At 42.3% G+C, this 115,343-nt stretch carries 108 protein-coding genes and 1 riboswitch (2 of these 109 cut by a window edge); of the genes, 33 read left to right on the top strand and 75 right to left on the bottom strand.

Translation table 11 applies throughout. The annotated features are described in order from the left end of the window. The 8 genes from essC to I6N95_RS18625 all read right to left on the bottom strand — a co-directional run. A protein-coding gene (gene essC, locus I6N95_RS18660) for a type VII secretion protein EssC (RefSeq protein ID WP_209530854.1) crosses the window boundary here: on the bottom strand, nucleotides 1-3,951 show its 5' portion. It extends 558 nt beyond the left edge of the window; the window shows 3,951 of its 4,509 coding nt (coding positions 1-3,951); the start codon lies at nucleotides 3,949-3,951; the stop codon falls past the left edge of the window. A gap of 2 nt (nucleotides 3,952-3,953) precedes the next feature. Then, nucleotides 3,954-5,183 carry a type VII secretion protein EssB gene (essB, locus tag I6N95_RS18655; protein ID WP_209530853.1) on the bottom strand — a complete coding sequence of 410 codons (1,230 nt, stop codon included), beginning with the start codon at nucleotides 5,181-5,183 and terminating at the stop codon, nucleotides 3,954-3,956. Further along, the gene (locus I6N95_RS18650) at nucleotides 5,170-5,445 is read right to left on the bottom strand and encodes an EsaB/YukD family protein (protein WP_209530852.1); all 276 of its coding nucleotides are present in this window, start codon (nucleotides 5,443-5,445) and stop codon (nucleotides 5,170-5,172) included. Before I6N95_RS18650 ends, essB begins: the two co-directional genes overlap by 14 nt. 4 nt (nucleotides 5,446-5,449) lie before the next feature. Then, nucleotides 5,450-5,911 carry a type VII secretion protein EssA gene (gene essA, locus I6N95_RS18645; RefSeq protein ID WP_209530851.1) on the bottom strand — a complete coding sequence of 154 codons (462 nt, stop codon included), beginning with the start codon at nucleotides 5,909-5,911 and terminating at the stop codon, nucleotides 5,450-5,452. After that, the gene (esaA, locus tag I6N95_RS18640) at nucleotides 5,908-9,168 is read right to left on the bottom strand and encodes a type VII secretion protein EsaA (RefSeq protein WP_209530850.1); all 3,261 of its coding nucleotides are present in this window, start codon (nucleotides 9,166-9,168) and stop codon (nucleotides 5,908-5,910) included. The genes essA and esaA overlap by 4 nt, the downstream gene beginning before the upstream one ends. A gap of 69 nt (nucleotides 9,169-9,237) precedes the next feature. Beyond that, nucleotides 9,238-9,528: a WXG100 family type VII secretion target gene (locus I6N95_RS18635; RefSeq protein ID WP_209530849.1), complete on the bottom strand. Its 291-nt coding sequence runs from the start codon at nucleotides 9,526-9,528 to the stop codon at nucleotides 9,238-9,240. A 125-nt stretch (nucleotides 9,529-9,653) separates the two neighbouring features. Further along, complete coding sequence (locus tag I6N95_RS18630) at nucleotides 9,654-12,251, bottom strand: MucBP domain-containing protein (RefSeq protein ID WP_209530848.1); 2,598 nt, start codon at nucleotides 12,249-12,251, stop codon at nucleotides 9,654-9,656. Between the two features lie 342 nt (nucleotides 12,252-12,593). Then, a complete protein-coding gene (locus I6N95_RS18625) occupies nucleotides 12,594-13,220 on the bottom strand; it encodes a pentapeptide repeat-containing protein (RefSeq protein ID WP_209530847.1) in 627 nt (208 codons plus the stop codon). Nucleotides 13,221-13,472: 252 nt separating this feature from the next. On the opposite strand from I6N95_RS18625, the gene I6N95_RS18620 reads away from it, so the two are divergent. From I6N95_RS18620 to I6N95_RS18610, 3 genes are all read left to right on the top strand, one after another. Further along, the gene (locus tag I6N95_RS18620) at nucleotides 13,473-13,661 is read left to right on the top strand and encodes a hypothetical protein (RefSeq protein WP_209530846.1); all 189 of its coding nucleotides are present in this window, start codon (nucleotides 13,473-13,475) and stop codon (nucleotides 13,659-13,661) included. Between the two features lie 187 nt (nucleotides 13,662-13,848). After that, nucleotides 13,849-14,391: a DUF1836 domain-containing protein gene (locus I6N95_RS18615; RefSeq protein ID WP_209530845.1), complete on the top strand. Its 543-nt coding sequence runs from the start codon at nucleotides 13,849-13,851 to the stop codon at nucleotides 14,389-14,391. Nucleotides 14,392-14,406: 15 nt separating this feature from the next. Next, nucleotides 14,407-15,264, top strand: coding sequence for a DegV family protein (locus I6N95_RS18610; protein WP_209530844.1), 858 nt, complete (start codon nucleotides 14,407-14,409; stop codon nucleotides 15,262-15,264). 91 nt (nucleotides 15,265-15,355) lie between these two features. Here I6N95_RS18610 and I6N95_RS18605 read toward each other — a convergent pair whose 3' ends face one another. From I6N95_RS18605 to I6N95_RS18595, 3 genes are all read right to left on the bottom strand, one after another. Then, nucleotides 15,356-17,527: a sensor histidine kinase gene (locus tag I6N95_RS18605; RefSeq protein ID WP_209530843.1), complete on the bottom strand. Its 2,172-nt coding sequence runs from the start codon at nucleotides 17,525-17,527 to the stop codon at nucleotides 15,356-15,358. Continuing rightward, nucleotides 17,505-18,197 carry a response regulator transcription factor gene (locus tag I6N95_RS18600; RefSeq protein ID WP_209530842.1) on the bottom strand — a complete coding sequence of 231 codons (693 nt, stop codon included), beginning with the start codon at nucleotides 18,195-18,197 and terminating at the stop codon, nucleotides 17,505-17,507. The genes I6N95_RS18605 and I6N95_RS18600 overlap by 23 nt, the downstream gene beginning before the upstream one ends. A 244-nt stretch (nucleotides 18,198-18,441) precedes the next feature. Beyond that, nucleotides 18,442-19,278: a Cof-type HAD-IIB family hydrolase gene (locus tag I6N95_RS18595; RefSeq protein ID WP_209530841.1), complete on the bottom strand. Its 837-nt coding sequence runs from the start codon at nucleotides 19,276-19,278 to the stop codon at nucleotides 18,442-18,444. Nucleotides 19,279-19,682: 404 nt separating this feature from the next. Between I6N95_RS18595 and I6N95_RS18590 the strand changes: the two genes are divergently transcribed. The 3 genes from I6N95_RS18590 (at nucleotide 19,683) to I6N95_RS18580 (ending at nucleotide 22,191) form a co-directional block, all read left to right on the top strand. Continuing rightward, on the top strand, nucleotides 19,683-20,525 hold the full coding sequence (locus tag I6N95_RS18590) for a VOC family protein (protein WP_209530840.1): 843 nt from the start codon (nucleotides 19,683-19,685) through the stop codon (nucleotides 20,523-20,525). Nucleotides 20,526-20,685: 160 nt separating this feature from the next. Next, on the top strand, nucleotides 20,686-21,495 hold the full coding sequence (locus I6N95_RS18585; RefSeq protein ID WP_209530839.1) for a MerR family transcriptional regulator: 810 nt from the start codon (nucleotides 20,686-20,688) through the stop codon (nucleotides 21,493-21,495). A gap of 78 nt (nucleotides 21,496-21,573) precedes the next feature. Further along, entirely contained in the window at nucleotides 21,574-22,191 is a 618-nt protein-coding gene (locus tag I6N95_RS18580; protein WP_209530838.1) for a GyrI-like domain-containing protein, read from the top strand. A 42-nt stretch (nucleotides 22,192-22,233) separates the two neighbouring features. Here the strand turns inward: I6N95_RS18580 and I6N95_RS18575 are convergent, their stop codons facing one another. Next, on the bottom strand, nucleotides 22,234-23,193 hold the full coding sequence (locus I6N95_RS18575) for an L-lactate dehydrogenase (RefSeq protein WP_209530837.1): 960 nt from the start codon (nucleotides 23,191-23,193) through the stop codon (nucleotides 22,234-22,236). Nucleotides 23,194-23,459: 266 nt separating this feature from the next. Between I6N95_RS18575 and I6N95_RS18570 the strand changes: the two genes are divergently transcribed. The 3 genes from I6N95_RS18570 (at nucleotide 23,460) to I6N95_RS18560 (ending at nucleotide 26,247) form a co-directional block, all read left to right on the top strand. Then, nucleotides 23,460-23,675 carry a hypothetical protein gene (locus tag I6N95_RS18570; RefSeq protein WP_209530836.1) on the top strand — a complete coding sequence of 72 codons (216 nt, stop codon included), beginning with the start codon at nucleotides 23,460-23,462 and terminating at the stop codon, nucleotides 23,673-23,675. Nucleotides 23,676-23,903: 228 nt separating this feature from the next. Then, nucleotides 23,904-25,175, top strand: coding sequence for a PTS sugar transporter subunit IIC (locus I6N95_RS18565; protein ID WP_209530835.1), 1,272 nt, complete (start codon nucleotides 23,904-23,906; stop codon nucleotides 25,173-25,175). Nucleotides 25,176-25,191: 16 nt separating this feature from the next. After that, nucleotides 25,192-26,247 (top strand): tyrosine-protein phosphatase, encoded by a 1,056-nt coding sequence (locus I6N95_RS18560; protein ID WP_209530834.1) that lies wholly within the window; start codon nucleotides 25,192-25,194, stop codon nucleotides 26,245-26,247. A gap of 24 nt (nucleotides 26,248-26,271) precedes the next feature. On the opposite strand, the gene I6N95_RS18555 is transcribed toward I6N95_RS18560, so the two are convergent. Next, nucleotides 26,272-27,057, bottom strand: coding sequence for a MurR/RpiR family transcriptional regulator (locus I6N95_RS18555; protein WP_209530833.1), 786 nt, complete (start codon nucleotides 27,055-27,057; stop codon nucleotides 26,272-26,274). A gap of 68 nt (nucleotides 27,058-27,125) precedes the next feature. On the opposite strand from I6N95_RS18555, the gene I6N95_RS18550 reads away from it, so the two are divergent. Then, the gene (locus tag I6N95_RS18550) at nucleotides 27,126-27,935 is read left to right on the top strand and encodes an endonuclease/exonuclease/phosphatase family protein (RefSeq protein ID WP_209530832.1); all 810 of its coding nucleotides are present in this window, start codon (nucleotides 27,126-27,128) and stop codon (nucleotides 27,933-27,935) included. Here the strand turns inward: I6N95_RS18550 and I6N95_RS18545 are convergent. The 4 genes from I6N95_RS18545 to I6N95_RS18530 all read right to left on the bottom strand — a co-directional run bounded on the left by I6N95_RS18545 (nucleotide 27,932) and on the right by I6N95_RS18530 (nucleotide 31,400). Then, nucleotides 27,932-28,414 carry an SRPBCC domain-containing protein gene (locus I6N95_RS18545; protein ID WP_209530831.1) on the bottom strand — a complete coding sequence of 161 codons (483 nt, stop codon included), beginning with the start codon at nucleotides 28,412-28,414 and terminating at the stop codon, nucleotides 27,932-27,934. The genes I6N95_RS18550 and I6N95_RS18545 overlap by 4 nt on opposite strands. An 18-nt stretch (nucleotides 28,415-28,432) precedes the next feature. Beyond that, the gene (locus I6N95_RS18540; RefSeq protein WP_245249673.1) at nucleotides 28,433-29,080 is read right to left on the bottom strand and encodes a pentapeptide repeat-containing protein; all 648 of its coding nucleotides are present in this window, start codon (nucleotides 29,078-29,080) and stop codon (nucleotides 28,433-28,435) included. 27 nt (nucleotides 29,081-29,107) lie between these two features. After that, the gene (locus I6N95_RS18535; RefSeq protein ID WP_209530830.1) at nucleotides 29,108-29,755 is read right to left on the bottom strand and encodes an HD domain-containing protein; all 648 of its coding nucleotides are present in this window, start codon (nucleotides 29,753-29,755) and stop codon (nucleotides 29,108-29,110) included. Nucleotides 29,756-30,674: 919 nt separating this feature from the next. Then, nucleotides 30,675-31,400, bottom strand: a complete 726-nt coding sequence (locus I6N95_RS18530; RefSeq protein WP_209530829.1) for an SDR family oxidoreductase — start codon at nucleotides 31,398-31,400, stop codon at nucleotides 30,675-30,677. A gap of 128 nt (nucleotides 31,401-31,528) precedes the next feature. Here I6N95_RS18530 and I6N95_RS18525 point away from each other — a divergent pair, with 128 nt between their 5' ends. Both I6N95_RS18525 and rsgA read left to right on the top strand, forming a co-directional pair. Beyond that, nucleotides 31,529-31,867, top strand: a complete 339-nt coding sequence (locus I6N95_RS18525; protein WP_209530828.1) for a winged helix-turn-helix transcriptional regulator — start codon at nucleotides 31,529-31,531, stop codon at nucleotides 31,865-31,867. A 228-nt stretch (nucleotides 31,868-32,095) separates the two neighbouring features. Next, nucleotides 32,096-33,091 carry a ribosome small subunit-dependent GTPase A gene (gene rsgA / locus I6N95_RS18520; RefSeq protein ID WP_209530827.1) on the top strand — a complete coding sequence of 332 codons (996 nt, stop codon included), beginning with the start codon at nucleotides 32,096-32,098 and terminating at the stop codon, nucleotides 33,089-33,091. A gap of 37 nt (nucleotides 33,092-33,128) precedes the next feature. Here the strand turns inward: rsgA and I6N95_RS18515 are convergent, their stop codons facing one another. From I6N95_RS18515 to I6N95_RS18470, 10 genes are all read right to left on the bottom strand, one after another. Continuing rightward, nucleotides 33,129-34,106: an L-threonine 3-dehydrogenase gene (locus I6N95_RS18515; RefSeq protein WP_209530826.1), complete on the bottom strand. Its 978-nt coding sequence runs from the start codon at nucleotides 34,104-34,106 to the stop codon at nucleotides 33,129-33,131. 46 nt (nucleotides 34,107-34,152) lie between these two features. Next, entirely contained in the window at nucleotides 34,153-35,340 is a 1,188-nt protein-coding gene (locus I6N95_RS18510) for a glycine C-acetyltransferase (protein WP_209530825.1), read from the bottom strand. A 108-nt stretch (nucleotides 35,341-35,448) separates the two neighbouring features. Then, nucleotides 35,449-36,312, bottom strand: a complete 864-nt coding sequence (locus I6N95_RS18505) for a sugar phosphate isomerase/epimerase family protein (RefSeq protein WP_209530824.1) — start codon at nucleotides 36,310-36,312, stop codon at nucleotides 35,449-35,451. Between the two features lie 2 nt (nucleotides 36,313-36,314). After that, on the bottom strand, nucleotides 36,315-37,283 hold the full coding sequence (locus I6N95_RS18500) for a Gfo/Idh/MocA family protein (RefSeq protein WP_209530823.1): 969 nt from the start codon (nucleotides 37,281-37,283) through the stop codon (nucleotides 36,315-36,317). Then, nucleotides 37,280-37,753, bottom strand: a complete 474-nt coding sequence (locus tag I6N95_RS18495) for a hypothetical protein (RefSeq protein WP_209530822.1) — start codon at nucleotides 37,751-37,753, stop codon at nucleotides 37,280-37,282. The genes I6N95_RS18500 and I6N95_RS18495 overlap by 4 nt, the downstream gene beginning before the upstream one ends. Before the next feature lie 51 nt (nucleotides 37,754-37,804). Next, nucleotides 37,805-38,974 (bottom strand): Gfo/Idh/MocA family protein, encoded by a 1,170-nt coding sequence (locus I6N95_RS18490; protein ID WP_209530821.1) that lies wholly within the window; start codon nucleotides 38,972-38,974, stop codon nucleotides 37,805-37,807. Between the two features lie 246 nt (nucleotides 38,975-39,220). Further along, nucleotides 39,221-40,048 carry a carbohydrate ABC transporter permease gene (locus I6N95_RS18485; protein ID WP_209530820.1) on the bottom strand — a complete coding sequence of 276 codons (828 nt, stop codon included), beginning with the start codon at nucleotides 40,046-40,048 and terminating at the stop codon, nucleotides 39,221-39,223. A gap of 16 nt (nucleotides 40,049-40,064) precedes the next feature. Next, nucleotides 40,065-40,973 (bottom strand): carbohydrate ABC transporter permease, encoded by a 909-nt coding sequence (locus I6N95_RS18480; protein WP_209530819.1) that lies wholly within the window; start codon nucleotides 40,971-40,973, stop codon nucleotides 40,065-40,067. A gap of 15 nt (nucleotides 40,974-40,988) precedes the next feature. After that, entirely contained in the window at nucleotides 40,989-42,266 is a 1,278-nt protein-coding gene (locus I6N95_RS18475; protein ID WP_245249671.1) for an ABC transporter substrate-binding protein, read from the bottom strand. 292 nt (nucleotides 42,267-42,558) lie between these two features. Further along, nucleotides 42,559-43,473, bottom strand: a complete 915-nt coding sequence (locus I6N95_RS18470; RefSeq protein WP_209530818.1) for an AraC family transcriptional regulator — start codon at nucleotides 43,471-43,473, stop codon at nucleotides 42,559-42,561. 334 nt (nucleotides 43,474-43,807) lie between these two features. Between I6N95_RS18470 and I6N95_RS18465 the strand changes: the two genes are divergently transcribed. Then, nucleotides 43,808-44,836, top strand: a complete 1,029-nt coding sequence (locus I6N95_RS18465; protein WP_209530817.1) for a Gfo/Idh/MocA family protein — start codon at nucleotides 43,808-43,810, stop codon at nucleotides 44,834-44,836. 15 nt (nucleotides 44,837-44,851) lie between these two features. Here the strand turns inward: I6N95_RS18465 and I6N95_RS18460 are convergent, their stop codons facing one another. The 13 genes from I6N95_RS18460 to I6N95_RS18400 all read right to left on the bottom strand — a co-directional run bounded on the left by I6N95_RS18460 (nucleotide 44,852) and on the right by I6N95_RS18400 (nucleotide 57,948). Continuing rightward, the gene (locus tag I6N95_RS18460) at nucleotides 44,852-45,346 is read right to left on the bottom strand and encodes a GNAT family N-acetyltransferase (RefSeq protein ID WP_209530816.1); all 495 of its coding nucleotides are present in this window, start codon (nucleotides 45,344-45,346) and stop codon (nucleotides 44,852-44,854) included. A 111-nt stretch (nucleotides 45,347-45,457) separates the two neighbouring features. Continuing rightward, nucleotides 45,458-47,674 (bottom strand): glycoside hydrolase family 3 protein, encoded by a 2,217-nt coding sequence (locus I6N95_RS18455; protein ID WP_209530815.1) that lies wholly within the window; start codon nucleotides 47,672-47,674, stop codon nucleotides 45,458-45,460. A gap of 376 nt (nucleotides 47,675-48,050) precedes the next feature. Then, nucleotides 48,051-48,782 carry a uroporphyrinogen-III synthase gene (locus tag I6N95_RS18450; protein ID WP_209530814.1) on the bottom strand — a complete coding sequence of 244 codons (732 nt, stop codon included), beginning with the start codon at nucleotides 48,780-48,782 and terminating at the stop codon, nucleotides 48,051-48,053. After that, nucleotides 48,775-49,677 carry a hydroxymethylbilane synthase gene (gene hemC, locus I6N95_RS18445; RefSeq protein ID WP_209530813.1) on the bottom strand — a complete coding sequence of 301 codons (903 nt, stop codon included), beginning with the start codon at nucleotides 49,675-49,677 and terminating at the stop codon, nucleotides 48,775-48,777. Before hemC ends, I6N95_RS18450 begins: the two co-directional genes overlap by 8 nt. A 62-nt stretch (nucleotides 49,678-49,739) precedes the next feature. Beyond that, entirely contained in the window at nucleotides 49,740-50,537 is a 798-nt protein-coding gene (locus tag I6N95_RS18440) for a formate/nitrite transporter family protein (RefSeq protein WP_209530812.1), read from the bottom strand. Then, entirely contained in the window at nucleotides 50,524-51,573 is a 1,050-nt protein-coding gene (gene cobA, locus I6N95_RS18435) for a uroporphyrinogen-III C-methyltransferase (RefSeq protein ID WP_209530811.1), read from the bottom strand. The genes I6N95_RS18440 and cobA overlap by 14 nt, the downstream gene beginning before the upstream one ends. Beyond that, nucleotides 51,560-51,871, bottom strand: a complete 312-nt coding sequence (nirD, locus tag I6N95_RS18430) for a nitrite reductase small subunit NirD (RefSeq protein WP_209530810.1) — start codon at nucleotides 51,869-51,871, stop codon at nucleotides 51,560-51,562. The genes cobA and nirD overlap by 14 nt, the downstream gene beginning before the upstream one ends. A gap of 3 nt (nucleotides 51,872-51,874) precedes the next feature. Continuing rightward, complete coding sequence (gene nirB / locus I6N95_RS18425; protein ID WP_209530809.1) at nucleotides 51,875-54,283, bottom strand: nitrite reductase large subunit NirB; 2,409 nt, start codon at nucleotides 54,281-54,283, stop codon at nucleotides 51,875-51,877. Nucleotides 54,284-54,502: 219 nt separating this feature from the next. Continuing rightward, nucleotides 54,503-54,946, bottom strand: coding sequence for a precorrin-2 dehydrogenase/sirohydrochlorin ferrochelatase family protein (locus I6N95_RS18420; RefSeq protein ID WP_209530808.1), 444 nt, complete (start codon nucleotides 54,944-54,946; stop codon nucleotides 54,503-54,505). Beyond that, complete coding sequence (locus tag I6N95_RS18415; RefSeq protein ID WP_209530805.1) at nucleotides 54,939-55,673, bottom strand: sirohydrochlorin chelatase; 735 nt, start codon at nucleotides 55,671-55,673, stop codon at nucleotides 54,939-54,941. The genes I6N95_RS18420 and I6N95_RS18415 overlap by 8 nt, the downstream gene beginning before the upstream one ends. Nucleotides 55,674-55,851: 178 nt before the next feature. Then, nucleotides 55,852-56,499: a response regulator transcription factor gene (locus I6N95_RS18410; RefSeq protein ID WP_209530802.1), complete on the bottom strand. Its 648-nt coding sequence runs from the start codon at nucleotides 56,497-56,499 to the stop codon at nucleotides 55,852-55,854. Beyond that, nucleotides 56,496-57,500: a sensor histidine kinase gene (locus I6N95_RS18405; protein ID WP_209530800.1), complete on the bottom strand. Its 1,005-nt coding sequence runs from the start codon at nucleotides 57,498-57,500 to the stop codon at nucleotides 56,496-56,498. The genes I6N95_RS18410 and I6N95_RS18405 overlap by 4 nt, the downstream gene beginning before the upstream one ends. Next, nucleotides 57,493-57,948: a GAF domain-containing protein gene (locus I6N95_RS18400; RefSeq protein ID WP_209530798.1), complete on the bottom strand. Its 456-nt coding sequence runs from the start codon at nucleotides 57,946-57,948 to the stop codon at nucleotides 57,493-57,495. Before I6N95_RS18400 ends, I6N95_RS18405 begins: the two co-directional genes overlap by 8 nt. Nucleotides 57,949-58,059: 111 nt before the next feature. Here I6N95_RS18400 and yjeM point away from each other — a divergent pair, with 111 nt between their 5' ends. Together yjeM and I6N95_RS18390 are read left to right on the top strand one after the other, a co-directional pair. Beyond that, the gene (gene yjeM, locus I6N95_RS18395) at nucleotides 58,060-59,496 is read left to right on the top strand and encodes a glutamate/gamma-aminobutyrate family transporter YjeM (protein ID WP_209530796.1); all 1,437 of its coding nucleotides are present in this window, start codon (nucleotides 58,060-58,062) and stop codon (nucleotides 59,494-59,496) included. A 405-nt stretch (nucleotides 59,497-59,901) separates the two neighbouring features. Continuing rightward, the gene (locus I6N95_RS18390; protein ID WP_209530794.1) at nucleotides 59,902-60,090 is read left to right on the top strand and encodes a hypothetical protein; all 189 of its coding nucleotides are present in this window, start codon (nucleotides 59,902-59,904) and stop codon (nucleotides 60,088-60,090) included. A 114-nt stretch (nucleotides 60,091-60,204) separates the two neighbouring features. Here the strand turns inward: I6N95_RS18390 and I6N95_RS18385 are convergent, their stop codons facing one another. From I6N95_RS18385 to mgsA, 3 genes are all read right to left on the bottom strand, one after another. Next, nucleotides 60,205-61,023 (bottom strand): ZIP family metal transporter, encoded by an 819-nt coding sequence (locus I6N95_RS18385; RefSeq protein WP_209530792.1) that lies wholly within the window; start codon nucleotides 61,021-61,023, stop codon nucleotides 60,205-60,207. A 236-nt stretch (nucleotides 61,024-61,259) separates the two neighbouring features. Next, on the bottom strand, nucleotides 61,260-61,787 hold the full coding sequence (locus I6N95_RS18380; protein WP_245249669.1) for a folate family ECF transporter S component: 528 nt from the start codon (nucleotides 61,785-61,787) through the stop codon (nucleotides 61,260-61,262). Between the two features lie 36 nt (nucleotides 61,788-61,823). Continuing rightward, nucleotides 61,824-61,922: riboswitch (THF riboswitch) on the bottom strand. A 70-nt stretch (nucleotides 61,923-61,992) separates the two neighbouring features. Next, nucleotides 61,993-62,418, bottom strand: a complete 426-nt coding sequence (mgsA, locus tag I6N95_RS18375) for a methylglyoxal synthase (RefSeq protein ID WP_209530780.1) — start codon at nucleotides 62,416-62,418, stop codon at nucleotides 61,993-61,995. A 205-nt stretch (nucleotides 62,419-62,623) separates the two neighbouring features. Between mgsA and I6N95_RS18370 the strand changes: the two genes are divergently transcribed. From I6N95_RS18370 to I6N95_RS18350, 5 genes are all read left to right on the top strand, one after another. Beyond that, a complete protein-coding gene (locus I6N95_RS18370) occupies nucleotides 62,624-63,349 on the top strand; it encodes a FadR/GntR family transcriptional regulator (RefSeq protein WP_209530778.1) in 726 nt (241 codons plus the stop codon). Further along, a complete protein-coding gene (locus tag I6N95_RS18365) occupies nucleotides 63,324-64,013 on the top strand; it encodes a FadR/GntR family transcriptional regulator (RefSeq protein WP_209530776.1) in 690 nt (229 codons plus the stop codon). Before I6N95_RS18370 ends, I6N95_RS18365 begins: the two co-directional genes overlap by 26 nt. Before the next feature lie 280 nt (nucleotides 64,014-64,293). After that, complete coding sequence (locus I6N95_RS18360; RefSeq protein ID WP_209530774.1) at nucleotides 64,294-65,601, top strand: PTS sugar transporter subunit IIC; 1,308 nt, start codon at nucleotides 64,294-64,296, stop codon at nucleotides 65,599-65,601. Nucleotides 65,602-65,615: 14 nt separating this feature from the next. Further along, on the top strand, nucleotides 65,616-67,010 hold the full coding sequence (locus I6N95_RS18355; protein ID WP_209530772.1) for a glycoside hydrolase family 1 protein: 1,395 nt from the start codon (nucleotides 65,616-65,618) through the stop codon (nucleotides 67,008-67,010). A gap of 244 nt (nucleotides 67,011-67,254) precedes the next feature. Then, nucleotides 67,255-68,358 carry an ABC transporter ATP-binding protein gene (locus I6N95_RS18350; protein WP_209530771.1) on the top strand — a complete coding sequence of 368 codons (1,104 nt, stop codon included), beginning with the start codon at nucleotides 67,255-67,257 and terminating at the stop codon, nucleotides 68,356-68,358. A 105-nt stretch (nucleotides 68,359-68,463) separates the two neighbouring features. Here the strand turns inward: I6N95_RS18350 and I6N95_RS18345 are convergent, their stop codons facing one another. The 5 genes from I6N95_RS18345 to metG form a co-directional block, all read right to left on the bottom strand. Further along, nucleotides 68,464-69,042, bottom strand: a complete 579-nt coding sequence (locus I6N95_RS18345; RefSeq protein WP_209530769.1) for a hypothetical protein — start codon at nucleotides 69,040-69,042, stop codon at nucleotides 68,464-68,466. A gap of 171 nt (nucleotides 69,043-69,213) precedes the next feature. Next, nucleotides 69,214-70,107: a 16S rRNA (adenine(1518)-N(6)/adenine(1519)-N(6))-dimethyltransferase RsmA gene (gene rsmA / locus I6N95_RS18340; protein ID WP_209530767.1), complete on the bottom strand. Its 894-nt coding sequence runs from the start codon at nucleotides 70,105-70,107 to the stop codon at nucleotides 69,214-69,216. Beyond that, nucleotides 70,097-70,678: a ribonuclease M5 gene (gene rnmV, locus I6N95_RS18335; protein WP_209530765.1), complete on the bottom strand. Its 582-nt coding sequence runs from the start codon at nucleotides 70,676-70,678 to the stop codon at nucleotides 70,097-70,099. Before rnmV ends, rsmA begins: the two co-directional genes overlap by 11 nt. Nucleotides 70,679-70,680: 2 nt before the next feature. Next, on the bottom strand, nucleotides 70,681-71,448 hold the full coding sequence (locus tag I6N95_RS18330; protein ID WP_209530756.1) for a TatD family hydrolase: 768 nt from the start codon (nucleotides 71,446-71,448) through the stop codon (nucleotides 70,681-70,683). A gap of 74 nt (nucleotides 71,449-71,522) precedes the next feature. Further along, the gene (gene metG, locus I6N95_RS18325) at nucleotides 71,523-73,529 is read right to left on the bottom strand and encodes a methionine--tRNA ligase (protein WP_209530754.1); all 2,007 of its coding nucleotides are present in this window, start codon (nucleotides 73,527-73,529) and stop codon (nucleotides 71,523-71,525) included. 242 nt (nucleotides 73,530-73,771) lie between these two features. Between metG and I6N95_RS18320 the strand changes: the two genes are divergently transcribed. Then, on the top strand, nucleotides 73,772-74,494 hold the full coding sequence (locus I6N95_RS18320; RefSeq protein WP_209530752.1) for a gamma-glutamyl-gamma-aminobutyrate hydrolase family protein: 723 nt from the start codon (nucleotides 73,772-73,774) through the stop codon (nucleotides 74,492-74,494). A 546-nt stretch (nucleotides 74,495-75,040) separates the two neighbouring features. Further along, on the top strand, nucleotides 75,041-75,721 hold the full coding sequence (locus I6N95_RS18315; protein ID WP_209530750.1) for a metal-dependent hydrolase: 681 nt from the start codon (nucleotides 75,041-75,043) through the stop codon (nucleotides 75,719-75,721). A 37-nt stretch (nucleotides 75,722-75,758) separates the two neighbouring features. Here I6N95_RS18315 and I6N95_RS18310 read toward each other — a convergent pair whose 3' ends face one another. Further along, entirely contained in the window at nucleotides 75,759-76,595 is an 837-nt protein-coding gene (locus tag I6N95_RS18310; protein WP_430727549.1) for an aldo/keto reductase, read from the bottom strand. 207 nt (nucleotides 76,596-76,802) lie between these two features. On the opposite strand from I6N95_RS18310, the gene add reads away from it, so the two are divergent. Beyond that, complete coding sequence (gene add / locus I6N95_RS18305; RefSeq protein ID WP_209530746.1) at nucleotides 76,803-77,822, top strand: adenosine deaminase; 1,020 nt, start codon at nucleotides 76,803-76,805, stop codon at nucleotides 77,820-77,822. 118 nt (nucleotides 77,823-77,940) lie between these two features. Here the strand turns inward: add and I6N95_RS18300 are convergent, their stop codons facing one another. The 5 genes from I6N95_RS18300 to I6N95_RS18280 all read right to left on the bottom strand — a co-directional run bounded on the left by I6N95_RS18300 (nucleotide 77,941) and on the right by I6N95_RS18280 (nucleotide 84,234). Beyond that, nucleotides 77,941-79,197: an ABC transporter permease gene (locus tag I6N95_RS18300; RefSeq protein WP_209530745.1), complete on the bottom strand. Its 1,257-nt coding sequence runs from the start codon at nucleotides 79,195-79,197 to the stop codon at nucleotides 77,941-77,943. Then, on the bottom strand, nucleotides 79,190-80,089 hold the full coding sequence (locus I6N95_RS18295; RefSeq protein WP_209530743.1) for an ABC transporter ATP-binding protein: 900 nt from the start codon (nucleotides 80,087-80,089) through the stop codon (nucleotides 79,190-79,192). The genes I6N95_RS18300 and I6N95_RS18295 overlap by 8 nt, the downstream gene beginning before the upstream one ends. Nucleotides 80,090-80,206: 117 nt before the next feature. Further along, nucleotides 80,207-82,000, bottom strand: a complete 1,794-nt coding sequence (gene uvrC / locus I6N95_RS18290) for an excinuclease ABC subunit UvrC (RefSeq protein WP_209530741.1) — start codon at nucleotides 81,998-82,000, stop codon at nucleotides 80,207-80,209. Between the two features lie 188 nt (nucleotides 82,001-82,188). After that, nucleotides 82,189-83,064 (bottom strand): coiled-coil domain-containing protein, encoded by an 876-nt coding sequence (locus I6N95_RS18285; protein WP_209530739.1) that lies wholly within the window; start codon nucleotides 83,062-83,064, stop codon nucleotides 82,189-82,191. A gap of 267 nt (nucleotides 83,065-83,331) precedes the next feature. Further along, the gene (locus I6N95_RS18280) at nucleotides 83,332-84,234 is read right to left on the bottom strand and encodes a hypothetical protein (protein WP_209530737.1); all 903 of its coding nucleotides are present in this window, start codon (nucleotides 84,232-84,234) and stop codon (nucleotides 83,332-83,334) included. Between the two features lie 138 nt (nucleotides 84,235-84,372). Between I6N95_RS18280 and I6N95_RS18275 the strand changes: the two genes are divergently transcribed. Continuing rightward, entirely contained in the window at nucleotides 84,373-85,092 is a 720-nt protein-coding gene (locus tag I6N95_RS18275; protein ID WP_209530735.1) for a prepilin peptidase, read from the top strand. A gap of 49 nt (nucleotides 85,093-85,141) precedes the next feature. Here I6N95_RS18275 and I6N95_RS27515 read toward each other — a convergent pair whose 3' ends face one another. The 10 genes from I6N95_RS27515 to I6N95_RS18225 all read right to left on the bottom strand — a co-directional run bounded on the left by I6N95_RS27515 (nucleotide 85,142) and on the right by I6N95_RS18225 (nucleotide 96,973). Beyond that, a complete protein-coding gene (locus I6N95_RS27515; RefSeq protein ID WP_347340578.1) occupies nucleotides 85,142-86,425 on the bottom strand; it encodes a C40 family peptidase in 1,284 nt (427 codons plus the stop codon). Between the two features lie 148 nt (nucleotides 86,426-86,573). Then, nucleotides 86,574-87,080 carry a rod shape-determining protein MreD gene (gene mreD, locus I6N95_RS18265; protein WP_209530733.1) on the bottom strand — a complete coding sequence of 169 codons (507 nt, stop codon included), beginning with the start codon at nucleotides 87,078-87,080 and terminating at the stop codon, nucleotides 86,574-86,576. Nucleotide 87,081: 1 nt separating this feature from the next. Beyond that, a complete protein-coding gene (gene mreC / locus I6N95_RS18260) occupies nucleotides 87,082-87,945 on the bottom strand; it encodes a rod shape-determining protein MreC (protein WP_209530731.1) in 864 nt (287 codons plus the stop codon). A gap of 169 nt (nucleotides 87,946-88,114) precedes the next feature. After that, nucleotides 88,115-89,005, bottom strand: a complete 891-nt coding sequence (locus tag I6N95_RS18255) for an ROK family protein (protein ID WP_209530729.1) — start codon at nucleotides 89,003-89,005, stop codon at nucleotides 88,115-88,117. A 280-nt stretch (nucleotides 89,006-89,285) separates the two neighbouring features. After that, the gene (gene adhE, locus I6N95_RS18250) at nucleotides 89,286-91,874 is read right to left on the bottom strand and encodes a bifunctional acetaldehyde-CoA/alcohol dehydrogenase (protein WP_209530727.1); all 2,589 of its coding nucleotides are present in this window, start codon (nucleotides 91,872-91,874) and stop codon (nucleotides 89,286-89,288) included. Between the two features lie 221 nt (nucleotides 91,875-92,095). Further along, nucleotides 92,096-92,380: a post-transcriptional regulator gene (locus I6N95_RS18245; RefSeq protein ID WP_209530726.1), complete on the bottom strand. Its 285-nt coding sequence runs from the start codon at nucleotides 92,378-92,380 to the stop codon at nucleotides 92,096-92,098. Nucleotides 92,381-92,733: 353 nt separating this feature from the next. Then, complete coding sequence (yajC, locus tag I6N95_RS18240) at nucleotides 92,734-93,147, bottom strand: preprotein translocase subunit YajC (RefSeq protein ID WP_209530724.1); 414 nt, start codon at nucleotides 93,145-93,147, stop codon at nucleotides 92,734-92,736. Between the two features lie 81 nt (nucleotides 93,148-93,228). Continuing rightward, nucleotides 93,229-94,374, bottom strand: coding sequence for a tRNA guanosine(34) transglycosylase Tgt (tgt, locus tag I6N95_RS18235; RefSeq protein WP_209530722.1), 1,146 nt, complete (start codon nucleotides 94,372-94,374; stop codon nucleotides 93,229-93,231). Nucleotides 94,375-95,020: 646 nt separating this feature from the next. After that, complete coding sequence (queA, locus tag I6N95_RS18230) at nucleotides 95,021-96,055, bottom strand: tRNA preQ1(34) S-adenosylmethionine ribosyltransferase-isomerase QueA (protein WP_209530714.1); 1,035 nt, start codon at nucleotides 96,053-96,055, stop codon at nucleotides 95,021-95,023. 63 nt (nucleotides 96,056-96,118) lie between these two features. Further along, entirely contained in the window at nucleotides 96,119-96,973 is an 855-nt protein-coding gene (locus tag I6N95_RS18225) for a formylglycine-generating enzyme family protein (protein WP_209530712.1), read from the bottom strand. Between the two features lie 192 nt (nucleotides 96,974-97,165). On the opposite strand from I6N95_RS18225, the gene I6N95_RS18220 reads away from it, so the two are divergent. Next, nucleotides 97,166-98,656 carry an AcpB/EbpR/MafR family transcriptional regulator gene (locus I6N95_RS18220; protein ID WP_209530710.1) on the top strand — a complete coding sequence of 497 codons (1,491 nt, stop codon included), beginning with the start codon at nucleotides 97,166-97,168 and terminating at the stop codon, nucleotides 98,654-98,656. 375 nt (nucleotides 98,657-99,031) lie between these two features. Here the strand turns inward: I6N95_RS18220 and I6N95_RS18215 are convergent, their stop codons facing one another. The 6 genes from I6N95_RS18215 to I6N95_RS18190 form a co-directional block, all read right to left on the bottom strand. After that, nucleotides 99,032-100,705: a peptide ABC transporter substrate-binding protein gene (locus I6N95_RS18215; RefSeq protein ID WP_209530708.1), complete on the bottom strand. Its 1,674-nt coding sequence runs from the start codon at nucleotides 100,703-100,705 to the stop codon at nucleotides 99,032-99,034. A 224-nt stretch (nucleotides 100,706-100,929) separates the two neighbouring features. Further along, nucleotides 100,930-101,187 carry a hypothetical protein gene (locus I6N95_RS18210; RefSeq protein WP_209530706.1) on the bottom strand — a complete coding sequence of 86 codons (258 nt, stop codon included), beginning with the start codon at nucleotides 101,185-101,187 and terminating at the stop codon, nucleotides 100,930-100,932. A 90-nt stretch (nucleotides 101,188-101,277) separates the two neighbouring features. After that, entirely contained in the window at nucleotides 101,278-102,285 is a 1,008-nt protein-coding gene (gene ruvB, locus I6N95_RS18205; protein WP_209530704.1) for a Holliday junction branch migration DNA helicase RuvB, read from the bottom strand. Nucleotides 102,286-102,300: 15 nt separating this feature from the next. Next, the gene (gene ruvA / locus I6N95_RS18200; protein ID WP_209530702.1) at nucleotides 102,301-102,906 is read right to left on the bottom strand and encodes a Holliday junction branch migration protein RuvA; all 606 of its coding nucleotides are present in this window, start codon (nucleotides 102,904-102,906) and stop codon (nucleotides 102,301-102,303) included. 98 nt (nucleotides 102,907-103,004) lie between these two features. Further along, nucleotides 103,005-103,106, bottom strand: a complete 102-nt coding sequence (locus tag I6N95_RS27510) for a PTS sugar transporter subunit IIB (RefSeq protein ID WP_283808995.1) — start codon at nucleotides 103,104-103,106, stop codon at nucleotides 103,005-103,007. Between the two features lie 18 nt (nucleotides 103,107-103,124). Then, the gene (locus I6N95_RS18190; RefSeq protein ID WP_209530694.1) at nucleotides 103,125-104,078 is read right to left on the bottom strand and encodes a glycosylasparaginase; all 954 of its coding nucleotides are present in this window, start codon (nucleotides 104,076-104,078) and stop codon (nucleotides 103,125-103,127) included. A gap of 337 nt (nucleotides 104,079-104,415) precedes the next feature. Between I6N95_RS18190 and I6N95_RS18185 the strand changes: the two genes are divergently transcribed. Both I6N95_RS18185 and I6N95_RS18180 read left to right on the top strand, forming a co-directional pair. Beyond that, nucleotides 104,416-105,141: a GntR family transcriptional regulator, LSA1692 subfamily gene (locus I6N95_RS18185; protein ID WP_209530691.1), complete on the top strand. Its 726-nt coding sequence runs from the start codon at nucleotides 104,416-104,418 to the stop codon at nucleotides 105,139-105,141. 9 nt (nucleotides 105,142-105,150) lie between these two features. Beyond that, nucleotides 105,151-106,464, top strand: a complete 1,314-nt coding sequence (locus I6N95_RS18180; RefSeq protein WP_209530684.1) for a Sapep family Mn(2+)-dependent dipeptidase — start codon at nucleotides 105,151-105,153, stop codon at nucleotides 106,462-106,464. Between the two features lie 59 nt (nucleotides 106,465-106,523). Here I6N95_RS18180 and I6N95_RS18175 read toward each other — a convergent pair whose 3' ends face one another. Beyond that, entirely contained in the window at nucleotides 106,524-107,030 is a 507-nt protein-coding gene (locus I6N95_RS18175; protein WP_209530682.1) for a MarR family winged helix-turn-helix transcriptional regulator, read from the bottom strand. Nucleotides 107,031-107,265: 235 nt separating this feature from the next. Between I6N95_RS18175 and I6N95_RS18170 the strand changes: the two genes are divergently transcribed. After that, a complete protein-coding gene (locus I6N95_RS18170; RefSeq protein ID WP_209530680.1) occupies nucleotides 107,266-108,450 on the top strand; it encodes a MalY/PatB family protein in 1,185 nt (394 codons plus the stop codon). Between the two features lie 14 nt (nucleotides 108,451-108,464). Further along, the gene (locus I6N95_RS18165) at nucleotides 108,465-109,733 is read left to right on the top strand and encodes a dicarboxylate/amino acid:cation symporter (RefSeq protein ID WP_209530679.1); all 1,269 of its coding nucleotides are present in this window, start codon (nucleotides 108,465-108,467) and stop codon (nucleotides 109,731-109,733) included. A 206-nt stretch (nucleotides 109,734-109,939) separates the two neighbouring features. On the opposite strand, the gene msrB is transcribed toward I6N95_RS18165, so the two are convergent. From msrB to I6N95_RS18145, 4 genes are all read right to left on the bottom strand, one after another. Further along, entirely contained in the window at nucleotides 109,940-110,368 is a 429-nt protein-coding gene (gene msrB / locus I6N95_RS18160; RefSeq protein WP_209530677.1) for a peptide-methionine (R)-S-oxide reductase MsrB, read from the bottom strand. Between the two features lie 16 nt (nucleotides 110,369-110,384). Then, complete coding sequence (locus tag I6N95_RS18155) at nucleotides 110,385-110,942, bottom strand: Maf family protein (protein WP_209530675.1); 558 nt, start codon at nucleotides 110,940-110,942, stop codon at nucleotides 110,385-110,387. A 163-nt stretch (nucleotides 110,943-111,105) separates the two neighbouring features. Next, complete coding sequence (locus I6N95_RS18150) at nucleotides 111,106-111,555, bottom strand: GNAT family N-acetyltransferase (RefSeq protein ID WP_209530673.1); 450 nt, start codon at nucleotides 111,553-111,555, stop codon at nucleotides 111,106-111,108. Nucleotides 111,556-111,731: 176 nt separating this feature from the next. Continuing rightward, the gene (locus tag I6N95_RS18145; protein WP_209530671.1) at nucleotides 111,732-111,992 is read right to left on the bottom strand and encodes a hypothetical protein; all 261 of its coding nucleotides are present in this window, start codon (nucleotides 111,990-111,992) and stop codon (nucleotides 111,732-111,734) included. A 340-nt stretch (nucleotides 111,993-112,332) separates the two neighbouring features. Between I6N95_RS18145 and I6N95_RS18140 the strand changes: the two genes are divergently transcribed. The 4 genes in view from I6N95_RS18140 to I6N95_RS18125 are tightly spaced (at most 56 nt apart) and all read left to right on the top strand, a layout consistent with a single transcriptional unit that may run on beyond the window. Continuing rightward, the gene (locus I6N95_RS18140) at nucleotides 112,333-113,028 is read left to right on the top strand and encodes a hypothetical protein (protein ID WP_209530669.1); all 696 of its coding nucleotides are present in this window, start codon (nucleotides 112,333-112,335) and stop codon (nucleotides 113,026-113,028) included. 56 nt (nucleotides 113,029-113,084) lie between these two features. Continuing rightward, entirely contained in the window at nucleotides 113,085-113,756 is a 672-nt protein-coding gene (locus I6N95_RS18135) for a response regulator transcription factor (RefSeq protein WP_209530667.1), read from the top strand. Next, a complete protein-coding gene (locus I6N95_RS18130; protein WP_209530665.1) occupies nucleotides 113,756-114,835 on the top strand; it encodes a HAMP domain-containing sensor histidine kinase in 1,080 nt (359 codons plus the stop codon). Before I6N95_RS18135 ends, I6N95_RS18130 begins: the two co-directional genes overlap by 1 nt. 33 nt (nucleotides 114,836-114,868) lie before the next feature. Then, a protein-coding gene (locus I6N95_RS18125; protein ID WP_209530663.1) for a DUF2207 domain-containing protein crosses the window boundary here: on the top strand, nucleotides 114,869-115,343 show its 5' portion. It continues 62 nt past the right edge of the window; only the first 475 of its 537 coding nucleotides appear in the window; the start codon lies at nucleotides 114,869-114,871; the stop codon falls past the right edge of the window.

Raw genomic sequence — 115,343 nt, 5'->3', positions numbered from 1 at the left:
TCGTTGCATACTCAATATACTTCTTGTGACACGTTCATAACTTGGTGCCAATACAACAAATTGAGGATAATCAATTAGTGATTTCGAAACGACATCAACTTGTTCAAAATCTAATCCAATCGGAATCATTCCATTTTCAACAGCTTTCTCCACTCGTGTATTCTTCCTAAACTCATCAAAGTACAACACTTCCGGCACCATCGGAATCTCCTCTGGTAACTCACCATTCCAATACTCCGCCATCTCTTTCGCTTCTTGTCTAATGCCCTCAATGATCTCCAATGGGTCTTCCCCTCGATTAGGTAATGCCACTTGGATTGATTGCGCGCCATCCTCTGTTTTAAAGAGACCACGACCGGCCATGTCTTCAATGATCAGATCGGTTCGACCAACGACGGAACGTGGTTCGCTGTCATCGTTGAGTTTTAACGGGATTTGAACTTTGATATTGCCTTGTAACTGCACCCGCATCGCCGATTGACGACCAGCTGAAATCAGTAAGTGAATCCCCACTGCCGCACCTTCACGGGCGATGGAAGTAATCATTTTTTCCAAGACTTCTTCAAACTTATTGCCTTTAATGCCTTCGTAACCATCGACTGGTAAGAAGATGATCGGTTCTTCGTTGCCACTGGCTTTTTCATACATGCTTAAGCTGGCCACGGCGTACTCACTTAAGAGTTTTTTACGGCGTTTGACTTCGGCTTCCATCCGGCGGACAAACTTGCCGATTTTTTCTTCGTCGTCAACGGTCATACTGTCTGCCGTGTGAGGCAGGGCTCGTAATGGCAGGAGGCCATTGGTTCCAAAGTCTAATAGATAGACGTGGAGGCGCTCAGGATTGTGAATCCGGGCCAGTCCCATGACGATCGTTTGGATAAAGCTGGATTTCCCGTAACCTGGGCTTGAATACACGGCTAGATGGCCGTCTTTACTTAAGTCGATGGCCAGGGTTTCCTGAGCTTGACGACTTGGTAAGTCAATCGTGCCTAAAACTGGCACTAGTGCTTGTTTCTCCCCTTGCCAGTTCGCTTGATAGTCAATCTCCTGTAAGTCAGGTAGATACACTCGCTCAGGCAATGGTGGCAACCAAGGACTTGGTAAGGTCTCAATGGCTTGTTCTTCTACAATTTCTTTGATCCCAGCTACGACAGCATCCAGCTCGGTGGGAATTTGTTTCACATCTTCCACATCTTCCAAGCCACTTAAATCTTCACTGAGAATCTCGTACTGACCTAAGTCATTGATACGGTAAATCGTATGATCTTCAATTTGTTGATCGTCTTTATCTGGTTGATAATCGGCACCACTCCAAGCGCTTTGGAACAATTCGTAAATCTCATTGTTCCCGACTTGCAAGTAAGCGCGACCTGGTTGGGTAATTTCCGCCGCATCAGCGGTTTTTAACATTTCCATAGAGTCAGAACGATCGGCTACTTTGAGGGCTAATTTAAATTTCGAGTTACTCCAAATTTGGTCATCAACGACCCCAGATGGTTTTTGCGTCGCTAGGATCAAGTGAATCCCTAGGGAACGACCAATCCGGGCGGTGGAAACCAGTTCTGCCATAAATTCTGGCTGTTCCGACTTCAACTCCGCAAACTCATCACTGATTAAGAAAAGATGGGGCATCGGTTCGCTAACGTCGCCACTCTTGTATAATTTTTGATACTGATTGATGTGGTTGACATCGTTCTCTGAGAACAGGCGTTGACGTCGTTTTAGTTCGGCATTGATCGAAATCAAAGCACGCATACTTTGAGCCCCGTCCAAGTTGGTGATGGTTCCTAGTAAATGAGGCAGATCACGGAATAAATTGGCCATCCCTCCGCCTTTGTAGTCAATCAGCAAGAATGCCACGTCATAAGGATGGAAATTGACGGCTAAACTGATGATATAACTTTGAACGATTTCCGATTTACCTGAACCGGTCGTCCCAGCCACCAAACCATGAGGTCCGTGGGCTTTTTCATGAAGGTTTAAATTGACGATATCGTCTTTCCCACGTAAGCCTAAAGGCACGGCTAAACTCTTATGCGGGGAGTGCTCCGCCCAGCGTGCTAAGACATTTAATTCTTCAAAGCGCTCCACGCCGTATAATTCCATAAAGGTGACGGTCTCAGGAATGCTGCTCTTAAGATTTTGCAAGTGATTCAAGGGTGCCAACAAACGTGGCAATTCTTCTTTGTCACAGTTCGCTGGGAAGTGATCCAGCTCAAAGGTGTCACTTTTCAGATTGCCTTCTTCTAAGACTAAAACTCCAGTATTACGGTCGCGAATGTCGATAACTGTCTTAACATTTTCTGACAAACTACTCATGACGTCTTGGACAAAAATCACACTACAGCCCAGTTCTGACGGATCTTCTGTAAAGAATTCCATGATCACATGATCAAGAATCAGTTTTTCGTCAGTCACCATCACCACATAGTGAGGTGAAAAAATCGTGCTGTCCCGTTTACTTTTCTCTTCATTTAAAGTATTTTGACGGTTTTTTAAGATTTGGTTCAAACTGTTTAAAACTTGATCACGACTTCGTTGATTGTAAACAAAGCCACGAACGTTCATCTCTTGTAAGGAAGCGTGTGGCAACCAGCGCATCCACTCCCACTCTGGCAATTCTTCTTCTGGGAAAATCGTCACCAGCTGTAAATCGTGGTAGCTGTGGAACATAGCCAATTGATTGACTAGTAGTTGCAGCTGCTCGATCACTAATTTACGCGGACCGATATAGCCAACCGGGCCATTCATTAAATTAGCCGTCGAAGGCATCCCGGTGACCGTCAAACTTTTTTGATAGAGTTCAAAGCCACGTTCTTCCAGATCATCGCCTTTTTTCTCCCGCTCGGCATTTGAATACTTGATCTGACTAGAGCTCGGCACATCCCCTAAACCTAAGCGGTAATACAAGAAATCAAAATGCAAGGGTGTTTTCTCGTAGATCCGGTGATTATAGGTTTTAGCCAATTCAGTTAACTCTTCAATCGATGGGTAGTGATACAATTGGCCCGCTTTTTGTTCTTCATTTAATTCATGAAGTTCCATTGATTTGAGGGTTAAGTACAATTCATAGCTTTCCCGGCGGTCGATCACATTCTGTTTGTAGTCTTTACGGGTTTTAATAAAATTAGTAATCGAAAAGACAATCGTCACTAAGGTCGTAGCCGCCGTAGCAATTACCATGATCCCTCGCTTCATAACAAAGGCCATTACCAAGGTCATAATAAACATAATCAACGGTGGAATTAAGGTTTTTAACAATTGATCGGTTGGTTTCTTGATCTCTTCAGGTGGTGGGTTAACCGCTTTTTCATCTTCCGGTTCACGGTAAATAATCCGTGGCGAACGGTGAAAATCAGGATAATCCGCATAAGTGATATAGCGTGATGTAAAAACTTGGCTCAAGCTACTGTGAGAGACTAAGTTGCTTGAAATCAGCAGTTCTTTTTCAAAGACTTTGATCAGGTAACTGCCGATAGCCAATTCATCGCCCATTTCCAGGCTAAACTGAGAGCTGTTGACCAAGCTGTTATTCAAGTATAACTGTTCCTTAAGATTGGTGACTTGCCAGCCCGTCGCTTGTTGGGTCAACAAGAGATGGAAGCTGTCATCAGCCAGACTGACGTCTGCCCCTTGATCGCTGCCAATTCGTAATTCGGTTTGACCTAAGGTATCGTAAATTTCTAAAGGTGTGGCCGCTGTCAACCAAAACGCCAACTCGCCTAAGCTGGTCTCAGGAAAGACCTGTTTTAGGTTTTCGCTTAAGCTCAAAGACTGCTCCTTGGACTTTAGCAACCAACCGTCTTCATAGGTCACTTCCCATTCAGCTAAGGCTGTGTGGTTCTTTTCTTGTGTCACTAAAATGTCTTTGGCTAACTGATAACTATGGTCAGTCTCCAGATGTTTTTGATAGCGAAAGCCATCTAAATAAAGGGTTAAAATCATCGTCATCGTTAGTTGCCTCCAGACGTTTCGGTGGTATCGTCTGTTTGACCTTCTGTTGCTTTTTCTTCAGGGTTCAAACTTTTTTCACGTTTTTCATCGTATTTTTTATAGTCACTTTCAAACTTATCGATTTGTTCTTCCCGCTCACTGCCACTTAAATTCGAATCGTTTCTAACTTGTTCAATTTTTTGCATCAAACCGTATAAAATTAAATCGGAATCTTCTAACTTCTTAGCGATGTCCAAGGCCTCATCCAAGTTCCCACGGCCATTTTCAATCCAATAGCCTAAATACTCTTCGTCAGATTTCAAACTGATGTTGTTCAAAATAATCGTCTTTTGTTTATCAGAAAAGTCTTTCCCTTGAACAAAAGAATAAGCTAAGGTGTATTTTTGCGAATAAGGCACTGATTGGGTGTCGATTGGCTCTAAGGTGCTAATGACCGCTTCGTAGTCGTTTTTCAAAAAAGCAGTATCTGCTGATAAAACCTTCGCTTGAAAGGGTTCTCTGAAAAATAGGAAATAACCAACTGGTATTGCCAACACGACTGCCAAAATACCAAACCAAATCGACAATTGCTGGTAAATCCGGTACTGGCGTTTTGAGACTTTGCGCATGCGGTTTTTATCATCTGTCACTTCTTGTTGGTAGACCACGTTTAAATAGTCAATCAACTGCTCGAAATTGGTTGCTTCTAGCACTGCCTTGGCAAATTTGCTGCCACGATAGGTGTCAAGGTTGCCATCATAAAGCTCGGTAAAGGTCTTTTTCTCTTCCATTAAGGCTAGAATAAAACACTTGTATTGTCTCAACAAACCTTCTTCAGTGGTCGCTTTCGGTGGCATCTTGTCACTTAAGCCCCGATAGGCCAATTTTGGCATCAGGTTGCTGTCAAACAAGACATTTTCCGGATGGATAAAAAAGCTAACGGGTAGCGCCAGTAATTCGTTGACTTCGCCTAAATTAATCAGAGCCCGCAATTTTTGCCCTCTCTCTTGTCCTTTGACGCCTTCAATGTCCAGATAATCCTGAGCGACTTGGTAGGTAAAGGTAACACTGTCTTCTTCCCAGTGAAAACTGGCAGGTAAAAATTGGCGGTTGGTCAAGGTTAAAATCGCCAAGTCCTTTTCATCATGGACCAGCACTTCGCTTTGCTTTAAGGTCAATTCCCAGCTGGTTGCTTCTTTTTTTATAGTAAAAGGATATTTATCAAATTCAAACTCACTAATCTTTGTCATGGGTGGCTTCCTCCAAAATTTCAATAATATCGCCATTGGTTACGGGGTAGTTCTTTAGGATTTGGTTTTCATCCAATAAAATCCCTTTATTTTTCACTTTAATTTGATATTTGTGCGTCATGTTCTCCACACCAAATATTTTATTGACTTCTTTAATCAGCTGGTGAATGCTTATTTTGATCGGTATTCTTAAATCCACTGCTGGTAATTGGCCGTTTTGATAGTTTAACGTTACATTGATATGCTCATCTTTCCCTGACATATGCTTACCTCTTCTTCATATAAAAATAGACACCTGTCGTTCCAACGACGACAATTCCTAAGCCAACTAACCAAGAGGAAACACTTACTTCGGTGTCTTTCGCACTCTCTCTTAATCTGTTCTGAGATTCCCCTACATAATACTGCTTTGTCTCAGTTTGAAACAAGTCCTTTTGATCATGGGCTTTAAGCAACACCGCCTCTTGTGTAAAAAGAGATTGTTTGGTTGCGGCGACTTCCTGTTCTTCTTGCTTTTTAGCTTCTGCTAATTTCTTGATGTTTTGCTCGTTAAACAGTTCTTCATTGTTTTTTTGATTGGTAACTCTTTTCTCGTTACCATCTGATTCAATTCGTTCGACTTTTAATTCCAAATTATTTTCTTCTACCTCATCCAGCGCATTGACTTGCGCTGGATGAACAACTAGTAATATGGTGATTAACAGTAAGGCCATCATGAGTTTTTTCATTCTGGGGCCTCCTGCTTTCCTTTTCGTGAATGCCAAATCACCAAGTTTAAGATAATGCCCACAAGGATCACCAAGGCTAAAAGAACCATTGTAAAGCCACTGATGGACTGCTTAGAGAAAAAGTTCATCAAAATGGTTTCACTTTGAGACAGAGGGTTGATCGTTTTGACAAATGCCCCAAACTCATTTAAAGCAGAGGTTTTTCCTACTGCACTTGTTAAAAAGACATAACTGGTCAACAGGAATAAGCTGATCGCTAAACCAAAGATTTTCAACTGTTTGATCAAGAAATGGTTAAGCAAGGTAAAGATTAACATGATCGCGGTGATCACAACGCCCCACAATAAGGTTTCTTCTTGTGAGATGCCCAGTGCTTTTTCACTTAAGACACTGAAGATTAAGCCTAAGGTAACTCCTGAAACAATCACAAAGACCGTATTCAAAATATTATCAGAAATCCACAAACGATCCCGCTCAAAGAGCTGTTTGACTCTTTCGCCTAAGTTTTGTGTGGCAAAGGCATACGCCGTAAATAAACTAACGGCAAACAACATTAAGATCCAAGTAAAAGGCTTATAGACTTCTGCCGATTTAACTGTCGACTCTTGAGTCGCTGTGATTGGATTAGCTAAAAATTTCAAGAAGGTTTCGTTTGGCACACCATCTTTTTGAGCTTGGCTCATGACGGTGGCAAAGGTGCCATAAAAGTTATTGTTATTGGCTAATTCTTCTTCAAACTTGTCCAACACGCTGTTGGCGTTGTCCGCCAAGTCCTTGCTGGTTTGTTCAGCTGTCTCAACTTCTGTGTTAAATTGCGTGAAGACGTCTTTCACTGACTCTGATTCTTTAATATTGCTTTCAGAATATTCTTTAATCCCTTGGCTGGTCTCCAACAAGCTCGCCATGGTTTCTCGATTGGCACTGATACTCATATCCGTCGATTCATTGACAGAACTGACTTTTGATTCACTGGACTGAACTGTCGATAATAAGGTTCTGATTTGCTCAAGGTTATCCAATTGAGACGAGACATTTTTCTGAAGGGCTAAGGTATTTTGGTTGATCTCGCCTAAGCGGACATCCAAAGAACCGAATTGTTGCGAAATGCTGCCCGCTTTGGCCTCTAAATATTGAAATACTTTTAATTGCTCGGCAAATTCTTCTTTAAAGCAATAATAAATCAAGTCTTCCATCATACTGTACACACTTTGATTAAATAGTTCTTCGGTAAATAATTCTTCACTGATCGTGTCGTCAATTTTATCCACGACCACCGTGTCAAAGACCAACTGAACTTTGCGGTACAATTCCAACAGTTTGGCTTTCTCTGCCGAAGCCGTTGCCAGTGCTGATAAATACTCGGTTGAATGAACCACTGAATAGTCAACTGGCATCTTAGCGGAAACCACCGTGTCATAACCAAATGCCGGATCAATAGCCGAACTAGACAAACGAAACAAAATGCTTATTTCATCAGCCGTGTTGGCACTGGCGTCGATAATCGCTGGTAAATCGGTGAGCTTGTATTTCACTCGCACATCGACCTCGGTCGGTTTAATTGGATCTACTAACACAAACTTAAAATTAACTGGATCGGTCACTGGGGTATAAGCCGGACCAACCTCCATGCTTGTGATTGTCACGTAGGGAGGAAAGGACAGGTAGCCTGTCACCCCTTCGTAGCCCGGAATGGTAAACATCAATTCATATTCGCCGTCCAAGAGACTGCTGCTAGGGCCAGATATCTCGTCATAATCAGCCAAGCTTGTTTCTAATACTCCTAAGTAATCAGCATCATAATCTCGCGGAAATGGCTCACCTGTTTTCTCTTCAATCTCAGCAATTTTCAAATTGATTTGATTGATGGCATTGTCAAGTTCCGTCCGTTCCTCCACCGTCAGCTGACTGCCAGTGATTGGTGGCACTTGGTCAAAGGGGAGGGTCTTATAAATCTCCTCTAAATCGAGTAAGGACTGTGCCTGACTGTTCGTTTCTTTATCGTGTTGTTCTCGCTTAAAGTTTTTGTAAGCATTGATTATGTCTTTAATTTCTTCATTAGCCGCTGCACTCTTAATCCCCGTTTCATCTGCTTCAAACAGCGTTTTAAGGGTGAGTTTTTTCGCTTCTTCGCCTTCATTGCCACTGCTATTGCCACCAAAAAAATACGTTAACATTTGCTCGGTAAAACGTGCTTTAATGGTTGCTTCGTCCACATCTAGGCGTTGTTTGCCTTTTTCAATCTGCTTGACTAATGACAAGTCCTCTGTAGCAGGTGTCTCCCCTTCATTGGGAACGGCCATGAAGTTTTGCTTGATATCACCAACTTGGGTTATCAAGGCATCTTGCGTTAAATTATTGCCTAGATTCGTCTGATAAAAAATATCCAATGTCCGCAGTTCTTGATACATGGCGTCTGTTTCATTGCTTAAAATCGTCGTGTCCATCTCACTTAGGGCCACTAAAAACTCCTCATAAGTCAACTTATCCTCGGCCCGTTTTGCCAACAGTTCTTCTAACTGAGTGTCATAACTTTTTTGTGACTCCATAAACGAACCATAGCTATCGGTGTAAGATTCTAAGGTCTTGGTTAATAAATCGTTGGAATCACTGGCGCTGGAAGATTGGCTGACCAAGGCTGGCAAATAGTTTTGAAAATCAACAGCCGGCTGAAAAACATTATTTTTATAGTTGGCCACGTACTCTTCTTGATTTTTGGCAACCTTGCCAATATTTACTTGCGCGCTATAAAGATTATCCAGCACACTAGCGGTGTACATATCCACTAGTTGCTTATCTAAATCGCTGACAATCTTGGTTCCCACTTTATTGGATTCATTTTCAATTTCCGCATTACCATTTGAATTAATTTTATAATTAATGTTTAATTTCTCAGGATTGCTTTCTTGAATTGACAATAATTTATTAGAAAAATTACTTGGAATGATGATCATCAACTGATACTTATCATTTTTCAGACCATTTTCAGCAATCCCACGGCTGACCACATAATAGTTGTGAGCCTCATCTTTTTCAATTTTCTTTATATAGTTAGCAGCTAGTTGGATTTCTTGTTCCCCTAGCATTGTTCCTTCATCTTCATTGACAAGCGCCACATTAAGTTTTATTTCTTCTTTGGCTTGCTTCTCTTGTAATTGTTCACTCTGTTGAACTTCTCGGTTCAATTGAATGAATAAAAAAAGTAGTATCGAAATTGACAGAATTATTTTCACACCAGAAAAAAATTTCTTTTTATTCACTTTTCATCCCTCTTTAAGACTAAAAATTAAAAAGGGAAGGGAACACTCTCCCTCCCCTTTTCGGTTTAACTAGCCATTAATTTGTGCTGCGATGTCTCTATCTGTTTGTTCAACGATTTCCGCAACTTTCTTAAGTTGTGCATCGATGTCTTCAAGTAATTGAGAAAACTCAACAATTTTTGGTGTTAAAGCTTGAAATTGCTCATCAAAGCTTCTGAATGCTGCACCATCCCAATTGTCTCTGATAACATCTTGTTCTTGTGTTAACATTTGCAAAGTGTCAGTGATATTCTGAGACCCTTGCTTATATTTTGCTGCGGATGTTACTAGTTCTGCTGGTGTTAATTTAATTTGACTCATTTCCGTACCTCCAAATTTTAGTTTGTTACTTTTTTATTGTATGTTATATAAACAACTTTTACAATACGATTTTATTATTAATTGTTCTATTTCCATTTGATTGGACGATTTAAAAAACCATATTTTTATAATCGTTCACTAATGCTCTTTTTACGCATAATCAGCACCATCAAGCCTAAAATACTGGTTCCTACCCACATGACACTTTCAGCAACTAATTCACCGGTCTTAGGTAAAGATGAACTCCCTGAACCTAATTTACTGGAACCACTGTTTGTCCCTTTAGTAGAAAGGCCACTTCCTGAGCTGCCACCAGACCCACCAGTGCTACCGTCATCTTCCTCTTCCTCCTCTTCACCAGGAGTTGGCGCATTATTAGCTTGATAAGTTAAGTTAATTGTTCCTACCCCTTGCTTATAAGAAATCGTCGGATTAGATACGGCCGTATAAGGCAAGCTCCGCAATGAAAGAACAGCTGGTTCAATGTACTCATATTTTACATAAGTGTAGCCATCTATTTTTTTAGGGGTCAGTTTAAGTTCAGTGCCCACTTTACCAATATGTTCATCTGATTCGATACTAGTGATTTTGTTACCCTTTTGATCAAAGTAATTAACGGTCACTTTGCCAAATTGCTCTTTCGGCGTTAACTTGGCATTGACACTAACCAAGGCTTCTGTTGGATGACTCGTTTGATACGTATAAACCAAAGCGGTTGGTGCTCCGTCTCCAAACCCATTAAAACGAGCAATGCCGTTTTCAGAATCCCAGACCAATCGATTGGAAAGGTTGTCCGTGTTTAAAATGATATTTTTATAATCTTCTTTTGGCACTTTTCCGGCAAAGGAGATTTCCCAAGCATTGTTTTTCCATTCAACCACCATGGCTGGTACTTGTTTTTCGGCTTGGAAGTTAACTAAGTTAACATTCTTTTCCGTGTTTAAATAAGAGAGTTTGTTATCATTCAAGTTGACATCTGTTAATTTCTCATTAGTACTTAGATCTAGCGTTTCTAAAAGTCCCGCTCTTAAATTAAGTACTTTTAAGTTGGGCGCTGATGTCAAGTCAATCTTCTTCAACTGGTGATTGGTAATTCTTAAGTTTTCCAGTGTAGGCACCTCATCCAAGGTGACACTGTTAAGTTCATTGGCTGTTTCCAGCAGAATCTCTTTTAACAACGGTGCGCCATCAATCATGACACTGGTTAACTCTTTGCTGCCATTCATGGAGATCAACGCTAATTGCGCCAAGCCAGTGATCGACACACTGTGAACACCGCCGTCTTTATAGATCAATTCCTTCAAATTAGGGGTGATCTCTTGTTTCAAACTAATTTTCTCAACCATCGCTTTAGATAAATCCACAACTTCCAAAGCGGTATTCCCTTTAAGGGTTACTGTTGCAAGCTTGGGATTGCCGGCTAACTTCAAGGTTTTTAGGCTTCCTAAATCGGCAACATTGACAGAGGTCAGAGCGCTATTTTCCCCTTGAACTTCGATTAAATTGCCATTTTTAACTAAATCTAATCCACTAATTTTCGTGTTATTGACCACCAATTTGGTTAAATTGGTATTTTGGCTTAAGTCCAGCACCGCCACAGGGGTCTCTGATGCATTCAACTCAATTAACGACACCGTACTCGTTACATCCAACTCTTTAAGGGGCGTTTTAGAAACATTTAGGTAGGTCAATTTAGTTGTTGCTTGAACGTCCAAATCGGTTATTTTTGTGTTAGAGACATCCAAATGGGTTAAGTTCGTTGCATTGGCAACGTTCAATTCCTCTAATGAGGTCCCCGATAAAATAAGTCGCTCAATCTTCGTATTATCTTCCAAACTTAAGGTTGCTAAACTAGCCACACCTTCTAATTCCAACTGCTTCAAATTAGGGCTGGCGCTAGCATCTAAACCTTTGATGATCGTGCCTGTTAAACTTAACTCGGTTAAATAGTCTTTTTGCCCTAAGGTAACTTCTGATAAAATACTTGAGCCCATCAGATTCAATGTTTCCAAGTGTGACAGACTGCTAACATCAATCTTTGACAGGTTAGAGTTCATTATAGAGACATTTTTCAAAACATGTTGTTCACCAAATGTGACAGATGATACATTAGTCTCTTTGTCTACCGTTAATTTCTCCAAGTTAAGGAGTTGACTGACGTCTAAGTCTTTATAGCCGGAAATCTTAATGGAGAGTTCCTTCAGATTAACAAAATGCTCAATACCTGTTAAGTCTTTGATACCGCTTGACTCTATTCGCGCTACCGGTGAAATATTAGCATCAAAATCGATGACATCTCCGTAAGAGTACTCGTTATCCAGCCAATTAATCACCCAATTTCGGAATTCTGGATCGGGAAAATTAGTACTGTCTAAAGCAATTCCCGTCTGATTAGTTGTCGCTGAAATACCTGATTGCTGCTTTTTCTTGGTTTTCTTTTTCGGCGCGGCGCTCTCTTCGGTTTGACTTTCGAGAGGCGCTGGCGTTTCAACCAAGGCACTACTTGATTCTATCCCACTATCAGCAGGAGGCTCCACTACTTGAGAACTCTCCTCTGTTGGCACCTGTTCTGAACTACTAATCGTCGTGGCACTTGTTTCCACCGCTTCAATTTTCTCAGAATCGTCGGCAGCCACTTCGCTGGCGATTGTTAAAACAGGGTGGGATATCAAGCTGAGAATAAAATACCCTGTAAACAATTTCGCTAAACCATGATTTTTCAAAAGTCTTGCTCCTTTATTAATAATAATTATTATAATCTTAATAATAATATATAAAGGGCCGTTTTACAATCATTTTTGCCATTTTTTTTTGAGCAAAGATGTTTTTTTTACCACTCTTATCAACCATTTTAACAAGTAACACCCGATTAACAAAGGAACCCTCGCTGATCCTTCATCCCAAGTGACTCTTTTCATAAAACGATCTTTTTGCAAAATATCTTACTTAATAGACGGATCTCTTAAGATAAAATCAAACAAATGATAAAAAAATGTTATTTAAACATCTCTTTTCGCACAAAAATAAGTAAAAAAACGGCCATGATTCTCGCCGTCAAGTTATCTCTATTTAACTTTGATTCCTAACTTATTGATAAAGAGGCGGGTTTGCTCTTCACTAATAGTCGCGCCTTTCATTTTATCCAAGTCAACAGTCAATTGCGCGAAATCATTACTGCTGAAGTCAATTCCTTTTAGCAGTGTGCCTTCAAAGTTAGCTGACTCCAATGAACAGCCGTGAAAAGCCACGCCTTTAAACCCTTGTTGATAAAAGTCCGCCCCTTCCAGATTAGACGTTTCATACGTAACTGTCTGTTGCATGCTCCCTTCAAACATACTCAAAGAAAGATTGCACTCATTAAAAACCGTATGATTGAAATAGGATTCAGGAAATTTAGTCCCTAAAAACTTACACCCCTCAAATCTAACGCGATTGGTATAACATTTAGAAAGATCAGAATTTGAAAAATCACAATTGGTAAAAACGACATCGATCAGCTCAATTTTTTCTAAATTACTATTAAGCACTGCTAAATTATTAAAACGACTCTGAGCGATTTGGAGGCGTTGCAAGGTAATCTCTTCAAAGACTTCTTGAGAAAGGTCAGATTGATAAATTTCAGGGTCTTCTATCTCTAAGAGCGTGCTGAAGCTCACCTTGCTTAAACTGTTGGGAATTCTCGGTTGATCCATTGCCTGCCACCTTTCATATTTTACTTCTCATTGCCACTCATTATATCATCATCTCGCTAAAAAAACTTGCATAATCTTGAGTTTACTACTATTAACAGTGCCACTCCCTTGCAGCAACAAACCTGACCCGAAACCCAACGGTCTCACACCAAAGGAACCTTAAATAAAATAACATTTTTCAGGGCAGTTAATTTGTCAAATAAAACGGTCTCATGATATGATTTAGGTACATTTAAGAAGGAGTTGAGCATTATGAATGTTGATGAATTAGTTGCTAAGGTAAAAGACTTAATCAGTTCCGAAAAATTCGAAGAAGCTAAAAAATTTATTGAAGAGCATAAAGACGAACTTGGTGATAAGGCCCACGAATTATCCGGACTGTTTGGCGATAATGCCGACGGACTGATCGACAAAGTAAAAGGCTTTTTTGGCGGCAAATAAGTAGTGACAAAAGCAACTGGCAACAGTTGCTTTTTTTCATGCTTTTAAATAACAACCTTCCCCTGATACGCTCGTTCAAAGCTTAACTTTCAATTAAGACGCATCAGAATGAAAGCGCCTTTCTTTATTTATCGATAATTATGTGATATAGTTTTAAAGACTAGATGAAATAGTTTAGGAGATGTTTATGGACAATACTCAAAACAATTGGCAAGACAGTTTAAGAAAAATTCATTTACCTCGCTGGCAGGAACTTCCTGACATTGACATTTATATGGACCAGCTCGTTACCTTAGTCGTGCGTTACACCAGCCCTTTTAAAGTCGATCAACAAGCTGATCCTTTACTGACACCGGCAATGGTGAATAACTACGTCAAGCAAAAACTAATTCCACCACCTGAAAAGAAAAAATACAACCAACGTCATCTAGCTCGCCTGGTGATTATCACGATTTTAAAACAAGCCTTTGATTTGCCGATCGTCCAGCTAGGAATCAACTGGCAGACAGAAAGCGGCGATTACCAAAAAGCTTACGACCAATTTTGCACTCAGATGGAAGACACCATTCAACTTTTTTTAGTGGACGATCAGACAGAAAAGTTCGAATTGAACGTCGTTGACATTAACTTTTTGCCCATCCAAATGGCGACGATCGCGTTAACTTCAAAATTAGTGGCGGAAAATACCTTACAGACTTTAGAAAAAAACAAAGCAAACAACACGATATAAAAGGAGTATATACTTATGACAGAGAAAATTGCACTTTTGGTAGACTCGGGGATGGATGTCCCTCCTTCTATTTTAGAAAAAGACGGTGTCTACGTCATTCCCTTAAATGTGATTTACAAAGATAACACTTATATTGATAAAGTGACCATTACTTCAAAAGAAATCTACGACCGTTTGAGTGTGGAGATCCCCTCTACGTCGTTGCCAGATGGCCAGTCCATTCATAATGTCTTCAATCAAATTATGGCCGACGGGTATAAAAAGTTAGTCATCTCCACGATTTCAAGTGGCTTAAGCGGCACTCACAATATTTTACAATTAATGAGCAAGGACTATCCTCAATTAGAGGTCTTGATGATCGACACTAAAAATATTGGGATTGGTGGCGGCCTGCAAGGCGTTTACGCTAAACGGCTGATCGATGAGGGCTTGGATTTACCTGCGCTTAAAGAAAAATTGGAAAAAAATGTGATCGACACCCGCGTGTTTTTTAGTATTCCTACATTAGAATACCTAAAAAAAGGGGGCCGCATCGGATTGGTTTCTTCCATTTTAGGCACAGCCCTCAATTTGAATCCGGTTATTTCTTGTAATCCTGATGGGATATACCATACTGTCAGCAAGGCTCGGGGACGAAAACGCAGTCTTGATAAGATGCTCCTTGTGGCAGAAGAATTTATCGGCAACCACACTTCTTACGATATTGGTGTTGCTTATGGCAACTCGCTTGAAGAAGCGAAGGAATTTGCAGAAGCCGTTAAAGCTCGTCTGCCCCATATTAAGGACTTTTTCTTTGACGAAGTTAGCCCGGCTCTAGGGATTCACACCGGACCTGGCGTCATCGGCATGGGCGTCCAATTACGAACGGATTAATCGCAAAAAAAAAGGCTGAACAGTGGTCCTGTTCAGCCTTTTTGGCGATCTCAGAAAGAGGTTAACCCCCTCTTTCAAGATTCTGGTTTGTTTAGGGGTTCTCTTGCTGTTCCTTTGGCAAATAAATGATAATTTTAAACATATCCCCGTCAACAACAATCTCAAAGCGCCCGTCGTGTAAACTGACAATCGAATTGGCAATCGCCAACCCCAAGCCCGAGCCTTCGGTATTTCGCGCTTCATCGCCGCGGGTAAAGCGCTCGACCAGTGTGCTAGCATCCTCGTTTAATTCATGGAGGGAGATATTTTTTAATTCGACCTTAACCCCATTCCCCAGATCTTCCAATTTTAAGTAGACCCGCGTGCTAGGCATGGCGTATTTGATCACATTGCCGATTAAATTGTCAAAAACCCGCCACATCCGATCGCCGTCAATGGCCATCATCACAGGCTCTTCTGGTTTACTATACATCATCTTTAAGTCTTTTTCCGCCAATTCTTCACTGTATTCAGCGATTGATTGCTGCAACAGTTGACCCAAGTTAATAACTTTTTTTGTCAATTTGATCTCACCATTATTCATTTTGGTGACAGCAAATAAATCGTCAATCAAATTTTTCATGCGCATGGCTTTACGATTGATGATCGCGGTATATTCCTGACGATCCTTTTCTTTAAGCCCTTCTTTGGTCAATAAATCACCATAGGAAATAATCGACGTCAGTGGCGTTCGCAGATCGTGACTAACATTGGTCAATAACTCCGCCTTCAAGTTTTCACTTCGTTGACGATTATCATGGGTGGTACTAATGATTTGATCAATATGATTTAAATTGTCACTAATGTCTTCACTGATTTCCGTCGGTCGAGCCGTCTCTTGATTGCGCTCTAAAATTTCCTGAGGTCGTTTTAATAACTTGGCCAAGCGGTATTCTCTTATAATCAAGGGTAAGATGACCACAGATAACATGATCGTCAACATAAACATGGCAGTTAGCGGACTAGCATCTCTCATCACCAGCAGCATCCAAAAAAAACTAACAGCGAAGCCATAAGCCAAAACAGCTAGCACTTTAAGCGTCACTGGTAAGCGGCCAAGCCAACGACGAATTTGCTGATTGCCCCGAACTAAGAGGCTCTCTTTGGCTTGTGTTGGAAAATCCGGATACCCTTCGGCTTTTTTTATTGTTAGCCACAGATTTTTAACTAAACACAACCCGCTAAAGATCCCCGAGTAGGCAAAAATAAAGAAGAAGAAGGCACGAAAAGACAGCAGTGGCATCCCTGGCGAGATCAACCAAGTGAATAACGTGATCAAGCCTAAGATTGCCAAGAACAGTAAGCGCACATCTAAGGGAATTCGTTGGATAGCCGCTGCTTGTTCGCTAAAATAAACAGGCTGCCAGACAAATCTCATGGCTAAAATGGCCCCAACAGCAACTAGAAAAACGCCACACATAAAGAGGAAACCTTGTCTTTTTTTATCTTGGGCCACTTTTTGTTTTAACAGTGCCACATCAGAGCCTTCTTTAGTGGCGACATAACCGCTAATTGAAAAGCCATCGCCCATGTCGTTTTGACTAAGGGTTTCTACTTCCAACAACTCATCTGGGAAAGGGGCCCAAATGGCTGTTTTGTTGACGTTTAATATTTTTTCGGTTGCCATTGCCGCTTTAATATCTTTGCCTTTATGACTGAGGGGCTTAGTGGCCAAATTAGTGACCACAAACCCGTCTTCCCCTTCAAAATAATAGATGTAATTGTCGTCTGCGTAATCGGTGTTCTCTTTTTTTAAGCGCTTGATCGTTTTCGGTTGTGCTTTTAACAACCGGTCAATGTCTCGTTCGACAATTTTTTTCTTAACAGCCCCATTGTTCGTATAGTTGGACACAATATCCAACAGTTTACTATCACGTTCCGCCGTTAAGCTCTCAACTAACTTGTTTTCTTTTTTTTCATCAGCGGCTTTGATTAACCCTTTGTACTGGTTGTTAATATCTTGGACTTGAAATTCCAAATCGCCATACTCATAACGGTAGTTATCGACCATATAACTGGTAACTAAGTCCGTCGACAAATCCTTCTCATCTAGTTTTTCCACGTAGTTTAGGACAAACTTCGGGCCAATTTCATTTTCCAGCTGGTAGTCTTTATCAACTTCCTCGTAGTTAGCGCCTTTGTTATTTAACATCACCATACTACCGATGACTAATAACAACGTTGCCACAAAAAGGGTATAACTATTTTTCCATTTTATAGCCAACGCCCCACACCACCTTTAAATTTTTCGGTTCCTTCGGATTTAGTTCAATCTTTTCGCGAATTTTACGGATGTGGACCGACACCGTGTTATCTGAATTAAAACTCGGTTCTTCCCAGACGGATTCATAAATTTCATCAATGGAAAAAACACGACCAGGATGACTCATTAACAACTCGGTGATTTTAAATTCCGTTTTAGTCATTTTAACTTCTTGACCTTCCACTTTGATCGTCTTAGCCACTTTATCCAGTTCCAAACCATTTAATCTTAAAAGATCTTTTGAGCCTTTTTCAAATTCACCTAAGGTTAAATAGCGCCGCAACATCGACTTCACTCGTGCCAATAACTCCATTGGGCTAAAGGGTTTTGTGAGATAATCATCGGCACCCACTTGCAATCCGTGAATCTTGTCGATGTCTTCGCTTTTAGCACTTAACATCAGTATGGGAACATTGTTCAGTTCTCGAATTTTATAGGTGGTAATGATCCCATCTAAATTAGGCATCATAATGTCTAAGATAATCAAGTGGACAGTGGTCTCTTTCAGCACGGCAAGGGCTTCTAAGCCATCGCCGGCTTCGATCACTTCGTAGTTTTCTTGTTCTAAATAGATGCGAATCGCCTGTCTAATTTCAGCGTCATCATCGACGACTAATATCACTTTTTTCATCATGTTTCCTCCATCTCTCCAGTCCCGGCATTCTTGCGGGTTGTTTCATTTCCTTAAGAAGATAACTCTATTATAGCGACTAACTGTTAAATTTCTCTTCGTCATTTTCTTAAATCTTTCTTAAAGAGGAACTCATCCCTTCTAACATAGCACGCTTCTGGACTGAAAAAAAGCAGAATCACTCAAAACAGCAAAAAGAGTGGGCAGTCTAATATGCCCACTCTTGATTGCTTCTTGGATGAGACTAAGCGTCTGCCTCGTTAAAAATATACGTTTCAATCAATTCTGCCACAACGCCCTCATTATGATCGGCCTGGGTGACATAATCACAAACAGCTTTCACCTCAGGCACTCCATTAGCGGCGGCCACTGATAAACCAGCGGCTTTTAACATGGCCAGATCATTGTAGTTATCGCCAACTGCAATGGTCTCACTCATCTCAATTCCCAACAGCTCCGCAAGGTCTCTCAGACCTTGACCTTTATCGATTCCCAAACTATTAAACTCCATGTAGCGATTAGAAGAGTAACTGACTTCACACTGACCATCGGTTAAACTGCTAACTTTGGGCTCCAAGCTCTTTAAATAGTCTGTGTCAGTGTTTTGAAACAGGATTTTGGCAATGGTTTGCTCTTTTAAAAATGCCACCGAATCGCTTATCTGATGATGATAAACCATATCGCCACTGTCAAAACGAGCTTGCTCACTAGCAGACATCCTAAACACAAAAAGCTCTTCTTGCGTGTAGACATGGATACAAACATCCTGTTGTAAACCAAAGTCAAACAGTTCTTTCATCTTATCAAAAGGCATGCCTTTGAACTGCAACAAGCGATTGCCTTTGTTTTCAGTCAACGCACCGCCGTTAAAAGATAAGACATATTCCTCAGCGACATCGTACAACCCCAGTTCTTTCAATGTCTCCTGAACAGACGCATAACCGCGACCGGTGGCCGGTACAAACTTAACACCATATTCCTGTTGAGCCCGTTTGATGGCCGCAATATTTCGATTGGCTACCCGATGTTCTTGATTCAACAGTGTTTCATCTAAATCACATGCAATTAACTTATAGGTCATTTGGTCATCCTCCATCTTTTCCTTACCTCTAGCATAGCAATAATCCTCCGCCAGAGATAGTCATCGATACCCGGAAACAACAGAAAAAAACCTGTTTTGCTAAAAAAAAACAGGTGATTACGCCTTAATTAGCCTTAGCTGCCACTAAATCAATTGATTAGAAAGAAGCGCTCTTTAACCACTGGTTTAACTGATCGTTTCGAGGGGGCTCTTGCGACTTGTTTTGGCTTCTTCCTAACAATACATTCAGTATATCAGGTATTTATCACTAACTTTCTCAAGTTTCATCTTTAACTAAGGTAATAATTGAAACAGCTAACCACTTCCAATACTTATTATTTGTAAGTAACTTTATTTTAGTGTATGCTTGTCTTATCAATTAATGATAGAAAGTTGGTATTCTAATGAACTTAAATAACTATAAAATTCAAACCGTCACTTTAAATGCCAGAGACTTAACTAAAATGACCCAGTTTTATGAAGAGACTATGGGATTAACCCTTTTAGCAAAAACCGAAGACACTGTTAAGCTGGGGATTAAACGCACTGGGGAAATCTTGCTAGAGCTCGTTCACACCACGGAACCTCAAGAGCGGACAAGCGGCCTGTATCACGTGGCCTATTTACTGCCAAATCGCGCAGCTCTCGGCAATTTTCTACGTCATCTGGCGATCAGCCAATACCCGATTCAAGGTGCTAGCGACCACGGCTATAGCGAAGCTGTTTATCTGGCTGACCCTGAAGGAAACGGAATTGAAGTTTACGCTGACAAACCTGAAGATCAATGGGACCTCCGTGACAATGGGATTATCGTCGGAGTGACCGAAGCGATGGATGTGGAAGGGGTGTTAGCCGCGGCTACTCAAGAATTCCAACACCTAGCCGATGAAACCTTTATCGGCCATGTTCATTTGGCCGTCTCCACTGTTCCAGAAACTAGCTCTTTTTTCCATGAGGTCTTAGGCTTCACCATTACCACAGAATTTGGTCAGCAAGCCGCTTTTTATGGCAAAGATGGGTATCACCATCAATTTGCCGGTAATATTTGGACCACCCGCAACTTCCCTGACAATCAAGACGGAACACCGGGAATCAACGAGATTTTAGTTAACGTCTCTGACCAAGTCATGGCAGAGACCCAAGGGGCCATGAAGACGCAAAACTACCCCTTCACCATAGAAGAACAAGCCTTAGTTTTTCATGATCCAAACGGCATCAAGTTTCGCTATGTGGTTGCCACTAACTAATCAGCAGCGCCTATCACCACCCAAAAGGAACTAAGTGTCTAATTGTTTACGGCAATGTTTGGCTAATCTCGCTTTGCTGGTTAAGAAGCCTCTTGAGGCTTCTTTTTTTCTGGTAAGATATGCTATGATTACTTTATCATAGGATTAAAGGAGTCTCTCGATGTACTTAATTAGCGAATTTTCTAAAATAACTAAATTAACGGTTAAAACCCTTCATTATTATGATAAGGAAGGCTTATTAATTCCTTATAAGCGTGACGAACAGACGGGCTATCGCTATTACGATGAAGCTAACTACCAACAAGCCCTTAAAATTTCCCTCTTACGGCGCTTTGACTTCTCCATATTGGAAATCAAAGATGTCCTTAAAAACAGCCGCGGCCCAGAAGATTTCCAATTCTTTTTAAAGGAAAAACAACAACAGGTCAACCAGCGAATAGCAGCTGACAAAGAGCTAACCGACGCCCTTAGTCGAGAAATCAACAGACAACAAACGGTCACTAAAATGGAGAAGCAGGCCTTTATTGAAGAAACCGACAGTCTTTCACAGCTGACGATTAGCCGACAATTTTACGGTCGCTACGAAGATGTGGGCACTCTGATTGGCCAGTTGTACAAAGCCGCTGGCAAATACACCGCTGGCCCTGTGACGACGTTGCTTTACGATGATAACTACCAAGAACAAGCAACCATTCGCGTTTGTTTGCCCGTTAAGCAACGCTTCACACTGAAGGATGCCAACATCCAGTTTTGGCAACTGCCGGCAGAACCTGTCTTGCAAGTGATCCATTACGGCGGTTATGACAGCCTTTCTCGTTCCTATAAGGCCCTTATGGATTACGCAAAAAAACAGCGTTACCGCCTAAACTTCCCTTCAAGAGAAGTCTACCTAAAAGGGCCGGGTAAAACGTTTTTGGGGAATCCCAACTCGTATGAAACCCAATTGTCGATTCCCTTTAGCCCTGCATAACATTCCCCCTTGACTCTCCCCTGTGCTAGAGAGCTTACACTAAATTTAACACGATAAACACTAATGGAGGTTAAAGAGATGAAATACGAATGGCGCAAAAAAGACAAGGAATTGTATTTACCAAAGGCTATCCCGACAGTGATTGAACTGCCACCCCTACAGTACCTGACGATAAAGGGGGAAGGGAACCCTAATGGTCCAGGCTTTAAGGCGGCTATTCAAGCCCTTTACGCCTATTCTTACGGCATTAAGATGTCACCTAAAAAAGGCATCGAAACAGCGGGCTATTTTGATTATACGGTCTTCCCCCTTGAAGCCTTCTGGGATTCAAAAGTAGTACCGGTCCCCGGACAGCCCTTGGATAAAGATCAGTTTATTTACCACCTGATGATTCGCCAACCAGAATTTGTCACCGCCGAGTTAATGACTGCCGTTAAAGCGGGAGTCGTAAAAAAAATAGGGGCTGATCAGGCTGAACGAGTCCAGTTAGAAACCATTACTGAAGGAAAAAATTTACAGATGCTCCATGTGGGAAGTTATGACTCTGAACCAGTCAGCTTTGAGATCATGTCTCAATACTGTCAGGAGCATGGCCTTCAACGGGTCGGTCATATCCACAAAGAAATTTATTTATCCAATGCGGAAAAAGTCGAGGCTAGTAAACTAAAGACGGTCTTACGCTTTCCGATTCACTAATTAAAAGAAGCAAGCGGCCTGTTGGCTACTTGCTTCTTTGGCTTATTTCAATTTTTCAAAGGCACCCGTTTGCATCTCTCTAATCGTTGAAACGGAGTCTTGCATTTTTTGTTTTTCCAAATCGTTTAAGGGAATTTCAAGAACGCTCTTAATGCCTTCGCGATTAATAATCGCCGGTGAACCGATGTAAATATCTTTTTCGCCATACTCACCATCTAAATAAACCGATAGCGGCAAGATGGCATTTTCATCATCAAAGATCGCTTTGGTAATTCGTGCCAAAGCAATGGCAATTCCGTAGTGCGTTGAACCTTTGCGTTGAATAATTTTATAAGCAGCATCACGAACACCTGTCACCAACTCGATTAAGCTGTCCTCAGTAATTTCCGGGTGCTCTCTGACCCATTCGTAAATTTGTAACCCACCGATGTTGGCATGGGACCACACGGGGAATTGAGTATCGCCGTGTTCGCCGATGATATACGCATGGACATCTCGAGCATCCACATCTGTTAAGTTTGCCAAAGCTCGTCTGAAGCGGGCGCTGTCAAGGGAGGTTCCTGACCCGATCACGCGATTTGTCGGTAGCCCCGAAAACTTCCAAACAGCATACGTTAAAATGTCCACCGGATTGCTGGCTACCAGAAAAATCCCGTCAAAGCCGCTCGCCATAATGCTGTCGACAATGCCTTTGGTTATTTTTAAGTTTTTATTGATCAAATCAAGACGAGTTTCCCCTTCTTTTTGGGCAGCCCCTGCTGTTATTACCACTAAATCAGCATCGCTACAATCATCATAGGTCGCGGCATAAATCTTTTTAGGAGAGGTAAAGGCCAAACCGTCTGATAAATCAAGGGCATCGCCCTCACTCTTCCCCGTATCCAAATCAATGATGCCCAATTCTCGGCCGATATTTTGGGCGACTAAGGCAAATGCATAACTGGAACCCACATCTCCGGCTCCAACTAAAATTATTTTTTCCTTCTCTTTTCTCTGACTCATAACAATGACCCCTTTTCTGATAAATCATCTTATTAAGCTTCCACTGTTATTTTACCTCTTTTTCAAACCCCATGAAAATAATATGATTGGCTTTCTTACCATTTTTTGTTTTAAGGGAGGAATAACAGACCAATCCTCTCTGGAAATGTGACAATTTGGCGTCAATAAAACAAAATGTTGCCCCTTTTTGTCACAATGTCGCAGGAATGATTTATTTTCCCCTCAAGATTCGTGTTATAGTAGATAAGCAGAGGAGGTTGCATACAATGGCATACCGTGAAAACATTGAAGAATTATTACTTGAGGAAGCGCGTAAAGAGTTACCACCTTTAGTGTCACATACTAAAAATTACCCGAGCTTCGATCAACAAGATGTGATGGACACTGCAACGACACTAATTGAAAACAACTCACTTAGAGCCAGCTACCACTTCCATTACAAAGACTTATGTACCATCACCTTTAAACCAACACCAATCTAACCCTTACGCCAGTTGTTCTTCAATAGAATGACTGGCTTTTTTTGGCCAGTTAACCACTCCTCTTTCCCCTGCTTTTCTTGAACTTGAGGATATTTCCACGGCTTATGGAAATATCCTTAGGTTGTCAAATAAATCCCTAGTTTCTGCAAACTATTGTTATTTTTTTAGCGCCCACTATAATAAAGTAGAACATGTTCGATAACGTTTCCAATCCAAGGAGGATTATTAATGAATCAATCATCTGCTAAGGTTTCAGACAAATTACAGTATTATATGGGTGTTTTTTCTGGTAATGTCATTATTAAAACCATTTCTCAAGGAATGTTTAAACTATTCCCCTTAACTGCTGTCGGCTCTTTAGCCGCTCTGTTATCGAATTTAGGGATCCCCCCTTACCAGGACTTTATTGCCAAAACCGGTATTGAATCCGTTCTGCAACTAGGAACAACCATCACCATGGGCTTGATTTCGATTTATGTTGTAGCGGCCTTATCTTACGAAATGGCCGATCACTATCGTAAAAATAAAGCAACGGCCGTCCTTTTTGCCCTCATGAGTTTTTTTATCGTCACTCCCATTGGCAGTTTTGTTGATGGGGAAGCCACGATCTCTGCCATTAGCTTGGATTATTTAGGTTCAAAAGGGATGTTTGTTGGCATGATTGTCGCAATGGTTGTCACCAAACTCTACGCCTTTATTCTCGATAAAAAATGGATTATAAAGATGCCTGCTTCGGTCCCACCAAATGTGTCAACGTCATTCGCCGCTTTAATCCCTGGTTTTATCATTGGCTTGCTGATGTTGTTAGTCAATTGGCTGTTTTCGCTGACTGCCTACACTAATATTCATGATTTTATTTACGCCATCTTACAAAAACCTTTAGAAGGAATGGGCAGCTCGATTTGGGCGCTGATGTTTTTAATGTTTTTCTCTGAAGTCTTGTGGTTTTTCGGTATCCACGGCAGCATGACCACTTCGGCTATCTTATATACCTTATATCAACCTTTAGACATTGCTAATTTGGAAGCCTTTATGGCTCACTCAGATTTGCCAAACATTATTACCAAAACCTTTATCGACACGTTTAAAGGCCCTCGTCATCTGGCCTTAGCCTTAGTTTTATTGCTTATGACGCGAAGCAAACATTTAAAAACCGTTGGTAAAATTGCCATTGCGCCAGGCTTTTTCGGGATTAGCGAACCGATGAAATTTGGGATTCCCATGATTTTAAATCCCGTTATTTTTATTCCCATGACTCTGGCGCCGGTGATTTCCGTGGCCTCTGCCTATCTGGCGACGCTCTTAGGCATTTTGCCGCGAATCACTGGCGTAAATGTGGGCCTGCCTTTCCCTTTTATCGGCGCAGCTATTTCGACTAATTCTTGGCGTGGTGCGGCCTTTAGCATCTTTCAAATGGTTTTGATTATGCTGTTGTACATCCCCTTTATTAAAATTTTAGATAAGCAAAATTTAAAAGACGAACAAGAACCACAACTATAACAAGAAAGGTGATATTATGAGCTCACAACCCTTCACTATCCAACGAATAAACCAACAGTTTACCATCACAAAAAGTCAAAAAAATGGGCTTTCTTATGAGCTTTTTGTAGGGAACCAGCCCACATTATCAACTGAAAACAAACAATTTTTAGCAACTTTTTCCGATCAGGCCATCACGTTTCCTGATCCTGATTCCAGTCAGCGCCTCTACTTCTATCTGCGCTCTGAAACAACCCACTACCTAATCGCCGAACGCAAGGTGATGGTCCAGCTTAATAATTTACGGGATTTAGGTGGCTATTTAACTGACAACGGGCAGATCACCCGCTACGGGTTACTCTTTCGTTCCGATGATCTATTCCCTTTACCCCCTGAGGATTGCCGCTATTTGGAAGCGATGGCCATTAGATCGATCATTGATTACCGGAGCTTGGCGGAGCGCAATAGCCGACCCAATAAAAAAATAGCCACCGCCCAAGAATACATCTGTTCTCCCAACGCCAGTATGGCGGAATTAGCCAGTGCCAGCATGGAAACTGACAAGGAACGCATCGATCAGTTACTCAAAATCGCCGAGTCCCCTGACGCCCAAGCCTACTTTGAAAAAGGACGAGCAGGTATGGCGGAAGAAATGGCTCGTTTTGTCGAAGACCCACTAGGAATTGCGGCGTTTAAGGGGCTTCTGACCTTAGTCAAAAATCCTGACAATGCCCCCTTGATTCAACATTGTCGTGGCGGCAAAGACCGAACGGGTTACGGAACAGCGTTAATTCTCATATTATTGGGAGTGCCAACAAGGACTATTTTTGAGGATTATCTGCTCACCATTGAAATGAATCGAGAGCGCAACCACAAGCGCATGCAGGAATACCAACAATACACAGACCATCCCATGGTTTTAAAGGCCTTGGCCGATGCCATGAGTACCCAAGAAAGTTATTTACAAGCTTCTTTTGACGCCATGACTCGGCTTTCTGGCACACCCTTGGATTATATCTGTCACTATCTAGGGATTAGCGAGGCTGAGATCATCCGTATGCGCCAAGCTTATTGTTATTCCCCTGAAAGGTAAGCAAAGGACTAAAGAATCTGGGCCTTAGGCCTCAGATTCTTTAGTCCTTTCACTGTGATTAAAATGATCAATATAATGCCTCAATAATGAATCAACGGCTAAATCTAATGTCACGAAAGAGTAAATAACACTTTCCGAATTGACAATTTGATAGGGCGTTGTTTGGAAAAAAAGGTTATAATTGGCGATGCTAGCGATCGTGTTACTTTTAAACTGGGTAATTGCCAGTAAGTCTACCTGTCGCATCTTCAACAAGCGCAATTCATCAATAATCTCTGCTGTTTCTCCGCTCAGAGAGGCGATGATCAGTAAGTCGTCCTGAGACATTAAGGAGATATTGGTCATAAATTCTGTATGGGTGGGCAATGTCACCACAATTTTGCCAACAGACATCAGGTTTTTTGAGAGCTGCCTGACAATACTTTGCTGTGAAACCCCTGTCCCATAACAAAAAACGTGATTTGCTTGACGAATAGCGTCAACCATTGGTTCAAAATTTAATTGGGCCAACAGATCATTGGTGACTTGGACATCACTCATCAACAATTCCTGAGCGGACATTGTCATAGGAACTACGACTTTACGTGCTTGCAACTGCTTCAAGTAATAACGAAATTCCGAATACCCCGAAAAGCCTAGTTTTTGACTTAGCTTTAGTAAATAGGATTTGGACATGTGCACTTTTTGACCTAGCTCAACAATGGTTAAATCAGCACACTCCCCTAAATGATGATCGATCAATAACAACGTATCCAGATCATTTTGATTCAGAATTGGTTTATGTTCGATAATTAAATGCTCTAGTGACATGGCTCAGCCTCCTTTAAACTTGATTATAACACAGCTTATAGCGCTAACATATATGGAAAGGATTGCCGATGAAACTCTTAACTTTGAACACTCACAGTTGGCTAGAAGACCAACAACTGACTAAAATTGACACACTAGCGGAGCAAATTGCCTGCGAACGCTATGATATCATTGCACTCCAGGAAGTCAATCAACTTCATCAGGCCGACGGTTCTCTGATCTCCTGGCAACCTGATAACTACCTGAATCTATTAGTAACAGCTCTCGAAAAAAAAGGGCTGACCTATCACTGGCGTTGGGTCGCCACTCATTTGGCCTATGATAAATTTGACGAGGGGCTGGCCTTACTTTCATTGCACCCGATTGAAGAAGTCGCTGAATTATTGCTCTCCCCTCCAGAATTGGCTTACGATAACTACCAACGACGAAAAGCTTTGGGGATTAAAGTCACTATCCAGCAACAGAGCTATTGGTTTTATTCCGTTCATTGTTCATGGTGGCAGCCAAAACAGTCCATAGGTTTTCGTTACGAATGGGCCAGCTTGACTAAAGCGATCAAGCTCTCTGCTACAGTGCCTGTCTTCCTATTAGGTGATTTCAACAATCCTGCTGACATCACCGGCGAAGGGTATGAGCTGATCACTAAAAGCGGTTGGTATGACACCTTTTATTTAGCTGATCACAGAGAGGGGGCTGCTACAGTTGAAAAAAATATCGCTGGCTGGGAAGATAACCAGCAAGCGATACGCATTGACTATGTATTCTGTTCCCACGCGTTGCCAATAGCTAGCTCAATGATTCTATTTAATGGCGTAAGGGGCCCACTTATTTCAGATCATTTTGGTTTAGCTGTTAGTTTAACAAACAAGTTGACTTAGTCAAGTTGTTGCAATTGGGCTGCGTAATACTGAGACAATTCGTCAAATAACGGCTGAGAAAATGGCAGTTCTAAACCGTGACTGCCTTTTTTTAGTCTCTCCAAACAAAGGGTCCAGCCCGCTAGATCACGAGGTGTATGCTCGGTCACTGCAGTTAGCGTTTCTGCTAACTCAAGTCGGGTCTGTTCCTGAGATAACTGTGTCAATCTAAAGGTTACCTGATCTTCTCCCCATTCAAATCCGATGGTTGCCAACTCGTGATAACTGAAGATCGGCATGTTCAGTTGTTCGGTTTCCGTCATCACAAATACTAAGTGGCCTCCTTCAGCCAAGCTTCCCACTCTTAACTCTGGAAACCAACTGGCTAATCCCTTGTCAGTTGTTACTAAACGCCAAACATTAGCTAGGTTGATCGAGAGATCGACGTGCCAAGTGACAATTAAATCCTTCCCCTGCTTTTTAATGCTCCCTTTTTCCATGACAATCCCTCCACATTTTTACAAATAGGCAATCGCTTCTGCTCGAGTCATAAAGAAATGAATCCCGCCAGTTGAATCTGCCCAGCGATCCGGATTAAAATTCTCCGCAACCGCCAGTTCTCCCACCGTATAGATAAAGGTTTGGTCGGCGTAAGACACAGCATCGCGATACTCTTGACTAAAATCAATGCTTTTAATGGTCAAAACTTTAGCGTACTCGCAGCGACAACTGCTATCCGTTGCCGAGGTTCGCCGGGCCTCGGCTGGAATCAGCAATTGCACCACGCGATCGTCAAAACACTTCTTATAGGCCACAAAGGCCCCCTTTTCCGGGCAGTGAAGATGGAAAAACTGCGTCCCTTGATCCGCTTGAATCCCTGACAACTCTGCCTCTTCTAAAATTGCGCGATATAAGTTAGCGCCGAACAAGCGGCTGTCCCTTAAATTACACCCGCGTAAATCGGCCCCAACTAACTGGCAATTACTTAGATCGGCGCCAACAAACTGACAGTCACGACACAACACGTTCGTCAAGTCGGCCCCACTAAAGTCCGCTCCGCTAAAATCCATCTGTTTAAAGGTCGCATCTTTAAAATCTCGCCCACGCAGATCTTGATGGGACCAATCCAAACCACTAAAGACGCCTGCCATCAGAGCTTCGGTCATCTGTCTGTCTCTCCTCTCTCAACTTGACTATTCGCCTTGCCACTCCTTCATAAAAGCAGCTAAAAATACTTCCATCACTTGTTGACGTTCCTGGCCAATTTGGCGAGCTAATGGGGTATGCATCTTATCAGGTAATAACAATAATTTTTCATAAAAATGATTGATAACTGTTTCATTAACTCGATACTCTGCTTTATTTTTTAACTGACGAGGCGGTATCGCTGGATCGTAAATCCTATGCCCCGTATGACCGCCGTAATAAAAGGTGCGCCCGATCCCCATGGCGCCTACTGCATCCAGACGATCTGCATCTTGAACAATTTGCGCTTCAATCGTCAGTTCTTCTGGTTCTTTGCCGATACTGGCGCTAAATGACACATGATCGATGATATAAAAAATCGTTTGAACTTGACCTGAGTCGACGCCAATTGACAACAGAAACGCCTGTAGTTCAAGACGAGCTACCGCCACATCTGACACTAGCTTATCATCGATCACATCGTGTAAATAAGCACTAGCCACTACCAAAAAATGATCGCAGGCCTCACTTGCTGCCAAACGTCGAGCCATTTTAACTACCCGTTCAATATGATCCATACTATGACCTGAGGCATCTTTTTCCAGTACTTCTTGGGCATAGGCCGCAATTTGCTTTAATTGTTGTGTTTCTTCCATCTGTTAACCTCCTGATTGATCCACCAACATAGGGAGAGATCTAATTACTTCCTATGTTACTCTTTCCTTCAGAAAATTAATAGACTTTTAACGCTAATTATGGTGTTAACAGCCATTTTCTCCAGAACAGCTTAACTTTCCCGTTTTGCCACTAACTTTCATTGAAGCTAACCGTTGGTTTCTTTAGGTAGTTGAAGTCGTCTGTGATCTCGGAGGAGCCTCTGGAAGGTTCACTCCCTTTCTGGAAAATTAACTAGTTATTAAGACTATTATAACTTCGACAATCACGGATGATTATGCTATAAATCATAGTAAGTATGTCATTAGTCAGTTTTTAGTTGGACCTGAAAAGGACGTTCACCATTGGCAAACAGGATAAATAACTTTCCCCTTCATTTATCTCGAGGGAATGTCGGGTTTAACAGGATTAGCTAAAATAACAGTTTAAACTTCACCACTACCGCGATAACACTGATACAGACAGTCTATTCACTTATTTTAAAAGACAAAATCGGATTTTTTTATGTCAGGTTTAACCCGACATGACCACTTTTTTCGCCAATTATTACATAACAACTTGATAAATAGTCGCTCTTTGGTCACTTATAGACAAGACGCTCGCGATAGAAGTCCTTATCCATAACAAAATCAGTTTTTCCATTTCCATTGATGCCGGGTTTAACAGGATCAGCTAAAATAACAGTTTAAACCTCATCACCATCACGATAACACTGATACAGTCAGTCTATTTACTTATTTTAAAAGACAAAATCGGATTTTTTCATGTCAGGTTTAACCCGACATGACCACTTTTTTCGCCAACCATTAAATAACATCGCAACAAATCACTTACCAATTGCTTGGCGCGACCTGCACCGGATACACAAAAAGACTGGTTTCCCAGCCTTTCCGCTTATGCCTAATTATCCTGTTTCGTCGCCGCAATGACCAGCTCACGAATTGAGACGCTTTGAGGCATCTCATACATAAAAGCCACACTTTCAGCCACCTTTAGTGGGTCTAGCGCCACTCCGCCCATCGTTTCTTTCCAGTCATGGTAGCCATCTTTCATCTCTTGATTGGTAGTGTGGTTTAATAATTCCGTCTCAGCAGCGCCTGGCGAAATCAACAGAACTCTGACATTCGACTCAGCCCCTTCCAACCGAACGGTTTCGGTCAAACCGTGAACACCGTATTTCGTTGCGCAATAGGCCGCATGGTTGCCAAAGGCTTTAAACCCGGCAATCGACGACACATTCACAATCGTGCCTCGCTGACGCTCCTTCATCCCTGCCAAGACACAGCTGATGCCATTAAGCGTTCCTAAGACGTTCGTATCCAACATGCGGGACCACTCTTCTGGATCTTGATTAGCAACGTCTCCCAGCAACATCTGACCAGCGTTATTGACCAATAAGTCGACAGGTCCATAGAGCTTTTCCGCCTCTTGAATGGCCTCGGCAAAGCCTTGTCGATCACTAACATCCACTTGCTTCACCAGTGTCTTCGGTAAATGAAACTCTGTCATCTTTTCTTGACGACGGCCAATCAACAGCAGCGGATGCCCTTTCGCGCTAAATAAGTGGGCCATCTCTTTGCCAAATCCACTGCTAGCACCTGTAATCACGATTAATTCTTGTGACATTGTATTTCCTCCCTTGATCTACGAGTAGACGTATTCATGGAATTAGTATACATTGAATATACATAAATACTAGTACGCACTTTCAGGTTACCCAGTAACCTGAGGGTAACCATAAAGGAGCATAAACCATGTATCTAAACGAATTTGACGCCACCATGCAGCTGATTCAAGGCAAGTGGAAAATTTACCTACTCTATGAAATTGCGGACAATCAGATTGCCCGCTTCAATCAATTGTCCCGCAGTCTCCCCGCTATTTCCAATAAAATCTTAACCAATCAACTGCGAGAATTGGAGCAAGATGGCTTGATTCAACGAAAGGTTTTCCCGGAAGTCCCACCACGGGTCGAATACCAGCTCACAACGAAGGGCCATTCGATTATTCCCGTGCTTGACATTATTTGTCAATGGGGCTTGGCCCATGTGCCGGCAGAAGAACTCAAGGAAGTCCTCTGCGATGACGTCTAAAAAAGCCCTTGCATAATAAAGGAGAGTCTGAGATAATTTGCCTGTAGCTGCCATAAGTTCCCACAGCTTAAAGCTGGGATCTAATGGCCCTAACAACTTGATTCAATCAAGAACCGAAAGGATGATGGATATGAAAAAAACAATGGAAACTACCATGACAGCTCGTCACAACAAACACACGGAGGAGCAGGACATCTAAGCCATCTTCTCCAAGAAAAGGAGAACTGATTGAATACATTATTACATTTAGGTTGGCAAGAAGGCCACGAGCCTTTAAGCGACGAAAAAAAACAATGCCTAGCCAGAATTATCACCACTGGCCAAAATACTTATCAAGGGTTGACACCAGCAGGCCCGTGTCACTTAAAATTAACGGGGAAACTTTCCCATGCAATTAGCGAAAAGTACGATTTACCTGCTGTTGGTGACTGGGTGATTACCGATCCTCAGCGGCAAGTGATTCAGCAGATTATTCCCAGACGCTCTAGCTTTGTCCGCAACGTTGCCGGAAACCAAGATCAACGACAGGTGATTGCGGCTAATTTGGATGAAATTTGGTTGATTATGAGTTTAAATCACGACCTCAATTTACCGCGTTTAAATCGCTATATTCTCAATGCTTGGGACAGTGGAGCCTTGCCGGTCATCGTTTTAACTAAAGCAGACTTGATGCCAGATTCAGCAGAAACGGTTAAAGCCATTCAACATGAGCACCCGGGAATTGACGTCTTAACTTGCAGCGCAAAAACTGGTCTTGGTCTAGACTCATTGCGCCAGCGACTGACCAACTACCGCACCATTGCTTTGGTCGGTTCCTCGGGAATTGGCAAATCGACATTAATTAACCAACTGGCAGGTACGACGCTTCAATTAACCGGAGAGATTCGCCTAGACGATGATCGAGGGCGTCACACGACGACCTCTCGCAACTTATTAGCCGTTCAAGAGGCTTGGCTCATCGACACACCAGGTATGAGAGAATTTGGTTTATGGTCTACCGATGAACACTTGGATCAGACCTTTGAAGACATCGCTGACTTAGCTAGAGAGTGTCGCTTTAACGATTGTCGTCACAGCAATGAACCAGGCTGTGCCATCAATCAGGCCATTGCTGAAGGCACCTTAAGCAGCCTTCGATTTAAAGACTATCAAAAACTTCAGCGAGAGTTGGCCTATTTAGACAAGCGTCAACGCGACAAACAAAAAAAACAAAAGCGCCCTTAAAAACCACCACCAGCTGATTTCGGCTGGTGGTGGTTTTTTAAATCAATACCTTAGATTTTGCCACTTGAGCTTCTTCATGGGGGATATGGGCGAACATGTCTGTCAACATCCCTCTTAAGTCATACTCATAGTCAAAGCCCCACTCTTCTTTGGCACACGTCGGATCCAAGCTGTTAGGCCAGCTGTCGGCAATTTTCTGCAACAGTGGATTCACCTTGTAGGTCATCTCAAACTGCGGATAAATATCTTTAATTTCTGCCGCTATTTCCGCTGGTGTAAAACTCATGGAACTGATATTAAAGGCATTACGGTGAATCAGTTTAGCACCATCAGCCTCTAACAAATCAATGATCGCCTGAATAGCATCTGGCATGTACATCATGTCCAATCGAGTGTCAGCTGAAAGGGGACATTCGTACCGGCCTTGGTTGACTGCTTCGTAACAAATTTCAATGGCATAGTCGGTTGTTCCTCCTCCAGGCGGGGTTAAGTAAGAAATCAAGCCAGGAAAACGAACTCCCCGAGTATCGACACCGAATCGCTCATGGTAATAATCGCATAACAGTTCGCCTGCTACTTTATTGACACCATACATCGTCGTCGGCCGCTGGATCGTCACTTGAGGGGTTAAATCTTTCGGCGTGCTAGGTCCAAAAGCGCCGATTGAGCTAGGAGTGAAAAAGAGTAGCCCCATTTCACGAGCCACCTCTAAGGCGTTAAGTGTTCCTTCCATGTTGACCTTCCAAGCGAGCTGCGGTTTGGCTTCTGCCACGGCAGATAGCAGTGCCGCCAAATGGACCAAGGTATCGACTTGATATTTTTGAGCAATCGCCAGAAAATGCTGGTAATCCAACACATCCAACAGCTCAAAGGGCCCCTCATTGGGAATGGTTGAAGAGTCATCTGCCACATTACTCGTGGCGATCACGTTTTCTACGCCATACTTTCCTCGCAGTGCCCGGGTTAATTCTGATCCAATTTGTCCTAAGGCACCTGTAATCAATATTTTTTTCATTTCTTAGGCTCCTCTCTTCACTTGTTGCCTTTATTAAAGCGATCCCTTAGATTAAATCAAATTCCCGACCCACTCTTTCATAGACTGCCACGGCCTGATCCAACATCTCTTTCGTATGACCAGCCGTTGGCATGTTGCGCACACGAGCAGTGCCTAAGGGAACCGTTGGAAAGACAATCGATTTAACGTAAATGCCTTCCTCATAAAGACGTTTACTAAATTCCTGAGCTTTTTGTTCATCGCCAATCATCACTGGCGTAATGGGTGTTTCTGTTATCCCTGTATCGAAGCCCAGCTGGTTTAATTGAGTCTTAAAGTAATTGGCATTCTCCCATAACGCATCATTTAAGCGGGTGTCCTGATCCAAAATCTGCAAGGATTGGATCGCGGCAGCAGCATCTGCTGGCGTCATTGACGTGGAAAATAAAAAGGGCCGCGAACGCACTTTCAACCAGTCGATTAACGCTTGAGTCCCAGCCACGTAACCGCCGACGACGCCGATCGCTTTCGACAACGTGCCAATTTGAAATTCGACTTCTTTTTCCAAACCAAAATGCTTAACCGTGCCATGGCCATGACCTAAAACACCTGAACCATGGGCATCATCCACATAGACCATTAAATCAAACTCTTTGGCAATGGCAACTATCTCTGGTAATTTACAAATATCCCCATCCATGGAGAAAACTCCGTCTGTAATAAACATCGCCTTCTCATAACGACCAGATGACCTTACTTCCTGAGCCTTGGCTCTAAAATCCGCCATGTCCGAGTGATTCACCCGAATGATTTTAGCCCCTGAAAGACGACAGCCATCGATGATTGAGGCATGGTTCAGTTCATCTGACAAAATCACGTCATTTTTTCCCATAACAGCTGAAATCGCTGCCATATTACAATTAAAACCAGACTGATAGGCAATCGCCGCTTCGGTCCCCTTAAAGTGAGCCAGTTCTTGTTCTAAGTCTAAATGGACCTGCAAGGTCCCATTTATCGTTCGAACCGCTCCAGCTCCAGCTCCCCATTTTTCCAAACCAGCCTTAGCAGCCGCCACAACCCGACTGTCCGTCGCTAAGCCTAAATAGTTATTGGCAGACAAATTAATTAATTGCCGTTGTCCGATTGTGATGATCGGACCATTGGCACTTGCTAATGGTTCTATTTCATTGTAAAGTCCTCTGCTCTTAAGATCCGCCAAATTATCAGCTAAATACTGATCCAGTTCTTTACTCATTGACAATCCCTCCACCTTTTATGACATTCTTGGGCCAGGGAGATGATGAGTCTCTGACGTCATCATCTCTCGTGCTGGCCAAGTCTACTCCCTCTATTATAAAGGGATTTAAGCCAAATTGATAATAATATCAATCGCTTTCATCGTATCCTTAGCTAATTGTAATGGAGCTTCTTTGTAAGGGCTTAACTCAGCTGTAATTGGGCCATCATAACCACTTTCTTTCAAGGCCGACATCAAGCGTGGCCAGTCCAGATCACCGGCCAATAAATTCGTGAAACCTGTGATGTTTCCTACAGTTGTGTTAAAATCTTTGACATGAACCTTTGCAATTCGCTCACCTAAAATGCTGACCCATTGATGGGGAAACCCAAATTGTAAGACATTGCCAGCGTCAAAGTAAATTTTAATAAAAGGATGATTTATCTCATCTATGAACTGACGCATCTCTAAAGGGCTGTATAAAAACTTATTCCAGACGTTTTCAACCCCGATGACGATCCCCTTTGCTTCAGCATAAGGGGCTAGTTCGCGAAGGCCTTCCTGAGCCAAGCGGTAACAGGTCTCATAATCATTGTCAGCTGTGACAATTCCGGGAACAATTAAAACCGTATCCCCACCGAAAATTTGGCAGGCATCGATCATGCGGCGCGCGACTTCTTTTCCTTGCTCACGGATCGTTGGATCAGGAGAATTTAAGGGATACTTCCAGTGAAGGGCTGTCGCCACACTTGAAATTGGCAGCTCGTACTGATCTGCCAGCTGTTTGATTGCTTGTAGTTCGTCTGCCTTCATCTTCAAGGTGACATGGGGACTGTCTTCCAAGCCTAATTCTGAGACGATCGTCTCGTGTTTGACGTCTTCCGCCATGTTTAGTTCGATTGTTTCGAAACCTGCTTCCTTAGCCACTTTGAAGGTTTCTTCTATCGTTAAATTTGTTGGCAATGTCCAACTGTTAATCCCTATTTTCATCGTTAAACCTCGATTCTTTTTTGTTGGTTGATGGCTTCATACGCCAGTTGAAACATTTCGATTGTAAAGCGACCAGCCTTGCCATCAACTGGTGACGGTAAATCCTCTTCAATAACCTGTTTAAAGACTTTAAACATGGCCATGTCCATATCTGTTTCATAATAGACCCACTGATTGGCGTTATCCCCACTTTGGAAGAGTTCTGCCTTGCGCCCAAATCCGTCAACGACCGTCCGCCCCTTTTCAGAAATGATTTCCAAGACGGCATCGCCCCAAACTGGATAATGTTCCGGTCGATTCCATGACGTATCTAAACTCAAAACTTCCCCTGTTTTAAAGCGAACATGTAACAAGCCACTATCCTCTGTGGGAATATCACTGACAGCCGTCACCCCATTAGCTGAGACACTCTCGATCTCTAAGTTAAATAACCAATGAACCAAATCAGCAATATGGATGGTGTGGTCGACAATCGCGCCACCGCCGGATAACTCTTTTTCCACAAACCAACCACCTGGGATCTTCCCATGATTACTCGCATTGATGGCATAAATTTCGCCTAATTGCCCCTCTTCAACGGCGACTTTTAGCTCTTGCATCGTCGGCGCAAACCGCACTGGATGACAGACCAATAAGGTCACTTGATTGGCCTCAGCCGCGGTGATCATCTCATCGGCTTCTGCCACGGTCAAGGCCATTGGTTTCTCCACAATCACATGACAGCCATGATTAGCAGCCGCCACAGCCTGCTCTTTGTGATACTTATTTTCCGAACAAATGACGACCGTGTCACAGCCCGCTAATAATTGCTCTAAACTGACCACAAAAGGCAAATCATGACGTTTGGCACAGTCTTGACCGGCTTCTAAATGGTGATCGTAAACACCGGTCAAAGGGACCCCTAATTCCTTGAGACAACGAATATAACTTTCAACGTGCATATGCGCACATCCGACAATCCCAACTTTCATGAGAGCACCTCCACTTCACCTGTCGCTAAACTAGTATTAATCACGTTTAACCACTCGCGATTAGCACCATTTAATGGCACCACTTGATAAGCTGGTGGCTGAATACAATCCGAGGTAAAGGCTGTTTCACTTTCGGAATTAAAGCTGTAAAGTCCCTTGGTTCCAGCGATTTCACTCTTTTTAACAAAACCCGTTTTGACACTTTCTAAATTAAGCAAAAGGTTTGCCAAGACGTTCTCGGCAAAGGACAGCGTAATGACCAACACCTTTTTGCCTTTGGCGTAACTAGCGGACGCTGAATGCAAGTTCGTTACGCCAGCCCCTTTAATCCAGTCGATGACTTCGCTTAAAAGAGCGTCTTGTTGCTCTTGATACTCCTGAGGCAGCGTTAAGGAGTATCTTAAAAACGTCACCTTGCCAAGGTTCCCTTGCTTGACTTGCGCCAGGCTTGCTTGATCTTCTAATTTCATAGTCTCTCCTCATTTTCTATCTTTTTTTGATTCTGGCGCCAGCCTCAAGCACTAGCGGCCTGATTCAATCGCCACAATTCGATTGTCGTCAATCGCTTTTTGAGCCCCTAAGACCAAGCGTGTGACACTGGCACTACTAGTCAAATTTGAGCGCGGCTGACACCCTTCTTTGACACAACGAATAAACTCTAAGATCATCTCTTCATCACCACCACCATGGCCACCATTGTCGATAATCGTGTACTCTAATTTCTCAGCTTTAAGGCGGTCGTCAACGATGATTTTATTGCGTTCATCGTCAAAATACAATTCCCCCTTCGTGCCAAAAAATTGAAACTCACGACGATAATAGGCGCTAAAATGACAAATCGAATAGGTTAATTTGACTTTATTGCGATAGTTAACCAGTAAGGCTTGATGATCTTGGACGTCAATTTCACTCTCAAACACGCAATTATCCGGCCAATCCGCTTGCCAATCCTTACCTTTGTGGAGTTTAACGTTTAATAAACTTTCTTCACACTCGTACTGAAGCGGACAACTCCGACAATTTAAAGGTTCCATTAACGGCCCGCCAAATTTACGAACAGCACCAGGTTCGCCAAAGACTTCTAACCCACCTAGGCCAGCAACTTGTGTCGGTTCGGCATCAATCAACCAGTTGAGAATATCCAAACTATGGGTTGATTTCTGCAACAGTAAGCTATGGGCCTTTGCTTGGGTTCGGTGCCAATCGTGGAAGAAGGCATAGCCACCGTAATCGATATGATCAATGCCATTGGCTAAGAAGATCTCGCCGATAATCCCACTGGCAATCAACTCTTTTGCTTTGGCATAAAGGGGCGCATAGCGCAAGACGTAGCCCACTAAAAAGACTTTAGGGTAGTCCTTCAAGGCAACTTCCAATTCTCGGACTTTTTCTTCACTGATTTCCAGTGGTTTTTCACAAATAATGTGTTTCTGATGCTTAATCGCCTCTAAGACAATTTCACCATGAGTGTCGTCTGGTGTTGCGATAAAGACCGCTTCTACCTCAGGATTTTCAAGCAATACACGATAGTCCGTCGTCGTCGCAATCCCTTTCTCTGCAAACAACTCAAAATGATTGCCTCTGGCGTCGTTTACCATCACGACCTCGATGTCACCGTGAGGGATAAGCGTGTGCAAAGCAAATTTACTGCCACGATTGCCTAAGCCAATGATGCCAAATTTTATTGTCATTTTTTCCATCCTTTCATCTTTGGATGAGTTGCTATTCTCCCCATGATTATCTCAGTCAAGAAGCTTCTTGAACACCCTATATCCCTTAAAAAAACTTTTTCTATACATACTAAGTCCTCTATTAGAAATCTGGGAATCAGAAAAGCTATCTCTTATCGTTAGAAAAAAAGAGAGAGGGCTTCCTCTCCCTTTTCTTAGGATATATGAAAGAATATAACTTCCTCTAGATGCTAATCGACATCTCACTTAACTCTTGGAACCACTTAAGGCAATGCCTTCAATGAATTGTTTTTGGAAAATCAAAAACACAATAATCAATGGCACAATGGCTAAAAAAGTCCCTGCCATCAACATCGGATAAGCGGTCGCATGTTGCCCGCTTAGGGAAGCTAACCCTGCCGATAAAGTCATCTTCTCAGGAGAGGTATTGACAATTAAAGGCCACAACAACGAGTTCCAACCATACAACAAGGAAAAGATTGACAGGGAAATTAACGCCGATTTTGATAGAGGCAAGATGATGGTAAAAAAGATCTTTATGCGCGAACACCCATCAATAATCGCCGCCTCTTCAATTTCTTTGGGAATACTCATGAAAAACTGCCGCAATAAAAAGGTGCCAAAGGCCGAAAACAGCCCTGGTAGAAATAACGCTGGAATTGAATCCAACAGTCCTAGCTTTTGAACAATCAAATATTGCGGTATTAAAAATACTTGCCCCGGTACCATTAAAACCGATAATAGCAGAATGAATAACCCGTTCTTAAAGGGAAATTCCAAGCGGGCAAAGGCATAAGCTGCCATCGCACAAAAGAACACTTGGCCGATTGTAATAACCGCCGTTGAAATGAAGGTGTTAAAATAAAAGCGACCAAAGTTTAATTCCGTAAAAATATTAGAAAAATTTTGCCATTGAGGCACCTCTGGGAAAAACGTTGGCGGTATGGCAATCGCCTCACCATTGGTTTTTAAGGCCGTTAAGACCATCCACAAGAAAGGAAACACCATCATCACTGAGCCTAAAATTAACAGGATATGTACCCCGATCTTTTTACTACCTTTAGCTTCTTTCATGTTTTTTCTCCAATCGTTAATAATGAACCCATTTTTTCTGGAAACGGAAATTAATCACGGTGATCAATAGTGTAATCAATAGTAGAACCACTGAAATTGCTGCAGCATAGCCTTTATCATTATAGACAAAGGCATTGCGGTAAAATAAGTACGACAATGATTGAACACTCTTTAATGCTGGGTTTGTTTCGGAGTACATTAAGAAAATCAAATCATATACTTGCAGTGCAGAGATCAGCGAGGTGATCAAATTAAAGAAAACAGTCGGCGTTAACAAGGGCAGGGTGATTGAGAAAAACTTGCGAATAGGTCCTGCCCCGTCCATATCAGCGGCTTCATAGAAACTGCTGGACACCCCTTGTAGCCCGGCTAAATATAACACGATGGAGGTTCCTAACGAACTCCAAACGCCGACCATCACCAAAGCGATCATCGCCCAACGACTGTCCGTCAGCCAGTTGGGCCCGGCAATCCCAATCATCGATAGCAGTTGATTGATAATGCCATACTCAGAGTTAAACATCCATTTCCAAATCATCGCCACGGCTGAGGTCATCGTCACGGCCGGCAAAAAATAAATCACTCGGTAAAAACTGATTCCTTTAATCTTATTGTTCAGTAAGACGGCGATGACAATTGAGATAGCCACCCCTAATGGCACGGTGAAAACGGCGTAAGTAATCGTATTTTTCAACGCCGATAGCACTGTTGGATCTGTCAGTAACTTTTGATAGTTGGCCAATCCGGTGAAAGTATAACCACCGAATTGCCCCCATTGAGTAAACGAATAAAACGCATTTTGAACCATTGGTATTAAATAGAAAATCAATATCCCCAACAATAAAGGCGAGGCAAAGAGAATTGCGGTGAAAAGTCCTTCTTTGTCATATTTTTTGCCAAAAATCGTGATGGCTCCTTTTTTCATCCTAGTCACCCTTTACTATTTCGCTAATAAGGCATTTGCCTGCTCCACATACTTGGCGGCAGCTTCTTTGACTGTCATATTCCCCAACCACGCTTCATTAAAAATCTCCGTTTCAATGGCGATGGCCGCCATGCCATTTTTATTATTTGGCAGAGGCACTGCATACTCAACGGCATCCACAAACACTTGGATGTTCTTGTCTGGGTACGCGTTAACCCAGGCTTCTTGAGAACCGTCATACGCTGGGATCACCACCCCTGTTTCAGCTACTCTTTTGTTGACTTCTTCTGTTGATAAATAGGCGATCCACTTCGCAGCCGCTTCTTTATTTTTAGTGTGGGCCGACATTACATTGGCCAAGGCATTAGACGTTGTGGCTCTGACTTTTCCTTTTGGCAATGGAGCCACATCTAAGTTTTCTTTGCCGTAGTCTTCCCCAAAGAAGACTGGTGTCATATAAGAACCGTCAATTGCCATGGCCGCCTTACCTGACTGCAATAACTCCGATTGACTACTGTTGGCCATCATTTCAAGTGGAACAGCCGAGCCTTCTTCTTGGAACTTATGCCAAAACTCGACCCCTTCAATTGTCGCCGGTTGATCAAAGGCCGATTTTTTGCCATCATCTGTAAAAGGTTGGCCTTCATTTTGATAAATCGTTTCATAGTAGCCGCCCTGCCAAGTAACAGGTGTGGCCATTCCATAAATCCCTTTATCGACATCTGTCAATTTCTTCGCAACTGACTGCCACGTTTCCCAGGTCCATGTATCATCAGGATAAGCGACACCAGCGTCATCGAAGATTTTTTTGTTATACCATAAACCATTGGTATCAAAATCCTTAGGAACACCATATAATTTGCCATCATTTGTATAGGATTCTAAGTATTGTTCTGGGAAGTTGGTCACGTCCAACTCAAATTCATCGAGAGGTGCAACAACGCCTGCTTCAATATAATCTGTTGACTTGGGAATGTTTAACCAAAAAACGTCTGGAGCATTTTTTCCAGTAATCGCTGTTTCTAATTTTGTCCAGTATTGAGCCCAAGGGGTGATTTCCACTTTGATCTTGATATCAGGATTTTCTTTTTCAAAATCTTTGGCCACCTCTTCAAAAACTGGCGCTTGCGACTTATCCCACAAACCGTAAGAAATTTCGGTCTTACCACCCTTTTCACCACCTGCTTCTTGCTTGCCACACCCCACTACTGCCAGTGCTGCCACGCTCAACATTCCCAATAAAACTAATTTACCTCGCATTTTTCTAAATCCCTTCACTGTGTCCTTTTCCATACTTACTGCCTCCCTTTTCCATATTTTTAACGTTCTTCTTTAAATGTTTAAGGTTTAAAGAAAAACAACGTTCACAAAAGTTGGCGCTTTCAATTAGATCTATATAGCTCCTATTAAATAATGACGATCAGTCGTTAAACTTCCAACTAAAAAGAAGCTGAAAGCACCACTCTTTGTTCGTCATTATGTTGATAATCCAGTGGAACTATATGTCCGGATTATTTTACGGGATGTATATAGGTGACCAATTTCTGGTCAATCATCCCCGACTCTCTGGCAAACGGAAGAGCTTTTACGTGTTTGCTTCGTAAATTTTAATTGAGCGTTGATATTCACTGGGAGTCTGCCCCTCATACTTTTTAAAACTCGTCGAAAAGTAATGAACGGAATCAAACCCCGTTAATTGGGAAATCTCCGTAAAACTCAAGTTGGCTTCACGAATTAATTTTTTAGCCGCTTCCATCCGCAGAGCTTTTAAATACTGCATGACCGTATACCCTGTCTCCTTCTTAAAGAAGCGTTTTAAATAGGTTTTACTTAAATAAAATTCATTGCACAGATCGTCTAAAAGAATCGTATCGGATAAATTTTTTTCCAAGTAGATGACGATCTGATTAATAACGTCATCACGAAAATTCTTTTTTAATAATCCAGAAGAACGTTGCAGATTAACTGGATCTAATTCTACCCGAATCAAGGTTATTAAAAATTGTTGCAAGTAGAGATACATCATCTGTTCGGCACCGACTAAAGGATTTTTCAAACGATTATCTTGCTGATACAAGCGGCCTAAATCACTGACAAACACACTTTTTGATTCACCGATAAAACGGCCTAATAACTTCCGCTCATTTTCCGTTAAGGTCATGATCTTCTGATCAAAAAAGGCCATAGCTGTTGATTGGCAAATAAAACTAATCACCAGCACATTGGAAGCGACAATCCCATTACCACCAACAGTGTGGAACTCATTGGGTCGATGAAAAATAATATCCCCCTCTGACAATTGATAATTAATGCCATCTGCCGAGACTTCAATCTCCCCTTTGTCCACGTAGACAAACTCCCAAAAATCATGTTTCTCGCCCTCAAAAAAGTAACTTTTCGTGAACTCATTGTAATACACCGTAATGATGTTCTCGACCTCGATTAAAAAATTAGGCCTCTGTAGTTTGTCTTCAATATTTTCTCCGTCAAGTTGTGTCATGTTATTACCACCATTCATTTTCAGGTACGAGCTTTAGAGCTACATTATATAGAATAACATTCATAACGTCTGTCAAGTGAAATAAAAATCGCTTTCAACACCCTCATTATTACCTTAAAAGAGCTATTTGAATAGTCCGTCACTGATTGTTGGCCTTTTTGTATAAAATTTCGAGCCTTCTCATAAAACAGAATTTTTCACAAACTGTTCGGAAAATGAGTTGGGCTTTTTGTGCAAAAACTAAAGCCTTCATTCTAAATCTTCCAAAAGCCTTCTCTTGCTATGATGGACGTGCATAAAGAAAACGTTTTACACAAACTAGGAGGTTAGATAGATGTTAAAAGTCGGATTAGTCGGATTAGGATTTATGGGAAACTCGCATTTACAAAATTATCTTCGTTTAGAAGAAGAAGGATTTCCCATTAAACTCGTCGCCATTTGTGATGTAGATGAGGCGAAACAAGGCGGGGCTTTAGTTGAGGGAAACTTACCGACAGGTGTCAGCCCAGTGGATTTCAGTCAATACACGTTCTACCAAGATATGGCAGAAATGATTGAAAAAGAAGATTTGGACTATGTGGATCTCTGCCTACCTACTTATCTGCATTCACCAAAGGCAGTGGAAGCTATGTCGCTTGGGATGCCTGTTTTCTGCGAAAAACCAATGGCGATTTCTTCTGAAGCCGCTCAAGAAATGATTGATGCCTCAGAAAAATATGGCAAACAATTGATGATTGGTCAAACCTTACGCTTTTTCCCTAGCTACCTATATGTCAAAGAAACCATTGATTCAGGTCGGTATGGCAAGGTCGTAGCTGGTTCCTTCTTCCGTGGTGGCACCACACCTATTTGGTCATGGGAAAATTGGCTGCTTAAAAAAGACAAATCTGGTGGTTGTTTATTGGACCAACACATTCACGATGTGGACACCATCAATTGGTTATTCGGTCCCCCAGAGTCAGTCTCCACTAGCGGAAAAGTCATCAATGAAGGCAATGGCTACGACATCGTCTCCTCTAACTACCATTACGCCGATGGCAAAGTCGTCAATGCTGAAGATGATTGGACGATTAACAACGATGATTTTGGTTTTGAAATGCGTTTCCGGGTTAACTTTGAACGGGGCACCATCATCTTGGAAAATGGCAAGTTAAGGGATTACCCTCACGGCGACAAGAGTTTTGAACCGGATATTAGCAAAGAAAGTGGCTATTATTTGGAAATTAAACACTTTGCTGAAAGTATTCTCAACAACACTCAAGCAGATCTTCGAGTGCCTTCTGCCAGCGCCAAACAAACCATTTACATCGCTGAAAAAGAACAAGCGTCAGCCGATGCCAATGGCAAACGAGTCTCATTATAAACAAAACAGACGCCGTCACGTTGACGGCGTCTGTTTTGTTTCATTTCTATTGACTGGTTTTTTCATTAAGTAGTTGGTCAACAACTGCCCTTCTCGCTCAACCTGTTGTTGACTCACCTGACAGTAGCCGTTTTTTAAAAAGAATGGTTTAGCAGTAATCGAAGCCGCCACAGTGATCTCAGTCACGCCTTGCTGACTGGCCCACTTCTCCAGCTCGGCAACAAGCCTTTTAGCAATCCCTTGGCCCTGATACAAATGATGAACATATAAACGATCCAAGTAGCCTCCTTCAGTGATATCAGCAAATCCTACCAGTTGATGATTTCTTTCCATCACAACAGCATAATTTTTTGCTAATGACTGATGCCAGTCTTCTTGATTCCCAACTGGTTTGGCCCAAACCGCCAATTGTTCAGGGGAATAATCCTGACAATTAATCCGCTGCACCGTTTCATAAAATAAGTCATAGGTTCCTTTACCATCTCCTGCTTGATACCTTCTAATTTTCATCTGATCGCCTCATTTCTGCTTTATTAGTATAACATTTTTTAGTTCATATCAGCCGGGGTTAGGGTGACGAACCAAACAACTCCTCCCAGCTCTTAGCTGAGAGGAGTTGTTTTATTTTTTGTACCTCGCCACTCGCTCATCTTGAATGACGCCGCTAAAATTCATGCCGAAGGCAAAATCATAAACATTTCCTTGACTGTCGGCATAAGCTTCCATATCGTGAGGCACATCCTCTTGTTGCGTTTCCACTGTCTCCATATGGGCTGGTAGTTGGAAGGGCAACAAGCCACTAGGTTCCGTTTCCCCACTGATGATTGTCAACAAGGCTTGATTCGTCGCACTAAAATGAATCAAAATACTGTCAGCATAAGGTTCAAACTCCTTGGGAACGGTCGGGTTATTGCTGTCCAAAGTGACGATAACTGGCTTATCCCCCATGGCTTTCTTCGTCGCAATCAATTGATCCAAATCGGCTTCATTTTCAACCGTATTGGTCTTCCCCCGATAGCCTCGGTCAAGCTCTTTTTCTAAGGGATCGCCACCAGCAATGCTCACCTCTCGTGCTAAATCTGCCCTATAAGGACGGTATTGCAATGAAACGGGTAAATAGCCAGTCTCTTTATGATAGCCAACCGATTTAGGTGATTCCATCATGACTAGGGCAAAATCAGCTTCTTCTGGTGTCGCCACTAAGTCGTAATAAGCGGTGATCGTCTCTGGTAAAATTGGCAATTCCTCTGTTGGAGCCGTCGCTTGCCCAAACCAGTTAACGCTTGCTGGACGCAGGCGTTTAGGAATATAAACTTTCTGCCTAGCCTTACGAGGCAAGACCTCAGATTCGTTTTTTACTAGTACCACTGACTTTAACTGCGCCTCAAAGCCTTTCCTTTGGTAGGTAGGAATGCCATAGTGAGCTTGGGATTCTGCCAAATCCAAATAGGGATTTTCCATTAGGCCAGTTCTGAAAATATTGCGTAATAAGCGGGTCGCACTGCCTTCAAATTTTTCTCGCATGTGCAACTCCCCATGCTCTGCCACTCCTAAAGCATAGGCTTCCATCACCGGTGCCGCTTGGTTATTGCCACCAAATTGATCCACACCTGCTACCAATGCTTTATAATGGCGCTCCGCTACCGTTAGTTGCTCCACGCCCCAGGGCTTGCCAACCATAAAGGAATCAATTTCCGGCGCGTCATGAGTAATATTCCAATCGGTACAGACCACGCCTTGGTAGTTGTATTTATCTCGCAATAATTCGGTAATTAAATGGTGATTAAAGCCATTGCCGACCATTTCATTACTTTGATTGTGGCTGATGGTGTAATAGGGCATAACAGCACTGGCTTGCCCAGTCTTATCCAACTTAAATGCCCCGTCAATAAATGGCTTTAAATGTTCGTTAAAATTATTACCAGGATAAACAGCAAACTTCCCGTAACCGTAATGAGCGTCGCGACCGCCTTCACCACTGCCGCCCCCTGGCCAATGTTTGACCATGGCATTGACGCTCTCCTTGCCCCAGCCGTTTTGACTGTTTTGGAACCCTTCACAATAAGCTTTAGCCAGATCCGCACTCAATTGGCTGTCCTCACCAAAGGTCCCGTTAAATCGCATCCAACGAGGTTCTGTCGCAATGTCAACTTGAGGCGACAAGGCCGTCGTAATGCCTAACGCACGATACTCTTTAGAGGCAATCTCACCAAACTCCTTGATTAACTTAGGTGAAAATGTCGCAGCTAAACCTAATTGGTGAGGCCACTTAGAAATATCACCACCTGCCCCAGCGTCAAATTCACTGTGGGCGCTGGTTGTATGACGAGGGTCACTGCTGATGTTGACCGGAATACCTAAATCCAGCGCCTCTGCATAGGCTTGCAGCTTATTGGCCCATTTGACACCAGTCTCCAAATCCTCAACCGCTGTCAATAAAACATGACGCAACCGTTCATTTTCCAAAAATTCCTTTTGTTGGTCACTCAAATCAGAAATAACCGCGTGACTCTCAGACAGTGGTTGGCCATCATAGGTCCCGGCAAACATCGTACCAAATAGGCCTTCCGTCGAGACAGACTGATGAGCACTATATAGCATCAAGCCCGCAATATCTTCTAAATCCATTTGCTGAACAAGGTCCGCAATCCGTTCATCAATCGGCAATCGCCAATCTTCATATGGATCAAGCACCCCATTTTTATTTAAATCTTTAAAAGCAAAACCTGCCTCCTCTATCAAGTTAACAGGACTATTTTTAGCATAGCCCAGAGTTGCCCCATGATCATTTTTCACCAAATAATGATCCTTCTGTTCTTCAATCCGATATTTTTTCATCCTCTTACTTCCTCCTACTGTATAAGGACCCCATTAATTAATCCTCGTTATTTATTTCCCCCTTACATCATAATACGATTTACTCCAATAGACAATTAATAGCATCAATTGCTTCTCTTTATCGACGACTTTCAACAGAAAGTATCCCCCATATCGTTTCGACTTGTTAGTTAGTTCAAATCGCTGCCTAACTAGGCAGCGTATAAGTGTATACATCAATCGCTCACTCTTGTCGGATGATCAGACGAATGATCTGTCTGATTATTTATCACGATGTCTACATTTATTAATTTTTGCGTCCCGTTTCCTCACAAAAAAAACTCACCTTAATTAGCTTGAATAACCAAAGGTGAGATCACTGTCTTTTAATTACATGTCACATCTTAATCTGGTTCAACATGATTGAAAGAAGTCCTTTCATTGTATATGAATCTTCTTCTGGGATTGTCGCTTGCTTGCCACTGGCTTGGATCGCCCTTTGGGTGACGGGACCTATCGCCCCGATGCTTAATGTTTCAGGAACCGTTTTAACCACCTCATAAAACCGTTGCCAAGCTGAAGGGCTCGCAAAAAAAGCCAGATCGAGTTCTCCACTGGCCAATAAAATCCGTAACTGCTCCTCACTAGGCTGTGGCATCCGATTTTCATAGATAACCTGCTCCTCTACTTGGTGCCCTTCAAGGCTCAAGGCTTCACTGATGTTTGATCGAGCTAGATCACTTTTAGGTAAAAGAATTCGTTGGGGCTTTTGACAAGTCTCTAACCATTCCTCAATAAAGGTATCTGAGGTGTAACGAGAAGGCATAAAGCTTATCCGTCCCTTATGGAAAGTAACAGCTTTAGCCGTTTGTTGGCCGATAACTGCGATTTTTTTTGCTGCTAATAAAGATTTATCGATTAAGCCTTCGTAAAAGTAGTGAACGGCATTAGAACTGGTAAAAAAGAGCCAATCAGTTTGAGCTAAGGTTTCAGGAGTTTGTTTATAGTGACAGCTGTGAGTCTCAATTAAAGGAATCTCGTAGACATGATAAAGTTGGTCATCAATTAACTTGCGATCCTCTTGATTTTGTTCTGGGCTGCGGGTTAATAAAAGCGTTCGCTTAGTCATCGAGCTTCCTCATCCCTTGAGCAGCTGCCAAACCTAAAGCGTGGCCATCCTTGCCCTTATAAACATTTCGTTGGTAGTCTCCTGGTTGCCGACTCCCTCGCATCACCGTTAACACAATCTCATCTCCTTGAACATGAGCATAAGCCGCACTTGTTTGATTAGCCTCGAGGGTCGACATGCCGAGTAAAAATGCTCGTTCGGCTGCAGCACAGCTCATTGTCTCGGGGTCTGCCACGCTTGCCAAAATCCTTTGAATATAGTGGTCCCCTTTCCGACATTCCAAACCTAAAATACCTTGGCCAACTGAAGGAATAAAGCGCTCTTGATCAAAAGAAACCAAACTAAACCCTTCATGATTTTGCCAGCCTAATCGATTTAACCCTGCATTAGCTAAAATAATGCCATCAAAATCTCCTTTAGCTAATTGTGCCAAGCGCTGATCAATATTACCGCGAATCGAGACCGGTGTCACATCCGGTCGCAAGCGTAATAGTTCAATTTCTCGACGAAGACTACTCGTACCGATGACCGCTCCCACAGGTAATGTCTCCAAACTCGTTGCGGTTCTCATAATCAAACTATCGAAGGGATTTTCTCGTTTAGGATGACTCGCAAGAATGAGCCCCTCAGTTAAGACCGTTGGCAAATCCTTTAAGCTATGAACCGCAAAATCAATTGTGCCAGACTTAATAGCTTGACCGATCTCATCGGTAAATATTCCTTCTTTGCCAAATTGGCTTAAGGCCGTTTGTTTGTCCCGATCCCCTTTAGTGCCTAGTTCCACTACCTCAAAGGCTAGTTCTGGAAAGACTTGTTGTAAGTCCGTCACAACCAACTTTGTTTGTTTCATTGCCAAAGGGCTTTTCCGCGTCCCTACTCGTATCACTTTTTTCACCTTCAACCGACCTTTCTATAACGCTGCCGTTCTCCATTCAGATTTATCTATTACCTCTCCCCTTATTGAGCAAGGTCTTTGGGGCTAATTTTTTTCGTGCCGATTTTATATGCCGCGAAGTACAAGAAAGCGATAAAACCGCCACCGCCAATCACATTGCCTAAATAAACGGGAATCACATTTAACCAAAAATCTGTCCAAGTCACACCGCCAGCTAAAATCCCAGCAGGAATAATAAACATATTGGCCACAACGTGCTGGAAACCAGACATAACAAAGCCCATAATTGGCAACCAAATCCCAACAATTTTACCGATCATGTCTTTAGAAGCAAAATTAAGATAAACCCCTGTTGAAACTAAAATATTACACGCAATTCCTGATAAGAAGGCTTGTAATATCGTGTCTTTGGTCCGACCACGAGCCACTAAAATCGTTCGTTCTAGAAAGTCACCTTCTAAAGCACCTGTCAAATAACCAAAAAAGTAAGCCACAAAAAAGGCGCCAATAAAATTGAACAGGGTGACAATTATCATATTCCGCAGCCACTCTTTGGCAGTGATTTTTTTAGCAAACAAAGCCATTGAGACGACCATCATATTACCCGTGACTAATTCACCACCTGCTAATAACAGACATATCAAACCGAAAGGAAAGACACACGCACCGATTAAGAGGACCAAGCTACCCCATTCAGCTGGCATCGTGCCCATGGCTCGAATAAAAGCAATACCTGCCAAGCCGATAAACATGCCCGCTGCAAATCCTAAAACACTGAGGGTTAGAAAACTAGCCTTGGCTTTTTCTACCCCTTTTTGGATGGTCACATCGACAATTTCTGGTGGACTATATACTCCCATTTACTTCTCTCCATTTCTCTTTAGAACTATTGTCATCTTTTAGTCTCATAAAAGCTTTTTCTAGGCCAATAGCCTTAAATGTTTCTGCCAATAATGAGGGTGTTTCTGGATAATCATCTAAATAAATAATTTCATGCCATTGATGTTCACTCAAATAACGCCTTGAAACCTCATCAAATCGCTGATCTCTGGGCCCCACTTCCATCGCCCAAACATCGGCCCCTTTGGCCGTATAGGCGCTGATGGTTTGCCAATCAATCGGACCTTGGCCTACAAGTAATAGCTTTCTACCAAAATAAGGCAGACGTTCAAACCACGAAGACTTTTGGCGATGTTTCACAACTTGGCCTACAATAATCATGGCCGGGTTAGAAATTTCCTTTTCCAGGATGGTCCCTAAAGTACCAATGACCACCCTTTGACGGCCATAACTTCCCCAAGTGATGACCGCTATTGGGGTGTCACCAGTTTGTCCCACCGCCATTAGATTTTGACAAATCGTTGGTAAATTAGCAACCCCCATGTAAAAAGCTAAGGTGCCACCAGTTGCTAGTTGACTAACATCTATGGGACTATCCTTTTGACCATGGGCTGTTGCCAATGTCACATGACGGCACAACTCGCGATCAGTCAAAGGAATCCCCGCGTATATGCTGGCAACTGAAGCCGCCGTCACACCAGGAATTACTTCGTAGTCAATCCCGGCACGCTCCAAGGCTACCATCTCTTCAGCTACCCGACCAAAAATCGCCGGATCTCCGCCTTTTAAGCGGACAACTTGTTGACCTATCATGGCTTGCTGAATCAACTCCGCTTCAATTTGACTTTGAGACAAACGGTGATCCGTTGGCAGCTTACCACAGTATATAAAACTGGCCTCTTTCTTAGCTAAAAATAGAAACAAAGGGTTGACTAAACGGTCATAAATAATGACATCTGCCATCGCTAACAGCCGTGCCCCTTTTAATGTTAACAACTCGATGTCCCCAGTTCCACCACCAAGTAGATAAACCTTGCCAGTTTCAGGCCCAGACATAAACATCGCCATCCTCAACACTGGTTCGATAAACCTTGACACAGCCCTCATCTGGCGCTTGAACTTGGCCATCAGTTAAGGATACTTTGTAATTATGAAGAGGACAAAAAACAAAATCACCTGCCACTGTTCCCTCAGCTAAAGGACCGTTCTCATGAGGACAACGATTCCCAACCGCTTTGACTTGATTATCTTCCAGTCTGAACAAAGCGATTTCTTGTTGATTGATTTGAACTTCTCTGCCAATGTTAAGAGGCAATTGATCAAGGGTTGTAATAAACTGTTTGGTTGTTTCCATCTTCTACACTCTTTCTACCGCGTATAATTCGGCTACTTTTTCTTTTGATGCCACGACGTCTTCCCATGGATTAACTTGCTTTCCTGCCATGGCTTCCGCTAACTCTTGATTTAATACTTTTTGAGTGTCTTTATTTAAAAGAACCTCACTGACTTGCTCAAAGCCTAAACGTTCCAACCAAGGTGCGGTTCGTTCAGCATAAATCCCTGTTTCTCGGTAATACTGTAACATAGCGCCACAAAGTTCAATGACCTCTTCTTCAGTGGCACAGGTCGTCAATAACCGACCTTCGACGACTTCTGTTCCACCATTACCGCCGATGTAAATTTGAAAGCCATTTTCAACGCCAATCACACCGAAATCTTTAACTCCAGACTCAACACAACTACGAGGACAGGCTGAGACGCCAATTTTAAATTTATGAGGCGTATCGATGAACTCAAATTTTGTTTCAAGCTTAATACCTAAGCCCATGGAATCTTGAGTTCCAAAGCGACAAAAATTTTTGCCAACACAGGTTTTAACCGAACGAAAGGCCTTGGCATAGGCAGAAGCCGACGTCATCTCTAACTCTTCCCAAATTTTTGGCATGTCTTCCTTCGATACGCCGTACATCCCAATCCGCTGACTACCTGTAATCTTTAAAAGTGGCACCTGATATTTTTCAGCAACTTGAGCAATCTTAATCAATTGCTGGGGACTCGTCTTGCCGCCGCGAACTCTTGGAATTACCGAATAGGTACCATCTTTTTGAATATTGCCATGCATCCGTTCGTTGACATAACGGGAGGCTTTTTCATCAGCGTGTTCTTGAGGGTAAATCATGTTTAAATAATAATTGATCGCTGGGTGACATTTCGGACAACCATCTAAATTACTAAAATTCAAGGCATGCCGCACTTCCTTAATTGTTTTCAAGCCCTTTTGCCGAATGCTGATCACCAATTGGTCTCGGGTTAAGGTGGTACATTCACAAATCCCGACTGGGCCCGCTGCCTCAAACTGATCGCCTAACGTATAAGCGAGAACATCTCCCACCAGCCCCTTGCACTTACCGCAGGAATTTCCCGCTTTAGTCCGGGAGGTGACTTCAGCAACTGATGTCAAGCCATGTTCATGAATCGCCTCAACAATCTTGCCTTTCGTCACACCATTACAGCCACAGATCATCTCATCATCTGGCATCTCTGCCACATTCCCACTCGTTTCGTCTGCCCCACTATAGAGCAATGACACCATTTTGAAGTCTTCTAAAGACTGCTCCTTTTTTAAAATATTGTAGTAGCGATTGCCTTCACTCGTATCGCCATAAAGAACGACACCTTCAAGTTTGCCATTTTTGACAAAGATTTTTTTATAGGCATTAGCAATACCATCAAAGCTCTCAACCCCTTTGACCTCTTCATCTTCACTAATATTACCTGCAGAAAATAGGTCGCAACCGGAAACTTTTAATTGAGTGAACATCTTACTGCCCTCATAAGGTTCAGTCTCACGGTTAGTTAACAAATCTGCCAAGACTTTCCCTTGCTCGTATAAAGGTGCCACTAAACCATAAGCGATCCCTCGATGCTCACAACACTCACCAACAGCATAAATATCCTTGAGATTAGTTTGCAGATAATCGTTAACCACAAAACCACGATTGGTTTTCAATTCTGTCCCTTGCGCCAAGCTAATTTCCGGTTTGATGCCAATCGACATCACCACTAAATCTGCTTCAAGGCTTGTGCCATCACTAAATTCCAAACCACTCACTCGCTGACGTCCCACGATTTTTGCGGTCGCTTTACCAATCGCAAACTTTAAGCCCTGAGCCTCAAGATCTTTTTGTAGGAGTTCCCCTGCTTTCCGATCTAATTGGGTTTCCATTAACCACTCCGCAAGATGGACGACGGTCACATCCATCCCTTGATCATGCAAGCCTTTGGCCGCTTCTAACCCCAATAGTCCACCACCGATAACCGCTGCTTTCTGATATTTATTAGCTGCAGCTAACATTTCTGCCGTGTCGTCAATCGTTCTAAAGCCCAGCACTCCCGGTAATTGACTGCCTTCAACGGGTAAGATAAAGGCTCGTGAGCCCGTCGCTAAAATTAATTTATCGTAAGAAAATACCCGACCATCTGCCGTTACAACTTGCTTATCAGCCACTTCGATGCGACTGACTGGATTATGATTAATTAACGTCACTCGATTGGCTTGATACCAATCGTAATCGTTGGTAATAATCTCCGCTGTGGTCATTTTCTTTTGCAAGATATTGGATAACATGATCCTGTTGTAATTCGGATAATTTTCTTCACCGATGACCATCATGTCATATAAATCAGGCTCTCTATCGATAATTTCTTCTAGCGTCCGAATCCCCGCCATACCATTGCCAATCATGACTAATTTTTCTTTACTCATGGTAACCTCCTAATGTGAATTATTGAGCATTCATTGACAGTTTAACAGGTATTACCTGAAGCGCCTATTAGGGAAAGTCCTATATCAACAAAACCACAATAAATGAAACCTTATAGCACTCTTTACTTTTTATTGTTGATCACCTAGTGAACTCTCACAACAAATGATTATTCAGACGTCATAAAACAGGTCGAGTCATTATTTGACTCGACCTACTATTTAGATCAAAGGACCTATTATTTTAGCTAATTGGTTTTTTAACGCTTTCGCTTGGGCTGGATCCGTTCCCTTAGATGAGATAGCCACAACCAATTGATCCGTCTCAAGGGTCGCCATATTATAAAAATCCGAGCGCTCTTTCATCGTGCAATCGTTCACTAATTGCCCCTCTTGACAATCAGCTACAACGCTACTATTGACTGTCGGTTGATCCGTACAGATGAAAACCATAAATTTCCCGGCAACATCCCCTCGGTCATAAGGGCGCCACAACACTTCCAGCTCCTTTTGTTCTACGATTTCTGGACAAATCTCGGGAGCAACGACCGTAATCATCGCCCCTTTCCCAACTAGTCCTTGAATTTTACGGTTGGCAATTTTGCCACCACCAACAACTAAAATATTCCGTTGTTCTAAAGAAAGATAAATCGGATAGTTAACCATCGACTAACTCCTCCTCGATTAAACGTAAAATCCCTGGGACCATCTTTCGATTCAAATTAAGTGTCTCACTGAAATAAATTTGACTCGCAGAAGCCTCTGCTAGTTCTCTTAGCTGGGCCTCTAACTTCGTCACCAAATGACCATCAAACAAGAAAAAAGGCACAACCAATAGGTCACTCGTCGTTTCCAGCAGTGACTTCGCTTTTTCTAAATAACTTTCTTGACCATACAAACCTGCCGTTACTACCCTTAATTCACTAGCTTGTGCCAATTTTTCGCCAATCTGACGAAGCCGTTCAAAAGGTTCTGAATAAAAACTGCTACCATGGGCCACTAAAAAGACGACAGGTGCCATTAACTTTTTTTCACGTTGCTTTTGGAGAATGGCCTCTAGTAGTACGCCTGTCACTTCTGGTTCCTGAGCAAACGTCTCACAAATCCGCAAATCAACCTCTGGAAAGCTCTGAAGAACAACTGCTAACTGTTCAGGGATATCCTCTTTTTTGTGCATTGCTGAAAACAACAATAATGGCACCACAACCAATTGAGTGACACCACTTTGAATCATTTTTTTCGCCACACTCTCTAAACTATCTGGATGTTTCTCTAAAAAAGCCAATGCTTGTTCCTCTGAACGTTCAGCCTTTATAGCGTTGTAAAACTCTCTCATCTTCTGATTTTTCCCTGTTTTTTGACTTCCGTGAGCCACATAAATAATCCCCCGCAACACAAACCCCTCCTCCAACTGCTATTTTCGACTATTATACACGAAAAAAAAGCTCTCGCAAGAAAAAGCAAGAACTCAATGCTTATTATTAGAGAGATACACATCATGTTACATAATCAGACCTCAAGAGTGGCACTTTCAGCTTTTTTCTAGCTGGAAGTTTATAGGAACTATATCGCTATAAGTCAATAATTTTTTCTTTTACCGCGTACCGAATCAATTCGACTCGATTGGCTAACGCCAATTTTTTCATAATATTCGCCTTGTGAACTTCCACTGTTTTAACTGAAATAAACAGCCGTTCAGCAATTTCTCGATTGGCATAACCAAGGGCCACTAAAGGCAATACTTCTTGCTCTCGATTTGATAATTGCTGGTAACTCGTTTCAGTCACTGGTCGATTGCCTGAGAGCTGGCTTAAAAGATGGTCTTGCATGGGAATTTGTTGGTCAAGGTAATACTGTTGCTGGACCCCACGAATTCCTTTAATAATTTCCTGATCATCTGAACTTTTGAGCACATACCCGTCAGCCCCAGCTTTGATGGCTTGAAGCACATAATCTTCATCATCGTGCATCGAAAGAATCACAACTTTAACTGTCGGAAACTTCTCCTTAATACGCTTAGTCGTCACCAATCCATTTTCACCAGGGGGCATGCTTAAATCCATCACCACCACATCGGGCTCTTTAGCTTCCACTTCAATATAAGCTTCAATCCCATCCGCTACAGTCCCAACTACTTCCATATCCGGTTGATCATTAATCAAATACGATAAGCCTTTTCTGACAACAACGTGATCATCTGCTACCAATACTCGAATCATCCTAAGCCTCCTCCTATTATTGGAACCATCGCTTTGACAACCGTTCCATCCTCAGTTGATTGGATGGTCAATTGGCCCCCAATCCCTTGAACTCTTTCTGCCATATGTAGTAAGCCCATTCCAGTTCCTTGAATCGTCGGTGAATCCGTTTGAAACCCAATCCCTTGGTCGATGACTTCTAAGACTAACCGCTCGTCTCTCTCGACTAAAAGCACATCGATAATTTCGACTTTGGCATACTTAATGGCATTCATCAGCGCTTCCTGTAAAACTCGAAAAAGAGTGATCTCCACCGCTTCTGAGAAGCGTGACCGCTTTAGAGAACTAATCACATGGATCTCGACTCCCGTTGTTTCACCTAAACGAGTGGCTAGACTGGCCATCGCCGACGCTAAGCCTAAGTCATCTAGAGCTGCTGGCCGCAAATCAAGAGCCATGGTTTTGATTTCATCTAAAACCATTACCAACTGTTCTTCAACCTGTTCCAACTTGCGAGCCAATCCGGCTTCCTGTTGATAATCTCGCTTGATTTTACGGGTTTCAAGCAAGCTACTGAAAACACTCTGAGCCAAGCTATCATGGAGATCCTGGGCCATTTTTTTGCGCTCTTTTTCATGAGCGCGACTCACATAAGCGACTAATTTTTTTTGTTGAAACAGACTTTCACTTTTCGTTTGGGGCGTCAAATTGCGAATGCTCAAGACATAGCGTCCTTCTTGCAGCTGGGTATAACTGGCACTAAAACTTTCTTGACCACCGGCTTTATTGCCTAGTACTAAGCTGAAAGCTCTCGGATCAAAGGTCGCCTTGACTTCACAATTTTGACACTGATCCATTACCGAATGCAAGGCACAGCCCTGAGCTTCGCAAACCTCCAAAACTTTTTTTAGATCAAAGTGCTGACTTCTCAACAAAGCATCCGCCGCAGGGTTTGTCTCGATCAATTTCCCTTGTTCGATAATAAAAAAACTATCACTGATTTGACCTAAAATATCATTCATCACTCTCACCTAACCAATCGCACCAAGCGTCAGCCACGCCGACTAAATACTCCCCTAATGCCGGTGTCAGTTGATTCACCGAACGATAGCCAACTAATAAAACGGCTAACATTTCATCCTCTTTCATCACCGGTTGGACGACGACGCTTTTAAGGTCTTCAGCAATTGCAATCGGATATTCCAACAACTCCTCGGCTGTTTTCACTTCCAAATGGTACTCTTGTAATTGTCGACCCGTCCGCCAAACAATCCCTGCAAAACCATGGCCAATTTGCAACACGATTTTTTGATATCGCTGACTTGTATTGCCACTCACATAATGCCATCTAATTTCTTTCTTGTGACTACTAGGTTGCTTTGTCGACAGTGCCAACCCAACAAAGTCAACGGCTAAGGTCACCCTTAGCTGATCTATTTCATTTTGTATTCGTTTATTTTTCCCCTTCACTCAGACTACTCCTTTTCCCTAATTATCATTTTTTCCCACTTACCCCTTGCCTCTGTTCATTTTTTCACTTACTCTAATAATAGTATTAAACTATCATAAAGAGGTGAGAATGTGTTACAACCGCCCAGAGAATTTTCCCAGAGAAAAATTGTGTTGATAATCACAACAACCGTTTTCTCTTTTTCAGCCATGACTAATGCCTTTTATTTAATGGGCCTTGCCGCCCTACCTTGGTATTTATTAACTGCTATTTGTTTTTTTATTCCTTACGCCTTCATTATAGCAGAATACAGCTACGCCTATAAAGACAAACCTGCAGGCATTAACGATTGGTTGAAAGATAACCTCTCAGAAAACGTAGCCACAATCGCTACCTTCTTGTGGTACTGCAGCTATAGCGTTTGGCTGGTCAGTTTGTCGATGAAAATCTGGATTCCCTTTTCGATTCTTTTATTTGGCAGAGACCTAACTCAAAGCACACTCGCCACGGGACTCAACAGTCGCTTATTTGTCGGTATATTATCAATTGGCCTCATTTGCTTCTTAACCTGGCTAGCAAGCAGTAGTTTTACCAAAGTGGCCACCATGATGATCATTAGCGGTAAACTAATTTTAATGCTGTTTATCATCACTGTTGCCAGTCAACTTCTGTTACTTTTAGCTCCCTCTACTACGGTTGTCATTGAAGCCAAACAATTAATTCAGTCGCCTAACCCTGATTATCAATCACTGATTGGCAATCTTTCTTTTTTTATTTTTAGTATCACGGCTTTTGGTGGTTTAGACACGGTGGCCAGTCTTGTCGATAAACTTTCAGGAAAAACCAATCGCTTTTCTCGTGGAATCGTCATCAGTGCCTTTTTAGTCGTCGCCCTGTACTTTCTGGGGATTTTATTATGGTCCATTAGTATCCCTTGGTCTACCGCGCTTAAGGATCAACAACTCAACCTAGGCAATGTCATGTACACATTGATGCTTAACTTAGGTAGCCAAGTTGGCCAAGTCTTGCATCTAAGCCTTGCTAATAGCCGACTTTTAGGGCAACTATTTCTGCGTTTAAACGGCCTGGTCTTTTTTATTACTTATTTGGGATTATTGAGTACGATTATTTACACTCCATTAAAAACCTTGTATCATAGCCTAGCTAGCAAAACCACAGTTCCTAAAGCAGCCTATTGGTGGCAGGCAACAATTATTAGTCTATTGATATTATTCGTCAGTCTTGGAGGAAAAAATGTTAGTCAACTGTACAATCAATTAACGCTCATGACCAATCTTTCCCGTTCCATTCCTTATTTGATGATCGCCTTGAGCTTTGGCCACTTCCACAAAGGCCAAACCGAGATTCGTTATTTGAAGACTTCTCTCAGCGCTAAAGTCGCCTCCTTTAGTGTGATTATCAGCATCTCCATCGGCATTCTTTTTACCCTTGCTAAACCACTCTTAGCAGGTGAATACTTGACAGTCTTTTTCTTAATTTTAGGTCCGTTGCTGTTTACCACTCTCGCTTTGCTGATTCTACGCTTTCAGCAGGTTTCTAACAAATAAACGGAATCTCCTTCACGAGACGATTCCGTTTATCAATTAGTTGAACGACCACCATTAAGTCAGCCGTGACTTGATAGATATCTAGTTGCGTTAATGCTATCTACATTTCTTAAACCCATTCGACTATATAATCCCGCTAAATTATCCGCATAATCACTACCAGAGAGTAGGACTTTCAGCCTCTTTCTCATTGAAAACCTAACGTTTGATTGTGATTAATTAACAAGTGCTGCCCACTATGGAGTTGAACCAAAAAGCAATTACTTAGACACTCATTGACAAAAATTAACCGCAACCTAGTCTCAAGGGTGAGTTAAAATTCAGTCTTAAGGTGGATACTAAAGAAGCGCGCGGATGCTATTATAAATATATAGAAAACAAGCACAGAGATGGAGGTCGAAAGACATGGAGAAAAATTCAACATTAACAACAGTTTTAACAATTGTCGGTTTTATCGTCGTAGCATCACTTTTAATGAAAGTATTAGGTGGCATTTTAGGCTTTGCCTTACACATCCTGATTCCAATGGCCATCGTTGTCTGGCTCGTTCGCTTCATCTTTGGTGATCGCAAACAAAAACAATACTATCGTTAACTATAACGTTACGCCTAACGTAACGCTTATATATACTAAGAATGATTTCCCCCGAAATTTTTCTAGCAAAAAAGTCTTTCAAACGTAGTTTCTACGTAAGAAAGACTTTTTGTTTTAGCCTAAAGCAACATCCAACACCATCATGATGATAAAGCCGACCATCACACCAAAAACGCCGTAATGATTTTTACTGGAAGTTGTCTGCTGGGCTTCTGGAATTAATTCTTCCACAACCACATAAATCATCGCCCCCGCTGCAAACGCTAGAGCATAAGGCAAAACGGATGACACTCTCGTCACAAGCAACGCTCCTAAGACTCCAGCAATCGGCTCAACAATACCTGAGGCCTGACCATAGGCAAATGCTTTGGCTCGGCTCAGCCCTTCTTGTCTCAGAGGAATTGAAACGGCCGCCCCTTCTGGAAAGTTTTGAATGCCAATCCCAATCGCAACAGAGATCGCTGCCAACACACCAGCAGTTGGATTGGCCATCTGATTAGCAGCACCAAAGGCGACCCCGACTGCCAATCCTTCTGGTATATTGTGGAGCGTTATCGAAAAAACCAGTAAAATGGTTCGTTTTAAATGACTGGGCAAGCCCTCTGTTTCTTTATTGGGCCCAAAATGCATATGAGGAATTAAGCGATCGGCCGCGTATAAAAATAAGCCGCCTAAGGCAAAACCAATCCCAGCCACAAGCCAAGGGATATCGCCATTTGCTTTCGCCTGCTCAATAGCAGGATCAAGGAGCGACCAAAAACTTGCCGCAATCATCACCCCAGAAGCAAAACCAAGCATCACATTTAAGACATCTTTTTTAATATCCTTAAAGAAAAAAACTAAAGCCGCACCTAAAGCCGTCATCCCGTATGTAAAAAGCGTCCCTACTAGTGCTTGTTGCCAAGCAGCCAAACTCAGTAACCAGTTAATCATCTACAGCCCTCCGTCCAATAATCTTCATACGTTCATTTTATCACACGTTTCAAAGACAGCCAAGTTTTTATAGGGGAAATTAATAAGTTTTTTAGGCGAGCTTAAAAAAATTATTTTACAACTATGCTGAATGGCTCTGATGAAAACAGCACTATGAGCTATTTTGCTAATTGTCTGCCATCACCAAAAAAACTACAATCAAAGTGATTGTAGTAGTGGATGTTGAGTCTCTCTGTTTAAGCTTGAAAACGTGCTACTTGCCCTTTTAAAACACCTTTATTGCCAAGTCCATACATTAACCCTACTTGAATTGGCAAGAGGATCAATGATTTTCCTATTCTAAATGGAATTTGAGCAAGAACGCCCGGTCCCATCATTAAATAGAGCCAAAACGTATTCATGATCATGTCAATCAGAATCATCACAACCAGATTGGCGATTAATACTCGTTGCCAGGTCATCTCTTTTTTATAAAAGAACCACCCATAGATCGCTCCTGATAAAAAAGCCGATACTGAAAAACCTGGAAAATACCCGCCACCAACTGAAGGAAACAAGGTAATCCCAATAAAATCTGACAATGTCGAGCCTACTCCTGTTAAAAGTGGGCCAAATGTCATGGCCATAATCGTCGTGGGAATAAACGAAAAGCCAATTCTAACAAAGGGTGTCTGGATTACCAGAAACCTCGTTAAAATCAGCTGCATAGCCATTAGTACGCCCATTAAGGCGATTCCCTTGGTGTTGATTTTTTGTTTGTTCATCCTGCGCATCTCCTAATAGAGTTGCTACAAAAAAACTGCAGCGAATGCGAAAATAAAACCGCGAACTAAAAGTTCTTCGTCCGAAAGGCAACATCCCATCCTTCCAACACTTAACGCTTTATTTCCTACTCTGTTTATTTTGGTATTTCTACCGCTTTTAATATAGCACACTTACGCCTATTTAACTATGGAGATGCCTCATTTTCTAGTAAGAACTTAGGGGTTTATCCAATTCTTCCTTTACAATTTCCCGAAAATCAAGAAATCCGGCGGCCAAGCCTCTAATTAAGGCCTCTGCTGTGCCAACATTGGTCGCTAAGGGCACTTCATAGACATCACTTAGCCGAATCAGCGCATTCACATCTGGTTCATGGGGTTGCGATGCTAGTGGATCTCTTAAAAAAATAATTAAATCCATTTTATTTTCAGAAATCAACGCCCCGATCTGTTGATCTCCTCCAAGGGGCCCTGATTTAAAACAGTGAACGTCTAATCCCGTCGCCTCCATGATTCGATGACCTGTCGTTCCAGTAGCGTATAACGTATGACTTTTTAAAATTCGTTTATAGGCCGTTGTCAAATTGACCATTGTTTTTTTCTTTCGATCATGTGCAATTAACGCAATATTCACTCCCATACCCTCTTTCCCTTAGATCACTTATTGGCACAAGCTACGGCCAATGTGATCATTTTTAAGTCTATTGTAGCATAATTTTACAGTTAGCTGTTTGTCAGTCTACTTTTTCGCAAATGAGGGCTAGCGGTTTCCTCGCCTTGAACAGCTGCTCAATCTGTGATAAATTTAGGCTAAACACTATCTGATAGGAGAGAGGCTCATGGAATCCTTAGCTCAAAAAACTGAAATAAAATTGTTGGCCTACATCAAGGATCACCAGTTAATGCCGGGAGATCGTTTACCGGGCGAGCCCCAACTAGCAAAAACACTTCACGTTGGCCGAAGCACCTTACGAGAGGTAATCCGTGCCCTCAGCGCTAAAAAAGTTCTAGAAGTAAAGCGCGGCGCTGGAACCTTTATACTCAGTAAGGATATCTACGGCGATGATCCCCTTGGCTTTGCAACCGTCAAAGACCGCATTCAACTGACTAAAAATTTAGTCGACATTCGCTATTTACTAGAACCGACAATGGCCTCACTGGCCGCCCAAAAAGCATCTCCAGCAGAAATAGACACCTTACAAAGACTCCATCTGGCGATTAATCAGTTGATCAAAGAAGGAAATGAAGCCCATTTAACACTGGATAAAGAATTTCATTTGACCATTGCAGCCGCCAGCAAAAACGTCGCCTTGTTGCGTTTAATTCCCGTCATTAATAATTCCATCGACCTTTACGGCGAATTCACCGCTAAAAGAGAAATCAATAACACAGGCCGTCATCACCAGGACATTCTTCAAGCCATCACTGAAGGGGACAGTCAAGGGGCCTACGACGCCATGTTGATTCATATGGCCCATAACCGCGAACGATTAAATCGTTATTTAGTCGATCTGGAAAACACGACCAAGGGGGAACGACATGACAACCAGTCAAACACTCAGTGATTTAATCAGCGATGCCATTTTGTCCTATATTGAAGACGCTCACTTGGAAGTTGGCGATGCACTGCCTAGCGAATTCGAACTAGCCCAACAGTTAAAAGTTGGCAGAAGTACGATTAGAGAGGCCATTAAATACTTAGAATCCTTAAACGTGGTGGAAGTCCGACAAGGGGCTGGGACTTTTATTCGCCATAAAACGATTCAAACGACAGATCCCTTAGGATTAGGCTTAATGGCCAACCACTATAAATTAGCCCTTGATTTACTTGACGTTCGCTTCCTACTGGAACCAACGGTTATCGCTCTCGCCGTGGAACATGCGACCACTCAAGAACTAGCTTCTGTGACTCAGTTGATAAACCAGCTACCAGCTAAGCTAGAAGCAGATACGGAGCTTTTTTTGGACAGCTATAAAGATATGTTGGTGTCATTTATCCAACTCTGCGGCAACGAGGCCTACAACAATCTGCTTTTCATTTTCCAAGAATCCATCCAATTAAATCATCGCTACTTGACATTGGAGGACTATCAAGAGCTGCTAAGAGCTCACAGTCAACTGGCTTTAGCTGTTGAACGCCAAGAAGCCATCGAAGCGGCTAACAGTGTCAAACTCGCCTTAACAACTATTCGACGGGTATTACGAAAACAAGCTCCAACCCCAAGCTAGGCCTAGTTTTTCTAGGTCTTTTTTTTATGTTAACCCAATTCATCAGACAAGTTATTTCACTAAAAAATGGAGAACCTAGTAAAACATGAATTAAATAACTGAATAAACCGTCATTTGTTTTTTTATTTTAATCTATTGACAAGTCGTCAGACATGTTTTATGATTTAGACATCAGACATGTCGCTCTAGATTCACCCCAGGGGAGAGAACTCGTTCTGATGCTGTTAATGAAACCGATATCTTAATCAGGTATCAGCAAAAAAGAATGGGAGTGGTATGAATGAACAAACCAAGCGCGATGGATCGGATGGTCGACGTTTTAGGCAGATTTGCAAACAAGGTCAATAGTTATCGCTATATCATGGTCATTAAAAATGCCTTTGCAGCTTTAATCCCGGTCATTATCACAGGGGCTTTTGCAACACTGTTTTCCGCAATGATTTTTGATGACGTTAACGGACTGGCCCAAATTGACGCCTTATCCTTTTTGGTTACCTTAAAACCGATTGCCGTCTCAGTGAACTACGTAACCCTTAGTTTCTTAACCATTTACGCGGTTTTTCTAATTGGCATCGAACTGGCCAAGTTAAACGGGATTTCCAGTTTCTTTCCGGGAATCGTGGCCGTCATGTCTTATCTCTCTGTCAACCCGACAACGTTTGAAGTGATTAACGAGGATGTCTCTGTGATCGCCGAAAATGTTTTGGCAAAACAGTACACCGATACCAAGGGCCTTTTCTTGGGAATGTTTGTGGCCATCGCCTCGATCGAGTTGTACTCCTGGCTAGGCCGCCAAGACCGTTTAAAAATCAAGATGCCCGATACGGTCCCTGCCAATGTTTCAAACAGTTTTTCCGCTTTAATTCCCACCGTTTTAACGGTGACCTCTGTGGCCTTATGTGGCTTTCTAATCAAAGCCATCACTGGCATGTACGCTTATGATATTATCTATAATATTGTTCAAAAGCCGTTGGAAAGTGTGATTCAAGGGTTACCAGGTATTCTATTATTAGTCTTTGTCGCTCAAATCTTCTGGGTCATCGGAATCCACGGCAATCAGATGATTAAGCCGATCAGAGAACCCCTATTGCTGGCTTCCATTGCCGTCAATACCGAAGCCTTTAATGCGGGAAAAGAAGTGCCAAATATCATTACCATGCCCTTTTGGGATATGTATATGAGCATTGGTGGTTCGGGCGTGACCATTGGATTGTTAATCTCCATTTTATTGGTCAGTAAACGGGATGATTTAAAAGAAATCACCAAACTTTCCTTGGCTCCTGGTATTTTCAACATTAACGAACCAGTTATTTTCGGCATGCCCATCATGTTAAACCCGATCTTGGCCATTCCGTTTATTATCACACCATTGATCACGGGTACAATTGGCTATATCGCCACCTATTTTGGTTTTGCTGCCAAAGCCGTCGTCATGATTCCTTGGCCAACACCGCCGATCATCTCAGCTTATCTAGCAACAGCCGGTGATATTGGCGCGGTCATCACACAACTTATTTGTATCGCCGTCTCCATCCTGATTTATCTGCCTTTTGTCAAGGTAGCGAACAAACAGCAACTTGCTGCATAGAAAGGAACAATTTCATGACACAGACAATCCCTAAAAATTTTATTATTGGTGCCGCCTCTTCCGCTTGGCAAACAGAAGGCTGGCAAGGCAAAAAGGAGGGCCAAGACTCCTTTTTAGACGCTTGGTTTAAAGAAGAATCCTTTGTTTGGCAAAATGGCTATGGGCCTGATATTGCCACCAATTTTATGGAACACTATCAAAAAGACGTCGACTTAATGGCTGAGATTCATTTAACCCATTACCGCACTTCCATTAACTGGTCACGCTTTTTTACCGACTACGAACAACTGACAGTCGACGAAGAGTATGCCCAACACATTGACCAATTGATCGACGCCTTAATTGCTGCTGGTGTTGAGCCGATGCTGTGTTTGGAGCACTATGAATTGCCGCGTTTTCTCATGGACAAGTACGATGGCTGGTCTTCAAAAAAAGTCGTCGAGCTTTTTACTGGCTACGCTGAAATCGCCTTTGAGCGCTACGGTGATCGCGTCAAGCACTGGTTTACCTTCAATGAACCGATCGTCGTTCAAACCCGTTGCTATTTAGATGCCATTCGTTATCCCCATGAACAAAACACGAAAAAGTGGATGACTTGGAACTATCACAAAGTGTTGGCGACTGCGAAAGTGGTTAAACTGTATCACGAAAAAAATTATTCAGGTCGCATCGGTTGTGTCGTTAACCCTGAAATGGTCTACCCTCGTTCCTCATCAGAGGCTGATCAAAAAGCCGCTCGCATCTATGACTTATTCTTTAATAAAGTCTTTTTCGACCCCTTGGTTCATGGCAGCTATCCTCAAGAACTGCTTGATTTATGCCAACAACATGAGATCATGTTTGACGCTAGTCCCGAAGAGTTACAACTCATTCAAGAAAATACCGTTGATTTTCTTGGCGTCAATCAGTATTACCCGAAACGAGTCAAAGCACCTCGTTACCAGTGGCATCCAGAAACACCTTTTCACCCTGAACAATATTATGAAAACTTTGAGCTACCTGGTCGTCAAATGAACAACTCTCGTGGTTGGGAAATCTACCCGGATATTATGTATGACATGGCCATGATCATCAAAAATGACTACGGGAATATTCCTTGGTTGATTACTGAAAACGGTATGGGCCGAGAAAATGAAGAAAGTTATCTGGACGAATCAGGAGTTATTCAAGACGATTACCGAATAGACTTTATCCGTCAGCACTTGGCTAGTTTGTTAAGAGCCGTCGCCGATGGTTCCAGTTGTGAAGGCTACATGTTATGGGCTCTTACGGATTGCGTGTCACCGATGAACGCCTTTAAAAACCGCTATGGACTGATTCGAATTGACTTGGCTAATCAGCATGCTCGCAGCTTAAAAAAATCGGCCCGTTGGTACCAATCCCTGATTGACGACCGTCTCCTAAACTAGTAAGACTTAGCTTAAAGAGTCGCCTAAAGATAACATTGTCACAAAATACTGACCCGCTTATTTCGCTATTGCCACTTCAGGCCCTTAATGACAGCCGGCCCAGCAAGCTTTCAAAAGGTTCTCTGTCACTTTGACGAAAATAACACCTCTTTTCTTGTGCAACTTAACATTGTCTCAAGGTATCGCTTTCACGTATACTTCATTTATCAACTAATAAAACTAAATGACGAAAGAGTGGAATATTATGGTAGAAATAGCTTTAAAAGGAATTCATAAAAAGTATGACAATAATGACTTTTATTCAGTAACAGATTTTAACTTAGACATTCAAGACCGTGAATTCATTGTCTTTGTTGGCCCTTCTGGTTGTGGTAAATCAACAACCCTGCGGATGATTGCTGGTTTGGAAGATATTTCTGAAGGTGAATTATGGATTGGTGACAAATTGATGAACGATGTGGCACCAAAAGACCGTGACATCGCCATGGTATTCCAGAACTACGCCTTATACCCACATATGACCGTCTTTGACAATATGGCATTTGGTTTGAAACTGCGCAAATACGCTAAAGAAGAAATTCAAACACGTGTCGACAATGCCGCGGAAATCTTAGGCTTAACCGAATACTTAAAACGTAAACCAGCTGCCCTTTCCGGTGGTCAACGTCAGCGTGTTGCCTTAGGTCGTGCCATCGTTCGTGATGCTAAAGTCTTCCTAATGGATGAGCCTTTATCAAACTTAGATGCTAAACTACGTGTGGCAATGCGTGCGGAAATTGCTAAATTGCACCGTCGTTTAGAAACTACAACTATCTACGTTACCCATGACCAAACAGAAGCCATGACTATGGCCGACAGAATCGTTATTATGAAGGATGGCTTTATCCAACAAATCGGTTCACCAAAAGAAGTTTACGACACACCAAACAATGTCTTTGTTGCCGGCTTTATCGGATCACCTGCTATGAACTTCTTTAACGTCACATTAAACGACGGCGTTATCTCTAATGAGCATGGCGTTAAGTTGGCCTTACCAGAAGGCAAATACAAAGTCTTGAAAGAACAAGGCTACGAAGGTAAAAAATTAGTCTTCGGGATCCGTCCAGAAGATATTCACAGCGAACCAATCGTCTTAGATGCCACACCTGATTCAGTGGTTAAATGTGAAGTGGTCGTTTCAGAACTATTAGGTGCTGAAACCATGCTTTACACAGTGGTTGGCGATACAGAATTCATCTCAAAAGTGGACGCTCGCGCTTCATACCGTCCAGGCGAAATGGTTGACCTTGCCTTTAACTTAAACAAGAGTCATTTCTTTGACGCTGAAACTGAACAAGTGATTCGTTAATTTGTCCCCCTTTTCTAGATCTCTTAATAGGTTGCTTAATATTTTGAGATCAGATTTAACATAAAAAATAGCCCATGCCCTTTAATCTGGTCATGAGCTATTTTTTTATACTTTAGGCTGAAGGTACTGCTTTAAAGCCAGTTGGCTGTGAGCAAAAACCGGAAAATCAAACTGGCGGCTCAAGCGTTCACCAAGATAATAAGCGATAGTAAAGTCCACCATACTGTGAACAAAACCGCCTACGCCAACTGTTAGGAAAAACACCCAAAAAGTGCCCGCTGTTTGTTGCCCACCCGTGGTGAACAGAATGACCACCAAAAGTTCGGTTGCGGCATGGATTAGTCCAATCAAAGCGCTAAAGGCTTGGAACTGCCAGAAAGAAGAAACGATCGTCGGTTTTTTTTGTAAAATATAGGCGCCAATCACCGCAAAAACCACATGAGACAACGCTCTTAAAGCAATAATAGCCGGAAATGACAGAAAGAAACCAAAAGCCGTTCCTAAAGCAACTGCTACCGCGACACCTGGTGAAATAAACATGGCCAAAAAGACTGGTACATGGCTAGCAAGGGTGTAGGATGCTGGCCCGATCACAATTTTTATCGGCATGATCATGGGAATTAAAATACCCAACGCAATTAAAATTGCCGAAAAGGTTAATTTTTTAACTGAGGTAAATGCCATCTTAAACAAAACTCCTTTTCCATTAAGCTCCACAAGGTGTCATGACACCTCGATAACCCCAATTGTATCGAAGTTCTCCTAAGGTGTCAAGACACCCTTTCTCTTTTTCTAAAATAACCTGAATTTCTCCTCATCTGCTATAAGATTTAAAGCAAAAAAAAACGAGATTCACTAACGAATCTCGTCTTGCTTCAAGCTTTCCAAAGCGTTGGATAAATCAGCAAATTCTTGTAAGCTCAAGGTCTCCCCACGTCTTTTGGGGTCAATCTCAGCTAATGCCAAAGCCTTTGTCAGCCATTCTTTTGTAGCTTCTTCCTTGCCATAGTTAGCCAGTAAGTTATTCCACAAGGTTTTGCGCCGTTGTAAAAAGGCTCCCTTAGTCAGCTTAAAGAAATTCACCTCATTGGTCACCTCGACTGCCGGTGTCGCCCGCTTGGTCAATTTAATAATAGCCGAATCCACATTAGGTTGAGGAACAAAGGCTGTTTTAGGCACGATAAACGCCACTGAGGCTTCCATGTAATACTGGACCGCAATCGATAAGGAGCCATAAGCTTTCGTACTTGGTTTGGCACTAATTCGATCTGCCACTTCTTTTTGCATCATCACAATCATCTCATTAATAGGCAATTCTGACTTTAGCAAGTGCATCATAATTGGCGTGGTGATGTAGTAAGGTAAATTGGCGACAACTTTTAACGGCAAGTCTTCTTGAAAAGTTTCCTTGGCAACTGTCACTAAATCAGCTTTTAAAACATCTTCATTCACGATCGTCACATTGTCATAAGGACTTAAGGTATCTGCCAAAACCTCAATTAAACGACCATCAATTTCAAACGCCAGCACTTGTTTAGCAGAGCGAGCCAAATGTTCGGTCAACGCCCCGATTCCCGGCCCAACTTCAATCACGTTGGTCGCCTCGGATAACTCAGCAGCCGCCACAATATTTCGTAAAATATTGGGTTCTGTTAAAAAGTTTTGGCCTAAACTCTTCTTTAAAGCAAAGCCGTACTGTTTTAAAATCTCCTTCGTTCGACTAGGTGTCGCAATATCTTTATACTCCATCCATTTCTCCTTTTAGCACAGTTTCCATCGCCGCGACTAATTCCGCTTCTGACAGCTGAAACATCTTCAAACGTTTGCGCAATTGTTTACCATTAGTATACCCTATCCGCAACAAATCACCTAAAGCTTCACGTCGAGCTTTGGCCTTAGGTCCCGCAATCAACCCATAATGAATGAGTAATTCTTGAGGAATTTCCGCGGTCTGCCCGTCTGCTTGAGGGGTCATAACGTTTTTAAGAGCCTCAATAATCGCCTCATCACTCGCATGTTCCACACCTAGACTGGCACCGCGCTTCGAAGGGGTCGCCAAGCGTCTGGAAATAAAGGCGTGTTTCACATTGGGAATTGCCTCCGTGATGATTTTTCTAATTTTCTCACCTGAAAAATCAGGATCGGTAAAGACAATCACGCCCCGCACGTCTTGAGCATGGGCAATTCGTTCTAAAATTTCCTCATTGATAGCCGATCCAATGGTTTCAATCGTATCAGCTTCAACTACTTCCTGAATCCGTTTCGTGTCATCTTTGCCTTCAACGACAATAATTTCCTGTATCTTTAATTTATCTTCCATAATTATCCTATTCTAAACAATTGATGGGCATTTTGCCGGGTTACCTGGGCGACTCGCTCCAAGCTTTCGCCACGTAATTCTGCCACTCGTTCTGCCACATAACGGGTATAACCGGGTTCATTCCGCTTGCCGCGATAAGGCACTGGCGCTAAATAAGGAGCATCTGTTTCAATGAGCAGCTTATCTTCAGGCACTGCCCCAGCCACTTCTTGAACCTCCACGGCTTTTTTAAAGGTCACCACACCACTGATTGAAATGTGCATGCCTAAATCCAAGAAGCGAGCCATCCACTCTAAATCACCACTAAAGCTGTGCATAATGCCACCGACTTGGTGAATTTTTTCTTCTTTTAAAATTCGATAAGTATCCTCAATCGCATCGCGAGTGTGCACACTAATCGGCAACTTCATCTCTCGAGCAATGGCAATTTGACGACGAAAAACCGCCGCTTGAACCTCTTTCGGATCTTCCATCCAATAGTAGTCCAAGCCTATTTCGCCAAGAGCTACCACCTTTGGCAAAATCAACTTAGACTGTAAATCACGCTCTATTTCTTTTGAATAACTGCCCGCCTCTGTGGGATGCCAGCCGATAATACTGTATATATCGGGATATTCCTCACTGAGAGCCAACGATTTTTCAATCGTTGCCGTATCAAATCCCACGACGGCCATCTCCGTTACCCCTAACTCGCGGGCCCGGGCAATGGTCTCAGGAAGATCCTCTTCAAATTGTGCCACATTTAAGTGGGTATGAGTATCAAAAATCATCCTATTCTATCCTCTCTGCTCAGCACAGACGAAAACGACTGAAAACCACAGTTTCCAATCGTTCACGAGCGATCTTAAGCAATAATTGCGCCGTTAGGGACGCCTTTCGGTGCTTCCATTATCTGTAATTTACCGTCAAATTCGGCTGATAAAATCATGCCTTGGCTAATTTCGCCACGCATTTTACGAGGAGCTAAGTTGGCAACAACTAAAACCTTTTTACCAATTAAATCAGCTGGATTCGGGTAAAATTCCGCCACACCAGATAAAATCTGGCGATGAGCCTTGTCGCCCGCGTCCAATCTAAATTGCAATAATTTATCAGCGCCTTCCACCTTTTTACAGTCGATGACTTCTGCTACTTTTAACTCGACTTGATCAAAGGTATCGTATTTGATTGCCTGCTCTTTAACTGACACTAACTCGGTTTCCACTGGGTTCCAAGTAAAGTCATCGGCCTTCATGGCAGCTGTCGTTTCATTCATCTTCATTTTGATGTACTCAACTTCCTGCTCCGTATCAAGGCGTGGGAAGATCGGTGTTCCTTTACTAACGACTTTTTTACCTTCAGGAAACTCACCGAAACGAATGCTTTCCATGTCCATTTTCGAGCCGCTAAGTCCCAACTGATTGAAGATTTCTTTTGGCGCCTCTGTCATGACCGGCTGTAATAAAATCGCCGCAATTCTCAAGGATTCAGCTAAATGGACCATGACACTATCCAATTCTTTTTTCTTTTCAGGATCTTTCGCCAAGACCCATGGTTCTGTTTCATCAATATATTTATTGGCACGCGAAATTAAGACCCAGATTTCTTTTAATGCCACGCTAAATTCCATATTATCCATGGCTTTGTGATAATTACCAATCACATTGGCCGCTGTAGTAGACAACTCACTGTCAAAATCCGTCACCAGTGAAGCGTATTTCGGCACAATGCCCTCACAGTATTTATTGATCATCGCCACCGTCCGATTCAGTAAATTGCCTAAATCGTTGGCTAGATCATAGTTAACTTTCGCCACATAATCTTCTGGCGTAAAGACACTGTCATTGCCAAAAGGAATCGCCCGCAATAAATAATAACGCAAGGCATCCAAACCATAACGCTCGATCAACATATCGGGATAAACCACATTTCCCTTTGATTTTGACATCTTGCCATCTTTCATGACAATCCAGCCGTGGGCATAGATTTTTTCAGGCAAATCAATGTCTAAGGCCATCAACATAATCGGCCAATAAATCGTGTGGAAGCGGACAATTTCCTTACCGATCATCTGCACATTGGCAGGCCAGTATTTTTGGAACAGACTGTCGTCATCCAACCCATACCCCAGAGCCGTAATGTAGTTAAACAAGGCGTCAATCCAGACATAGACCACATGTTTCGGATTGCTTGGCACCGACACACCCCAAGAGAAGGTCGTCCGAGTTAAAGCAAGGTCTTCCAGACCTGGTTTAATAAAGTTATTTAACATTTCATTTTTACGGGATTCCGGTTGAATAAACTCTGGATGTTCCGCATAATGTTGCAACAACCGTTCTGTATACTTACTCATCTTAAAGAAATAAGTCTCTTCTTTTACCAGTTCGACTTCATGGCCACTTGGGGCTTTGCCGCCGATCATTTTACCCTCATTGTCACGATAAACTTCAGCCAATTGTTGTTCCGTGAAATACTCTTCATCTGACACTGAATACCAGCCTTCGTATTCCCCTAAGTAGATATCTCCTTGAGCTAACAAACGCTCAAACACTTGTTGAATTTGTTTGACATGATCTTCATTAGTTGTGCGAATAAAAATATCGTTAGTAATATCCAAATCTTTCCATAATTTCTGGACGTCTACTGCCATTTCATCCACGTATTGCTGGGGGGTAATCCCCATCTCCGCCGCTTTTGATTCGATTTTTTGACCATGCTCATCCAACCCTGTTAAAAATAACACATCATGACCAGTTAAACGCTTGTACCTCGCGACTGCATCACATGCGATGGTTGTATATGAACTACCGATGTGTAATTTACCACTTGGATAGTAGATCGGCGTTGTTATATAAAATGTTTTCTTTGCCATAACACAAAAATCCTCCTTCAATTAGAAATTAGCCAACAAAGCTATTTCTGTCCGCAATTTACTTACCAGTATACCATATTTCTCCCTCTTTTCTCAAAATTTTTCGTTTCCTAACGGTTGCTAAAAGACCCTTTCTCATCAATTCCTTATTCTGTTTTAACGGCAAGGCAAAGACCAAAATAGTTGTGCCTTGAAGAATAAGTGATACAATGGATTTATTCTATTTTATTGGAGGTTTTTTTATGTCCAAACCGATTATTGGCATTGCAGCCAATCAGCTGGCGTCCGGTTCTACTGAATTCCACGGAAATGCCGTTACCTATACACCACAAGGCTTTGTCACCGCAACAGAAGCTGTCGGGGGCTTACCGCTCTTATTACCGATCACACATCCTGACAATGCTAAAACTTATATTTCAAGGATCGATAAATTGCTTTTAGCAGGTGGGCAAGACGTGGACCCGATGCTCTATGGCGAAGAGCCTCACCCACTCCTTCAAGGCACCCACCCAGATCGGGATGTCTTTGAACAAGCCTTAATTCAAGAAGCCATCGCTCAACATAAACCGATCTTTGCCGTTTGTCGAGGGATGCAAATTCTGAACGTCACTCTAGGTGGTAATCTTTACCAAGACCTATCTCTTTACTCTGATTGGAGTGTCCGTCACGTCCAAGAGCCGACTTTACCCAAACACCCGACTCACAGTATCACTGTTGAAAAAGACAGCTTACTAAGTCAGGTGGTCGGTGAAAGCTACCGAGTGAACAGCTACCATCATCAAGCCATTAAACGACTGGCGGCCACCTTAAAAGTCAGCGCACTTAGTTCTGATCAGGTTGTCGAAGCTGTGGAATGGCATGACGAGAGTCAACGGATCCTAGCCATTCAATGGCATCCGGAATTAAGTTTTCAAGCCCACGCTTCCGAAAAACAACTCTTCGACTTTTTCGTCAATCAACTGTAATTAGAAAAGCTGAACGAGGCGTTTAGCCCTGAAAGAAAAATAGCAAAATAGTTAAGTGATGCTACTACGCTACGCTTCGATGTCCGCTATCGCTAAATGCTAAAGCATTAAGCATAGAGGCCTTTGTCACTAAAATAATTTTATCTTACTTCGTCCTTCAAAGCTTAGTGCTTTAGCGCTTAGCATTTGATGAGAACGAAGTGTCCCTTGTCTCTACGCATTAAAATGCTAGAACAACGGCAGCCGTTGTTCTTATTGCTTTAGCAATTAGAAACAAGGGACACTACACTGCATTCCGATCTCATCAATTGCTATACGCTGAAGCGTCGAGCATTGAAGGTCGAAGAGCACTTAGAATTTGTTGAGATCGAAGCGAAGCGTAGTGGTGCCTTGTGAAGCTGGATCCAAAATACGATATAGAGAAAGTTTTATACTTTCCTATAAAGTAAAACAAACGCGTTTGGCCATGATCGGTCAAACGCTTTTTGAATCCTTGAACTATGTAAGGTATACTTATCATAACAACTATTTAGGAGGAGATTGACAATGAACCTATCTTGGCACGGACAATCCTGTGTAAAAATTGTGACAGACCAGCAAACTATTTTAATCGACCCGTTAATCAGTGACAATCCCTATAGCGACCTTGACCCTGAAACTGTTGCTGCAGACGTTATCATCTTAACCCACGCTCATAACGACCACGTTGGTGATACAGCTTTAATCGCCCAGCGAACAAACGCTTTGATCGTGGCAAACTACGAATTAGCTGGCTATTTTACCAAACGAGGGTATCAAACCCATGGCATGCAACCAGGCGGACAGTTCACCTTCCCTTTTGGAACTGTTAAAATGACGCCGGCCATCCACAGCTCTAGCTATGAAGATGAACACGGCCAACTGCACTCATTAGGCATTGCTGCCGGTCTGATCCTGACCATTGAAGGAAAAGTCATCTATCACGCTGGCGACACCGCCCTTTTTAGTGACATGAAATTAATCGGCCAACAACAAGCCATCGACCTAGCTTTTCTGCCAATTGGCGATAATTTCACGATGGGACCCGCTGACGCCGCCCTTGCCGCTTCGTGGCTAAAGCCGAAAAAAGCCGTGCCTGTTCACTACAATACTTTTCCAGTTATCGAACAAGATCCCGAAGATTTCTTTAAGCTCTTACCACCAGAGCAACGCTTGCCAGTAGCTATTGGCGAAATCATCCACTTATAAAAATCACCTAGCTAAATAATAGCTAGGTGATTTTTCATTAAAACATTCTCTTTTTATCAAACTCATTAGGATTTGTGCCGAAGCGCTCGCCAGTATGAAGTTCATCAATCGCTTTTTTATCTTCTGCCGTTAACTCAAAATCAAATACCTCAGCATTTTCTTTAATCCGTGACTCTGTGACGGATTTAGGGATGGTGATGATGTCGTGTTCCAAATCCCAGCGAATGATTAATTGGGCGGGCGTTTTACCATATTTTTGCCCCATGGCAACCAAGCGTTCATCACTTAATAGATTCCCCTGACCAAGTGGTGACCAAGCTTCAACCGCAATCCCGTGCTCCTGACAAAAATGTCTTAAAGGTAGTTGATTTAACAAAGGGTGGAGCTCAATTTGATTGACCATTGGCATGATCTCAGCATCGGCCATTAAATCCCGCAAATGATGTTCGTGGAAATTACACACACCGATCGCCTTAGCTCGGCCAGCTTTATAAAGGTTTTCTAACGCGCGCCACGTCTCTTTGTAGCTGCCAGCAACTGGCCAGTGAATCAAATACAAGTCAACGTAATCCAGTTGCAGCTTTTTCAAACTCTCATCAAAAGCAGCCAAAGTTGTATCATACCCTTGCTCATCATTCCAAACTTTCGTCGTAACGAAGATCTCTTCCCGTTTGACTCCCGATTCTTTCAAGCCAATTCCTACGCCACTTTCATTTTTGTAGATTGCCGCTGTATCGATCGACTTATAGCCTGTTTCAATTGCCCATTTGACCGCATTGATAACTTCTTCATCATCTTTTGCTTTCCAAACACCTAAACCTAAGCGAGGCATTTCAACCCCATTAGCAAGTTTCTTGGTACTCGTAATATTCACAGCATCCATTCCTTTCGTTTATCTCTCCTTCCATTTTACACTTAAAATCAAGGAACTGCCAATCAAAGACGCTTAGATCAGCACTGATTCCAACTAATTTTTCTCATAAATTTGTCATTCTTTGGAGATTCACTAGCTTTATTGGCAAAAAACGTGTATCTTAATAATTAAACTTTAAAACGTTCACAACTCACAAGGAGGAATTACATGAAAAGAGACATCGTCCAACACTTACCAAAGATTGAACTGCACTGTCATCTTGACGGCTCCGTTCGCCCCCATATTCTCGAGCAACTAGCTCAGATACAAAACAGGCCCTTATCAGCTACTGGCCCAGAGCTTGCGGCTAAGTTGATCGCCCCAGAAGAATGCCAAAGTTTACTTGAATATCTGGAACGCTTTGACATCGTGCTGCCTTATTTACAAGAAGCCAGCGCCTTAGAGCTCATCGCTTACGACTTAATTGCCCAAGTTGCCGCAGAAAATGTCACGTATATCGAAGTGCGCTTTGCTCCCATGCTTTTTGTTAAAGAAGGTTTGACCATTACCGAAATTGTGGCAGCCGTTCTAGCTGGCCTCAAACGGGGAGAAGTTGCATTTGGTGTCAAAAGCAACGCCTTACTCTGCGCCATGCGCCACCATTCCCACCAGCGCAATCAAGAGGTGATTGAGAGTGCCAAAGAATATCTCGGTCGCGGCGTAGCCGGCTTTGATCTGGCCGGTGATGAAGCTAACTACCCAACAGCAGACTTTAGCGAGCTGATCTCACTTGGTGTCACTCAGCAAATCCCCGTCACCTTGCATGCTGGTGAATGTGGGTGCCCGCAAAATGTCGCAGAATCGATTCGCTTAGGCGCTACCCGCATCGGCCATGGCATTGCCATTCAAAAAGACCCAGCTGTCTTACAAACCTGTATCGAGAATCAAACACTGGTCGAAATGTGCCCGACGAGTAATTTCCAAACCAAGGCAGTTCTTGAACTAGCCGACTATCCCTTTAAACACTTCCTTGAAGCAGGTCTAAAGATTTGTATCAACACTGATAATCGAACCGTCTCCAATACGACTTTAACCGATGAATATCTGAAGCTTCATCAATGGTACGGCATCGATTATCGTTGCATGGAAACATTGAACCACAACGCCGTTGACGGTGCCTTTATTTCAGATCAGGTGAAAGAAGCGCTTCACGCCCAGCTGACAGCTGAATACGCCCACCTATCATAATGTCCAAGTCCGGAGTTCCTCCGGGCTTTTTTTGATTAGAGGAGGGAAAACCGTTTCCTCCCCTTATCCGGTCCACACAAAAAAATACGCGAGCCTTTCAGCCCACGTATTCCTTCGATTATCTTTTTTCGCTTTTCATGATGGACATCGACTTTTTCAAAGCTTTCCACATGCCGTCATCGCTGTAAACGAGCGCTGTCGACCGGTACATCGAAGCAGAAATCTTCAATAACACCAAAGTTGACACCACTAAAATTAGCAGTGAAATGATGACCCCCATATCAGTAACGGTCCCACTGGCAATCCGCGAGGGCATTGTAAAGGAGGAAAGAAACGGAATATAGGATGTCACTCGCATCAAAATATGTTGAGGGTCACTCATACCGAAAATCATCGTCAAGAAAAAACCAATCATCGTTAAGTAAGTAACAGGAGCAACCGCTTTGCCTGCATCCTCGGATTTTGAGACCAATGAACCGCAGAAAGCGGATAAAATCGTGTAAATAACGACTCCTAACAACAAGTAAATTAAGTTATAGCCCAATAAAGATTTGATAATTTCCCTAATTGAGACCACCTTTAAGACATCTTTCACCATATCAGTATCTTTCATAAAGAGAAATGCTCCTAGGCCGATCCCAAAATAAACGACAACTTGAGTCAAAATAACCATAAAAATTCCCATGACTTTACCATAAAAATGTTTAGCCGCTGACGTACTGGACAAGATAATCTCCATGATCCGCGTCCCTTTTTCAGAAGCCACTTCGGAACTGGTTACTTGAGCATACATCAGGATAATCATATACATGGCCAATCCGATAAACACCGAACTGATCGTCATGACAATCCGATTAACCCCTTTATCGGTCATCTTGCCATCCTTAAATTCAACGGTCTTTGTTGCTAAGGCGGCTGGTTGACTCAACTTTTGAATGTCTTCAGCCGACAAATTTAGTTCCTGAGACAGAAAACCAACTTGAATCCCTGTTAGAATTTGAGTAATCCCCATCTCATCGGTCGTTCCTAAAGAGGTATCCCCAAAATACTCGCCTGATAATTGTGAGCCTTCAGCATCTGTATCAATCACTAAAAACCCGTCAATCTTTTCCTCTTCCAACGCCTTTTTAGCCGCTTCCTCAGTATCGATCTTCTTGTTCACATCAAAGTCAGTCTGTGTGATAAAGGCCTCTCGAATCAATTCATTCTTGGAAACAACCGCTATATTTGACACTTTTTCAAAGTTACTGCCCACTAATCCCATTAACAAACTAAAACCAACCATTAAAAAGGGCGCCAAAATCATGACGATAAAGGTGACACTTTTTACATTGCGTTTATAGGTTTCTAGAGCCACTACCCAAAACTTATTCATGGCCTTCACCTACTTTCATTTTGAATATTTCTTCAAGCGTCGGTGGCAGCTGATTAAAGACTGGCATATACCCAAAGGTAATCGCTTGCTTAAAGAGCTCCTTGCCAACCTCATCATCTCGTAAGGTGGCTTCAATGATGCCATCACTTCGCAATTTAGAGGTTAACACCCCATCGGTTGCTTGAATGGCTGCCAAAGAAAGAGCTGATTCAATAAATAACTTAGTCCGACCAAAGCTCTGACGAATCTCATGAACCTCACCGTCCAGTACCATTTGACCATTGCGCAACATGATCAAGTGATCGCAGATTTTTTCAACGTTGTCCATGTTGTGACTGGAGAAAATGACACATGACCCTTTGTCCTTAAGCTCAAGGATGCCATCTTTCAACAACTCCGCATTAACTGGGTCCAAACCACTAAAAGGTTCATCTAAAATAATCAGTTCTGGTTCATGAATTAAGGTGGAGATCAACTGAACTTTTTGTTGATTTCCTTTTGACAAGGCTTTGACTTTATCAGTCTTTTTGCCTTTTACTTGGAATTTCTCCATCCATTCATCGATTTTCGGCACAATTTCTTTTTTCGTTTTGCCACGTAGACGGGCAAAATAAATCAGTTGTTCTTCAATACTAATTTTAGGATACAACCCCCGCTCTTCTGGTAAATAACCAATCACATTATAGTCTTTTTCCGTTAATTTACGGCCTTTCCACAAGACTTCTCCTTGATCCGCTGACAAAAAATCTAAAATTAATCGAAAGGTCGTAGTTTTACCTGCTCCATTTTGCCCGATTAAACCTAAAATTTTCCCTTCAGGAATCGTAAAGGAAACATTGTCGACGGCTGTCATGTCGCCAAATCGTTTGACTAACTGCTTCACTTCTAACATTCCTTAACCTCCATTTTTATTAAATTACTCCCCCGAGCAATCTCTTATTAAAATGATACCACACTCCCAGATAGAAAAAAACGAACTATCCTAAGATAATTCGTTTCACTTATTTAACTATTTGGTAGTTTCTGTCACAGGTTCCTTAAAATGTTCAAATACATTTAACGCCACATTTTTAGGTAAACCTGATGCTTCCAACTCTTCAATCGTGGCAGCCTGGATATTTTTTAAGGATTTAAACTCTTTTAAAAGATTTTTCTTACGTTTTGGCCCTAAACCATCAATGCCATCCAGTTTGGAAGCAAAGCTGTTTTTACTGCGTAGTTGCCGATGAAAGGTAATGGCAAAACGGTGAACCTCATCTTGAATCCGTTGCAACAAGAAAAACTCAGGCGAGTTTCGCTTTAAGGGGATCACATCTAAGGCCGGTCCAAATAACAACTCACTGGTTCGATGCTTATCATTTTTTGCTAGGCCAGCCACTGGAATCATCAATCCTAGTTGATTTTCCAGAACATCCTTGGCCACATCTACTTGACCTTTCCCTCCATCGATGACAATCAGGTCAGGAAACACCAACCCATCCTTCAATACCCGAGAGTAGCGACGATAAATAACTTCACGCATCGAGGCGTAATCATCGGGGCCTTTAACCGTCTTAATTTTATATTTCCGATACTCATTCTTTTGCGGTTTGCCATCAACAAAGACAACCATCGCTGAAACAGGGTCGGTCCCCATGATATTGGAGTTATCAAAAGCTTCAATCCGAACCGGCGTCGGGATGCCCATGGCCTCGCCTAATTTCTCAATGGCCCCAATCGTTCGCTCTTCCTTCCGCTCAATCAAATCGAATTTTTCCATCAAAGAGACCTGAGCATTTTTACTAGCTAGAGCCACCAGCTTTTTCTTTTCACCTTTTTGCGGCTGATAGACTTTCGCTTTGACTAATGCCTCCACACTGACTTTGTCAATGTCAGCTGGGATAAATATTTCCTTAGGTACAAAGTTTTGGTTTTCCAAGTAAAACTGACCGATAAACGTCAGAAAATCTTCTGCCCCTTCATTATAAAAAGGGAAAATGGACACCTCTCGTTCGATAATTTTTCCTTGGCGAACAAAAAACACTTGGACACACATCCAGCCCTTATCGACAGCATAACCAAAAATGTCACGGTCAACAAAGTCCGTATTGGTCATTTTTTGACGGGTCATGACTGTTTCAATCGAGCTGATCTGATCCCGGTACTCCGCCGCCTTTTCAAATTCCATCTTTTCAGCTGCTAAGGTCATTTTTTCTTGTAACGACTCCTGAATGTCGGTGTAACCGCCGTTTAAGAAGCGTTTGATTTCCTCTACCATCAATTGATACACCTTGGGGTCAACATCAAACACACTAGGGCAAAGACACTGCCCAATATGATAGTATAAACAAGGTTTTTTAGAGGACAAACTGCACTTTCTTAAAGGATAAAGACGGTCTAATAACCGCTTCGTTTCATTGGCGGCTTTGACGTCTGGGTAAGGGCCAAAATAATTAGCCTTGTCCTTTTTCACCTGACGAGTAATGGTCAAGCGCGGGTATTTTTCGTTCGTTATTTTAATAAAAGGATAACTTTTATCGTCCTTTAGCATGATGTTGTATTTAGGATTATTTTGTTGAATCAAATTAATCTCCAACAGCAAGGCTTCAATATTTGACTCTGTTACAATATATTCAAAATCATCAATTTCACTGACTAGTCGTTCCGTTTTCGTATCATGACTGCCAGTAAAATACGATCGCACACGATTTTTAAGAATTTTAGCTTTTCCCACATAGATAATCGTCTTGTTTTTATCTTTCATTAAATAACAACCAGGCTGATCTGGCAACAAGGCTAATTTACTTTTTATACGTTCATTCACGGTTGCTCATTCCTTTTACTTACCACCTTAACGACGTGGCTATTTGACAGACTTCTACTATATTAGTATACCACTAACTCAGAAAAAAGTTGACCCTTCCGATCTTGAGACAGACAAAAAAACAGCTAGAGACTTCCCCCTAGCTGGCCACTATCTGTCGCAAATCCCCATTTTCTTTTATTTACCGCTTAATGCTTAGCGTCCACACTTTGGACGTAGTCTTTTAACACCTTAACATCTGCTTGTGCTTGTTGAAGCTTGGCATTAGAATCATTGGTTTGATTGGATAATTGATCCCGTTCAGCTGTTAACCGTGCAATGTCTTGTTGTAACTGATTGACAGTTGTTTCTTTAGCACTTAACTGATCTCTCAAGGCGTTGTACTCCGTTTGCTTCACTTGTAGCTCAGCTGCTTTTCGCTCTAATTCCGCCTGTTTAGTTGCCAAGTCGTTGGTGAGGCTCACCGCATTATTTTGAGCCGTTATCAATTCTGCTTGTTTTTGAGCTGCTAGCGCTTTTTGTGTCTTCACTTCACGTCTCAATTGTTCATTCTCTTGGTTTTTTTGATTGATTTCAGCGTTCTTTTGGTTCACTTCTTGTTGTTTACGGGCTACTTCATCTTGTTTTTGTTGTAGTTGTTCTTTAAACTGATCTTCATTTCGTTTAATCTGATCATTTTTTTGTTGAATCGTATTATTTAGTTGAACAATTTGATTGTTTAGGTCAGCAATCGTTTGATTTAGCCCATCGACTTTTGACTTGGCTTCCTTTAATCCCTCATTCTCACGTTTCAATTTTTCAACCTCTGCTTGTGAATCTTTTAAAGTGTTTTCGGAAGCCACCAATTTTGTGGTTAAATCGATTACTTTTGCTTGACCATCTTTTGCCAAGCGTTCTTTTTCTGTTAATTTATTATCTAAACTTGCCACTGCTGTTCTAATCGCGGAAACGTCACTTTCGCCACCCCAGTTGACAACAGTCGAGGCACCTACCGCACCACCGACTAAAGCAACAGCCATAATTGTAATTGTTATCATCATTTTCTTTGTTATTTTACTTTTCATTTCTCCAGCCTTTCTTTGCGACGCTTATCATTCTAATTCATAACATCACATACTTTCTTCTCTATTTTTGCTCATCGATGAGCAACGCTTAAGGGTTCCCCACTAAAAGTCAGTAATATCAATCGTTCGGCAGGTGACGAACAATCAAATCTTTAAGGTCAAATTACTAAAAAGACGTCTTGAAACCGAATTAAATAACACGGAACAGCGAAAAAAAGGTCATTTTGACAGCTCACCTTCTCTGCCAAAACAACCCGTTTCATTGTGTTACTCCTTTTCACTGTCGTCATACGTTTCAATCGTTTCAACGGTTTCGACGGTGCCTTCTTTTTTCTCTTTAGCTTTCTTTTCAGCCGCTGCTTTTTCAGCTTCTGTCTGGTTTTCGCTCACTTCTTTTTCTTTGTCTGTCTCTTTCCCGTCTGACGGCGTCGCAGAAAACTCTTGATCAACTTGCTTGTTGGCCTCAGCTAACGCTTCACTTACGGCAACACTCATGTTGGCTGCATATTTATCCAAATCATTAACACCGGCCATAAAGGCTAAAAGTAAATTAGCCATCTCCGTTTCACTGCGAGCATCGACTAGTTGCCACTTCTTCTTAACTTGTTCCATGGTCACGGACACTTTAATCGGCTTATCAATGATGTCAGCTTCCTTCATTGATTCCATCAACAACTGGATAATTAAATCACCTAGTTTAACATTATTGCTCATCAGCTCTGAATCAGCCAACATCCGGTCAATCAACTTTTCCATGGCCGATTTATAGACTTCTTGAAAATTAATTCCTCTGACACTGTACGTAATGGTCACATTTTTTTCTTTACGATTCTCTTTTACCGCTGAGACATCGTATTTCGCATTGGCTTTGACTAATTCAAGCCATTGATTCAGAAAAGCTTCGGTTTGCTTCGGCGAAATAACCCCACCAAACTCACTAAAACTCGTCACCAAGTCTTCAATTAACTCCTTGCGTTGTTCTTCCAATTTTATATCAAGCTCCATCCCTTGAACAAAATTGCTTTCAAAACGCTCGTCTTTTGCTTCATATATAAACCGATTAACAAATAAAACGCCAGCCTCTTCTGGTTCAATGGCTTTTTGACAGCCTGTTAACAAGAAAACAAGCCCGGCTAATACTATTAATACATACTTTTTTGCAGGTTTCATTCACGTATCACCTTCCCAAGTCTTTGTATTTCAACCCTAACAAAGCACTCAATTACTATTATCCTTGATTATTCGAAAAATTTCAAAGGTTTTCGCCATTTATTCGTATCTTATTTATAAAGGGAAAGGAGAAACCTTATGATCGTGTATATTTTATCATTTTGCATTGGCAGTTGTTTTGGTTCTTTCTTCACCGTCGTCAGCGAACGTCTTCCGCTCGGCTTGTCACTTATTCGTCCCACTTCTCATTGCACTAAGTGTCAAACGCCATTAAAGGCTTGCGATCTGGTGCCAGTGGCCTCTTATCTCTATTTAAAAGGTCACTGTCGCTATTGTCAGCAACCCTATCCAAAGATGTCCTTCATCGCTGAAATCGTCACTGGTTTGTTGTTCTGCTTATTAACGGCCACTAAACTGTGGAGCCTGTGGTTTATCCCCGGCTTGCTGTTAATCCTGACGGCTCTTTTGCTCAGTCTGACCGATATATTATACCTATTAGTGGAACCTGTGATCTTTTACCCACTGACGCTCTGCACAGCCCTGAGCATTTTTTTAATTGATAGCCCCTTCAGCCTCCACGCGATAGAGGGCCTCATCTGCTTACTTTTTTTAGCCGGTCTGACAAAAATAATTCCCAACAGCCTCGGTCATGGGGATGTCCTCTTATTAAGCTCCTGGGGACTCTTTTTAGGCCTGCTAGAATTAAACCTCGTCCTTCTGCAAGCTTGTCTCTTAGCCTTATTTTACGGGCTTATTAGCGGTCGAAAAACAAAAGCTGAACCGATTCCTTTCGTTCCTTTTCTCACCTTTGCCTTAATCAGTCAACTAATCTGGCAATTCGGTCTGATTGTCCATTAACCGACAAAAAAAGCGAACCCTTTAAAGAGTTCGCTTCGCTTTATTGAGATTACATTCTTACTGCAAAATCTGGTGCAAAGTAAGCTGATGAACCATAAGTAACATTTTGACCTGGTGCTGGAGCGTGAATATAACCGCCACCGCCAGTTGAAATTGCTACATGGTATGTACCACCACGGCTACCCCAGAATAATAAATCGCCAGCTACTGCTTGAGAAACAGAAATTTGTGTGCCTGCGCCTTCTTGAGGAATCGTTGAACCACCGATTTCACGTCCAAGAGCGACACGGTAGACATAAGAAGTAAAACCAGAACAGTCAAAAGAATTAGGTCCTTTGCCACCCCATACATAAGGTTTGCCAAGATGTTTAGCCGCTTCAGCAAGAACCGCTCCTGCGCCACCACTTGGATTTGGAACCACTGGATCTGGAATTGGATCTGGAACAATTGGTGAAGGAGGTGTCACTGCTCCGCCGCCGCCACCAGGTGTTGGTGTAGTGTTGTTACCATTACCTGAATTATCCGTTCCACTATTATTGTTAGTTCCGGTGTTTGTATTATTAGTATTTTGTGCCGCTTCTTGAGCTACGCGAGCTTCTTCAGCTTTAGCTGCTTCTTCTGCGACTTTAATCAAACGAGCTTGTTCAGCACGAGCTGCTTCCGCTTCTTCTTTTTCTTTTAAGAAGCCAGCTTTTTTGCCTTCTTCAGTCGTACGTTCTGCAGCAATTTGGCTAACCAATGCTTGTTGTTGTAATTCTTGGTCAACCAACTGGGTTTTAGCCCCTTCAAGTTCAACCGCTGTTTCATTTAATTCTTGTGCTTTTGTTTCTGATGTGGCTTTTTTAGTTTCAACAGACTTTTTGTCTTTTTCTTGTTGTTTCATCATGTCATTACTGGCATTAACAATTGTAGACGCAGCGAAAACACGTGTAATGGCAGTTGAGACAGAGTCAGCTGACAAGACAGCGTCGATATAATTAGTTGCTTTACCGTCGACTTGAACTGAGCGAGCTTGCTCTTTAATCGTAGCATCACGCTTGTCGATCTTAACAGTTAAGTCTTCAATTTCAGTCCCTAATTTAGTGATTTCTTGGTTTAATTTAGCCTGTTGCCCTTGTAATTCAATCGCTTGAGCTTTAATGCCTTCAATGTTTGCTTTAACTGTTTCCAACTGTGCAGAAGCAGCAGCTTCTTGACCACTTAATTCATTGATTTTAGTTTCAGACTGCTTAATTTTTGTATCAAAATCATCTGCTAATCCTACAACTGGTAGTGCAATTGACCCTAACAAAATTGAACTTACCATAATAGCAGATATAATGCGCTTTTTCACTGGTCATTCCCCCGACTCATTTTTTATATGTATAACAAATTTTTAGTTGTTTTCCTCATCAATGAATGAATTGTAACATAACAACATGTCAGTCAGATAATATCTATGTTACAAAAACATTTCAATGCCCCCTTCGAAGCTTAATAAATTACAGCTTCGCAATTTTTTTGATTGGGTAGCTTAAGATGATAAACAGGAAGATGTTTAATATAAGCGTTGGGCCAAGATTTCTTGTGATAAATCCTAATAAATCGCCATTTATCAGCTTAAAAATCGCCTGTATAAAATAAGCACTGCTGTCCATGATGGTAATAAAAATGACCAAACTAAGGAGTATCGACAGAACCGATGGCCGCACAAAATCAAAGACAACGTAAATTAACATGACAGTTAAAGGGAGTGATACCATGTTAATACCAATAATGCTGTAATAATAGACATCAAAAATAACACCCAAAATCACCGACATGATGACGATGTATTGTTTATTTAAATTTAAGCAGCCTAATATTAAACCAATTAACAATAAGTGACTATTTAGATAAATATTGTCAGTCGTTGCCACTCGTAATAAATTACTAATCTGCCCATCAAGTAACATCAGAATAATCAGGATAAAAGGCAAAACAATTTTCATGATAGTCTTTTTTTCCATATTATTCGTCACTTCCTGCTAGGCGTTTAACCACTGTGACAAAGGGAATGTCGTACATAGATGAAATCGGTGTGACGTAGACTTCCTTATCCAAACCAAAACTAGTATCTTTGATTTTTTTCACTTCTCCCACCAGCAACCCTTTTGGTGAGCCGCCACCTAGGCCGGAAGTCGTGACTTTGTCCCCTTTTTTGAGACCATCAAGCGAGTTTAGTTGGGTGATGACGAAGGCCTCCTCTTCTTCATCGTATTCCTGCATCAACCCGTAAACAGATTCTCCCTCTTGGGGCACAATCATCACCGGAAAATGATTGGAATTCTGGTTAGTCGAAGTCAGTAGTTCCACTTTTGCTGATGCTGCATTGGCCACAATCACCCGACCGATTAGCCCTTTACTACCAAGGACCGGCATATCCACTTCAACACCGTCGTTTTTACCGCGATCAATGATCAAAATATCTTGCCACGTATCAGGTGAACGACTAATGACACCTGCTGTCACTTTTTCGTAACTCGAAATGGTGGCATTTAAATTCAACTGCTCTTTTAACGCCGCATTTTCAGTTAATAAATTTTGTTTTTCCGCTTCAATGGCCGAAAATTCATCCAATCGTTTTTTTAAGCGATCATTTTCTTCATAGGTACTGAATAAATTTCCAATTGAGCGAATACCTCCCTCAACGGCCCGCAGTGGAAATGAGACAATTTTATCCACAGTCGCGGCAATGTCACTGGTTAAGGATTGAGCCACGCCAGAGTCTTTCGATTGATTCCGTTGTTGAGAACTGAAAGTCACGACAAACACCACAACAATCACGATGATAATGGCTATAATTATATTTTTACTAGAATTGAACTTTTTCACTGTTCCACCTCAAGATACTTTCTGTTCTAAACTACATACATTGAACTATTTTACCATTAATCAGTGGCATTTTCTATAAAGTTCTTGAAGATTCGTCATCATTCGACTATTCTTATCACAATTTTATGATTATCACGGTCGATCAAGTCTCAGCCAATTCACTCATTTGCTAGTAATGGAATCGAACTTCACGATAGTTGGCGACTGCCCCTAGTAGATTGGCTTCATTTTTAAATTGACAGAGACGAATATCTGGGCGAATGGCTGTTTTCTGTCCCCGATTAAAAATCAACTCAACTTGTTCTTCAATTTTAGCGAGGAGATCTGTTCGGGCCGAAATACCGCCGCCGATGACAATCACTTCCGGGTCAATACTGGTCTGCAAATTGTATAAACCCACGGCCAAATAATAATACAAGCGCTGAACTTCCTGCTCAGCAATAGCATCCCCTGCTTCCGCCAAATCAAATACCTCTTTTCCTGACAAGGCTGTCTCAGTCAGCCCTTTCATGACCGACACCCGTTTAGCCATGGCCACAGGCGTTGCCAACTGACTAAAATTCCATTCCCCTTCTAACAACATAAAGCCGAACTCACCGCCAAACAAATGGTGCCCCTTCTCAATCTTCCCTTGCTTAATAACCGCTCCACCAATCCCAGAGCCAATCACAACAGCCAAAACATCCTCTTTACCTGCGGCAGCCCCATAAGCCACTTCGGCTAACGCCGCACAATTGGCATCATTTTCAATTGTCACTGGCAGGTGCAAGGCCTGCTCCAAAGACTGGTAGAAAGTTGGTTCATGTACAAAAGAAATCGCGCAATTGCCTTCGATCACTCGCTTAGCCTGATTGACCGCTCCTGGCGAACTACAGGCACAGCCTGTAAACTGATAGTCTCTCTCCAGCGCCTCCTTAACCCTCACCAGCGTCTGTAAAAATTCAGCTAAGGTTTTAGGTGTCACCACTTGACTCTGCTCCTGCAAGCTCTCAAGATGCCATACACCGTATTTAATAGCCGAACCACCAAAATCAAATACCAATAACGTTTCATTTTCCACAGATATGTCCCCCTAGAGATCGATTTATACATCATGTTAAATAATCAGACAGATAGTTCCATTGGAGAATTCGCGTAATCATCCGCCAAGAGTGGTACTTTCAGCTTTTTTCTGGCTGAACGCTTAACGGTAAAGAATGATTATTTAATGGGAACTAGATAGTAGTTAAATTCTAACATAGTCCATGGACAATTAACATAAACATTATAATGTTTTCTTCAAGCTTATGCATCTGGAATTCCGACAAAAAAGCCAACTCAATGAGTTGGCTTAGATGTTATTATTTAATACCATTAAAGGCTTGAACGATAATTTCTTTCAATTCGCTAATTAATGGCTCTTTTGGATTTGCTGTCGTACATTGGTCAGTGTAAGCCAATTCAGCTAAGTTATCCGCTGTTTTGTCCAACTGAGCTTTCGTGACACCTTGGGCTTTGAAGCTCATGTCGATACCGACACGCTTACCTAAGTCACCAACTTCAACTGCTAACGCTTCAACTAATTCCTCTGTATTCTTACCTTTCAGACCTAAGAATTTGGCAATATCTGCGTAATCTTCATGGGCACGGAAGTAATCATATTTAGGGAACATCGCATGTTTTGATGGGTCTTTCGCATTGTAACGAATCACATGCGGCAATAGAATCGCATTAGTACGACCATGTGGAATATGGTACTCAGCACCACATTTGTGAGCTAATGAGTGGTTAATTCCCAAGAAAGCATTGGCAAAGGCCATCCCTGCTAAAGCTGAGGCATTATGCATTCTTTCACGGTTATCTTCATTTGGTGTTTCACAAGACGCTTCTAAGTTTTCAAAGACTAATTTAATGGCTTGTAAACTTAACCCACGAGTGTAATCAGATGCCATGACAGATACATAAGATTCTAGGGCATGAGTCAAGACGTCCATACCAGTATCGGCTGTAACTGATTTTGGTACTGACATCACAAATTGTGGGTCAATGATCGCCACATCTGGTGTCAAGGCATAGTCAGCTAATGGGTATTTAACGCCTGTTTCGCTATCAGTGATAACGGCAAATGGCGTAACTTCTGAACCAGTACCTGAAGTTGTTGGGATACAGACAAATTGCGTTTTTTCAGCTTTTTGAATCTTGTACGTCCGTTTGCGGATATCCAAGAATTTTTGTTTTGCGCCAAAGAATTCAGTGTCTGGGTGCTCGAAGAACATCCACATGCCTTTAGCCGCATCCATTGCTGACCCACCACCTAAAGCGATGACAGTATCTGGATTGAATTCAACCATTCTTTCGGTTCCTTTGTAAACCGTGTTGCTTGATGGATCTGGTTCAACATCTGAAAAGACTTCGATTTGAACTTTGTTTTTACGTTTTCTTAGCGTGTCCATGACAAGATCTGCATAGCCGAATTTAACCATACCTGCATCACATACTAGGAAGACACGTTCAACGTTTTCCATTTTTTCTAAGTAAGCAACTGAATTTTTTTCGAAATACATTTTTGGTGGAAGTTTAAACCATTGCATATTATTTCTCCGTTTCGCCAATGTCTTAATGTTGATCAAGTTAATTGATGACACATTTTTAGAGACTGAGTTTTTACCGTAAGAGCCACACCCTAATGTTAATGATGGAATCATTTCATTGTAGATATCACCAATTCCGCCTTCAGATGCTGGCGTATTGATTAAGACACGACATGCTTTCATCTTCATACCGAATTTAATTTGCAAGTCTTGGTCTTCAGAGTGAATAACCGCTGTATGGCCTAAACCAAAGGCTAACATTTTTTCACACAATTCAAAGGCATGTTCTTGGCTGTCCGCTTTGATCATCGCTAAAACTGGTGATAATTTTTCTAATGACAATGGGTAATCAATTCCAGCGCCTTCTAATTCAGCCACTAAGATTTTAGTTCCCTTTGGCACTTTAATGCCAGCAAGTTTTGCAATAGCGTCAGCAGAATGTCCAACGATCGCTGGGTTAACAGCTGTTTTCGCTTCATTCATCACGGTTGCTTCTAATTTTTTCAGTTCAGCTGGTTTTACAAAGTACACTTGGTGTGCTTGGAATTCAGCTTTGACTTCATCGTAAATCTCTTTATCCACGATCATGCCTTGTTCTGACGCACAGATCATGCCGTTATCAAATGTTTTAGAGACGATTAAATCGTTCACAGCACGTTTGATTTTAGCGGTTTTTTCAATATAAGCTGGAGTGTTACCAGGACCTACGCCTAAAGCTGGTTTACCAGTTGAGTAAGCCGATTTAACCATGGCACCACCACCAGTTGCTAAGACGATTGCCACACCAGGGTGATTCATTAAGCCGCTTGTCGCGTCTAATGATGGGTGTTCAATCCATTGGATACAATTTTCAGGAGCGCCAGCGGCAACCGCTGCTTCTAAAACGATACGAGCCGCTTCAGCAGAAGATTTTTGCGCACTTGGATGGAAAGCGAAAATAATTGGGTTACGCGTTTTAATGGAGATCATCGCTTTAAAGATCGTTGTTGATGTTGGGTTAGTCGTTGGTGTAACCCCACAGACAACCCCAACTGGTGTCGCAATTTCAATGATTCCTTTTTGGTCATCTTCATTGATAATGCCAACTGTTTTGTCATCTTTAATGCTGTTCCAGATAGATTCTGATGCATACATATTTTTAATGGCTTTATCTTCGTAAATCCCACGGCCAGTTTCCTCCACCGCTAATTTAGCTAATGGCATGTGAGCATTTAAAGCTGCCATAGCCATTTGATGGACGATGTGATCCACCTTTGCTTGATCAAAATCTTCCATAATCGCTAATGCTTTGTTCCCTTTGACGACTAACTCATCAATCATTTTCGGAACATCAATTGTCTGTTCTTTTTTCGCTACCATATTATGTAAATCCTCCTTGAAAATTTCTTTTGTTATATCTTTCACAATCATCATACTATAATTATTTTTATTTGTAAACAGTTTTCTGTGATGTTTTTCACAGTTTTTCGTATAACATTTGACAAACACCGTTAATACAACACTTACTTAATAAAAAAAACAAAAAAAGACACAGATAATTCATTATCTCCGTCTTGAACTTATTGTGATTTAGTTAACATTTATAAAATATCCTCGATATCATTCCAATCAAATCGCTTAACATCCCTTGTTTGGGCCTTGATGCGTTGAAAATCAAAAAAATCGTTGAACGTAACGGTCAACACATCCTGTTTCTTTTCCGACAAGGTCAAACCGTCGTTCTTCACCCATCTATAGGTAACTAAATACTCCCACAGATCTAATTCTTGAACGCTGGAATAGCCATTTTCATGAAATTCTTTACATTTAGTTTTCACACTTTTATTTAAAAAAAGTTTATCTTTCCAACTTCTATTAGCTTCCATTAAGTCGTATCCATTCACTTGTAGTATAAGAGAGACTTGCCATCACGCCGCTAGGCGATTCCCTCACTTGCTCTTTTGAAACTAGTCAGCACTCAGCATTTAACGCAAACGAAGTGTCCTAAATCTCTAAGTGCTCTTCGACCTTCAATGCTCGACGCTTCAGCGTATAGCAATTGATGAGATCGGAATGCAGTGTAGTGTCCTTTGTTTCTAATTGCTGCCGTTATTCTTACGAATTTATTCATTAGAGTTAAGGGACAACGTAGTAAAGCACTTAGAATTAAGGCGCCTTGCTCCTATATCGCTGTGTCTCAAAGCAAAAAGGAAAATCTTTACGATTCTCCTTTAATTGGTTAATTTTCTTCTTTTGGTGTTTCTTCTGTTGTTTCTGTTGGTGTTTCTTCGTCTGTTGTTGCTTCTTCGACTTCTTCTACAACTTCTTCGTCGACTTCGATTGCAGGTGCTTCTTGCATAATCCCATCAGGTACAACTGTTTCAGCTGCTTCTGGTGGGGTGACGCTTGAAATTGCTGATCGATTGAATTCTAAAAAGATGCCTTCACAGTCTAGTACAACGGTACTTTTCTCTGTGTTGACTTCTGCTATTACGCCGTGTAAACCGCCGATTGTGACCACTTTACTGCCAACATCCATCGTATTTAATAGATCTTGACGTTTTTGTTGTTGTTTCTTTTGTGATCGTGACATCCACCAGACCATTCCACCCATGATAACAATCATCGGTAAGAAAGAACCTAATCCTCCCATTTACTTCACCTCTTTTTTCTAATGTCTCTACATAACTCTATCAAATATTAAGCCAAACTACTAGTATTTTCTCCAAATTCTCTAAAAATTCTTAGGATTTTCATCATTAAAGCCATACTCATCAAAAAAGGCTTGTCTAAACTCCAATAAATTGTCGTCCATGATGGCTTGTCTGACTTGTTTCATGACGTTTAGTAGGAAATACAAATTATGGTACGATGTTAAACGAATGCCAAATGTTTCGTTGCATTTGATCAAGTGACGGATATACGCTCGTGAATAGTTGCGACAGGTGTAACAGTTACACTTCTCATCTAATGGTCGGAAATCTTCCGCGTATTTCGCATTTTTTATCACTAAACGCCCTTGACTGGTCATACATGTCCCGTTACGAGCAATTCGTGTTGGCAGCACACAGTCAAACATGTCTACGCCATTGATCGCCCCATCAATTAGAGAATCCGCTGTCCCTACGCCCATCAAATAGCGCGGTTTGTTTTCTGGAATCAAAGGGTTTAGGTATTCCAGAACTTGATTCATTTCTTCTTTAGTCTCTCCTACAGACAATCCGCCAATAGAGTAACCCGGGAAGTCCAAACTGACCAGATCTTTCGCACTTTGAATCCGCAAATCTTTAAAACCGGCTCCTTGAATGATCCCAAAGAGACCCTGACGATCTGGATTAGCATGTGCTTTTAGGCCCCGCTCTGCCCATCTTGTGGTTCGTTCAATTGAACGTTTCACATAATCATGACTTTCATAAAATGGCGCACATTCATCAAAACTCATCATGATGTCTGGGCCTAATTTATTTTGAATTTGAATGGCTTTTTCTGGTGATAGGAACATTTTTGAGCCGTTTAAGTGGTTTTTAAAATTAACCCCTTCTTCAGTAATATTCCGCATATCTGCTAAAGACCATACTTGGAAACCACCAGAATCGGTTAATATCCCTTGATCCCAATTCATAAACTTGTGAAGACCGCCGGCTTTTTCAACTAGATCTTCTCCAGGTCGTAGCCACAGGTGATAGGTGTTGCTTAAAATGATTCCTGCACCCATCTCTTTCAGTTCTTCTGGCGCCATTGTTTTAACCGTCGCTAAGGTTCCCACTGGCATAAACATCGGCGTTGGAAACGTGCCGTGAGGGGTGATAATTTCTCCCAAACGGGCTCCCGTGTGTTTTTCTTTTTTTATTAATCGATAACGAATGGCTGGTTCGGTCATTTCGTTGCCCTACTTTCTCTCAATATATACTCACACATATGACAATCCTGACAGACATCTACTCGTCATTTCAAGATTTATATACGTTAAATATCATACTCTGGATAAGGGATTTTAGCAAGTTTTTCCAGCCCTGAGCCTCATTGTTAAAAAATTCTGATAATTCCTCGTAAAACCTAAGGCTTATCCCTTGCAAACGCTTCATATTTATGGTTTAATAAGAGTATAAGAAAGGAGCATAAACAGAAACCAGATGAATTTCTCGATAAAAGTGTATCACGAGCTTAAAAGGTAAACAATAATGTTGTATATGTACAGATTCACCACTGTTAGTTGAAACGTGTAAAGTATTAAAACTGTTGTATAAAAAATAGTGAATGCGTGTTTAAAAAAAACAATTAATTGATAAATGTAGAAAGTGAATGCGTTAGATACAAATGTTAGATTAACAAAGGAACAATTGTTGAGAAGTTGTATAGCAGACAAAAGATTTGTTTAACAAAAAAAGAAATTCGACATACTTTACATGACTTAAAAATCAAAAAAAGTATCAAAAATCAGGTTTCTGTTTCCTTTCCAAAGCAACATAGAGTCAAGCTAGTCGAGAAGCTTGACTCTTTTTTTGTGCTTACCTATCAACTGCGCTTTATTTAATAAACATGGCGTCACCAAAACTAAAGAAACGGTAGCGCTCTTCAATGGCGTGATGATAAGCTGCTAGCGTGTGTTCTCGCGTCGCAAAGGCGCTGACCAACATCACCAAAGTAGATTTTGGCAAATGAAAATTCGTTGAAAAAGCATCCACTACCTTAAACTGATAGCCTGGTGTGATAAAGATCTCCGTCCAACCGCTGTCTGCTTGAATCTCACCAGCAAATTTGGTCCCAATCGTTTCCAATGTTCTAATGGAGGTCGTGCCCACAGCAACAATTCGGCCACCTGCAGCTTTTACCTGACGCAAGCTGGCAGCCGCCTCTTCTGTCAGTTTATAAAATTCACTGTGCATGGCATGTTCCGCGATATTCGCCACACTGACTGGTCTAAATGTCCCCAACCCAACGTGCAAGGTCAAATAAACGAGCTTGACTCCTTTGGCTTCAATTTTCTTTAATAATTCCTGCGTAAAGTGCAAACCAGCCGTCGGCGCTGCTGCAGAACCATTTTCTTCTGCGTAGACGGTTTGATAGCGTTCTGGGTCTTCTAACCGCTCCTTAATATAAGGCGGTAAAGGCATCTCGCCTAATGACTCTAAAATCTCCAAAAAGACCCCTTCATAGTGAAAGTCAACGATGCGACCACCATGTGCCAATTCTTTGGTCACCTCAGCCTTTAAACGACCGTCACCAAAGGAAATAACCGTGCCCACTTTGGCTCGCTTAGCCGGTTTAATCAAGGTTTCCCAGCTATTCCCTGAGGTATTTGTCAATAGCAAGACTTCTAGATGACCGCCAGTCTCTGGCTTTTCCCCATATAAACGAGCGGGCAACACGCGGGTGTTATTCATCACCAAGGCATCACCTGACTCTAATTCATCTAAAATATCGTAAAAATGTTTGTCTTCCAACGCACCTGTCGTTTTATCTAACACCAATAAACGAGACGTTTCCCGATTTTCTAAAGGCGTTTGGGCGATTAATTCTTCTGGTAAGTTAAAATCAAAATCTTCTGTTGTTAGCGTCATTTACTACTCACTCTTTCTCCATCAATTTACTCATGCTAGTTTATCATTTTTCGCTGATTTCCGCTAATTTTCTTCATTCTCGTTTTGAACGCAACGAAAGCCCATATTATTGCTCGCCGAATCTGCCGTATTCCCATTTCGTGCAGCCACTCGATAGCGATTGCAATAAGAAGCATGACATAAAAAGGAGCCGCCGCGAATCCCATAAGCCGCTGTGCTATATGTCTGATGGGCTTGCCAGACCGCCCCTAACTGTTCCTTAAAAGGCAGATAACGAGGATTAGCGCACCATTCCCAGACATTCCCTGCTGTTTGATACAACCCAAAACCATTGGGCTCATAGGTCTCCACTGGTGCCGTCCCTAAATAACCGTCCTCCATGGTGTTGTGCGCGGGAAATGCCCCTTGCCAAATATTACACTGGTGCTTTCCATCGATCACCAGCTCATCTCCCCACGGATACAATTTGCCAACTAACCCACCGCGAGCCGCCTTTTCCCATTCGATCTCCGTTGGCAATCGCATGCCAGCCCACTGGCAATAAGCCACTGCATCATTTCGAGAAACGTGAACAACCGGATGAGTCAACCGATCTTCAATCGTAGAACCAGGCCCTTCTGGACAACACCAGCTAGCTCCTGCCACGGCATACCACCAATTGGTCCCTGTCATTTTTTGAGAACGTCTCTGCTGGGTTTCAGTTAAAAACGCGTGAAAAACAAATGACCAACCAAATTTTTCTGAATCCGTTTGATAACCTGTGGTCGCCACAAACCGTTGAAACTCCTCATTGGTCACCGCAGTAGCAGAAATAAAAAAACGCGGAATAGCCAGCTCCACTGCTGGCCCCTCTAAATCCACGGAAAAACCACCCTTATCTGTGCCAATTAACGTGACCCCGGCTGGGATTTCAATCATTCATACCCTCTCCTCACCTAACTCTTCTAGACTGCCTGTTAATTATATCAGGCATTTCAGAAAAGAAGGAAGCAGACGCTCACTATTAAGATTGTCATTTAAAGCCTTTTCACCCTCCACTTTGTTTGACATTCTTTTTTACTTACCGCCATAATAAAGGCAACCACTATTCATCCACAGGGAGACATGACCATGAGAAGCATACTAAACTCTAACACGTTGAGACAACTGACCTTTTTAGAAGCCCTTTTTAAAACTGAAAATTGGCAACCCGTCTCGACTTTCGCCAAAGAAATAGGCTGTTCCGGACGAATTCTCCGCAGCGACATCGCCATGATAAATGAGCTGTATCCCCCTTTCCAAATCAATGTTTCACAAAAAAATGGCATTCTTTTAGAATACCCACAAAATTACTCCATTGATTTTATCTACGCCACTATTTTGCGTAACAGTACCGAGTTCCAACTGTTGGAACTGCTCTTTTTTAATGACGAACTGAGCCTCATAGAATTAACGGAACAACTCTACATCAGCTCCTCATCAGTTCATCGAACGGTTAAAAAGATCAACACTGAACTCACCCCCTTAGGCTTTAAAATCGCCACTTCCCCTTATGGGCTAGTGGGAGATGAGGGAGCTATTCGCTTCTTTTTCGTCCATTATTTTTACGAGCGGTATTTAGTCACAGAAGGCCCCATCACGCAAGAACAAACACACAAAATCGACCGCCTGCTCCAAAAACTGGCTGACGCTTTAGCGATCGATCTGACTTTTCCTGATTTAAAACAAGTTCGCTTAACACTGGCCACCGGGTTAATTCGCATTAAAAATGGCCACACCCAATCACATGAACTGGCCACAGATTCCCCAATTCTCCAGCTCCTCCTAAAAGAAGAGGCTGTTCAAGACTTGGAAAATGCCTGTCAACTCAAGCTGGATTCCGAGGCTCTGATTGATCTTTTTTACTTTTTCTTAAGGGAAGATTACGCGTTAACAGCAGACTACCTATACCAAACCCTGATGCCCCATAACCCAGCTATCAAGCAAACCGTTGCAACAATCGAAAACTGGTTAACCACTTTAGCCGATCGGTTAGCCATTCCGTTGGAAAACAAAGAAATCTTAACTTGGGAAATTTACAACGTTCAACGGGTCTTTTTGATTGATAACTTTATTTTATTTAATAAAAAACAGGCTTTCCGCCAACAAGCACTGGCAGAATACCCCCAATTAATTCCCCTGCTAAAAAGAGAATTAAGCTTACTGACAACCGAAATGGGCAGCCGTTGGAACGAGACTGCCATCGACGAGGTCCTCTATATGATTTTGATCCACTGGCCCAACCTTAACAGCAAGCTAGAAAAATTTTACACCACCGTCTCCATCGGTATTTTTTGTGACTATGACCCGGAGCACTCGGATTTCTTAAGCAAGCTGATCCACTTTCATTTTGGGCATTCGATCAACATTACCATCTTAAAAGCCCAAACTGAGTGGGAGGCTCTGGCGGAAAAACACCACTACGACCTTTTTATTACCAATCTGTCGCGCTTTGATCCAGAAGATCCACAGGTGATTTGCATTAACGCCATTCCAACGATGCACGATTGGAAAAATATTCAACAGCGGATCAAAGACATTACCGTCACTCAAGATTTTATCACCACCCGCTTTATTCATTAAGCTAAATAGAAGAAAAGCTGAACGAGGCGTTGCCGTTGCTCTTATTGCTTTACTACGTTGTCCCTTAACTCTAACGAATAAATTCGGAAGAATAACGGCAGCAATTAGAAGCAAGGAACACTACACTTCGTGGTCTCTTATCTCTAACAAATAAATTTGTAAGAATAATGGCTCTGCATTCCGATCTCATCAATTGCTATACGCTGAAGCGTCGAGCATTGAAGGTCGAAGAGCACTTAGAATTTGTTGAGATCGAAGCGAAGCGTAGTGGTGTCTCGTGAAGCTGGATCCAAACTACGATATAGAGAAAGTTTTTATACTTTCCTATAAAGTAGGAAAAGAGCCGCCAGCTTTCACTGGCGGCTCTCCTTTATGTTACTCAGCCACTTTATAGGCCCATCGGTAATCGTAGTGAGCACCTGCTGGATGAATGGCAATCTCTTTAATTTTAGCCGTTCTCAAATGCGCTTCCGCTTTTTGATAAAGCGGAATAACGCCCATCTCTTCCATTAAGACTTTTTCCGCCGCTAGTAGATTATCCCAACGAGCTTCTGGTTTTAAGACATTAACTGTCGCTGATTCGAGGGCTTCTTTGTCATAGTTTTCATTGGAAAACTTCCCCCGGTTATAGGAGTCCTCCGTCCGAAACAGCTCAATAAAGGTAATCGGATCAGCGTAATCAGCACTCCAGCCCCCTAGAACCAGATCAAACTCCCCTTTATTGCTACGATCCAAGCGGACCGTAAAGGGCACGGGACTCACCGTCACTTTAACTCCCTCCAGGTTTTCTTCAATCGCCCCTTGAAGGTATTCCACCACTTTTTTAGAGGAATCATTATCAGAAGACAAGATATCCAACTCTAAACGATCAATCCCTAATTCCTTTTTCGCAACTTCCCAATACGCCTGCGCCTTCTTGGCATCTAAGGTTAAAAAGTCGCCATTTTCATCTGCAAAATCTTTTCCTGATGTTGGATTGACCGACATATCAGAAGGGATTAACCCACGGGCAGGAACCGAGCCATCCCCTAAAATGTCACGGCTCATGGCTAAACGATCGATGGAATAAGAAAGCGCCTTGCGCAAATTAGCATTCCTAAAGACCGAATTTTCTTCCCGCTGGTTCATTTCCAAATAAAAACTGGACGCCAACTTCTCAATTACCAATTCCGGGTCATTTGCCATCTGTTGAGCTAACTCGCCAGTTAAAATAACATCCTCCAACTCACCGCTTTGATAGAGATTTAATGCAGTCGAACTCTCTTTGACCACGGTGACATCTATGCGATCTAATTTGACATTTTGCTGATCCCAATAATGCTCATTTTTAACATAAGCCCAATCCATGTCCGTTCCCGGACCATCAAAATCCGCTAGCACAAAAGGGCCATTATAGACTGCTTTTTCACTGGAAGTAGCAAACTCTTTGCCAAACTTCTCGACAATTTTCCGATTTTGTGGGAAATACTGTTTAAACGCCAGCAAGAAATTAAAATATGGAACTGGCTTTTCCAAAACAATTTCCAACTCATACTCGCTTACCGCCGTCACTCCCAGCTCTTTTTTATCTTTTTCACCTGCTGTAATCGCTTCAGCATTTTTTAAAGGTGAAAAGATCGAGGCATACTCTGACGCCGTCTCTGGGTCAACCGTCCGCTGCCATGAAAACACATAATCATCGGCGGTCACCGGATCACCATTGGACCAGGTTGCTTCTTTCCTCAAGTCGAAACGATAGGTTAAGCCGTCTTCACTGGGCTCCACCACTTCCATCGCCCCAGCAGCAATCGGCTGACTATCTTGATCTAGGCGATAAAGGCCTTCATAAGTAGCAGTCAACACTCTAGCGGCGATGACATCTGTCGCTAAAGAAGGGTCGGCAGATGGCAACTCCTGTTGTTCCACCACTTTAAAGGTCTGTTCGACCGTCACTTCCTGATCACTTGAATCTGTTCCTGCCTTTTCCCCATCATCATTTGTTCCGCAAGCGACTAACACCATTACCAACACCGTTAAACAACTAAAATAAATACGTTTTTTTAACCCCATGGTTTTGTTCCCCCTAATCAGGTCCAGGAGGCCCACTACGCCTCCTTAGCAACAACAGATTGGCACAACGAACACTACATTTTATTAACACACGCTTTACGAACCTAGCAACCAAACTTCCCCAGATGACTGCCACAACTTGCAACATTTCCAATTTACCGTAATCATAATTTATTTGGTTGAAAATTGCAATAACTAACGAAAAAAAAAAGACAGAAATCACTTTAACCAGCGACTTCCATCCCAATCATGGTCAACTCTTTTGACATGTCGATAGACTCTTTCAAACTCAAACCAGTTCCCCATTCATCGACATGGTGAACTGCCACAACATTCGGCAAATGCTTGTAGATCATCGCTTCCACATCCGCATCGCTCGGTGCATTTTTTAAAATAACTAGTCGTTCAATCGACGCTCTTTTGGTCGTTGCAAACGCAACATTAAATATGGTCACATCTTGCCATCGTTCTTCAATCCTCATCTTATCACCCGCTCATTTTGATAAGTCAATCATAACACAGGCCTTCATAGGACAGGCGTCAGTCTTTGCCTGTTACTCTGCAATATTTGATTACTCACCAAAATACTTATAACCAAGGTGCTCATAGGCGATTTGGGTAGCGACACGTCCGCGAGGCGTCCGCTTAATAAAACCTTTTTGAATTAAGTAAGGCTCGTACATATCCTCCACCGTCTCCATCTCTTCACTAATGTTAACAGCCAAGGTGCTTAAGCCAATCGGACCGCCTTGGTAGAGCTCGATCATCGTTCGCAAAATCTTTTGATCCACATAGTCCAGCCCTTCGTGGTCCACCTGCAACATTTCTAAAGCTTGGTCGGCTATCTGCCGATTCACTACTCCGTCACTTTGGACCTGGGCGTAGTCCCTAACCCTTTTTAACAGACGGTTGGCAATCCGCGGCGTCCCACGGGAGCGACGAGCAATTTCATAAGCCCCATCATCGACGATTTCCGTGTTAAAAATATCCGCTGTCCGCAACACGATTTCTCGTAAATCTGCTGTTTTGTAATATTCCATATGGGAGACAATCCCAAAACGATCTCGCAACGGGGCCGATAACATCCCTGCTCGCGTTGTCGCCCCTACTAAAGTAAAAGGGGGCAAAGCAAAATGAACCGGATGAGCGGTCGGTCCCTGTCCGACCATGATGTCCACATAAAAATCTTCCATAGCAGAGTACAACATCTCTTCGACTACCCGTGGCAAGCGGTGAATCTCATCGATAAACAACACATCGCCAGGTTCCAATTCATTAAGCATCGCCACTAAATCACCAGGTCGCTCAATCGCCGGCCCGCTGGTCGTGCGAATTTGAACCGCCATTTCATTGGCGATGACCATGGCCATCGTGGTCTTTCCCAGACCTGGCGGACCATAAAGCAGTACGTGGTCCAGCGACTCTGAGCGACTCCGAGCAGCCTGAATGTAGATACTCAGCTCCTGTTTCACCTTGTCTTGTCCGATGTACTGAGATAAGCGCTGAGGCCGAAGCGAGGTTTCAATCACCTCTTCTTCAGGAGTCGCTTCACCTGCTAGCAGTCGTTCTTCTTCTGTCATCTCACCTCAACTCCTTTATTTTTTCATTAACAGTTTCAAGCCGTGACGGAGATACCCATCGGTCGTCTCCGCCTCAAGGGATTCAAGTTCTTTGCTAATTCGCTTGATCTCACGCTCGCTATAACCTAGAGCAACCAAGGCTTCCAACGCTTCTTCCAACACGGTATTTTGACTTTGCGACTCATTTGCCATCGCCTTAACTGCTAGCTCACTCATGGCCAAATCGCCAAGCTTGCCTTTCAAATCCAAGATCATCTGTTGAGCCGTCTTTTTGCCCACACCTGGAAACTTCGTCAAGTATTTAAAGTCTTCCGACTCCACCGCATTAACTAAACCGCCATGATCGTCGCCAGCCATGATAGCTAAAGCACTTTTAGGTCCGATACCAGACACGCTGATCAACTTAATAAACAACTGCTTTTCTTCCAAGCCAGCAAAACCGTACAAGGTCAGAGAATCCTCTCTCACTGCCTGATACACGTAAATTAACACCTCTTTGCCAAAATCGACTGAATGGCGAAAGGGGTTAGCTACAGCCACTTGATACCCGATGCCGGCTGCTTCTACCACAATATAATAAGGACTGATATGGGTGATTTTCCCACGAATATATTCGTACACACTTTTCTCCTCCAGTATCCACGGCTCAGGCTTTGTGCCATATATGAGCACATGCGTTCCCTCTGATTGTACCATAAAACCATCAGAGAGAGAACGATTTACCTAGGAAACTTGTTCTCATCGGCGACTTTTTGCATTTTTTGCGCTAACATACTCGTTGACATACCCTGACTGCAAAACAAATAAACTTTCTTTTTCATTCCGTCACTTCCTTTATTTTATTCTATCGGTTGCTTAATCCTTTTTTCATAAGCGGCTAACCACTCTTCTGTGATCGGTTCAATCACTGTCGTGTCATTCTGGCCCATTTTAGCAAAATAAATAGCTGGGGCCGCAGATTCATTTGCCACTGAGAAGGTAAAGTCCACATTAGTCGCCACGCCCCACTCTCCTTTTAGGTTCATACAAATCAGTGAAAAGGCACCGGCTTTACCATATCGCTTCCTCAATTTGTGATGAAAACCGTAGACCGCTTTATCTGCCGCAGCCTGTGGCGAAAGTCCTTCGCCCATTAAGCGGACAATCTCGTAACTCAAGCAGCCCTTCATCAAGTCTTCACCAAGACCCGTGGCCGTCGCTCCACCAATCTCACTGTCGACATAAAACCCTGAACCTGATAAAGGGGAGTCGCCAACACGACCGGCTTTCTTCATAAATAAACCGGAACTTGACGTCGCAACTGCCATGCTGCCCGACAAATCAAGGCCGATAACGCCGACCGTATCATGACCATCATAAGGGTTCAAATTGTTCTTTTTAACCTCATCTAGCCGTAACTCCCACGTCCGACGAGCTCGCTCAGTCAACATATTGCCACACTCAAAACCAGCCAGTCTGGCAAATTTTGTGGCCCCTTCGCCCACGCGAAAACTATTAAATTTCTGCTTGCTCAAAGCCCTGGCCACCGATACAGGGTTTTTAGCATCCACAATGCCAGCCACCCCACCAATCTCAAAGGTGTCCCCATCCATAAAGGCCGCATCCATCTCCAGAATTCCCTCTTCATTTGGCAGACCACCATACCCAACTGACTTATAGTATGGATAATCTTCCACTGCTTTGACACATTCTTCGATTGCATCACCTACTCGTTTATTTTCTTGTAACATCTTGGAAGCCGCCACGAGACCATCGTGGACCATCCGCCAAGTCCCAATAATTCCCCACGTCATTTTACCACTCCACTCTAAGGTATATACCGCTCCCTGATTGAATAAACACTATCTCAACCGATTAACAGGAACCGTTTTCAAAAATATTATACCTCGTTATTTCGTTTTTGTATATACTAAAAATAAATAATAAACAACTAAACATTCAAACAGAAAGACAAACCCCTAATAAATGCGATATAAAAGCAATTAATAATTGTAATTTTAGTATATACTATATGAATAAATTGAAAAATTTGTTATAATCTTTAGTATAGTCCTTCGTCCCTTTAGATCGGTCACTGAACAAGTGGCCATGGGCACCATGGAAAAAACACGACGGAAAAGGAGCCTTTCAATGAAAAAAAAGAAGTTAAACGCCTATGAAGAAGTGGTCAATGCCATCATCCAAAACATTCACTCTGGAAAATACCCTAAAAATCAAAAGCTCCCCTCTGAATACGATTTGGCAACTGAATTCGACGTCAGTCGCTTGACCATTCGCAAAGCCATTGAAGAATTGGTCAAAAACCAAATTCTTATTAAAAGTAAAAGTCGAGGCACCTACATCATGGCTCACGATAAAATTCAAAGTGGTTCTAACGGGTTACAAGGATTTACAGAATCACTGACTAAATACGGCATGAAATCCAATACAAAGGTCATTGAATTAAATGAAATTTTTGTGCCAACCAGTCACTACATGGCCCTTTTTAATTTACAGGATGGGGAAACCATCTATACGGTTAAACGAGTCCGCTATGCCGACGGTGAGCCAATGGTCATTGAAGAGATCACCGTCCCAGCTAAATACGTTCCCCAATTGACCAAAGAAAAGGCCGAATCTCAATCAATTTTCAGTTTAATCGAAGAAGTCATTGAAATCGGTTACTCACAACAGGAAATTGGCGCCATCTTAGTGACCGAAGACATTAGCCCGTTATTAGACGTTCCCATTGCTGAACCGCTCATCCATGTTGAATCAATGACGTATTCAATCGAAGGCCATCCTATTTTAACGGACACCTCTTATTACCGAGCAGATAAGTACACCTTTAAAAACATCTTACAACGAAACAGTTAGGAGAAAACCATGACTCAACAACAGATCATCCAGGCCGTTAATGAGTGCCAGACTGAATTTTTAACTGCCTTAAAAAAGATTATGGCCATTAACAGCGTCAAAGGACCCGAAACAGACGGCGCCCCCTTTGGAATCGGGCCAAAACAAGCCCTTGATGCCACCTTGAAGCTAGCTGAAGCGCTGGGATTCAAAACAGGGCTGGTCGGCAACGCCATGGGTTACGCCCAACTCGGCACCAATGATCAAGCGTATATTGCCGTCGTCGGCCACCTTGATGTGGTTCACGAAGGAACAGGTTGGCATTACCCACCTTTCGATTTAACTTTGGATCAAGGTGTTTTATACGGTCGCGGTATTTTAGATAACAAAGGACCGATTCTCAGCAATCTTTTTGCCTTAGCCGTCTTAAAACGCCTCGATGTCCCCTTAAGCAAAACGATTCGGATTATTTTTGGCACAGATGAAGAAAGTGGCTCAGCTGACGTCCCCCTGTATTTACAGACGGAACAGCCACCACTTTACGGCTATACACCTGACTGTAAATACCCAGCTGTCTATGGTGAACGAGGCGTTGTCGCCTTTGACATTATCACTCACCTGACTGACGGCAGTCTCCAACAACTCAAGACCTTTAAAGGAAACTTTGACCGTAGTGCTGTACCAGACAGTTTAACTGTCCAGCTGACCAAGGAGTCACAAATAAGACAGTACACAGGAAAAAGAGCTCCCAGCAATGCTCCAGAATTAGGTCTCAACGCCTTGACCCTTTTCGCCCAAGAAGTCACTGACCAACACTTGTTGACTGGTCAGCTTGGCGACTATCTGGCTTGGTGCAGCGCAGCCCTCCATCAGAAACATTACGGCGAGGGCCTCGGTATTGATTTTGCAGATGCTGATTCTGGCGCCTTGATCCTCACCCCTTTTAACATGAGCTTAACAGGGGAACAGTGCCAACTGAGCCTGTCGGTTCGCTACCCGATCTCCATTAGCGAGGAAACCGTCATGAAAAAGGTCAGCCAACAGCTACCTGCCAACAGCCAAATTAAGCTGACTCGGCGAATGCCTTCAACAGTCTTTCCCAAAGATCATCCGATGCTAGCGGTCATGAAAGCAAGTTATGAGTTGCTCACAGGTTTAGATGGCACACCTGTCACCACGACTGGTGCGACTTATGCCCGAAGCATGCCGAACATCGTAGCCTTTGGGCCCTCTTTTCCTGGACAAAAAGGGATCGCTCACAACAAAGACGAATACATGAGCCTCAATGACTTGATGACCAACATGAAAATCTACGCCCTGACACTGGCGACGTTAGCCAAATAAACAGACAAAAAGGACCAAGCTTCTCTCCCGAGCTTGGTCCTTTACTGATTTCATTTGATTTAGTCAAAATCATTTTCAATTAAAACGATGTACTCCTTAATCACTTTGAAAAAAGCTTCAATTTCATCTACCGAACATTTTTCCAATAACTGATCCAGCGTTTTGGCAATGTCAATCGTGTCATATAACTTATGAGCTTTGCTTAACTTTAATCCCTCATCCGTCACATACAGTAAAAAAGTTTTCCCACTATAACTGGCTTGTTCTCTTTTAACAAAACCTTTCTCAATCAGTTTAGACACCGTTTGAGAAATTGCTCCTTTGGTTTTGCGCCAATAAGTGGCCAATTCACTGACGGTTGTTCCGGGATTTTCTTCGATAAAGGTAATCGTGTGAGCTTCTATCATCGAAATCAAATCTCCTGTGCCGTAATCATGTTTGGAAATAATGTAATTGTAGTACAGCATGACAAATTGATAAATATTATTATGGCGATGATTTAATTGTCTAAATTGATGGTCAATCGTCTCCTCTGACACTGGAAATTCTGACTCTTTTTCTGCCATTCCCTAGCCCCCTATTCGTCATTTTACCTTATCTGCATTATGTCACACCCACTATTATTATTCAAATACCTTCGCTCAAAAGAAAACAAAAATAGTTTAGACCCTAAAACATTTACCAAAGAAAGCGTTGACAAAACGACGCCTAAGAGGTACTATACATTTAAACAGTTTAGGCCCTGAACTATTTAATTTGAAACAAGAAAAAATTCAACACTGAAAGCGAGGAACAATTAAGATGAAAATGACCGATTTTGTAAACGAGTACGCAGTGGACCGATTAAAGACCAACTCATTAAAATGGGATGCCTTAGACGTTAGATACGGGGATCCTGACCTAATTGCAATGTGGGTGGCAGACATGGAATTCAAAGTTCCCAAAGAAGTACAAGCCGCCTTAAACGACCGCGTCAATCACGGCGTCTTTGGTTACTCCTACACGCCTGATTCTTATTACCAAGCACTTATCAATTGGCAACAAAAACGCCATCACGCAACCATCCAAAAAGACTGGGTCCGCTTTTCAACTGGCATCGTCACAGCGCTTTACTGGTTTGTTAATATCTTCACTAAAGAAAATGACGCTGTTATGATTCAAACACCTGTTTATTATCCCTTTCATAATGCCGTTAAAGATAATAATCGGCAACTCGTGACCTCTGAACTAATCAACACAGACGGGTCTTACACGATGGATTTAGCCGATGTTGAAGCGAAAATCATCAGCGAAAAAGTCAAGCTGTTTATCCTTTGTTCGCCACATAATCCAGTCGGTCGAGTTTGGACCGCCACTGAACTGGAAGCCTTATTGGCGATCTGTCATAAACATCAGGTGCTGGTCATCTCCGATGAAATCCATCAGGATATCGTTCTAGGAAATCGGCAATTTATTTCCAGCCTTTCCATCGCCAATGGAAAGTATCAGGACAATTTAATCGTCTGCTCAGCACCCTCAAAAACCTTTAACCTAGCTTGTCTCTTAAATTCTCATATCATTATTCCAAATGAGAGTATTAGAGCCCATTACGACGTGGAGACCAATAAAATCAATCAAACAGAAACTAGCATCATGGGTCAAATCGCTTGCGAAGCGGCTTACACGCATGGTGAAGACTGGCTTGAAGGCCTGCTATCTGTGATTGAATTCAACTTTAACTACTTAAAAACCGAATTAAACCAACATGCACCAAAGGCCATCGTCACCGAATTAGAAGGCACTTATCTGGCATGGATTGACCTGCGGGCTTATGTTCCAGTCGAAGAAACCAAACACTTTATCCAAGATAAATGTCGCTTGGCTATCGATTTCGGTGAGTGGTTTAGCGATGAATGCCAGGGGTTTGTCCGCCTTAATATGGGAACTGACCCTAAATATGTGAAAGCCGGTATTGCCAACATTATCACTGAAATCCATCAGTTATAGAAAGGAATCTTCCGATGACACTACTAAAAAATTACAAGTCCTCATTCATCCTGCTAGGAGGCATGATTATCGGTTCGCTGATCGGCGCCGTCATGGGACCTAAAGCAACCATGTTTATGCCCTTAGCCAATCTATTCCTAAATCTACTCTACTGCTGTATTGTGCCGATGATTTTTACTTCCCTCGTTTCTGCCATTGCCAATATGCAAAGCACTAAAAAATTAGGCAAAATTCTGGGAATCATGCTCGGCTTGTTCATTCTGACAGGAATTATCGCTGCCGTCTACATGCTGATTGTCACCATCCTGTTAAACCCAGCGAAAGGTGTCAATCTCAACCTAACTGAAACTATGGACGGTGGCAGTGCCAACGCCGATTTTTTTGCCATGCTAACCGTTGATGACTTTAATCTTCTTTGGAGTCGCCAAAATTTAATGGCACTGATTGTTTTCACGATGATTTTCGGCATCGCCACTTCCTCATTAGGAGAAAAAGGCAAACCGCTTGTCGCCTTTTTTGATGCCTTATCTGCTGTTATCATTAAAGTCGTTGGCTATGTGATGTACTTAGCCCCTATCGGCCTTGGCGCCTTTTTTGCCAGCTTAATCGGCGAACAAGGTTCTCAAATTGCTGGCCCTTTATCCCGGGCCCTCATCATTTTCTTACTAGCCTCACTGGTTTACTATTTTGTCTCCAATACACTATTCGCGTTGATCGGTGGCGGAAAAGCAGGTTTGGCCGCTTTTTGGAAACACATCATTCCACCAAGTCTAACATCACTTGGAACCTGTTCGAGTGCCGCTACAATTCCAACGAATCTCATCGCTGGGAAAAATATCGGCTTGTCCAACGAAATTAATAACTTAGTCATTCCCATGGGGGCGAATTTACATAAAGACGGCGCTGTCTTGATTCAAATCCTTAAAATTGTCTTTATGTGTGAAATCTTTGATGTCAACATTCTGGAACCGCGTAACCTCATAACGGCCATCGCCATTTCTGTTTTAGCCTCATGTGTCATGGGTGCCATTCCAGCAGGTGGCTACACTGGGGAAATATTTATCATGTCAGCCTTTGGTTTCCCAGCAGTGGCCATGCCCATCATGGTCTTAATCGGAACAATTACAGACGCTCCAGCCACCGCCATTAACAGCACTGGTGATGTGGGCGTTGGCATGATCATTAGTCGACTGATCGAAGGAAAAGGTTGGATGAAACAGAACCTTGCTATGGAGAAAGAAGAAAAGATGATTACTCCAGCTAAAAACGTCAAACTTAGTTAGCCAACCTGAGATACAAGCTTCGAAGCCTCAAGTCTCTCCTATGCCCCAATTTCTAAGCCCATAACTTGGCCAGAATAACGACAAACTTAAAAACCCCCGCACAATCGACTGTTTCGATTGTGCGGGGGTTAATAAATTGCCGTGTCTTCACTTCATTCCAATCTCGTCATTCGCTAAAAGTTGAAGCGTCTCTTTGATCGGTTTAATTAATCAAATAAAATCTTGTAGTCGCCGTACCCTTGCTGATCTAGTTGACTCACTGGTACAAAACGTAACGCCGCACCATTGATACAGTAGCGCAAACCACCAAATTCTTCTGGACCATCATTAAAGACATGGCCTAAATGAGAATCAGCTGCACTGCTGCGCACTTCCACACGAGCTCGGCTTAAGCTTAAGTCTTCCAGCTCTTTAATCGTCGCAATCGGCTTCGTAAATGAAGGCCAGCCACAACCAGCGTCGTATTTATCTTTAGAAGAAAACAGCGCTTCGCCACCGACGATATCGACATAAATCCCTTCTTCATCAAAAGCATCATACTCACTACTAAAGGGCTGCTCCGTGCCACTTTCTTGCGTCACCTGAAACTGTAACGGGGTTAATTTTTGACGTAATTCATCTTCTGAGGGTTTCATTCGCAAACCTTCTTTCCTAGTCTTGGAATTTAGCTAACATCCGTTTGACTTGAGCTATCGGAAAACCAACAATCGCATAATAATCGCCTTTAATCCCTTCAACCAACAGTGATCCCTGACCTTGAATGCCATAAGCTCCCGCTTTATCCAAGTGTTCACCAGTGGCAATATACTCACGAATTTCATCATCGGTTAAATCAAAGAAGGTCACTTCTGCCGAAACAATCTGCTGTTCAATTCGGGTTGGATTCATCATGTAGACACTTGTATGCACCTGATGTTTTCTACCACTTAGTTTGCGCAACATTTCGAAGGCTTCCTGATCATCTTGCGGCTTCCCTAATATTTCATCGCCAACTACTACGATTGTATCACTCCCAATAACTAAATTGTGAGGATTTTGCTTGCAGATTAGTTGAGCTTTCTTTTGGGCCATTTCAAGAACATAGTCCAAGGGGGTTAGTTCGCCGATAATACTTTCGTCAATGTCCGCAGGCATCGTTTGAAACTCCTGGATAATTTTAGCCAGCAACTCTTTTCTTCTTGGTGATTGTGATGCTAATATAACGGTCATCTTTCATCCTTCTCTCTCTAAAAAATTATCTAATTGGCTCCTAAATGGTGTGCCGTATCTAAATCTAAATTTATGCTACCGTTGCTACTATACTCCTATGTCGGCCAAAAATAAAGGGTTTTTAAGAGATATTGTGAAAAAAAGCATTAACTATAAGTTTTTATTAATCGTCGCTTTCAGTACTATAAAAAAACTGATAATTTTTTTCACGAACAAAGCCGATTTTTTCATACAAGCTCTGAGCAGGCAGATTTGTCGCTGCCGTTTCCAAAAGAACGCCTTTACTTGCCATCCCCTGAGAAAAAGCCAAGACTTCCTCGATCAACCCTTGAGCCACACCTTGACGACGTGCCTTTGGGCTAACATACAAATCGTTTAACAGCCATTGCGAGGCCAAGCTGACTGAAGAAAAACAAGGATAGAGCTGGGTAAACCCTACTACCTGTTCATCCAGAATGGCCAACCAAATATACGATTCCTGATTTTCCATTCGCTGCCGTAAAAAAGCTTCTCCCCCTGCCAAATCACTTTCTTGCTGATAAAACACTCGATACTCATCAAACAACTGACTCAATTCCGCTAAATCCTCTAATTCCGCAATCACTATCTCCATCTTCTGCTACCTCCTTAAGATCTTTTCTCCATTATATCATCCTAGGCCCTTAAGTTGAAAAAGTCGACCACAAGCTTAAAACAAACAAAACAACCGAAAAACTGTCGTGATATCAGTTTCTCGGTCATTAATGGATGTATATAGTCAACACCTTCAGCTCGCACTGAGAACGTCCTTTACTTTGTGTCACTTGCCGACTGAAGTAGCTTGCGAAAAACTTTACTTGGATTCCCTACCTCGTAGTAGATAGCCAGTTGATCACCTAGTCGACTGGCTAGTGGGACGTAAATTCGATTAGTTGAATTGTAGACTTTATCGTCGATTCGATAGCTGAAGATAGCCTTTTTCCCATTAGCATACGTTTGGGTCTCAGGCCCCATTGTGTATAATTCCACAATCGTTCCCACTACTTTTTCTTTTTTAGGTATTATACTCACCAAAATCACCTACCTTTTTAACCATATTATAGCACATTTCGTAAAACGCTATCAAAGTCTCCCCAAGGTCTCTGACCAACTCGGTAAATCGGACTCATCATTTCCCTCTATATAGTTCCCATTAAATAATCATCCTTTACCGTTAAACTTTCAGCCAGAAAAAAGCTGAAAGTACCACTCTTGGCGGATGATTATGCGCATTATTCAATGGAACTATCTGTTTGATTATTTAACAGGATGTATATATTAACAATTCTGAAACAATTCGCAAACATTTCTCACACATTACTCCTCTAAACTAAGCTTAAGATGAAGTTGTTCACTTAGATGAGGAGGAGCCATGTCAGCCAAAAAAGCAAGCCCATTCACACAAAAACTCACGGCGATCAATCAGGAGATGTCGCAGCAATTTAATAAAAAACACAGTCGCTCGTTACGAGTTGCTAGTGCCTCTGGCGCCCTGAACTTTTTGGTCGGGAGTGGCAAGTTAGTACTAGGTTTATTATCACTGTCCCTGATTACTTGCGTCAGTGCCTTTTATACCTTTGGCATGGCCTCAGGAAAATACATGATCCTGAGAGGCAGTTTAAAACCACTTGAAACGCAGTTCCGCTACTATCGTTATTCAGGCATTATTTTAATCATCACCAGTTTATTGTACAGTGCTTACTCCCTTCATTTGCTAATTGATCCCGTCACAACCACCTATGATATGAATGTGGCATTGATTATCGCAACTTTCACCTTTATTGAAATTGGATTGGGAATTCGCGGGGTTATCGTTGAACTAAAAAATCACAGCCTGTTAATTCACGGACTCAAGATGATTAATTTAGCCTCAGCCCTTGTCTCACTGGTTTTAACTCAAACAGCCATTCTCTCTTTCAGCGACAGTCAGACTAGCTTACACCCCACAGCCAACGGACTATTTGGCGTATTAATGGGATTTTGCTCCGCCTTTCTTGGCTGTTTAATGCTCATTCGCATTCACCGTCTAGAAAAAAAGCAAGCAACAAAAAAACAGGCTCCTAAATAGTTCCCGATTAGCTCGTGGCCTATCAAGTGAGCACTAACCTTAAAAGGAGTCATTCAATGATTAATATATTAGTAGTAGAAGATGACGTTAACTTAAATCAGATTGTTTGCACCTATCTAAATGATCGGGGGTACGTCGCCAAGGGGTGCCTCAATCCCAGCGAAGCCTATGACGTCCTTTACAATAGCCTCTACGATCTGATTATTTCAGATATTATGATGCCAGAGATCGACGGCTTTGAATTTGCCAAAACCGTTCGCCAATTAAATCCAACGATCCCCATTTTGTTTATGTCCGCTAAAGACGATATTACCTCGAAACAAAAAGGATTTAAACTAGGGATTGACGACTATATGGTCAAGCCGATCAACATGGATGAGTTGGTCATGCGCGTAAGCGCCCTTTTACGTCGGGCTAACATTATGGAAGAACGCACCTTAACCGTCGGCAATTTATCGATGGACGCCGACGCTATGAGCACCATGATCGACGAAACAGAAATCGCCCTGACCTTGCGGGAGTTCAACATCCTTTACAAATTGTTGTCTTACCCCAAAAAAACATTCTCAAGAGCCCAATTGATGGACGAATTTTGGGGAATGGATAGCTCCACTAGCTTACGAGCCGTCGACGTTTACATTACTAAATTGCGGGACAAATTATCAGCTGGAGAAGGCTTTGAAATCGTGACGGTCAGAGGATTGGGCTATAAGGTGGTGCTAGCCTAATGAATGAAACCAAACAAACCGATCCTCGTGTGAAATCTAACGGAGGACCGTTTCTAAATGTGATCGTCATATTCAGCGGCTTAGCCGCCCTGACAACGGGGCAAATGTTTATCTTACAAAAATATTTAGACTATGACCATCTGCCGAGCCCTTACGTGATCGCGATTGTTGTCTATTGGCTCTTTGTGGCCATCTTGCTAACCATTTTTATTCAGGGTCGTTTTAAACAGAAGTACCAACGCCCTATGGAAGAACTGGCTGCTGGTACCCGTAAAGTAGCGGAGGGGGACTTCTCCGTTTACATTCCTCCAAGACACTTACCTGCGAAATGGGACGCGATCGATGTCATCTTCGCCGACTTTAATGTGATGGTAGAGGAATTAGGCAGCATTGAAACACTCAAAACTGATTTTTTCTCAAATGTCTCCCACGAAATTAAGACGCCCTTATCGGTGATTCAGAACTATGCTGAAGCGTTAAAATTAGACACAACTAGCCCAGAACAAAAAGAAAGCTATCTTGAGACCATCATTGACTCTTCTGCTAGACTGGCCAATTTAATCACCAACCTTTTAAAGTTAAACAAACTGGAAAAACAAACCTTACAACCTGTTCCTGACCCTTATGACCTTTGTCGGCAACTGACGGACTGCGCGTTGAATTACGAAGAGTGGTGGTCCACTAAGGAAATTGAATTTATCGCTGAGATTGACGACTATGCCACGATTGAGGCCGATGCCAGTTTACTCGAATTAGTTTGGAATAACCTCCTTTCCAATGCCATTAAATTTTCTGAGCCAGGGGGGACCGTCACGATGACCCAAACTTCAACAGCCAATCAGGTGATTGTTTCCATTACGGATAGCGGTTGTGGCATGAGCGACGACACGCTGAAACACATGTTTGATAAATTCTACCAAGGAGATAGTTCCCATGCAACCGAGGGAAATGGCTTAGGACTGGCATTAGTTTTACGGATCTTACAATTGATGGGCGGCACCATCGCTGCCACCAGCAAACTCCATCAGGGAACAACCATGACCGTCAGGCTACCACTTCAACACAACATCAATAAATAACAAAAGTAAAAACAGGGAAAGGCGGAAACTGCCATGAATCAGGTCGTCAAAGAAGGTAAGGATTTTATTGGCTATGAATACAAAGAAATTATAACCGAACAAGAACGAGCCTCATTGTACCTTGATGGGTACAGTCATTTTGGTTGGGTGCCCGATGACAACTTTCAAGCTACCATCACCAAAGGACGCATGACTCTCAACTTAAAACGAGACCGCAAAATAATCAACAAAGCTGAATTAACTCGGCTGCAACGCCACTTTGAATCCTGTGTAAATGAGTTGGATAAAATCCAAAAAGCAGCAGCCTTCTCACCAAAGATGTGGGCGATTTTGATCGGCCTGATCGGAACCGTCTTTATGGCTGGGTCAACCTTTGCCGTAACAGCCGACTCGCCAATGATTCTCTTATGTATCATACTCGCGATTCCCGGCTTTATCTGCTGGGCCATTCCGCCCATCGTGTATAATAAACTTCTCCACAAAAAGAAGACGCAGATCGAGGAAGCCA

The sequence above is a fragment of the Vagococcus allomyrinae genome (genome assembly GCF_017829975.1).
GTDB classification, from domain to species: domain Bacteria; phylum Bacillota; class Bacilli; order Lactobacillales; family Vagococcaceae; genus Vagococcus_D; species Vagococcus_D allomyrinae.
This window is presented reverse-complemented; position numbering and strand designations above follow the sequence as displayed.

Excerpts from the sequence above, each read along its gene's own strand:
- I6N95_RS18370 (WP_209530778.1), top strand. The coding sequence starts at position 62,624 with ATGGAATCCTTAGCTCAAAAAACTGAAATAAAATTGTTGGCCTACATC.
- I6N95_RS18315 (WP_209530750.1), top strand. The coding sequence starts at position 75,041 with ATGAACCTATCTTGGCACGGACAATCCTGTGTAAAAATTGTGACAGAC.
- I6N95_RS18150 (WP_209530673.1), bottom strand. The coding sequence starts at position 111,555 with ATGGAGATAGTGATTGCGGAATTAGAGGATTTAGCGGAATTGAGTCAG.
- I6N95_RS18365 (WP_209530776.1), top strand. The coding sequence starts at position 63,324 with ATGACAACCAGTCAAACACTCAGTGATTTAATCAGCGATGCCATTTTG.
- I6N95_RS18475 (WP_245249671.1), bottom strand. The coding sequence starts at position 42,266 with ATGGAAAAGGACACAGTGAAGGGATTTAGAAAAATGCGAGGTAAATTA.
- rsmA (WP_209530767.1), bottom strand. The coding sequence starts at position 70,107 with ATGGAGTATAAAGATATTGCGACACCTAGTCGAACGAAGGAGATTTTA.
- I6N95_RS18550 (WP_209530832.1), top strand. The coding sequence starts at position 27,126 with ATGAAACTCTTAACTTTGAACACTCACAGTTGGCTAGAAGACCAACAA.
- I6N95_RS18190 (WP_209530694.1), bottom strand. The coding sequence starts at position 104,078 with ATGACGTGGGGAATTATTGGGACTTGGCGGATGGTCCACGATGGTCTC.
- msrB (WP_209530677.1), bottom strand. The coding sequence starts at position 110,368 with ATGAAACCCTCAGAAGATGAATTACGTCAAAAATTAACCCCGTTACAG.
- I6N95_RS18620 (WP_209530846.1), top strand. The coding sequence starts at position 13,473 with ATGAATGTTGATGAATTAGTTGCTAAGGTAAAAGACTTAATCAGTTCC.
- I6N95_RS18450 (WP_209530814.1), bottom strand. The coding sequence starts at position 48,782 with ATGACTAAGCGAACGCTTTTATTAACCCGCAGCCCAGAACAAAATCAA.
- I6N95_RS18545 (WP_209530831.1), bottom strand. The coding sequence starts at position 28,414 with ATGGAAAAAGGGAGCATTAAAAAGCAGGGGAAGGATTTAATTGTCACT.
- I6N95_RS18135 (WP_209530667.1), top strand. The coding sequence starts at position 113,085 with ATGATTAATATATTAGTAGTAGAAGATGACGTTAACTTAAATCAGATT.
- I6N95_RS18600 (WP_209530842.1), bottom strand. The coding sequence starts at position 18,197 with ATGAAAAAAGTGATATTAGTCGTCGATGATGACGCTGAAATTAGACAG.
- I6N95_RS18650 (WP_209530852.1), bottom strand. The coding sequence starts at position 5,445 with ATGTCAGGGAAAGATGAGCATATCAATGTAACGTTAAACTATCAAAAC.
- I6N95_RS18590 (WP_209530840.1), top strand. The coding sequence starts at position 19,683 with ATGAACTTAAATAACTATAAAATTCAAACCGTCACTTTAAATGCCAGA.
- I6N95_RS18155 (WP_209530675.1), bottom strand. The coding sequence starts at position 110,942 with ATGACCGTTATATTAGCATCACAATCACCAAGAAGAAAAGAGTTGCTG.
- I6N95_RS18625 (WP_209530847.1), bottom strand. The coding sequence starts at position 13,220 with ATGGATCAACCGAGAATTCCCAACAGTTTAAGCAAGGTGAGCTTCAGC.
- I6N95_RS18615 (WP_209530845.1), top strand. The coding sequence starts at position 13,849 with ATGGACAATACTCAAAACAATTGGCAAGACAGTTTAAGAAAAATTCAT.
- essB (WP_209530853.1), bottom strand. The coding sequence starts at position 5,183 with ATGACAAAGATTAGTGAGTTTGAATTTGATAAATATCCTTTTACTATA.
- I6N95_RS18140 (WP_209530669.1), top strand. The coding sequence starts at position 112,333 with ATGTCAGCCAAAAAAGCAAGCCCATTCACACAAAAACTCACGGCGATC.
- I6N95_RS18175 (WP_209530682.1), bottom strand. The coding sequence starts at position 107,030 with ATGGCAGAAAAAGAGTCAGAATTTCCAGTGTCAGAGGAGACGATTGAC.
- I6N95_RS18130 (WP_209530665.1), top strand. The coding sequence starts at position 113,756 with ATGAATGAAACCAAACAAACCGATCCTCGTGTGAAATCTAACGGAGGA.
- I6N95_RS18505 (WP_209530824.1), bottom strand. The coding sequence starts at position 36,312 with ATGAAAATAGGGATTAACAGTTGGACATTGCCAACAAATTTAACGATA.
- I6N95_RS18170 (WP_209530680.1), top strand. The coding sequence starts at position 107,266 with ATGAAAATGACCGATTTTGTAAACGAGTACGCAGTGGACCGATTAAAG.
- ruvB (WP_209530704.1), bottom strand. The coding sequence starts at position 102,285 with ATGACAGAAGAAGAACGACTGCTAGCAGGTGAAGCGACTCCTGAAGAA.
- I6N95_RS18275 (WP_209530735.1), top strand. The coding sequence starts at position 84,373 with ATGATCGTGTATATTTTATCATTTTGCATTGGCAGTTGTTTTGGTTCT.
- I6N95_RS18510 (WP_209530825.1), bottom strand. The coding sequence starts at position 35,340 with ATGAGTAAAGAACTGGATCAGTATTTAGCTGATAATTTGGCGGATCTT.
- rnmV (WP_209530765.1), bottom strand. The coding sequence starts at position 70,678 with ATGGAAGATAAATTAAAGATACAGGAAATTATTGTCGTTGAAGGCAAA.
- adhE (WP_209530727.1), bottom strand. The coding sequence starts at position 91,874 with ATGGTAGCGAAAAAAGAACAGACAATTGATGTTCCGAAAATGATTGAT.
- I6N95_RS18635 (WP_209530849.1), bottom strand. The coding sequence starts at position 9,528 with ATGAGTCAAATTAAATTAACACCAGCAGAACTAGTAACATCCGCAGCA.
- I6N95_RS18470 (WP_209530818.1), bottom strand. The coding sequence starts at position 43,473 with ATGACACAACTTGACGGAGAAAATATTGAAGACAAACTACAGAGGCCT.
- I6N95_RS18380 (WP_245249669.1), bottom strand. The coding sequence starts at position 61,787 with ATGAACAAACAAAAAATCAACACCAAGGGAATCGCCTTAATGGGCGTA.
- I6N95_RS18540 (WP_245249673.1), bottom strand. The coding sequence starts at position 29,080 with ATGACCGAAGCTCTGATGGCAGGCGTCTTTAGTGGTTTGGATTGGTCC.
- mreD (WP_209530733.1), bottom strand. The coding sequence starts at position 87,080 with ATGGAAAAAAAGACTATCATGAAAATTGTTTTGCCTTTTATCCTGATT.
- I6N95_RS18580 (WP_209530838.1), top strand. The coding sequence starts at position 21,574 with ATGAAATACGAATGGCGCAAAAAAGACAAGGAATTGTATTTACCAAAG.
- I6N95_RS18555 (WP_209530833.1), bottom strand. The coding sequence starts at position 27,057 with ATGTCACTAGAGCATTTAATTATCGAACATAAACCAATTCTGAATCAA.
- I6N95_RS18210 (WP_209530706.1), bottom strand. The coding sequence starts at position 101,187 with ATGAGGATTGAAGAACGATGGCAAGATGTGACCATATTTAATGTTGCG.
- I6N95_RS18595 (WP_209530841.1), bottom strand. The coding sequence starts at position 19,278 with ATGACCTATAAGTTAATTGCATGTGATTTAGATGAAACACTGTTGAAT.
- I6N95_RS18530 (WP_209530829.1), bottom strand. The coding sequence starts at position 31,400 with ATGTCACAAGAATTAATCGTGATTACAGGTGCTAGCAGTGGATTTGGC.
- I6N95_RS18575 (WP_209530837.1), bottom strand. The coding sequence starts at position 23,193 with ATGAGTCAGAGAAAAGAGAAGGAAAAAATAATTTTAGTTGGAGCCGGA.
- I6N95_RS18350 (WP_209530771.1), top strand. The coding sequence starts at position 67,255 with ATGGTAGAAATAGCTTTAAAAGGAATTCATAAAAAGTATGACAATAAT.
- I6N95_RS18565 (WP_209530835.1), top strand. The coding sequence starts at position 23,904 with ATGAATCAATCATCTGCTAAGGTTTCAGACAAATTACAGTATTATATG.
- I6N95_RS18525 (WP_209530828.1), top strand. The coding sequence starts at position 31,529 with ATGTATCTAAACGAATTTGACGCCACCATGCAGCTGATTCAAGGCAAG.
- I6N95_RS18390 (WP_209530794.1), top strand. The coding sequence starts at position 59,902 with ATGGAGAAAAATTCAACATTAACAACAGTTTTAACAATTGTCGGTTTT.
- I6N95_RS18535 (WP_209530830.1), bottom strand. The coding sequence starts at position 29,755 with ATGGAAGAAACACAACAATTAAAGCAAATTGCGGCCTATGCCCAAGAA.
- I6N95_RS18480 (WP_209530819.1), bottom strand. The coding sequence starts at position 40,973 with ATGAAAAAAGGAGCCATCACGATTTTTGGCAAAAAATATGACAAAGAA.
- I6N95_RS18360 (WP_209530774.1), top strand. The coding sequence starts at position 64,294 with ATGAACAAACCAAGCGCGATGGATCGGATGGTCGACGTTTTAGGCAGA.
- I6N95_RS18220 (WP_209530710.1), top strand. The coding sequence starts at position 97,166 with ATGAGAAGCATACTAAACTCTAACACGTTGAGACAACTGACCTTTTTA.
- I6N95_RS18180 (WP_209530684.1), top strand. The coding sequence starts at position 105,151 with ATGACTCAACAACAGATCATCCAGGCCGTTAATGAGTGCCAGACTGAA.
- I6N95_RS18225 (WP_209530712.1), bottom strand. The coding sequence starts at position 96,973 with ATGATTGAAATCCCAGCCGGGGTCACGTTAATTGGCACAGATAAGGGT.
- I6N95_RS18280 (WP_209530737.1), bottom strand. The coding sequence starts at position 84,234 with ATGAAACCTGCAAAAAAGTATGTATTAATAGTATTAGCCGGGCTTGTT.
- I6N95_RS18345 (WP_209530769.1), bottom strand. The coding sequence starts at position 69,042 with ATGGCATTTACCTCAGTTAAAAAATTAACCTTTTCGGCAATTTTAATT.
- I6N95_RS18320 (WP_209530752.1), top strand. The coding sequence starts at position 73,772 with ATGTCCAAACCGATTATTGGCATTGCAGCCAATCAGCTGGCGTCCGGT.
- I6N95_RS18465 (WP_209530817.1), top strand. The coding sequence starts at position 43,808 with ATGTTAAAAGTCGGATTAGTCGGATTAGGATTTATGGGAAACTCGCAT.
- I6N95_RS18165 (WP_209530679.1), top strand. The coding sequence starts at position 108,465 with ATGACACTACTAAAAAATTACAAGTCCTCATTCATCCTGCTAGGAGGC.
- cobA (WP_209530811.1), bottom strand. The coding sequence starts at position 51,573 with ATGTCTGGGCCTGAAACTGGCAAGGTTTATCTACTTGGTGGTGGAACT.
- I6N95_RS27510 (WP_283808995.1), bottom strand. The coding sequence starts at position 103,106 with ATGAAAAAGAAAGTTTATTTGTTTTGCAGTCAGGGTATGTCAACGAGT.
- I6N95_RS18570 (WP_209530836.1), top strand. The coding sequence starts at position 23,460 with ATGGCATACCGTGAAAACATTGAAGAATTATTACTTGAGGAAGCGCGT.
- I6N95_RS18500 (WP_209530823.1), bottom strand. The coding sequence starts at position 37,283 with ATGAAAGTTGGGATTGTCGGATGTGCGCATATGCACGTTGAAAGTTAT.
- essA (WP_209530851.1), bottom strand. The coding sequence starts at position 5,911 with ATGAAAAAACTCATGATGGCCTTACTGTTAATCACCATATTACTAGTT.
- I6N95_RS18515 (WP_209530826.1), bottom strand. The coding sequence starts at position 34,106 with ATGAAAAAAATATTGATTACAGGTGCCTTAGGACAAATTGGATCAGAA.
- I6N95_RS18460 (WP_209530816.1), bottom strand. The coding sequence starts at position 45,346 with ATGAAAATTAGAAGGTATCAAGCAGGAGATGGTAAAGGAACCTATGAC.
- I6N95_RS18405 (WP_209530800.1), bottom strand. The coding sequence starts at position 57,500 with ATGAATGATATTTTAGGTCAAATCAGTGATAGTTTTTTTATTATCGAA.
- I6N95_RS18420 (WP_209530808.1), bottom strand. The coding sequence starts at position 54,946 with ATGGTTAACTATCCGATTTATCTTTCTTTAGAACAACGGAATATTTTA.
- I6N95_RS18285 (WP_209530739.1), bottom strand. The coding sequence starts at position 83,064 with ATGAAAAGTAAAATAACAAAGAAAATGATGATAACAATTACAATTATG.
- I6N95_RS18485 (WP_209530820.1), bottom strand. The coding sequence starts at position 40,048 with ATGAAAGAAGCTAAAGGTAGTAAAAAGATCGGGGTACATATCCTGTTA.
- queA (WP_209530714.1), bottom strand. The coding sequence starts at position 96,055 with ATGACGCTAACAACAGAAGATTTTGATTTTAACTTACCAGAAGAATTA.
- I6N95_RS18495 (WP_209530822.1), bottom strand. The coding sequence starts at position 37,753 with ATGAAATTAGAAGATCAAGCAAGCCTGGCGCAAGTCAAGCAAGGGAAC.
- add (WP_209530746.1), top strand. The coding sequence starts at position 76,803 with ATGAAAAGAGACATCGTCCAACACTTACCAAAGATTGAACTGCACTGT.
- nirB (WP_209530809.1), bottom strand. The coding sequence starts at position 54,283 with ATGAGTAAAGAAAAATTAGTCATGATTGGCAATGGTATGGCGGGGATT.
- I6N95_RS18490 (WP_209530821.1), bottom strand. The coding sequence starts at position 38,974 with ATGACAATAAAATTTGGCATCATTGGCTTAGGCAATCGTGGCAGTAAA.
- I6N95_RS18385 (WP_209530792.1), bottom strand. The coding sequence starts at position 61,023 with ATGATTAACTGGTTACTGAGTTTGGCTGCTTGGCAACAAGCACTAGTA.
- nirD (WP_209530810.1), bottom strand. The coding sequence starts at position 51,871 with ATGGAAACAACCAAACAGTTTATTACAACCCTTGATCAATTGCCTCTT.
- tgt (WP_209530722.1), bottom strand. The coding sequence starts at position 94,374 with ATGACCGAACCAGCCATTCGTTATCGATTAATAAAAAAAGAAAAACAC.
- I6N95_RS18355 (WP_209530772.1), top strand. The coding sequence starts at position 65,616 with ATGACACAGACAATCCCTAAAAATTTTATTATTGGTGCCGCCTCTTCC.
- I6N95_RS18560 (WP_209530834.1), top strand. The coding sequence starts at position 25,192 with ATGAGCTCACAACCCTTCACTATCCAACGAATAAACCAACAGTTTACC.
- I6N95_RS18440 (WP_209530812.1), bottom strand. The coding sequence starts at position 50,537 with ATGGGAGTATATAGTCCACCAGAAATTGTCGATGTGACCATCCAAAAA.
- I6N95_RS18300 (WP_209530745.1), bottom strand. The coding sequence starts at position 79,197 with ATGAATAAGTTTTGGGTAGTGGCTCTAGAAACCTATAAACGCAATGTA.
- I6N95_RS18585 (WP_209530839.1), top strand. The coding sequence starts at position 20,686 with ATGTACTTAATTAGCGAATTTTCTAAAATAACTAAATTAACGGTTAAA.
- yajC (WP_209530724.1), bottom strand. The coding sequence starts at position 93,147 with ATGGGAGGATTAGGTTCTTTCTTACCGATGATTGTTATCATGGGTGGA.
- I6N95_RS18245 (WP_209530726.1), bottom strand. The coding sequence starts at position 92,380 with ATGGAAGCTAATAGAAGTTGGAAAGATAAACTTTTTTTAAATAAAAGT.
- I6N95_RS18330 (WP_209530756.1), bottom strand. The coding sequence starts at position 71,448 with ATGATTTTTGATACTCATACCCACTTAAATGTGGCACAATTTGAAGAG.
- metG (WP_209530754.1), bottom strand. The coding sequence starts at position 73,529 with ATGGCAAAGAAAACATTTTATATAACAACGCCGATCTACTATCCAAGT.
- I6N95_RS18410 (WP_209530802.1), bottom strand. The coding sequence starts at position 56,499 with ATGATTCGAGTATTGGTAGCAGATGATCACGTTGTTGTCAGAAAAGGC.
- I6N95_RS18610 (WP_209530844.1), top strand. The coding sequence starts at position 14,407 with ATGACAGAGAAAATTGCACTTTTGGTAGACTCGGGGATGGATGTCCCT.
- I6N95_RS18185 (WP_209530691.1), top strand. The coding sequence starts at position 104,416 with ATGAAAAAAAAGAAGTTAAACGCCTATGAAGAAGTGGTCAATGCCATC.
- I6N95_RS18295 (WP_209530743.1), bottom strand. The coding sequence starts at position 80,089 with ATGTTAGAAGTGAAGCAGTTAGTCAAACGATTTGGCGACATGACAGCC.
- I6N95_RS18215 (WP_209530708.1), bottom strand. The coding sequence starts at position 100,705 with ATGGGGTTAAAAAAACGTATTTATTTTAGTTGTTTAACGGTGTTGGTA.
- I6N95_RS18455 (WP_209530815.1), bottom strand. The coding sequence starts at position 47,674 with ATGAAAAAATATCGGATTGAAGAACAGAAGGATCATTATTTGGTGAAA.